The 95,551-nt window shown below is 36.0% G+C and carries 105 protein-coding genes, 4 pseudogenes and 1 riboswitch (1 of these 110 running past the window's edge); of the genes and pseudogenes, 34 read left to right on the top strand and 75 right to left on the bottom strand.

Annotation, left to right across the window (positions count from 1 at the left end; translation table 11 throughout):
* Positions 1-545: 545 nt before the first annotated feature.
* Complete coding sequence (locus CWS20_RS10525; protein ID WP_066198477.1) at positions 546-1,271, bottom strand: DsbA family oxidoreductase; 726 nt, start codon at positions 1,269-1,271, stop codon at positions 546-548.
* Between the two features lie 172 nt (positions 1,272-1,443).
* Between CWS20_RS10525 and CWS20_RS10520 the strand changes: the two genes are divergently transcribed.
* Complete coding sequence (locus CWS20_RS10520; RefSeq protein WP_066198480.1) at positions 1,444-1,965, top strand: ribonuclease H-like YkuK family protein; 522 nt, start codon at positions 1,444-1,446, stop codon at positions 1,963-1,965.
* A gap of 75 nt (positions 1,966-2,040) precedes the next feature.
* Here the strand turns inward: CWS20_RS10520 and CWS20_RS10515 are convergent, their stop codons facing one another.
* From CWS20_RS10515 to CWS20_RS10505, 3 genes are all read right to left on the bottom strand, one after another.
* Positions 2,041-2,496: an SRPBCC family protein gene (locus CWS20_RS10515; protein ID WP_066198483.1), complete on the bottom strand. Its 456-nt coding sequence runs from the start codon at positions 2,494-2,496 to the stop codon at positions 2,041-2,043.
* Between the two features lie 86 nt (positions 2,497-2,582).
* Positions 2,583-3,572, bottom strand: a complete 990-nt coding sequence (locus tag CWS20_RS10510; protein ID WP_066198486.1) for an LLM class flavin-dependent oxidoreductase — start codon at positions 3,570-3,572, stop codon at positions 2,583-2,585.
* 18 nt (positions 3,573-3,590) lie between these two features.
* Positions 3,591-6,164 (bottom strand): DEAD/DEAH box helicase, encoded by a 2,574-nt coding sequence (locus tag CWS20_RS10505; RefSeq protein ID WP_066198490.1) that lies wholly within the window; start codon positions 6,162-6,164, stop codon positions 3,591-3,593.
* 202 nt (positions 6,165-6,366) lie between these two features.
* Here CWS20_RS10505 and CWS20_RS10500 point away from each other — a divergent pair, with 202 nt between their 5' ends.
* On the top strand, positions 6,367-6,900 hold the full coding sequence (locus CWS20_RS10500) for a YceI family protein (protein ID WP_066198493.1): 534 nt from the start codon (positions 6,367-6,369) through the stop codon (positions 6,898-6,900).
* A gap of 37 nt (positions 6,901-6,937) precedes the next feature.
* Here the strand turns inward: CWS20_RS10500 and dacB are convergent, their stop codons facing one another.
* A complete protein-coding gene (gene dacB, locus CWS20_RS10495) occupies positions 6,938-8,422 on the bottom strand; it encodes a D-alanyl-D-alanine carboxypeptidase/D-alanyl-D-alanine endopeptidase (protein ID WP_066198495.1) in 1,485 nt (494 codons plus the stop codon).
* Between the two features lie 251 nt (positions 8,423-8,673).
* Here dacB and CWS20_RS10490 point away from each other — a divergent pair, with 251 nt between their 5' ends.
* Positions 8,674-9,393: a metallophosphoesterase family protein gene (locus CWS20_RS10490; RefSeq protein WP_066198499.1), complete on the top strand. Its 720-nt coding sequence runs from the start codon at positions 8,674-8,676 to the stop codon at positions 9,391-9,393.
* On the opposite strand, the gene CWS20_RS10485 is transcribed toward CWS20_RS10490, so the two are convergent.
* From CWS20_RS10485 to CWS20_RS10460, 7 genes and pseudogenes are all read right to left on the bottom strand, one after another.
* Complete coding sequence (locus CWS20_RS10485) at positions 9,386-9,697, bottom strand: MGMT family protein (protein ID WP_066198501.1); 312 nt, start codon at positions 9,695-9,697, stop codon at positions 9,386-9,388. The two genes, CWS20_RS10490 and CWS20_RS10485, sit on opposite strands and share 8 nt — an antisense overlap.
* 111 nt (positions 9,698-9,808) lie before the next feature.
* A complete protein-coding gene (locus tag CWS20_RS10480) occupies positions 9,809-10,780 on the bottom strand; it encodes a S8 family peptidase (protein ID WP_066198503.1) in 972 nt (323 codons plus the stop codon).
* Between the two features lie 137 nt (positions 10,781-10,917).
* Positions 10,918-11,445, bottom strand: a complete 528-nt coding sequence (gene mug / locus CWS20_RS10475) for a G/U mismatch-specific DNA glycosylase (RefSeq protein WP_066198505.1) — start codon at positions 11,443-11,445, stop codon at positions 10,918-10,920.
* 59 nt (positions 11,446-11,504) lie between these two features.
* Positions 11,505-11,764: pseudogene (locus CWS20_RS10470) on the bottom strand (peptidylprolyl isomerase); the annotation flags it as partial.
* A complete protein-coding gene (locus CWS20_RS28650; RefSeq protein WP_066198507.1) occupies positions 11,724-12,110 on the bottom strand; it encodes a hypothetical protein in 387 nt (128 codons plus the stop codon). The pseudogene CWS20_RS10470 and the gene CWS20_RS28650, both read right to left, overlap by 41 nt.
* 318 nt (positions 12,111-12,428) lie before the next feature.
* Positions 12,429-12,791, bottom strand: a complete 363-nt coding sequence (locus tag CWS20_RS10465; protein WP_066198510.1) for a hypothetical protein — start codon at positions 12,789-12,791, stop codon at positions 12,429-12,431.
* 14 nt (positions 12,792-12,805) lie between these two features.
* The gene (locus CWS20_RS10460) at positions 12,806-13,696 is read right to left on the bottom strand and encodes an SAR2788 family putative toxin (RefSeq protein WP_066198513.1); all 891 of its coding nucleotides are present in this window, start codon (positions 13,694-13,696) and stop codon (positions 12,806-12,808) included.
* Between the two features lie 137 nt (positions 13,697-13,833).
* Between CWS20_RS10460 and CWS20_RS10455 the strand changes: the two genes are divergently transcribed.
* Positions 13,834-14,031 (top strand): hypothetical protein, encoded by a 198-nt coding sequence (locus tag CWS20_RS10455; protein WP_066198516.1) that lies wholly within the window; start codon positions 13,834-13,836, stop codon positions 14,029-14,031.
* Between the two features lie 86 nt (positions 14,032-14,117).
* Here CWS20_RS10455 and CWS20_RS27730 read toward each other — a convergent pair whose 3' ends face one another.
* The 4 genes from CWS20_RS27730 to CWS20_RS10440 all read right to left on the bottom strand — a co-directional run bounded on the left by CWS20_RS27730 (position 14,118) and on the right by CWS20_RS10440 (position 16,600).
* On the bottom strand, positions 14,118-14,330 hold the full coding sequence (locus CWS20_RS27730; RefSeq protein WP_142385377.1) for a hypothetical protein: 213 nt from the start codon (positions 14,328-14,330) through the stop codon (positions 14,118-14,120).
* Between the two features lie 43 nt (positions 14,331-14,373).
* Entirely contained in the window at positions 14,374-14,907 is a 534-nt protein-coding gene (locus CWS20_RS10450; protein WP_066198520.1) for an SF0329 family protein, read from the bottom strand.
* A 215-nt stretch (positions 14,908-15,122) separates the two neighbouring features.
* On the bottom strand, positions 15,123-15,623 hold the full coding sequence (locus CWS20_RS10445; protein ID WP_066198523.1) for a hypothetical protein: 501 nt from the start codon (positions 15,621-15,623) through the stop codon (positions 15,123-15,125).
* 608 nt (positions 15,624-16,231) lie between these two features.
* Entirely contained in the window at positions 16,232-16,600 is a 369-nt protein-coding gene (locus CWS20_RS10440) for a putative periplasmic lipoprotein (protein ID WP_066198525.1), read from the bottom strand.
* A 328-nt stretch (positions 16,601-16,928) separates the two neighbouring features.
* On the opposite strand from CWS20_RS10440, the gene CWS20_RS10435 reads away from it, so the two are divergent.
* The 4 genes and pseudogenes from CWS20_RS10435 to CWS20_RS10415 all read left to right on the top strand — a co-directional run bounded on the left by CWS20_RS10435 (position 16,929) and on the right by CWS20_RS10415 (position 20,604).
* On the top strand, positions 16,929-17,582 hold the full coding sequence (locus CWS20_RS10435; RefSeq protein ID WP_066198528.1) for a hypothetical protein: 654 nt from the start codon (positions 16,929-16,931) through the stop codon (positions 17,580-17,582).
* A 739-nt stretch (positions 17,583-18,321) separates the two neighbouring features.
* Positions 18,322-18,851: pseudogene (locus CWS20_RS10430) on the top strand (T7SS effector LXG polymorphic toxin).
* Positions 18,848-20,074: an AHH domain-containing protein gene (locus tag CWS20_RS28645; protein ID WP_241504169.1), complete on the top strand. Its 1,227-nt coding sequence runs from the start codon at positions 18,848-18,850 to the stop codon at positions 20,072-20,074. Before CWS20_RS10430 ends, CWS20_RS28645 begins: the two are co-directional and overlap by 4 nt.
* Positions 20,075-20,094: 20 nt before the next feature.
* Positions 20,095-20,604: an ankyrin repeat domain-containing protein gene (locus CWS20_RS10415; RefSeq protein ID WP_066198532.1), complete on the top strand. Its 510-nt coding sequence runs from the start codon at positions 20,095-20,097 to the stop codon at positions 20,602-20,604.
* Positions 20,605-20,799: 195 nt separating this feature from the next.
* On the opposite strand, the gene CWS20_RS27980 is transcribed toward CWS20_RS10415, so the two are convergent.
* A complete protein-coding gene (locus CWS20_RS27980; RefSeq protein WP_488175132.1) occupies positions 20,800-20,946 on the bottom strand; it encodes a hypothetical protein in 147 nt (48 codons plus the stop codon).
* 46 nt (positions 20,947-20,992) lie between these two features.
* Here CWS20_RS27980 and CWS20_RS27975 point away from each other — a divergent pair, with 46 nt between their 5' ends.
* Positions 20,993-21,148 (top strand): hypothetical protein, encoded by a 156-nt coding sequence (locus tag CWS20_RS27975; protein WP_157090539.1) that lies wholly within the window; start codon positions 20,993-20,995, stop codon positions 21,146-21,148.
* Positions 21,149-21,335: 187 nt separating this feature from the next.
* On the opposite strand, the gene CWS20_RS29295 is transcribed toward CWS20_RS27975, so the two are convergent.
* The 10 genes from CWS20_RS29295 to CWS20_RS10370 form a co-directional block, all read right to left on the bottom strand.
* On the bottom strand, positions 21,336-21,644 hold the full coding sequence (locus tag CWS20_RS29295; RefSeq protein ID WP_066198536.1) for a recombinase zinc ribbon domain-containing protein: 309 nt from the start codon (positions 21,642-21,644) through the stop codon (positions 21,336-21,338).
* A gap of 115 nt (positions 21,645-21,759) precedes the next feature.
* The gene (locus CWS20_RS10405; protein WP_066198539.1) at positions 21,760-22,194 is read right to left on the bottom strand and encodes a peptidylprolyl isomerase; all 435 of its coding nucleotides are present in this window, start codon (positions 22,192-22,194) and stop codon (positions 21,760-21,762) included.
* Positions 22,195-22,290: 96 nt separating this feature from the next.
* Positions 22,291-22,428, bottom strand: a complete 138-nt coding sequence (locus CWS20_RS27970) for a hypothetical protein (protein ID WP_157090540.1) — start codon at positions 22,426-22,428, stop codon at positions 22,291-22,293.
* Positions 22,429-22,546: 118 nt separating this feature from the next.
* On the bottom strand, positions 22,547-23,086 hold the full coding sequence (locus CWS20_RS10400; protein WP_066198545.1) for an HD domain-containing protein: 540 nt from the start codon (positions 23,084-23,086) through the stop codon (positions 22,547-22,549).
* Between the two features lie 36 nt (positions 23,087-23,122).
* Positions 23,123-23,317, bottom strand: coding sequence for a hypothetical protein (locus CWS20_RS10395; RefSeq protein ID WP_066198548.1), 195 nt, complete (start codon positions 23,315-23,317; stop codon positions 23,123-23,125).
* Positions 23,318-23,536: 219 nt separating this feature from the next.
* Positions 23,537-25,615 (bottom strand): transglycosylase domain-containing protein, encoded by a 2,079-nt coding sequence (locus tag CWS20_RS10390; RefSeq protein WP_066198551.1) that lies wholly within the window; start codon positions 25,613-25,615, stop codon positions 23,537-23,539.
* A 307-nt stretch (positions 25,616-25,922) separates the two neighbouring features.
* Positions 25,923-28,163, bottom strand: a complete 2,241-nt coding sequence (locus CWS20_RS10385; protein WP_066198553.1) for an AAA domain-containing protein — start codon at positions 28,161-28,163, stop codon at positions 25,923-25,925.
* A 225-nt stretch (positions 28,164-28,388) separates the two neighbouring features.
* Entirely contained in the window at positions 28,389-29,663 is a 1,275-nt protein-coding gene (locus tag CWS20_RS10380) for a glycosyl hydrolase family 18 protein (RefSeq protein ID WP_066198556.1), read from the bottom strand.
* Between the two features lie 118 nt (positions 29,664-29,781).
* Positions 29,782-30,360 carry a TerD family protein gene (locus CWS20_RS10375; protein WP_066198559.1) on the bottom strand — a complete coding sequence of 193 codons (579 nt, stop codon included), beginning with the start codon at positions 30,358-30,360 and terminating at the stop codon, positions 29,782-29,784.
* 26 nt (positions 30,361-30,386) lie between these two features.
* A complete protein-coding gene (locus tag CWS20_RS10370) occupies positions 30,387-30,968 on the bottom strand; it encodes a TerD family protein (protein ID WP_066198561.1) in 582 nt (193 codons plus the stop codon).
* A gap of 248 nt (positions 30,969-31,216) precedes the next feature.
* Here CWS20_RS10370 and CWS20_RS10365 point away from each other — a divergent pair, with 248 nt between their 5' ends.
* Together CWS20_RS10365 and CWS20_RS10360 are read left to right on the top strand one after the other, a co-directional pair.
* Positions 31,217-31,435, top strand: a complete 219-nt coding sequence (locus CWS20_RS10365; protein WP_066198564.1) for a hypothetical protein — start codon at positions 31,217-31,219, stop codon at positions 31,433-31,435.
* A gap of 27 nt (positions 31,436-31,462) precedes the next feature.
* Positions 31,463-31,957 (top strand): hypothetical protein, encoded by a 495-nt coding sequence (locus CWS20_RS10360; RefSeq protein WP_066198566.1) that lies wholly within the window; start codon positions 31,463-31,465, stop codon positions 31,955-31,957.
* Positions 31,958-32,227: 270 nt separating this feature from the next.
* Here CWS20_RS10360 and CWS20_RS10355 read toward each other — a convergent pair whose 3' ends face one another.
* The gene (locus tag CWS20_RS10355) at positions 32,228-33,076 is read right to left on the bottom strand and encodes a LysM peptidoglycan-binding and 3D domain-containing protein (RefSeq protein WP_066198568.1); all 849 of its coding nucleotides are present in this window, start codon (positions 33,074-33,076) and stop codon (positions 32,228-32,230) included.
* A 306-nt stretch (positions 33,077-33,382) separates the two neighbouring features.
* Here CWS20_RS10355 and yhfH point away from each other — a divergent pair, with 306 nt between their 5' ends.
* Both yhfH and CWS20_RS28390 read left to right on the top strand, forming a co-directional pair.
* Positions 33,383-33,517 (top strand): protein YhfH, encoded by a 135-nt coding sequence (gene yhfH / locus CWS20_RS10350; protein ID WP_083957398.1) that lies wholly within the window; start codon positions 33,383-33,385, stop codon positions 33,515-33,517.
* A 115-nt stretch (positions 33,518-33,632) separates the two neighbouring features.
* Entirely contained in the window at positions 33,633-33,779 is a 147-nt protein-coding gene (locus CWS20_RS28390; protein WP_162840981.1) for a hypothetical protein, read from the top strand.
* Between the two features lie 164 nt (positions 33,780-33,943).
* On the opposite strand, the gene CWS20_RS10345 is transcribed toward CWS20_RS28390, so the two are convergent.
* Positions 33,944-34,132, bottom strand: a complete 189-nt coding sequence (locus tag CWS20_RS10345; RefSeq protein WP_066198570.1) for a cold-inducible protein YdjO-related protein — start codon at positions 34,130-34,132, stop codon at positions 33,944-33,946.
* A 114-nt stretch (positions 34,133-34,246) separates the two neighbouring features.
* On the opposite strand from CWS20_RS10345, the gene CWS20_RS28385 reads away from it, so the two are divergent.
* The gene (locus CWS20_RS28385) at positions 34,247-34,399 is read left to right on the top strand and encodes a hypothetical protein (protein ID WP_162840982.1); all 153 of its coding nucleotides are present in this window, start codon (positions 34,247-34,249) and stop codon (positions 34,397-34,399) included.
* Between the two features lie 26 nt (positions 34,400-34,425).
* Here CWS20_RS28385 and CWS20_RS27965 read toward each other — a convergent pair whose 3' ends face one another.
* Positions 34,426-34,587 carry a hypothetical protein gene (locus CWS20_RS27965; protein WP_157090541.1) on the bottom strand — a complete coding sequence of 54 codons (162 nt, stop codon included), beginning with the start codon at positions 34,585-34,587 and terminating at the stop codon, positions 34,426-34,428.
* 276 nt (positions 34,588-34,863) lie between these two features.
* Here CWS20_RS27965 and CWS20_RS10340 point away from each other — a divergent pair, with 276 nt between their 5' ends.
* The 3 genes from CWS20_RS10340 (at position 34,864) to CWS20_RS10330 (ending at position 37,576) form a co-directional block, all read left to right on the top strand.
* Positions 34,864-35,046 carry a hypothetical protein gene (locus CWS20_RS10340; protein WP_066198572.1) on the top strand — a complete coding sequence of 61 codons (183 nt, stop codon included), beginning with the start codon at positions 34,864-34,866 and terminating at the stop codon, positions 35,044-35,046.
* A 163-nt stretch (positions 35,047-35,209) separates the two neighbouring features.
* A complete protein-coding gene (locus CWS20_RS28975; RefSeq protein WP_066198574.1) occupies positions 35,210-35,407 on the top strand; it encodes an aspartyl-phosphate phosphatase Spo0E family protein in 198 nt (65 codons plus the stop codon).
* A 684-nt stretch (positions 35,408-36,091) separates the two neighbouring features.
* Positions 36,092-37,576, top strand: coding sequence for an aldehyde dehydrogenase family protein (locus tag CWS20_RS10330; protein WP_066198576.1), 1,485 nt, complete (start codon positions 36,092-36,094; stop codon positions 37,574-37,576).
* 100 nt (positions 37,577-37,676) lie between these two features.
* Here CWS20_RS10330 and CWS20_RS10325 read toward each other — a convergent pair whose 3' ends face one another.
* On the bottom strand, positions 37,677-38,435 hold the full coding sequence (locus CWS20_RS10325) for a MerR family transcriptional regulator (protein WP_066198579.1): 759 nt from the start codon (positions 38,433-38,435) through the stop codon (positions 37,677-37,679).
* A gap of 166 nt (positions 38,436-38,601) precedes the next feature.
* On the bottom strand, positions 38,602-38,730 hold the full coding sequence (locus CWS20_RS28970; RefSeq protein WP_276328303.1) for a hypothetical protein: 129 nt from the start codon (positions 38,728-38,730) through the stop codon (positions 38,602-38,604).
* A 349-nt stretch (positions 38,731-39,079) separates the two neighbouring features.
* Between CWS20_RS28970 and CWS20_RS10320 the strand changes: the two genes are divergently transcribed.
* Positions 39,080-40,699, top strand: coding sequence for an ABC-F family ATP-binding cassette domain-containing protein (locus CWS20_RS10320; RefSeq protein WP_066198582.1), 1,620 nt, complete (start codon positions 39,080-39,082; stop codon positions 40,697-40,699).
* A gap of 137 nt (positions 40,700-40,836) precedes the next feature.
* On the opposite strand, the gene CWS20_RS10315 is transcribed toward CWS20_RS10320, so the two are convergent.
* The 10 genes from CWS20_RS10315 to CWS20_RS10270 form a co-directional block, all read right to left on the bottom strand.
* Entirely contained in the window at positions 40,837-42,045 is a 1,209-nt protein-coding gene (locus CWS20_RS10315) for a D-alanyl-D-alanine carboxypeptidase family protein (RefSeq protein ID WP_101226300.1), read from the bottom strand.
* A 201-nt stretch (positions 42,046-42,246) separates the two neighbouring features.
* The gene (locus CWS20_RS10310; RefSeq protein WP_066198588.1) at positions 42,247-43,209 is read right to left on the bottom strand and encodes a UCP032817 domain-containing protein; all 963 of its coding nucleotides are present in this window, start codon (positions 43,207-43,209) and stop codon (positions 42,247-42,249) included.
* Positions 43,210-43,297: 88 nt separating this feature from the next.
* On the bottom strand, positions 43,298-44,464 hold the full coding sequence (locus tag CWS20_RS10305) for a DHH family phosphoesterase (protein ID WP_066198591.1): 1,167 nt from the start codon (positions 44,462-44,464) through the stop codon (positions 43,298-43,300).
* A 106-nt stretch (positions 44,465-44,570) separates the two neighbouring features.
* A complete protein-coding gene (locus tag CWS20_RS10300; protein ID WP_066198593.1) occupies positions 44,571-45,902 on the bottom strand; it encodes a YjiH family protein in 1,332 nt (443 codons plus the stop codon).
* Positions 45,903-45,979: 77 nt separating this feature from the next.
* Positions 45,980-47,257, bottom strand: a complete 1,278-nt coding sequence (gene hutI / locus CWS20_RS10295) for an imidazolonepropionase (protein WP_066198596.1) — start codon at positions 47,255-47,257, stop codon at positions 45,980-45,982.
* 37 nt (positions 47,258-47,294) lie between these two features.
* Positions 47,295-48,956, bottom strand: a complete 1,662-nt coding sequence (gene hutU / locus CWS20_RS10290) for a urocanate hydratase (protein WP_241504168.1) — start codon at positions 48,954-48,956, stop codon at positions 47,295-47,297.
* A 347-nt stretch (positions 48,957-49,303) separates the two neighbouring features.
* Positions 49,304-50,254: a phosphoglycerate dehydrogenase gene (locus tag CWS20_RS10285; protein WP_066198603.1), complete on the bottom strand. Its 951-nt coding sequence runs from the start codon at positions 50,252-50,254 to the stop codon at positions 49,304-49,306.
* A gap of 24 nt (positions 50,255-50,278) precedes the next feature.
* The gene (locus CWS20_RS10280; RefSeq protein WP_142385376.1) at positions 50,279-50,692 is read right to left on the bottom strand and encodes a GNAT family N-acetyltransferase; all 414 of its coding nucleotides are present in this window, start codon (positions 50,690-50,692) and stop codon (positions 50,279-50,281) included.
* A 108-nt stretch (positions 50,693-50,800) separates the two neighbouring features.
* Positions 50,801-51,136: a GNAT family N-acetyltransferase gene (locus tag CWS20_RS10275; RefSeq protein ID WP_083957400.1), complete on the bottom strand. Its 336-nt coding sequence runs from the start codon at positions 51,134-51,136 to the stop codon at positions 50,801-50,803.
* A 14-nt stretch (positions 51,137-51,150) separates the two neighbouring features.
* On the bottom strand, positions 51,151-52,623 hold the full coding sequence (locus tag CWS20_RS10270) for an AraC family transcriptional regulator (protein ID WP_066198606.1): 1,473 nt from the start codon (positions 52,621-52,623) through the stop codon (positions 51,151-51,153).
* A gap of 142 nt (positions 52,624-52,765) precedes the next feature.
* Between CWS20_RS10270 and CWS20_RS10265 the strand changes: the two genes are divergently transcribed.
* Complete coding sequence (locus CWS20_RS10265) at positions 52,766-53,218, top strand: cupredoxin domain-containing protein (protein ID WP_066198609.1); 453 nt, start codon at positions 52,766-52,768, stop codon at positions 53,216-53,218.
* 316 nt (positions 53,219-53,534) lie between these two features.
* Here the strand turns inward: CWS20_RS10265 and CWS20_RS10260 are convergent, their stop codons facing one another.
* From CWS20_RS10260 to CWS20_RS10245, 5 genes are all read right to left on the bottom strand, one after another.
* Positions 53,535-53,849 (bottom strand): hypothetical protein, encoded by a 315-nt coding sequence (locus tag CWS20_RS10260; protein WP_142385375.1) that lies wholly within the window; start codon positions 53,847-53,849, stop codon positions 53,535-53,537.
* A 370-nt stretch (positions 53,850-54,219) separates the two neighbouring features.
* Positions 54,220-54,732, bottom strand: coding sequence for a SafA/ExsA family spore coat assembly protein (safA, locus tag CWS20_RS10255; RefSeq protein ID WP_066201667.1), 513 nt, complete (start codon positions 54,730-54,732; stop codon positions 54,220-54,222).
* Between the two features lie 260 nt (positions 54,733-54,992).
* Positions 54,993-55,160, bottom strand: coding sequence for a CysS/YqeB C-terminal domain-containing protein (locus CWS20_RS27960; RefSeq protein WP_157090543.1), 168 nt, complete (start codon positions 55,158-55,160; stop codon positions 54,993-54,995).
* Between the two features lie 8 nt (positions 55,161-55,168).
* A complete protein-coding gene (locus CWS20_RS10250; RefSeq protein ID WP_066198614.1) occupies positions 55,169-55,678 on the bottom strand; it encodes a YqeB family protein in 510 nt (169 codons plus the stop codon).
* Between the two features lie 90 nt (positions 55,679-55,768).
* A complete protein-coding gene (locus tag CWS20_RS10245; protein ID WP_066198617.1) occupies positions 55,769-56,359 on the bottom strand; it encodes a TetR/AcrR family transcriptional regulator in 591 nt (196 codons plus the stop codon).
* A 211-nt stretch (positions 56,360-56,570) separates the two neighbouring features.
* Between CWS20_RS10245 and CWS20_RS10240 the strand changes: the two genes are divergently transcribed.
* Positions 56,571-57,167: an undecaprenyl-diphosphatase gene (locus tag CWS20_RS10240; RefSeq protein ID WP_083957402.1), complete on the top strand. Its 597-nt coding sequence runs from the start codon at positions 56,571-56,573 to the stop codon at positions 57,165-57,167.
* A gap of 52 nt (positions 57,168-57,219) precedes the next feature.
* On the opposite strand, the gene nadE is transcribed toward CWS20_RS10240, so the two are convergent.
* From nadE to CWS20_RS10220, 4 genes and pseudogenes are all read right to left on the bottom strand, one after another.
* A complete protein-coding gene (nadE, locus tag CWS20_RS10235; RefSeq protein ID WP_066198622.1) occupies positions 57,220-58,041 on the bottom strand; it encodes an NAD(+) synthase in 822 nt (273 codons plus the stop codon).
* A gap of 15 nt (positions 58,042-58,056) precedes the next feature.
* Positions 58,057-59,532, bottom strand: coding sequence for a nicotinate phosphoribosyltransferase (locus CWS20_RS10230; protein ID WP_066198625.1), 1,476 nt, complete (start codon positions 59,530-59,532; stop codon positions 58,057-58,059).
* A 20-nt stretch (positions 59,533-59,552) separates the two neighbouring features.
* The gene (locus CWS20_RS10225; protein WP_066198627.1) at positions 59,553-60,095 is read right to left on the bottom strand and encodes a cysteine hydrolase family protein; all 543 of its coding nucleotides are present in this window, start codon (positions 60,093-60,095) and stop codon (positions 59,553-59,555) included.
* A gap of 21 nt (positions 60,096-60,116) precedes the next feature.
* Positions 60,117-60,870: pseudogene (locus CWS20_RS10220) on the bottom strand (NUDIX hydrolase).
* Between the two features lie 162 nt (positions 60,871-61,032).
* Here CWS20_RS10220 and CWS20_RS10215 point away from each other — a divergent pair.
* Together CWS20_RS10215 and CWS20_RS10210 are read left to right on the top strand one after the other, a co-directional pair.
* Complete coding sequence (locus tag CWS20_RS10215) at positions 61,033-61,518, top strand: DinB family protein (protein WP_066198631.1); 486 nt, start codon at positions 61,033-61,035, stop codon at positions 61,516-61,518.
* A gap of 93 nt (positions 61,519-61,611) precedes the next feature.
* Positions 61,612-62,196, top strand: a complete 585-nt coding sequence (locus CWS20_RS10210; RefSeq protein WP_066198633.1) for a biotin transporter BioY — start codon at positions 61,612-61,614, stop codon at positions 62,194-62,196.
* A gap of 202 nt (positions 62,197-62,398) precedes the next feature.
* Here the strand turns inward: CWS20_RS10210 and CWS20_RS10205 are convergent, their stop codons facing one another.
* From CWS20_RS10205 to crcB (CWS20_RS10195), 3 genes are all read right to left on the bottom strand, one after another.
* Positions 62,399-63,361, bottom strand: a complete 963-nt coding sequence (locus CWS20_RS10205) for a lysylphosphatidylglycerol synthase domain-containing protein (protein ID WP_241504166.1) — start codon at positions 63,359-63,361, stop codon at positions 62,399-62,401.
* A gap of 93 nt (positions 63,362-63,454) precedes the next feature.
* On the bottom strand, positions 63,455-63,805 hold the full coding sequence (gene crcB, locus CWS20_RS10200) for a fluoride efflux transporter CrcB (RefSeq protein ID WP_083957403.1): 351 nt from the start codon (positions 63,803-63,805) through the stop codon (positions 63,455-63,457).
* The gene (crcB, locus tag CWS20_RS10195) at positions 63,802-64,185 is read right to left on the bottom strand and encodes a fluoride efflux transporter CrcB (RefSeq protein WP_066198637.1); all 384 of its coding nucleotides are present in this window, start codon (positions 64,183-64,185) and stop codon (positions 63,802-63,804) included. Before crcB (CWS20_RS10195) ends, crcB (CWS20_RS10200) begins: the two co-directional genes overlap by 4 nt.
* 117 nt (positions 64,186-64,302) lie before the next feature.
* Here crcB (CWS20_RS10195) and CWS20_RS10190 point away from each other — a divergent pair, with 117 nt between their 5' ends.
* Positions 64,303-64,890 (top strand): YhcN/YlaJ family sporulation lipoprotein, encoded by a 588-nt coding sequence (locus CWS20_RS10190; protein WP_066201674.1) that lies wholly within the window; start codon positions 64,303-64,305, stop codon positions 64,888-64,890.
* A gap of 250 nt (positions 64,891-65,140) precedes the next feature.
* Here the strand turns inward: CWS20_RS10190 and CWS20_RS10185 are convergent, their stop codons facing one another.
* From CWS20_RS10185 to pdxR, 10 genes are all read right to left on the bottom strand, one after another.
* Entirely contained in the window at positions 65,141-65,344 is a 204-nt protein-coding gene (locus CWS20_RS10185) for a DUF6501 family protein (RefSeq protein WP_066198640.1), read from the bottom strand.
* Between the two features lie 68 nt (positions 65,345-65,412).
* The gene (locus CWS20_RS10180; protein ID WP_066198643.1) at positions 65,413-65,628 is read right to left on the bottom strand and encodes a hypothetical protein; all 216 of its coding nucleotides are present in this window, start codon (positions 65,626-65,628) and stop codon (positions 65,413-65,415) included.
* 58 nt (positions 65,629-65,686) lie between these two features.
* Positions 65,687-66,568: a gamma-glutamylcyclotransferase family protein gene (locus tag CWS20_RS10175; protein WP_066198646.1), complete on the bottom strand. Its 882-nt coding sequence runs from the start codon at positions 66,566-66,568 to the stop codon at positions 65,687-65,689.
* 118 nt (positions 66,569-66,686) lie between these two features.
* The gene (locus CWS20_RS10170; RefSeq protein WP_066198649.1) at positions 66,687-68,342 is read right to left on the bottom strand and encodes an AMP-binding protein; all 1,656 of its coding nucleotides are present in this window, start codon (positions 68,340-68,342) and stop codon (positions 66,687-66,689) included.
* A gap of 121 nt (positions 68,343-68,463) precedes the next feature.
* On the bottom strand, positions 68,464-68,943 hold the full coding sequence (locus tag CWS20_RS10165; protein ID WP_066198652.1) for a GNAT family N-acetyltransferase: 480 nt from the start codon (positions 68,941-68,943) through the stop codon (positions 68,464-68,466).
* A gap of 309 nt (positions 68,944-69,252) precedes the next feature.
* Positions 69,253-70,527 carry an alpha/beta hydrolase family protein gene (locus CWS20_RS10160; protein WP_066198655.1) on the bottom strand — a complete coding sequence of 425 codons (1,275 nt, stop codon included), beginning with the start codon at positions 70,525-70,527 and terminating at the stop codon, positions 69,253-69,255.
* A gap of 89 nt (positions 70,528-70,616) precedes the next feature.
* On the bottom strand, positions 70,617-71,687 hold the full coding sequence (gene ytvI / locus CWS20_RS10155) for a sporulation integral membrane protein YtvI (protein WP_066198658.1): 1,071 nt from the start codon (positions 71,685-71,687) through the stop codon (positions 70,617-70,619).
* A 296-nt stretch (positions 71,688-71,983) separates the two neighbouring features.
* A complete protein-coding gene (locus tag CWS20_RS10150) occupies positions 71,984-72,484 on the bottom strand; it encodes a GNAT family N-acetyltransferase (protein ID WP_066198660.1) in 501 nt (166 codons plus the stop codon).
* Positions 72,485-72,518: 34 nt separating this feature from the next.
* Entirely contained in the window at positions 72,519-73,268 is a 750-nt protein-coding gene (locus tag CWS20_RS10145; RefSeq protein ID WP_066198663.1) for a VOC family protein, read from the bottom strand.
* A 23-nt stretch (positions 73,269-73,291) separates the two neighbouring features.
* A complete protein-coding gene (pdxR, locus tag CWS20_RS10140) occupies positions 73,292-74,680 on the bottom strand; it encodes a MocR-like pyridoxine biosynthesis transcription factor PdxR (RefSeq protein ID WP_066198666.1) in 1,389 nt (462 codons plus the stop codon).
* A gap of 181 nt (positions 74,681-74,861) precedes the next feature.
* Between pdxR and CWS20_RS10135 the strand changes: the two are divergent.
* Positions 74,862-75,329 (top strand): annotated as a pseudogene (locus CWS20_RS10135) (pyridoxamine 5'-phosphate oxidase family protein); the annotation flags it as partial.
* 126 nt (positions 75,330-75,455) lie between these two features.
* The gene (sda, locus tag CWS20_RS10130) at positions 75,456-75,587 is read left to right on the top strand and encodes a sporulation histidine kinase inhibitor Sda (protein WP_066198669.1); all 132 of its coding nucleotides are present in this window, start codon (positions 75,456-75,458) and stop codon (positions 75,585-75,587) included.
* Positions 75,588-75,632: 45 nt separating this feature from the next.
* Here sda and CWS20_RS28965 read toward each other — a convergent pair whose 3' ends face one another.
* The 3 genes from CWS20_RS28965 to CWS20_RS10120 form a co-directional block, all read right to left on the bottom strand.
* Complete coding sequence (locus CWS20_RS28965) at positions 75,633-75,767, bottom strand: hypothetical protein (protein WP_276328302.1); 135 nt, start codon at positions 75,765-75,767, stop codon at positions 75,633-75,635.
* A 215-nt stretch (positions 75,768-75,982) separates the two neighbouring features.
* On the bottom strand, positions 75,983-77,251 hold the full coding sequence (gene odhB, locus CWS20_RS10125) for a 2-oxoglutarate dehydrogenase complex dihydrolipoyllysine-residue succinyltransferase (RefSeq protein ID WP_066198671.1): 1,269 nt from the start codon (positions 77,249-77,251) through the stop codon (positions 75,983-75,985).
* A gap of 16 nt (positions 77,252-77,267) precedes the next feature.
* A complete protein-coding gene (locus CWS20_RS10120) occupies positions 77,268-80,099 on the bottom strand; it encodes a 2-oxoglutarate dehydrogenase E1 component (protein WP_066198674.1) in 2,832 nt (943 codons plus the stop codon).
* Positions 80,100-80,563: 464 nt separating this feature from the next.
* Here CWS20_RS10120 and CWS20_RS10115 point away from each other — a divergent pair, with 464 nt between their 5' ends.
* On the top strand, positions 80,564-80,758 hold the full coding sequence (locus tag CWS20_RS10115; protein ID WP_158237001.1) for an H-type small acid-soluble spore protein: 195 nt from the start codon (positions 80,564-80,566) through the stop codon (positions 80,756-80,758).
* Here CWS20_RS10115 and CWS20_RS10110 read toward each other — a convergent pair.
* Positions 80,755-81,099, bottom strand: a complete 345-nt coding sequence (locus tag CWS20_RS10110) for a DUF3889 domain-containing protein (RefSeq protein WP_241198715.1) — start codon at positions 81,097-81,099, stop codon at positions 80,755-80,757. The two genes, CWS20_RS10115 and CWS20_RS10110, sit on opposite strands and share 4 nt — an antisense overlap.
* Positions 81,100-81,292: 193 nt before the next feature.
* Here CWS20_RS10110 and CWS20_RS10105 point away from each other — a divergent pair, with 193 nt between their 5' ends.
* Together CWS20_RS10105 and rodA are read left to right on the top strand one after the other, a co-directional pair.
* Positions 81,293-81,925, top strand: coding sequence for a DUF1232 domain-containing protein (locus CWS20_RS10105; protein WP_066198682.1), 633 nt, complete (start codon positions 81,293-81,295; stop codon positions 81,923-81,925).
* Positions 81,926-81,942: 17 nt separating this feature from the next.
* A complete protein-coding gene (rodA, locus tag CWS20_RS10100; protein ID WP_066198685.1) occupies positions 81,943-83,100 on the top strand; it encodes a rod shape-determining protein RodA in 1,158 nt (385 codons plus the stop codon).
* Here the strand turns inward: rodA and CWS20_RS28960 are convergent.
* The 4 genes from CWS20_RS28960 to CWS20_RS28955 form a co-directional block, all read right to left on the bottom strand.
* Positions 83,081-83,203: a hypothetical protein gene (locus tag CWS20_RS28960; RefSeq protein ID WP_276328301.1), complete on the bottom strand. Its 123-nt coding sequence runs from the start codon at positions 83,201-83,203 to the stop codon at positions 83,081-83,083. The two genes, rodA and CWS20_RS28960, sit on opposite strands and share 20 nt — an antisense overlap.
* A 175-nt stretch (positions 83,204-83,378) precedes the next feature.
* Positions 83,379-84,530: an acyl-CoA dehydrogenase family protein gene (locus CWS20_RS10095; RefSeq protein ID WP_066198688.1), complete on the bottom strand. Its 1,152-nt coding sequence runs from the start codon at positions 84,528-84,530 to the stop codon at positions 83,379-83,381.
* 142 nt (positions 84,531-84,672) lie between these two features.
* Entirely contained in the window at positions 84,673-86,601 is a 1,929-nt protein-coding gene (locus CWS20_RS10090) for a beta-propeller domain-containing protein (RefSeq protein WP_066198691.1), read from the bottom strand.
* Positions 86,602-86,863: 262 nt separating this feature from the next.
* A complete protein-coding gene (locus CWS20_RS28955; protein ID WP_276328300.1) occupies positions 86,864-86,995 on the bottom strand; it encodes a hypothetical protein in 132 nt (43 codons plus the stop codon).
* Positions 86,996-87,396: 401 nt separating this feature from the next.
* Between CWS20_RS28955 and qoxA the strand changes: the two genes are divergently transcribed.
* The 4 genes from qoxA to qoxD are packed head-to-tail and all read left to right on the top strand — an operon-like array spanning position 87,397 to position 91,220.
* Positions 87,397-88,341, top strand: a complete 945-nt coding sequence (qoxA, locus tag CWS20_RS10085) for a cytochrome aa3 quinol oxidase subunit II (protein WP_066198693.1) — start codon at positions 87,397-87,399, stop codon at positions 88,339-88,341.
* Between the two features lie 43 nt (positions 88,342-88,384).
* Entirely contained in the window at positions 88,385-90,331 is a 1,947-nt protein-coding gene (qoxB, locus tag CWS20_RS10080) for a cytochrome aa3 quinol oxidase subunit I (protein WP_066198695.1), read from the top strand.
* Entirely contained in the window at positions 90,331-90,927 is a 597-nt protein-coding gene (qoxC, locus tag CWS20_RS10075; RefSeq protein WP_066198698.1) for a cytochrome aa3 quinol oxidase subunit III, read from the top strand. Before qoxB ends, qoxC begins: the two co-directional genes overlap by 1 nt.
* A gap of 2 nt (positions 90,928-90,929) precedes the next feature.
* Positions 90,930-91,220 (top strand): cytochrome aa3 quinol oxidase subunit IV, encoded by a 291-nt coding sequence (qoxD, locus tag CWS20_RS10070; RefSeq protein WP_066201682.1) that lies wholly within the window; start codon positions 90,930-90,932, stop codon positions 91,218-91,220.
* Positions 91,221-91,257: 37 nt separating this feature from the next.
* On the opposite strand, the gene CWS20_RS10065 is transcribed toward qoxD, so the two are convergent.
* The 3 genes from CWS20_RS10065 to thiT form a co-directional block, all read right to left on the bottom strand.
* A complete protein-coding gene (locus CWS20_RS10065) occupies positions 91,258-91,527 on the bottom strand; it encodes a hypothetical protein (protein WP_066198701.1) in 270 nt (89 codons plus the stop codon).
* Positions 91,528-91,804: 277 nt separating this feature from the next.
* A complete protein-coding gene (locus CWS20_RS10060) occupies positions 91,805-92,335 on the bottom strand; it encodes a WGR domain-containing protein (RefSeq protein ID WP_066198704.1) in 531 nt (176 codons plus the stop codon).
* 302 nt (positions 92,336-92,637) lie between these two features.
* The gene (thiT, locus tag CWS20_RS10055) at positions 92,638-93,243 is read right to left on the bottom strand and encodes an energy-coupled thiamine transporter ThiT (protein WP_066198706.1); all 606 of its coding nucleotides are present in this window, start codon (positions 93,241-93,243) and stop codon (positions 92,638-92,640) included.
* A 68-nt stretch (positions 93,244-93,311) separates the two neighbouring features.
* A riboswitch (TPP riboswitch) is annotated at positions 93,312-93,410 on the bottom strand.
* A gap of 201 nt (positions 93,411-93,611) precedes the next feature.
* On the opposite strand from thiT, the gene CWS20_RS10050 reads away from it, so the two are divergent.
* The gene (locus tag CWS20_RS10050; RefSeq protein WP_066198709.1) at positions 93,612-95,321 is read left to right on the top strand and encodes an AAA family ATPase; all 1,710 of its coding nucleotides are present in this window, start codon (positions 93,612-93,614) and stop codon (positions 95,319-95,321) included.
* A gap of 214 nt (positions 95,322-95,535) precedes the next feature.
* A protein-coding gene (locus tag CWS20_RS10045) for an ATP-binding protein (protein WP_066198712.1) crosses the window boundary here: on the top strand, positions 95,536-95,551 show its 5' end (the start). 1,220 nt of this gene lie beyond the right edge of the window; 16 of the gene's 1,236 nt are visible here — the first part of the coding sequence; its start codon is at positions 95,536-95,538; the stop codon falls past the right edge of the window.

Here is a 95,551-nt window from a genome sequence, read left to right as displayed (position 1 = left end):
TGCAACCATTTTTGGTTCCAGCTTCACTATCTATGACCGTTTTCTGTAACCATACTCTCAATTTCCGTTCCAGTTATTGAGAAAGTATTGTTTCATATTTTAAAACGCTCAGTTTAAACAATGTGATCAGGTAAGTGGAAAATGTGTGACTGATATCATTCAGGTTAAACCATACATCCATGTCAAGAGTGCATGAACATATGAAACACCATCAAGATGAGCTAAAAAAAGCGTAATTCATAGTATGTGAACGGTAATGACAATGCCGTTTCTATACTTAAATTCCGCAGCTTGAAGAAAAAACAAAATATAGATTCCTGTCACAATAAACGTAATAAGATAAAATTAATAGGACTGAGTCCAGTGCAATACCGAACTCAGTCTATAAGCATATACAATGTGTCTCAACTTTTTGTCACTTCTCGCCTGCACAGACTTGACTGACTTGCTTTTCTTAGTATGGATTAGCGGGCACCTCTCCAAATCCAACTAAAGTTCGTTATCTCTCTTTGTCAAACTCTGAGACCATCGAATCGTCTTTTATGCTATTTTTCTGGAACAGTGCAGCTTTCATCTATACATGTAGCTTCCAGGCCTGAATCATTAGCTAAGTTTTGCAGTTTTGGTGCCGAGTTCTCTTCTTCCCACACCTGTTTTAATGCACTGGTAAATGTTTCAGGAGATTGGGCACCAGATATCGCATATTTATTATTAATAATGAAATAAGGCACACCTGTAATTTGATACTGCTGTGCGATTCCTTCGTCTATGAGTACATCATTGGCAAAACGATTGCTATCTTGCAGCACTTTCATCGCATCATCTCTATTTATTCCAGTCTCATTTGCAATATCAGCAAGCACATTATGATCGCTTATTAATTTTGAATCAGTAAAGTATGCACGCAGGAGGTTCTCTGTAATTTCGGCCTCCAGCCCTTTTTCCTTTGCATATTTAGCCAGACGATGAGCATCAAATGTATTCGTTGGCTTCATTGAATCAAAGTTAAAATTTAAACCCGCTTCATCAGCTTGGTGCTCAATATGATCGTTCATTTGTTTTGCTTGTTCATTCGTTGTACCATATTTCTCCGCAATAGCTTCATGAATGCTTTTCCCGTTATATATTGGACCATTTGGATGTAGTTCAAATGCTTTATATTCGATTTCGACTTCATTTTTATAGGCAAACTGATTGAGTGCAGCTTCTAACCTGCTTTTACCTATATAGCAAAATGGGCAAATAAAATCAGACCAAACTTGTATTTTCATATTCTTAACCTCCTATCTTCTTACATATGATAACATAGCCCCTGATTGAATGATTTAAATCATGCTCATTATTATTATGCTAAAGGTTTACTTACACATACAACTTGTTCAACTGCTCTGAATACAATGTAATATCTAAACCATTGACTAAAAATGATTGCGGTGATTTTATATGGAGGAGAAATACTTTCAAAATTTAAAAGAAAAGAAGCTAACTTTCGAAGATGTATTTAAGCGTATTATCCAATTTATGAAAATTCAGCCCCGCGGAAACTTTAAATTAATTGTTGGAACAGATTCACAGGTTCATGCTTCACATACGATATTTATCACAGGTATTGTCATACAAAATCAAGGGAAAGGCGCATGGGCATGCATAAACAAGAAAGTGGTACGAAGAAAGATGATCCATTTGCATGAACGAATTTCATTTGAAACTTCATTAACTGAAGAAATCGTTTCATTGTTTACAGAGGATAAGAAAAATAAAATGATTGATATCGTATTGCCTTTTATTTATCAAGGAGCATCCTTTACGATGGAAGGTCATTTAGATATCGGTGCAGGCCAAAGAAATAAAACAAGAGAATTTGTATCAGAAATGGTAGCGAGAATAGAATCAATTGGTATAGAACCTAAGATAAAACCAGAGGCGTATGTTGCATCTAGCTATGCAAATAAATATACAAAGTAATATATGTAATAAAGGGCATCCAGCTAGGATACCCTTTTTAATATGAACCAGTCTTGCGAATTCTCATTTTGAAAGTTAACGATGCAAAGCATAAATCTCTTCAGCTTTTCTGGCAACAGCTGTAGTTAACTCGGTTGTAATCTCAGGTAAGGAAGTGTTTAAGATGTTATTTGCCATCTTTGCCATCATCCCCTCAGCATTGATTTCCAAAAATCCTGTCATAATAACTGATTCCTTTGATTTACTGATTGCAGAAAAAAAGCCTTGACCGCTAAATTTCTCGTTTATTCCTGTAAGATTAAAAGTCACTTTGCTCGGGGCATTCCAGCGGGTGATTTCCACTCTTAATTCAATTTTCTTCTTCATTATACCCACATCGGTTTTAAATGACCATGTTGATTGCTTCTCATTAATAATCTGATGATCAATATATCCAGGGACCAACGGAGCCCAATTATTCATATCACTGACAAAATCCCAGAGATTTTCAATCGTAACATTCACTTTCTCTTCATGATGATAGCTTGGCATCTTCTTCATCTCCTTCATTTAATGCTTAAGTGCACTCTAAAACTATATGTATTCATGCACAATGAAGAACATGCCTCCTAGGTTAATCAGATTAAATCTGAAATAAGGCGATAGGAGGTTAAACGCGCCTGATAATCATGTGTGATTGTTACAATCATGATTTCATCTACTTCATAATTCTCCGCTAGCTCGTTAAGTTTTTCCTTTACAAAATTAGGATTGCCGATAATCATATTTGTACGCATTTTATCAATCTTTTCGTAGTCTTCAGCAGAATAGGAATAATCTCTTGCTTCATCCATCGTTGGGATGCCCGAACGATTTCCGCTCTCTGATTGAAGTTTCCATAAAAATTGAGAAGAAGCAACTGCTTCTGCCTGTTCTGTCGTCTCAGCACATATGACAGAAACAGTAATTAATGCCTTTCCGTCCGCACCATTTTGTTTTTCCCTAAATTCTTCTTTATAGGTTTTAATAATGTCTGCACCGTTTTGATCGCTCATAAATTGTCCAAAAGCGTAGGCTGTTCCATTAATGGCGGCAAGCTTTGCACTTTTCTCGCTCGTTCCTAGCAGCCATGGTAGAGGTGGAACCGGCGGTACAGGAGCTGGTGTTACATTGGCGTACATATGGTTATCCGGAAATCCCTTATATAAAAAACTTAATAATTCATCCATCGCTTCAGGCATCTGCCGAACACCCTCCAAATAATTCCCAGAAAGTGCTAAACTTGCTTCTGCCGAACCACCAGGTGCTCTGCCAATGCCTAAATCTATTCTCCCTGGAAACAATGTCCCAAGCAAATTAAAGGTTTCTGCTACTTTATACGGGCGATAGTGAGGAAGCAAAATAGCTCCTGCCCCCAATCTAATTCTTCCCGTCTGACTGCCAATATAACTGAGCATGATTTCAGGTACAGAGCCAGCTAATCCCGGTAAATCATGGTGCTCTGCGACCCAATATCTCGTGTATCCTAATGAATCTGCAAGCTTAGCTAATTCAAGAGAAGCATTTAGCGCATCTTGAGCAGTCGCACCAGTTGAAATAGGTGATTGGTCTAGAATACTAAGCTTCATGCTATACACTCCTTATAATTATTTCCTATAATATTGATAATGCTTGTTTGGCCTTTCATGGCATTGGTCACAAATGTTAAATTCATGCTCCCACGGAAGGGTTTTTCCACATCGCTTGCATTTCTTTGTTAAATTTTGAATATCTGTATTTAAACGCTCATGAACATGATCCGAAATTTCTTCTCGAACTCTTTCCCAATAGATTGCTTCAATCCTTTGATCTAGGCGGTAAAGAAATAATAAATGGAGCCCAATCGCTTTATATGAATACTCTAAATCCTCGAGGTTGCGATTTTTAAGCTTTGGCTCTGGCAGCTCTGTGCCATCGATAATTGCATACATTGTAATTTCCCATTGCTTAATTAAATCCGTCTCCTTTTTGGAGAAGGGCAAATGCAGGAAACCATATAAATCGCTGATAGGAAGCTTTGCTTCGATTTCTGTCCCGCGAATTCGCTCGTATAATTCCCTCTCCTCTGTTAACGATGCTTTTTTCGTTCCTTTTGGACTGTCGAATTTATCCCATAGTTCAAAAAACCTTCCTAAATCGCGATAATATTTCTGGAATCGCTCGAATACGCCTGATGTTGGAGCGACTGCAAAGCTGTGGACTGGCTCGTCCACTTGTTCCAATAGCTTTTTCATCAATTTAATATTTTTCGTAAAGCTGACTTTACCGATATTATACAATCCTTTTCTGCCGGCTCGGCCGGCAATCTGTTTTACTTCTTGAGAAGTTAGCGTACGCCTTTTTGTTCCATCAAATTTTTCATTTTCAAGGAAGACAATTCTTCTTATTGGCAGATTTAATCCCATTCCTATTGCATCTGTTGAAACAATAACCGAGGAATCTCCTTTAATAAAACGATCCACCTGCTTCTTTCTAGTTTCTGGAGGCATACTGCCATAAATCATACTTACTTTATACCCATCAGCTTGGAGTCTTGAAGCGGTTTCAAGTACTTTCTTTCTGGAAAAACAAATGAATGCGTCACCTTTTTTTACTTTTTTAAAGGAAAATTCTTCACCTTCAACCTTTAATGGTGTTTCCCTAGTGTATTCATGAATGTTAACTTCTGAATCTCCTAATAGCTCCAGTATCATTTTCTCTGCATTTCTGCTTGCAATAATATGAACCTCACTGGCGTTCGCCTTGGTTATTGCTTTATACCATGCAAATCCCCTATCTTTGTCTGCAATCATTTGAGCTTCATCAATGACAATTACTTCATACCGGTCTTTTTCATAAAACATTTCAACTGTACTGGAAAGATGGCTGGCCCCATTTGTTATTTTCTCTTCTTCTCCAGTCTTTAAAGAGCATAATGTTCCATTCTGATTTAATGTTTCATACACCTCCAAAGCCAATAACCGCAGCGGTGCTAAATAGAGTCCTGTTTTTGCCTGTTTCATTCTTTCCAATGCTTGATAGGTTTTTCCTGTATTCGTGTCACCAATATGAATGATATAGCGGATATTGCTTTCTATACCTGAGCGATACTCCTGACCAAAAATATCATCGAGCATGCGCTTTTCTTCCTCAGCTTTTCTTTTTTGTTCAGCTTCTTCTGCTTCCTGTTTTTGTTTTCGCACAATTAAATGAGCTTTATAATATTTTTCCTGCTCCATTAAATCAAAAGGCAAATCAGCGATTTCACGCAAGTCTTCAATATACTCATTCTGCAATTCGACCATATAATCATTCAATAAAGGTTCAAGCATTCCGGTGAAAGATTGCTGAATCACTTTTCCTGTTAACGGCTTGTCAAAAACTTCTTCATATTTTTCGAAAATGGCTTCTGGTAGATTTTTTAATACAGTTTGCTGCAAATATTGATTTAACTTATCTTTTACAAATCTTTCGTACACATAATAGTAATTTTCATAATCAAAATACCATTGATTCCTGTATATCTCTTTATGCAGATTACCAGTCAACTCATCAAAGAAATCATCCAGCTTTATAAATTTTATACTTTGTAACGGTCCCTCATCGATTAAGGTGTCTTCAATATATATTGATTCCCTCGTACTAAACTTATTTTTTGTATTTAAATCGTTAATAACCCGTTTCGCAACATCATATCTTATGTAAAGATAAAGCGTGTCTTCTTCCTTAGCAATAACCTTCTCAGATTCCTTGTTTATATTATGCTGTAATTCATATTTTTGCTGTTTTATCAATCTTTCTTTTTCTTCAAATATAAATTGTTCGCGAGCATGAATATATCGCTCATTCCATTTTGCTTCGTTTTTGTAAAATTGTTTCTTTGCCCATTCGAGCGTATCAAAGCTGTGATAATTTCTAATTTCAGCTCTAAAAACTTGATTTAATGATTTTCGATTTAAATCTACAACATCTATTCCTTTAGTTAATAAAAATTCTTTTTTATGATGTCTTGACAGTTTATTTGTTGCTTTGTTTTGCCATACATTTACCCATAGACTGCTAAGATATTCTTTTCTTTCATCGATATATGTTTCAAATGGTTTAGGTTCATCAAGACCCCCTAAAAACCTGTCAATGTCCTCAAATATTTTAGCCTTAGCATATTCGCATGCATTTCGGTGGATTGCATCAAGCTGCTTCATCTTTTGTCCCCTTTGTACTCCTTTATAATATTCTTATTTTAAACGAACGAGAATGACTTCACTACAAAAAGATATATATTTTGGCAATAACCAATAATTAGATTTTTTATTGACATAGGTTTTAATTGCACATATAATTTATTTAGATTTAATATATCTCGAATTAAAAATAAATTAAATCAAGACATTGGAGGAGAAACAAATGGTGAAAAGTAAATGGATGCTTGATCCAGCACATAGCAGCGTAGATTTTTCTGTAAAACATATGATGATTGCGAATGTTAAAGGGACCTTCAACCAATTTGATGCAACAATTGAGGCTGATCCAGATGATTTAACCTCAGCAAGTATTGAGTTGAACATTGATTTAGCCAGTGTAGATACACGCAATGAGGATCGTGACAACCACCTTAGGTCAGCTGATTTCTTTAACGTCGAGAAAAACCCAAAGATGACGTTTACAACAACAAATATCGAAAGAAAAGGCGAAGGAGAATACAATGTTACAGGCAATTTAACTATTGCTGGCGTGACTAAATCTGAAACTATTTCAGTTACTTATGAAGGTTCTGGTGTTGATCCATGGGGGAACGTGAAAGTCGGTTTTACTGCTGATGGTTCGTTAAATCGCAGTGATTATGGATTAACATGGAATTCTGCTCTGGAGACAGGCGGTGTGCTCGTAGGAGATAAGATTAAAATTTCATTGGATTTACAGGCTTCAAAAGCGGAGTAACGTTAAGAAAGACGCTCAATAGATGAGCGTCTTTCTTCTATTGTTCCGCTAATAAAACAGCGATTTTATCCTCAATGATTTTCCCCTTCGAACCGTCAGTCATATTATTTAATAAGATTGAGAACGTGTATCTATCACCCGAATCTGTATCCACATAGCCTGATAAAGAGCTAACTGTTGAAATCGAACCAGTTTTGGCATATACATTACCTTCGGCAGCAGAATTTTTCATGCGGTTGCGCAGTGTTCCACCTACCATCCTGTCGTTGATTCCTGCGACAGGAAGAGAGTTTATATACGTATCAAACCATGGTTCTTGTTGAATCGTGTAAAGAAGCTGTGAAACTTCATTTGCTGGCAATAGACTAACATGCGAGATCCCTGATCCATCCCGTAAAATAAGTGTATCCGTATTGACACCTAGTTGTTTCAATTCATCTTCTAATACTTCCAACCCTTTGTCCCAGCTGCCTTCGTTTTTCACTACTTTGCCCATTTCTTTTATCAATGTTTCCGCATGGCCATTATTGCTTAATTTCATGAAAGGCACGAGCAATTCAGATAAAGGCATGGAGTCGTGTGTAATAAGTAAAGCTGCTTTCTTAGGTGTTTCACCAGATTGTACCTTACCAGCTATTTTTATTCCATTGTCTATTAATGCTTGTTTAAATAAAGCTAACGCATATCCAGCTGGCTCCCATACAGCAATCCATTCCTTGCTTGAGCTTCCGTCAAGAGGGATTGTTCCTTCAATTGTAATTGTATTTAAGCCATGCTCTCTCACAATATCAATGTCTTTCTTCCCATCTTTAGCAACTGTTTTCGCATGATTGATAATTGTGACATAATCTGTTTTTGGTTCTATTGATACTGCAGATTTTTCACCTGCCTTCTTCCCTGGCTTTACATCGACAATTACACTTCCTGAATCATAGTCTTCATTAGGACTGGCAGTTAATGCTGATATTTGTGCTCCATAGTAATAACTTTCATCGCTCCACGGCAAATCTTGAGAAAGGCGGATATGATCATACCATTTGTCGTCTGCTACCAAATCCCCCTTGATCATTTTAATGCCTGATCGTTTTAATTCCTTTGCCATCGCGTCAAAATCTTTTGCCAATAGTGTTGGATCACCATATCCTTTTAAATAAACATTGCCTTGCAGGACAACTCCTGTTTTTCTTCCGTCCGTAAGCACTTCTGTTTTAAATCGGTAGTCTTCGCCTAAGGTTGCTAATGAGGCTGCTGCAGTTAACAGCTTCATATTAGATGCAGGCCTTAGCCTCGTATCCCCAATATGTTGGTACAGCAGTTCACCATCTTCTGCGTTACGCACACTTACTCCTGCTAAGGCACCCTTCAAATCTGGATCATTATTAAGCAGCTGATTTAATTCCTGAACAAGTGAGTCTCCCTCTTCTGTGGCTTCTACAGAGACTTGAGGCAATTCGATGAGAGGTATAAGTGCAAAAGAAACTAGAAGCATAAAACTAAAGAGCCATTTCAATTGTTTTTTCAATTTCTTTACCACCTTCTTTATTTTATATTGATATTTTCTGCTAAAAGGTTGCAATTACCTCTATATCCATTATAAGAGAAAAGATGTGTTTTTATTTAGGTGTATTATCTTAACTATATTCAAAATTCAGTAAATATTAATTGCTTTCAGATAAAATTCTCCTATTAAATATACCCAGTAAATAATTCTTATACAAAAATATTGGTATAATTAAGGAATCATAACTGACGAATTAAAGGGTGAGCATAAAAATGAAACTTGAAAAAGCATTTGTGATTAGTGATATCCATGGTGAAATTTCAAAATTTAACAAGTTATTGCAATTTTGGAATTTTGAAGATGAAGCACTGATTATTTTAGGGGATTTAATTGACCGTGGAGAGAATTCGCTTAAAGTGGTTGAAAAAGTAATGGAGCTAAAAAAACAATATAATGATCAACTGATTATTATTAAAGGTAACCATGAAGATATGCTTTTGAAATTCCTCGAAAATCCCGAGATTAATAATAATGGCCTAAGATACTTTAATAATGGCGGTGGCACGACAGCATCTGAATTCACACAAGACGTGAATATTCTGGACCGGGGCAATGCAGAAATTGCAGAAAAAATGAAAGAAAAATCCGAAGTAATCCAATTCTTATCTAACCTGTGTTTATACTATGAGTTTGGAGATGTCCTTTTTATACATGCAGGAATTGATCATGATATATCAGATTGGCGCCAGACTGAGCCTTATCAAATGGTTTGGGTTAGAAATATGTGGGAACAGAAAAATCAGACCGGAAAGATTATTGTATTCGGTCATACTCCGACACAATATATTCATGAAGATAAGGGCTGTGATATATGGATAAGTCCTTGCACTTCCTACATAAATATCGATGGCGGAGCTGTATATGGCGGTCAGTTAAATGCAATCGTTATTAATAAAACTGGTGACATACTGAAAACATTTCATGTCAAGTAACCGTTTGATATTGGTATTTTGCTAGTTCAACGATCCCTTTTTGCAAAAATAGGATTCCTTCACTTTCAAGCAAGTACTGTTGCATATTTGCTTGATCAGGATCACTTAACATAATTTTCCCATCCTTATTGACAACTCTATGCCAAGGCAGCTGATAATTTCGGCTCATTGAGTGCAACACTCGTGCGACTTGCCTTGCTGCTCTTGGGCTGCCGGCAATTCTAGCAATTTGACCGTAAGTCATTACTGTTCCTGGCGGAATATGTTTAATAGCTTCAATCACTCTAGCAGTAAACGGTTCCAAAGGTTATACCTACTTTCTATTCGTCTTCTTCCTTCTATTATAACGGTAATTGCTTAAAACAGAAAAGAACTGACTACAGTTTTTGTCCGTCGTAGTCAGTTCTTCTATATATTAACTTATGATTTTATTAAAAAGTTTCCCCTTCACTTCATCTTTATAAATGGAACTTAAATGTTCTAATACGGTTAAATAGAGGAAGCCATTCCCTTCAAGCTTAGGAGAATTGCCTAAAGGAACAGTTCTGCGAATGAGCTGTGCATATAATTCTGGTTCTGTTAGCTTACGATCAAATTCTTTATTGCACATTTCTTTTATTAAGGCGAGCGCACCTGTTACATGCGGCGTAGCCATTGATGTCCCGCTCAATGAAGCGTATTTCCCATTTAAAAACGTGGATAGAATATCTTCACCAGGAGCGACGAGATCAATTTCCGGGTGGGAGTTACTAAATTGTGAGGATTCTCTCTCCAGATTTACAGCACCTATACTAATTACTTCATTATAACAGCCTGGATAAGCCAGTTCATCGGTGTTTTCGTCTCCGTCTCCCTCATTTCCGGCTGCGCAAACAACTAATACTTGATTATTTACGGCATTCTTTATTGCCTCATGAAGTTCTGGTACATCATTTGGTCCTCCAAGTGACATCGATATGATGTCTGCTTGCTGCTCGACTGCGTAATTAATCCCATTAATAATCCATTCATACTGCCCAGAACCATCTTTATTTAACACTTTAACAATTAATAATTCAGCCTCAGGAGCCACTCCTGTGACACCTGCTTTATTTTCGCTCGCTGCAATCGTACCTGCCACATGAGTACCATGTCCATTATAATCTTCAAATTTTTCCTGATTGCTATTATCGTCATCAGTAAAATTTTTGCCTCCGATAATTCTGTCTTTTAAGTCTGGATGATCAAGGTCACATCCGGTGTCTAATATCGCAATTTTAACACCCGTGCCCTTTGATTTTGACCAAATACTTGGTGCCTGAATCATTTCCACACCTTTAGGAACTTCATTTACCATTTCTTCCTGTTGATTAATTTTGTAAGGAATTACATGAACGTTATGCTTCATTATCTTTCCCTCCTTAACAGAATATGAAGATGGCTGAATGTTTCCTCCTTTTAAGATAGAATAGACAATATCGAAGTGTTTACAAGATGTAGATTAATTATACTAATAAAAAGAAAATTCAGAAAGTTATATTATTCCTATTTTTTATGAGCAAATCGACCTGTTTTTAAATACAGTGGGAGTTCAGAATAAATTTCTATAATATCATCAATCTTCATTCGAACTAGACCGCTAGAAGAAGGTGCGACAAATTCTTTTGTATGCTCTAATACCGATAAATCTTGAAACCCCCAAGAAACAGACTTCTTTTCACTAAATTGTTGATAGACACCTTTACCAACAAAGCAAGCTACTTTAGGCTGGTAATGTTTTAGTTTTTTGAAAAGCTCTTCTCTTCCTTCGCGGTATTCTTCCATAGTTATTTCATCAGCTGCTTTAGTCGGCCGCGAAACGATATTTGTAAGTCCAAAGCCAAGCTCAAGAAGCTTCTCATTTTCTTCAGGCAAAAATCTTCTTGGGGTAAGACCTGATTCGAACAATATTTTCCAAAAGCGATTATTTGGATTTGCATAGTGGTAACCGGTTTCTGAAGATTTGACACTGGGGTTAAACCCAATAAATATAACATCTAGATTTGGTTTTAGATAATCAAGAATCGGGTTCATAATAAGATCCTTTCTAACTGAAATGAAAAAGAGGCCAACCGGCCCCTTTTTTAAGATAATTAACCTTCTAACACAACTTTTTCCATTACATCGCCGTTTTTCATCGCTTTAACAGCTGGCATTCCAGAAGTTACTTTTCCGAAAACTGTATGAACACCATTTAAATGCGGTTGTGGTTCATGAACGATAAAAAATTGCTTCCGCCTGTATCCTTGCCTGCATGAGCCATTGAAAGGGATCCTTCTACATGTGTGTGGGGGTTTCCTACAGTTTCACATTTAATTGTATATCCTGGACCGCCTGTGCCCATCGGATTCGGGGTGTTTCTCCATACCGTCTATTATAGCATTTTCAATCTCCAATACAAATTCTATATCAACTTTTTTCTCTGTAAACTCAATTTTCTTAACTATTCGTGATAGCATCATTTTCTTTGATGATAAGTCCGATTTTAAATATTTCTCTCTCCAGCCACTAAATTCTTCTTTAATTTTTACTACATCACTTAATTCAATTTTCGTTTTGTTGATATTTTTCTCAATATCATCCAAATTATTGTTCAAATCCGATATCTCTTTTTCAACCTTATCAATCGCCTTACTGAGTTGCTCAGGGGTGAAATTACTTTCACCTAAAAGTGAAAGACCTACCTCTCTAAAAATCATAATTCTCTCTCTAATTAAGTTAAGTTTTAGCAACCTATTTCATTTGGTATGATCATCTTGTATTATGTCTATAAAATTACCACACGATTCTACTATTATTACTTCCAATCAAAATATCACAAGAAAAAGTGTGTATTGGAAAGACTGTTTTATTAAAGTAGGCAAAAAATGAAAAAGTAAGGATTTCTCTAAAATAGAAGAAACCCTTACTTTTTCATAATTTTAAATTCAATAGCTCTAATATACTTCTATGTGCCCCTCATTGGAAAGCTAGTATTTTCGAAAGAGACTTTCGTTAGATATATAAAGCATTATATATCATAGTTTAAACTCCTCAAGAAATGTAAGGTTATCTAATGGTAGATTCAAACGTTTTAATTGTTTAATGATTATCTCTTGTTTTACTTTTCCATTTTCTTGGAATGCTTTTGGATAGCTTTCTGGATGACCGACTACTGCTCCTTTTTCAATCCACTGTTTTCGATATAATTGAAAAACAGCTTCTTTCATTTCATCAGGAGTGACAATATATCCTAAATCTACATCATGATCCTCACTGTACCCATATTGAAAACGACAACAAGGGCATATTTCATAAGAGGGAGCATTGGTAATCTCTTCGTATGGTGTTTCATCTTCTATCCCATCGTATCCGCAAATTGGACAAGTATAAGTTTCCATCTAGATTCAGCTCCTTATTGATTATTATAATATGCTCTAGCTTTTTTCTTCCAGTCTTTTTGTCCATATTTAGGTTTGAAAAAAGTTTTTATGACATCATTCTTCGTTAAAGAAATAAATTCTCCAGTTTGGGTATTATATTTAACGATATCTCCTGAGTTACCTTTCTTTTTCTTACTCAAAACATTTTTACTGGTTGATCCCGCTAAACTTTGAGCCCTTTTTAAATATCCTGTCTTAGTCAATCCAGGAAATTCCTTTTTGTGATCTGCCCAATGACTATCGAATTTTGCATTACTCGCAAATTTTATTTTTGATAATGTTTTTCCAGAAGCCTTTGTACCATATTTCTTCGTAGCATTGTTTACAACACTTTTCCCATATTTTTTTACTGCCCATTTTACACCATGTATAGCTACATGAATAGCCACAACTATTAGGGGATACCAAGAAGCCTGAAATTCAGCAGTATCTACATAAAGTTGCTCACCTGTATCAAGATCCGTGAAAATAGCTTTAAATTCCTCACCATTAATATCAGTAACCTCAATATCGAAATTGTACTCAATTAATTCTCCAGTTTCCTCATCTTCAACTGTAGTTGATGTAATTATTTCTTGATTTTCTATATCTATACTCATTTCATTTTCTGCTTCAATACCTTCTGTTTCAGCAGAGGAAAGGACTATTAGTGAATCCGTATCATCACCTACATAGCTAACTGTTTCAATTACATCGTCTAACTCATTCATAGCTAAATCATCATCTATTTGTTCTTCAATTTCAGCAAAATCAATCAAATTCTCTTCCGAATCCACACTAGAATCCTGTGCTTGGACAAATGATGGTGCAAAACAACTAAATAAATAAACAACAATTAAAAAATTCACAAAAAATCTTTTCACAATTTTACTCCTCTTATTGTAATAATTTTTAATCATCGGAATTTAAGAAATCCACTCCCGTATGAATTATTTCCTAATTTCCCATTTGGTAATTCTGCATAATCTATTAAAATTTCTCTATTAGCCCAGATGCCTTAATGAAAATCGGCAAGGATATTCTTCTGGTAGAAATAACAGTCACACATAAAACAAGTGAAGAAAAGATTAAGAAAGCCTGGGAATACGGTCTTTCAATATTGGATATTGATTTAAGTGACTATGATCGAGGATTTAACTTAGAGGATTTAGTAGAAGAAATAATACACTATACCACAAGAAAAAAAATGGCTAATTAATATTAAGTTAGAGAAAATAAAGAGTGAATTGTTTCGAATACATGAAGAGAAAAAAGAAGATAAATACGGATTTGTAACGTGTAAAATTATGGGTTCGAAGAAAGCAAATGTAATGAGTGATTGTAAAAAGTGTCATTTCTATTTTGGGATAAGAGAAGATTATTACGGTCTTTTGGACAGGAGAGGTCGCCCATATGGAATGGGGATAATAAATCATGTCCTAATTTAATACTAATTACTTCCGGCTTATGCCTTAATATTAAACTAATAAATACGCTCAATTTATTATGGTTGCTCATATTACACCTCCTATAAAATTGTCATTTTATCTGATTTTATAAACTATAAGCATATATACATATCTTCTGCTTCACATCGTAGTTTATAAAATTCTTGAACTAATTCATGCTCAGTTAAAATTGATTCTTTCATTTTGAGTAAAGTTCTTTTTCCCACACGACGATCTAATATACATAATATTTTAATTAGAATATCTGTTGACTTTAAAGAGTCTTTAATAGAAGAGTTAAAATATTCTTCTAATGCAGAAAAGAAGTCATATTGTCCATAGATACCTTCTTTTTTCAGTTGTTCATGAGCTTGGTTTTGAAGAGATAAATTTTTATTTACATCGTCAAAATCCCAATCTCCTAAATTAATTCTTATATCTTGTTCATTATTATATTCTTTTCTTTCTGCTGTAATCGTACACATACTAAGTTTTTCTACTTTATCAACAGTAATTACAGCTCTCCCTAACTGATCATGGGCTCTTCTATAATTAATCACCTGAAAATCAACTCTTGAACGTAAAGTATCGCAAATAAAGCTCTTTAAATTCTTCTTTGCTTTACTCCATTTAGGACTATATAACAATTAACTCACTCCTAAATCTATAATTTTATGATTTCTTTTACTTAAATAAAGAGATATAGTCGGTTTGATTTTCTTTTCAGATTTTCCTTACGTCTGAATGTTTGGAGTTATTTCCTTTAATTTATTCAGTTACCTTAAGTACAAGAAAATCACGCCTTCAGGTTCTACCTCTATATAAAATATTTCTTTTATTTATCTTTTACAGTTACTTAATACTAACTAGTTAAGAATCCTACAATATCATACGCATAATCCTTTTTATTTGACTCCCACACTAACTTTACAGTAATCCTGGTATCATTCTTATTTTGTTTATACATTTTAAGATGATCTAGTATTTCAAACTCAAAACCCCTACTAGTGTGACCATTATTTACGTATGGGATTATCTTAGTTTTATAATCATAATAAACTTCAACATCATCGTAAGCGCCCATCCCTACTATGTAATTATTGAATTCACCAATAATATTGGACATTCGTTCTCCTCCACCATCATTGAAAAACTGGCCATCCTCGTATTCACAGAGTATCTTATCTCCAATATTTAAGTCTAAAATATCAATTTTTGCTTCATAAACATTGGTACATCTAATAGGTACATTATCTATAAAATAGGTATTATAATTACTTTGACTTATATTAAACTCGGATAATTGTCCGTTAATAAATATTTGAAATAGACCTGCTGGAGATTCAAATTGATTTATTCGCATATTTTAATTTCTCTCCTTAACGTCTAAAACTTTCTAAGATTTTTGTGGAATAAAATGTTAGTGCAATTGTACCTTTATTGACACTGTAAAAAGGATTCTTTTATTTCAGTGCAAAAAAATGGTTATTCTGCTAGCCTTATTTTGTTCAACTCAGATTCATTATTTTGTGTCACATTTTTTAAAAAACAAATCAGCTATTAATAAAATGACACAACCTACAAAAATTACTATGGGTATTATTGAACTCTTTGGTGTTAGATTATCACTACTCCAGTCTTTGTTGAGTGTGTAAATCTGAAAAACAGCTAATAAAACAACGGCTATTCTATATGGTATAGTATATGCTTTAATGACAATCACCTATTTCAAACTATCATGTATGATATAAATTTTTCTCATTTCAATTTTCTTTAGGAACATATAAAATGATTATTTTATTTTCTATCAGACCAAATCATATGATTTCAATCTCTCTTTAAACATTTTTCAATCTGCTGCTGGAGCTTTTTCTTCTAAAGTTAATTTATCATCTAGAGATGATCCAAACGTTCCTTGGATGTCCACCTCACCGAAATTGTAAATAATATCGTCCCCTTCAGCAATTTCGATTAAGTCAAAACCACCTTACCTTCTTGGTAGTTACCAGCCTCAATTTTGCCGCCGACTCCTTGAAAGTCTATAGCGTTTAGTTGTTTCCCGTTGATTGAGATACTCATTTCCTCTGCATTCCATGCAGCAGGAGTAGCAGAAGTAGTATTTTCGATTTCCAAATTCACTTCAGTTGTGTCAGATGTTAGAATAAACTCATTTATACTGAATATAATTCCAGCAACTTCTTCAGAAGCAGACATCTTAAAAGATGTTGTACTTGGAATAGCTTCAGTTTCTTTAACATCTTTTTCATCGATTAATTCAAAAGTTGAACTACACCCTACAAGCATAAAGGCTAAAGGTACTGCAATCACTATCTTCTTCAACTCGCTTCTTCCTCCTCATATGGTTCATACACACATTATTCTCTTTTATAAAATACAAATTTATTAAAGTACTTGTTTATGGTTATTTTGATTCTTTATTTTACCATCATCTTCCTATAAAAGAGAAGTTTTATTGACAATTTTTAGTCTATAATTCTGTAAAATAAGCACTATTTAATGATTAAATATTCCTAATATTTTTATAACTCTTATGTGAATAGGCCTTAAGACTGATGAATACAGAGATGACATTGATGAAGAAACTTATCAAAGTAATTTAAGTACTGCTGTTGCAAAACTTGTAGGAGTTTCTCAATGTGGTGAAAAAATGAAAAAGTCGTTCTTATATTTATTATTAGTAGCAACCTTAATTATCGGCTTCGCAATTTCTCCAGGTGTTGCAGCAGCATCCACTGAAAACGAATTTAGCGACCAATTAATTGAAAAGGTGAATCCTTACATTAAAATCAATCAAAATAAGTTTATTATTGTAAACGAAGAGGGTTTACGCTCCAACATTTCTTACTCTGAATACTTACAAGTTAAGGAAAGTTTGGAAGAAGTCAATAGAATGCTGAAGGAAAATCCTAAGCTTGAACAAATTGATAAATTTACATTTGCTTATGAGATTACCGATGAAGAAATAAAAGAAATTGCCGCCAAAGAAGGAATAGAATTTGACCCCAATGGCGGAGAAGAATACGATGATGATAATACCATTTTAAAACAAGGAGTAACTAAATTAGGCATAAAATGGTGGGGTTATGAGGTATGGCTAAGTAAATCTGTAGTGCAACATATGCTAGGAATTAGTATTAGTGCTTGCGGAGTCTTTCTTGGGGCTTTACTTCCAGGAATCGGATGGGCAATCGCTATTGCTATTGCAACTTATGTTCAGGCACATTTCACTCTTAAAAAGGCAAAAGCAATAGTCACGGGTTATAATTGGAAAGGTCAAGAAAAATACGTTAGACTCCAATAATTATCGTTAAAGGGATTGGTTTTTATTAATTTTGGATTACGTTTGATAATTGGCTTAATCTCGGTAACTATTTTGTATGTGTGTATTAGCCTATTAGTTGATTTTGGTAAGTTACATTCATTTTTAGTTGCGCTATCTGTTTTAATTGTTACACTTTTCGTGAATCGCGGAGTGAAAAAGGAATGAATTTAATTTAGAAAAGGACAAATAAATTTTTTGTCCTTTTCTATTCTGAAAATTACTCCTCTTCGAAAGCCGTTCTTTCATTTATACAATATTGCGAGGTAGATGAGATAAAACTAAAGCCAAAGAAAAGATTTTTCATTTTACCGTTTTAACTAATGAAAAGAGATTCTTAATTGAATCTCTTATTTATGTCATATATTTATTGTCCGCTTTCTTTCCCTTCAATAATGTTTAGGTATCTTTCGAAATTATCGTTAAATCTGCTTAACTCGTAATCTATAGACATAATTACTATTAACAATGTTATGATTTACGTTATTAATTGAACCTGGTATCGTACATGAACCAAGTACTCAATTTCCGTCACCCTTTAGTTTCACAAAAAGAATTAGAGAACAATCCCTAATTCCATAAAATTTGTATTTTACTTCATAAATCAATATTATTTTAATCCATTTTTCTCATCCTTAATTAGGAAATTTTGTTTATAATTTTATTTATAGAATTATAAACTTATGAGAATCGCTTAATATAACGCACGGAGCTGATATTTTTGAAAGTATTAGACGCAAATGATTTACATAACAACATCCAACAGCTCGCTACAACCCTAAAGCTTTTTAAAAAGCAGATACATCAAGTTCAACTTGATGTGAGAGGAATTGTCTCTCTTAAGGATGCCTTAAAGGGGCAAGGTGGTCAGGCTATTCAACTTTTTTACCAAGAATGCCACCTTCCCTTCTTAGTATTTTTAGAAGAATGGATCAATGAGTATGAATCTACCCTGAATAAGATGTCTCAATCACTTCAAACACTTGAATCTTCGCCTTCTGGGGTTATACGTCAACCCTTTTTAGAAAATGAGCTGGCTCAAGGGGTACGGAGGGCTGAGATGAACACAATGAACTGACAAGTGAAACAAATAGCACCATTCTATCAGTACAAGATATTGTCTCCCTTCCACTTCTAAATGAAGGAATGTTCGTTATAGATACAAGACTTGCACAGGATAAAAGTGTTGAAACGATTGAGAAGCTTCAAGCATTCGATCAAAGAGAAACAGCTTCTCTTGAACCTCTATGAATCAATATATTGAGCAAATGGCATCCATGTTCAAAAACGGAGAGATGACCCTTACCCAATATAAACCTGAGGTACTCACTTGGCAGAATTCTTATGATAAACTATCAAATAAGAATACAGATATACATACAGAACAAAACACACTTCAAGATATTACTGAAGGAGTTATCGAGGGTGCTGCCAATGCGGTGTCTGACGTATGGGAGGGCATAAAGTCAACCGTTAAGTTGGGGCAAAACATCCTGACGTTAACTAATCCTACGCTTTTGGGTAGTGAAATTCTGTTTAATCGTGGGGAAAACCTGTTGGAACATTATCGGTTTATCAATCGGATGATTCAAGATCCTAAAGCAAGTATCCAACAGGTAATCGATATGCCCAAATACATATGGACAGAAATTAAAGAAGCCTGGGAGCGAGATGTAATCAACGGGAATGTTAAAAGCCGATCTGCTTTTTTCTCTTACGGACTGACCTCGTTAGGTATTGGACTTCTTGGAGATAAAGGAATTAGCAAGGCTGGTACCATTTTTAAATCAGTGGACAAAGCTACTAAAGGAATTAAAAATATCCCATCGACTATTAATACACCGACTCCAGTTATGGCCGGAGCAATGTCTCAGCCTTCTATCCCCTATAATGTCATTAATAATCCATTGACACAAATTAAGATGTCAACGGAAAAAGTGTATGGAGTTAAGGGTAATACTGTAAGCGATTATCTCGATGATATAGTCGAGGCTGGTAATGTCAATGCCACTAAGATGAATAAGCTTAAAAACGCTATTCAAAATAATACATTTAGTGTAGATGAGTTGTCTGAGATTAGTAAAAAGATGTCTGAGTTACGTATTACTAAAGAATATAATGAAGCATTAATTAAGATTGATTTTGGTAAGTATCTTAGAGGACTAATAGGTGACCCACCTACTGCTATGATAGATCCACATGCACATCATATTTTATTCAAAAAGGGTTTAGGTGAGACTCAACAAAAACTCGTTCTAGAAGGTCAAGAATTATTAAGAAAATATGGTATTGACCCTATAATTAGTAAAGAAAATTTAGTTTGGGCTCCAAATAGAGTAGCCGGACAACATAGTATTGCTGCTTTAGAAAATGTTGTAAATCAATTGAAAGCAGTTGATGCGGCAGGTGCAGATTTAGATGATATTATCGAAATACTGGAAGATCTCGGAAAACAAGCTGCTTCTAGGAAATAGAGGTTAAAGGAGAAATTTATATGGATAAGACTCAATTTGCGAAAGATATTAGAAGTGCCATAAAAATTGGTCAATTGGATGCTTTAAGAGATTTACTTGAGAAAGAACCAGAAATGTTAACATGGGTAACACCTTTTGGTACGTGGTTACATGTAGCGACAGCTCATGGACATTTGGAGATAGTAGAATATCTTATTAATGCTGGAATAGATATTAATGCACAAGGTGGAACTTTCTCTACAAATGCTCTTGAAAGAGCAGCTACGAAAGGACATTTAGATATTGCTGAATATCTAATTAGTCGGAATGTAGAGATTGATATTAGTGAGCCTGATAGAAATCCTCTGTTCGCTGCAATATACGGCGGGCATTTGGAGATTGTTAAATTGTTAGTTGAGAACAATATAGATATAACTATAAAATACTCTGGTGACACCATGAAAGATATGGATGCTTTTGCATTTGCTATTGAAAGAGGGCAAACAGAAATTGCTGAATATTTAAAGCAAAAGATGGATGACAAAAAATAGGCTGTTAAAAAGTAATTACTCCATGATAGTACAACCATCATGGAGTATTGTGTAATGAAAGCGCAGAAAATGAAGTGGGCTTAGGAAGATAACATTTTACTGGGATCTGTCATTAGTGTACCCCATAGGTTGAATTTTTCCTGTAAGGTTTGTTTTCGGAGAATTTATCTCCGACTAAACATGCTTGCTGTTATTTCATTCCATTACTTCAACCTTTAACAGACCATCTACTTCAACCTTTAACAGACCATCAATCCGATTATTAATATCAAAATATACTTTGACCTTATCCCCTACTCCTATTCCTTTAGTTGTATCAATATTCTCATGCACAAAAAATATACCAGTCCCCTATTCCAGGGTAGGACAGAGGAAAAATTAAAAAACCATGAATTTTGCTATTGATAAAGCGATTGCTATTCTCGAAGAAAAAGACATCTTTGTTTCAAGTGATGAAATTATTAGTGGAATTGAGAACGGTGTCTACAAATTAAAAAATAACAAAAATAAGGAGAAGGGATTTTCTTCCTCTCCTTTTTCCTAATGAAGGAAATACCATGTTGTGATATTATATTACCCATATAATGAGATCTATTCATCAAAAACCTTTGAATTTTAACACCCTAAAGTTAATAACCTTTAACCAATAGAAAATACTATCATATCAAGGTTCAACATCCCACTAAACCTCTCCCCTTCTCAAAATTACCCAAATTTGAAAACACCCTAAACTAAAATTGAATAAAATTACCCTTTAAGAGGATAGGTTCGTCATTGTTTTTGAAATGTATTTCTAAAAGCAGATTATCCTCAACAATTATACAATCCACTAAATTTCTCAATTCCTCATCTGACATTTCTTTTCGGTATCTTCTCATAATAAGACTACTAATGAATTCCTCTTTAACTGTAGTACGCTGACAATGTTCTTTGCCTAAATTATCGTAAGTGGAACATGTGTACTTACCTCCGCTCTCACGTTTATATTTCATGTTTTTGTTACAATGAGAACATTTTACTTTCCTGCTGTATGCATTCATATTACTTTAGCTTTCCTTTTTATTTTTAACTTTATATTAACCTATTTAACTTAATCCACAAAACCTAAAAACTCCCCTCAATTCAAATTAAGGGGAGAAAACTTAGTTTTATTTATTAACCTTCTAACACAACTTTTTCCATTACATCGCCATTTTTCATCGCTTTAACAGCTGGCATTCCAGAAGTTACTTTTCCGAAAACTGTATGAACACCATTTAAATGCGGTTGTGGTTCATGAACGATAAAAAATTGGCTTCCGCCTGTATCCTTGCCTGCATGAGCCATTGAAAGGGATCCTTCTACATGTGTGTGGGGGTTTCCTACAGTTTCACATTTAATTGTATATCCTGGACCGCCTGTGCCCGTTCCCGATGGGCAACCACCTTGTGATACAAATCCAGGAATTACACGGTGGAAAGTCAAACCATCGTAAAATCCTTCATTAATTAGTTTTTTAAAATTCTCAACTGTGCCTGGTGCTTCGTTTGGATATAATTCAAACTCAAGCTTTTCGCCACTTTTTAATTGTATGTATCCTTTTTCTGCCATGTTTGACACTCCTTCAATTTTCAAAATCTCCTATATAATATCATTAATCGCCTCAGGAATAAAATCAAATGCAAGATTTCTTTTAATCTTTAAGAATTACGGGCTGAATAAATCGAGAAATAATAACAAAATAAATAAGACAACTCCATAAAATGATACATGCAGAAAAAACGTTGTTAGACCAAATTTAAGTTCTTCAGTATTAATGGTTTGCTTTTTCGTTCGTTTTTGCATATTATCACCAACCTTCAGTAGATAATAATACAATTCCACATGAAGGATATTTTTTCCTTCTAAAAAAATAATCCCCAGTCATTTCCTGAGAAAGCGCATAAAATGACAGGGGGTATATTTATTCGACACGTTTGCCTTCGTGCAATTCATTGAGATATTCATCGATTAAGTGATCTAATCTTCTTAAGCTATTTAACGCTCGTTCTTTATCAATATTGCGATAATGATGAGCACCGCCTGGCTCTTCATCCTTTTCATCCGCTTGCTTAACAATTGATTGCAATGGCGTCCTTACTACTTCACCGCCTGGCAAAAATGAATCTGTATGAAATAAAATGGCTAAGGAAATCTTTTTTGCCATAATTGGATTTTCACCTAATCTGATTAATAATTTGTGAGCCCTTTCTGCGCCTTTTATCGCATGAATATCGTTTTTACGATATAATTCATAATCCCATTTTCCATTCTTATACCAAGTATAATGACCAATATCATGAAGGAATCCTGCCTTGGCGGCAGCATCCACATCTTCACCTTGCATTTTTGCAAAACTAAATGCATGATAGGCTACAGCAATAGCATGTGCTAGTCCTGAACGAATAATATATTTCTGTGCTATTCTATGTTCAAAAATTTCAGTAAGTGTTACATCCCTCATGATTTTCCTCCTTATACTTTATTTTAGTACCCTGTCTTAAAATCTTTTATTCATTGATTTTTGCTTCTCCATAATTTCGTAGGATTTACCAATAATATCTGTTAATACATCACTTTTATATACTCTTCCAACTTTAGTATTTTCTTGATAGTAGTCAACAATTTCGTCAAGCTTTTCAACAGTCTCTTTGCTAAGCCTAACATTAAGCTGAACACGCGCAGAACTTCGCATTGTTAATCCCACCTTGCTATATTATATATAGCTTGTACTATCTTCGTGCTAGCATTTGCTAGCACATTTATAGCACTTGCTATAAATAAAGATTTTACCTACTGTTTAAATAAATTTCCAGTGATTTGTTTAATTAATCTACAAAAAACTTTTCATAAAATACACAAGCCAAATAAGGCTTTTTATTTTATAAAAAAGCGGGGACTGTCGTCCACCGCTTTAATTCATATATTGATCCAATTTATCTTTTAAGAATCGCCCGAAATCTTTTGCTTCTTCCACACCGCTTTTAATTGTTTCCTTCCACTTCGGCAGTTCTTCATTAATTTTACCTTCAATTTTATCTGATTGTTCCTTAATGGTTTTTTCAACTTGCTCTCTGCGGTTGTCTTTATTTAATGATTCATTTACAGATTCAGCTGAGAGCTCCGAGCCTTCAACATATGGCAATGCGTTCTGCATCATTGCTTTAAAAACCGGTACGACATTTTCTGAAGAGCGGCTTGATAAATAATGCTCTCTATCTGTTTGATCATAGCCGAGCCAAACAGCTCCGACTAAATCTGAAGTGTAGCCAACAAGCCACTGATCCTTTGTACCACTTATATCTTTATAAGGAAGCTGTGTAGACCCTGTCTTTCCTGCCAGCTTTACCCCTTCTATTTTAGCACCTGAGCCTGTACCCGTTTCCATTACATTGAGGAGCATCGATGACATTTCTTTAGCAACAGCTTTAGATGTTACTCTCTCTGTTGATTTTTTATGTTCTACAATCGTTTTACCAGTAGGACCGACTATTTTGGTAATTAAATGAGCATCATTTCTTTTTCCTTCATTAGGAAAAGTTGCATAAGCTTCGGCTAATTTCATTGGAGAAATACCTGTCCTCATTCCTCCAAGCGCAATCCCTAAATATTCGTCTTCTTTTTCGAGAGGGATGCCAAAACGCTGTAATGCATCCAGCCCTTTCTTTAAGCCAATTTCATTAAGCAACCAAACAGCAGGTGCATTCAATGAATCCTCAACCGCCTTATACATTTCCACTTCGCCGGCATATTGCCTTGTCGCATTTTCTGGCTGATAATCTCCATAAGAGGTTAATTCATCTTTCAGGATAGAAGTTGGTTTATACCCTTCTTCTAAAGCCGGGGTGTAGACTGAGAGTGGTTTTAATGTTGATCCTGGTTGAGCTTTAATATGTGTGGCTCGATTAAAACCTCTAAAAACATGTTCACCTCGTCCACCTACAAGCCCTCTTACACCACCTGTACTTGGGTCAAGTAGGACACCTCCGCTTTGGACAAGAACATTTCCTCTGCCTGCAGGAAATAATGACGAATTAGCATAAGTGATTTCCAGACTTGATTGAATATTTTGGTCCATTTCCGTATAGATTTTATAGCCTCTAGTAAAAATTTCTTCCTGGGTTAGTCCATATTCATTAATGGCTTCATCCAGCACTGCATCAACATAATAAGGATATTTTCTATCAAAAGCACTGGCTACGCCTTCCTTTAAGACAATCTTTTCGTTTATTGCGCTTTGATATTGTTCATCAGTGATCATTGCGTGTTCTTTCATTTTTCCTAAAACAGTATTTCTCCGTTTCATTGCACCATCATAATTTTTATTAGGATCAAGGTATGACGGTGATTGCAATAGTCCTGCTAACATCGCTGACTCACTTATTGTCAGCTCTGCTACCGTCTTACTAAAATATTTGTTTGCAGCACTCTCTATTCCCCACGCACCGCTCCCAAAATACACTTGGTTTAAATACATCTGCAAAATATCGTCTTTTTCATAGTTTTTTTCTATTTCAACAGCTAAGAATAATTCTTCTACTTTTCTGCGATATGTTTGCTCTGTCGTTAATATTGCGTTCTTGGCTAATTGCTGCGTAATTGTACTGCCGCCGCCAGTTATTCGTCCAGCAAATAAATTATTGAAAAAGGCACGTGCAATCCCCTTTATATCAAAACCGTTATGCTGATAAAAACGTTCATCCTCAATCGCGATGACAGCGTCTTTCATATGGTCTGGAAGCTGATCTACAGAAACGCCATTTGATCGATTAGTAGCTAAGCTGGCAGCTACATCACCGTCTTTATCATATATAATGGTTGATTGTTCGAGTCCTTCCTGCAATGATTCTACATTGGCTGTCACTGCTATAAAAGCAAAGAATAAGATAGTTAAGAGGACGACGGTTAGTAATAGCAAAAGCAATATTTGTGTAATATGCCTCTTTTTCCAAAACCTTTTAAATGAATCCCAAATAGGCTTTAATTTTTCCATATTGTTCTCCTTCTATGGCCAAGTTACTTGGCTAATAGCTTAAAAACATAGGCATTCGCCCAAATCTTCAAAACGATATATAGGTTGATATACCATTCTATAATATATTTAACGTAAAACCAATAAAAAAAGTTTCATTTATATAGATACCATTGTGCTTTTAGTATGTCCATGTTATATTATAATAGCGATGAGCTAATTGAATAAGTCGACAGATCGCCTTTAGGGGCAATGCGCGATGTGGCGCGCATTCTCGTCGCCTCAATACGCAGAAAAAGACGCCTATTTTTAGGCGTCTTTTTATTTTTTAACCATTTAATTGCTGAATGATAAAACTTGCCAAAACATTGGATTGCGCCCTTGCAGCCACATACGGCGGCTGTCCGTCCTTCAGCCCTTCAATTGGCGCGCCAACCCAGACTATCATTTCATCAATCAAAATAAAGGGAAAGCTCAGTGGATTGTTACTCCAATTATGGTTCTTTATTCCGGCTAATTTATTTTCACTAAAAATAGTAATTGAAATTCCGGGTTTTATACAATTAATGATTTTTATCCATTGTTCAGGAAAATTCTTACTTTCTGGCAAACAAATATAGAGAGAATTTTTTGCAGCGAGGATATCATTAAACATTAATTCAGTTTTTCTAGCATGCATCCATTGCAATTTTGGATGCATATTCTTTATCCATTTACCTATTTCTTGTGGATGAACATCTTGATTATTTGCTATTTGAAAATCAGCTAACTTTCTCCATATTTTATGGTATGAGACTTTTTGCCTAATAAAGGAATAGTCGCCAACATGAATAAATTTGCCTTTCGTTCTTGTAATAGCCACATTTAATAGACGCTCACTATCTTTCCCAGTTAAAAGCATCCCTGGTCTTCGTTCTGGTGTCGAATCGACTGTGTCAAAAATCATCATTTCCCTTTCACTGCCCTGAAATCTATGGACAGTCGCAGATAGAATATCAGCCGTCTGTATCTCTTCTTTGAAGTTTTCTTCGAGCAGCCTTTCCATTAATAAAGCTTGTACTCTAAATGGCGTTACATATCCTATGGAACGCGCTCCATCTAAATATGCCTCATAAATTAACTGAAAAGATAATAAAAGCTGCCATAGGTTTGCTCTTGATTGTGTTTGAGAGTCTCTTATACAATACCTTCCAGCACCTGCTGTATTAAGAAAGATAGACGCACGGCCAGTAAACGGCAGTCGTGCAGTGATTGTTTTTCTGTTCTTCTTTACTTCAGGATGATCACCAACAAGAGAATGATAGATATACTTATTTGTGAACGATGATATATCAGGATGCATTCTTCTTTGTTCCTTTAGAAGAAAAAGATGGGGATGCAGTCCGCTTTTATTTACTGTTTCTGCTACACCAGCATGATGAAAAACATCTTCTCTAAGCCACTTATTTACAAGCTCATGCTTTGCAGCTGCAATAGGTGGCAGCTGTTTAAAATCTCCACAAATAATTACACGCTTACCTAAAGATGCTGCGAATGCTGCCTGTGGTACATATGCCATACTCGCTTCATCAACGATCACAAGATCAAATTCATTTTCAAAAATGCTTGAGTCAGTGGCTGCTTTCGCGAGCGTTGTCCCTAATACTTTTGCTTCTTTTACAAATTCTAGTTCCTTCTGTTTTATCTTATCAAATAGCTGGCCAATCTTTTTTTCTACTTCTAATAATTGTTCAGAATCGCGTTTGCTAAACGAAAAGCTAAGATCTTGTTTTAGCTTTCTTCTTTCCTCGAGCAACTCGTTTTTTTTCTTAGTAAGATGATAATCATTTTTTTTCATTAAATAATCGGTCGTTAGCTCGGGATGCTTAAGAAGCATTGAACCATTTTGCGATCCATATCTTAAAAGCTCCCCTCGTTTAAAACGATTTTTGTCCATAGTAAACTGAGAGATTTCAGCCAGCAAAACGTCGACTGCTTGATTACTGTGGGAAAGTACTAATACCTTTTGGTTTTTGAAATATTTATTGGCTGCTACTCTTGCCAGCGTATACGTTTTCCCAGTTCCTGGAGGTCCCCATACATATGTGACAGGATTGTATTTAGAGCGGAGAATTAACTCATGTACATTCGATTTTATTTTATCAACTGGGTGTTTAACCTCATTGCCTGGATTCAATAACCGTTTGATTCGGCTTCTTTTTTTCTTGCTTGTCTTAATTTCACTCAATCGTTGAAATAACTCATCTAATAATTCCCAAGGATCATAGCTTACAATCACTTCCGAAATGATGTCACCTAGATATTCTTCTAATTTAATAATGATGTTTTTCCCTTCAGAAGACAAAATACGTCCTTTGGCTGTTTTTCCTCCCCATTCAAGTTTAACTTTTGAACCTACAGGAATGTTTACTGGTGCAACCGTATCAAAAAAATACGTAAAGCCATCATTTTTTTGAAGAAGCTGTCCCTGTTCGATTCTATATTTATTGTTACCAAACTTTTTCATATAACCTATCTCTGCTTTAATGGCAGATAGCCATTCTTTTATATAAACACCTGTTGTAGTCATAAATATATCGTCCTCTTAGCATTAATCATAACAATCTTAATAATATAACATAAAAAAATAACTGTGAAAAAGGATTCACAGCCAGTCTGTTAAGAAATGAATTTGATTTTTCGAGGCTTACCATGCTTCCTAAGCTGACCGAGCGTCGAGCGGACAACTATATAAATCCAACTGAATTTTCTTTATATCACTTTCTCAACATTGACTGTGAAAACGGATTCACAGTTACTGCTTTTTTTCAATAATAAAATAGTCATTCAAATAGCTCCAATTTTGCGGAAATGCTAAACCGACATGCCAAAGGGTTGTGCCTAATAGCTGATAACTATCCATTAACTGATATTTCCTTTGAAAGCTCTGGATATCGTCAAACCAAACGATATGCTGTTCATTTTCCACCATAAATGCAAACCATGGTGCAGCTTCCTCTGCGTCATAATATATTGTTTCCTTTTTTGTAATGGCTAAATTTTGGGCTGCAAGATTGGAATGGCCTTTCGTTTGATTTTGTTCTCCCCACCATTCATATCCATATAACGGCAATGCCATTTGCAGCTTGCTTGGTTCGATTAAACTTGTTGCATATTGAATCACTTCATCCATCCACCAGATTGGTGAAACAGGATTTGGCGGACCAGTTGGATAGCCGTAATCTATCGTCATTACCGCGACTATATCAGCTTCTCTGCCGATTGCTGCATAGTCGTATCCTCCCGTAATTCGATTGGTTAAGTTTTCTTCTGTTTTTGCATGTACATTGACATGTAATATTTTTGTTCCTAATCGCCTTTTTAGCTCTCTTAAGAAGAGAATAAAGTTTTGCCGTTGCGTAGGCGGAATAAATTCAAAATCAATACTGACTCCACCGTATTCTTTTTCATTAACAACAGTTGTGATACTGTTTGCAAGCTGAATTCTCTTAACTTCATCAGCTAGTATAGTTCCCGCCAGTTCACTATTAAACTCATCGTCTACAAAGTTTCGAATCATTAATAATGGAACGACATTTTGTTCTCTACTGGCAGTCACAAGGGGAATATCATCACCGCCTGCCAGCAAAACCACTCCATTTTCATTGAAAGTATAAGCAACAATTGCTAAATAAGTAAGTTGATTCGAAACCTCTTTAATATAATTGATCATCATTTCATTGCTTGCAGGAAATGCAAAGCCTAATGTTTCTATAGACGGTGGAATCGTTGATGGAACGAGAATAATTTGGTTAATTGTAAGGTTTGACTGTCTGAGACCTGGGTTCATTACAATAATTTCATTTACATTTGTATCGAAATTCTCTGCAATCGACCATAATGAATCTCCGGGCTTTATCCGATAGCTTCTTGGAAGGGAAGATTTATCTGGTATATACAGTGCCAACCCAGGAACAATATCGGCTGCCTGCTGTAATCCATTTACCTCTGCTATTGACTCAATCGTTGTATTGTAGAGATTAGATATTGTCCATAAAGTCTCACCTGGCTTTACTACATGGATACTCATTTACCTCACCTCTTTACAAACTTATATTAGTTTATGTTCGTAAGAGAGTGTCATATTACATATTCATTCCATCCACAAAGAAAAAGCGCCTCCATAGCTGGAGGCGCACAGTACCTGATTATACTTGCAGACCGTAATTTTGACAAAGAGAAGCAAGTCCTCCGGAAAAACCGCTGCCGATTGCATTGAACTTCCACTCATTATTATGACGATAAAGCTCACATATGACGACTGCATTTTCTATTGAGAAATCTTCTCCTAAATCAAAGCGTAAAAGTTCCTGGTTTGTTGCCTCATCTACTAACCGTACAAATGCATTAGATACTTGTCCAAAGTTTTGCTGTCTGATTTCAGAGTCATGAATGGTTACTGTAATCCCTATGCGATCAACATATGAAGGAATTTTTGTAAAATCAACGACAAGCTGTTCGTCATCTCCATCCCCTTCACCTGTACGATTATCACCAGTATGGACAACGCCACCGCTTGGATGCTCTAAATTATTGTAAAAAATGAAATCATGATCATTCACACATTTATTTTGAGCATCCACTAAAAACGCACAAGCGTCAAGGTCGAAATCATGTCCTCCTGTATACTTATTCGTATCCCAGCCAAGCCCGATGACAGCTCTAGTTAATCCCGGATTCGTTTTTGTTAAATCAATTCTTTGTCCTTTTGATAATTGTATACCCATCCTTCAACCCCCTGTTAAAGTATTTTCTATGCAATATCCAATCCAAAATCAGTTGCAATCCGGCTTAATCCACCTTGATAGCCAGATCCAATCGCTGAGAATTTCCACTCTCCATTATGACGATACAATTCACCAACAATGATTGCTGTTTCGATTGAAAAATCCTCACCTAAGTCATAGCGAATGATTTCTTCATTTGTTTCCTCATTCACGATTCTGACAAAAGAATTCGATACTTGTCCAAAATTCTGTCCGCGATTTTCGCCGTCATGAATAGTGATAACGAACGAAATCTTTTCAATGGAAGATGGGACATTTGCTAGATTAACTTTAACTTTTTCATCATCTCCATCACCTTCACCTGTACGATTATCACCAGTATGAACAACAGATCCATTTCCGCCTTCTAACTGATTATAAAAAATGAAATCTTTATCAGACGAACATTTGCCAGTACCATCAAGCAGAAAAATACTTGAATCCAAATCAAACTCATTGCCGCCATCATATTTATTTGTGTCCCAGCCAAGTCCGACAATCACTTTTGAAAGTCCGGGATTCGTTTTTGTTAAGTCTACTTTTTGTCCTTTTGATAATGAAATAGCCATTGTTATCGCTCCTTTTCAATTAAAAACCGAATATGTATACATTATTAGTTTAAACGTTCTGACAGCAATCGTAAACTAATATGAGGTTGAACTGGCAAAAAAAATCCACCTTTATGACTATAACCTGATGAAAAAAGAAGTTCCTTTCAAATGTATTTCAATAATATAGGTGGAAGCCTATTCTTGCCACAGATTGATTTGTTTCAACATAGGATAATGAAAAAACAAGTAAAGGAGGTCACTGTACAATGCCAGCTAATAAAAGGATCGTACCACCTTTATATTTAAATTCACCTGATGACTCGAATCAGGCTGTTTATCGACAGCATTATTTATACGAGATACTGGAGAAACAAAACCGCTTTAATCATGAAATCATCGAAAACTACGAAGAAGTTGATCATCGTTTAAATGAATCATTTCACCAAGTCGAACAATTATTTGCTAATGCTTCGTCGAAGCAGTAAAATGAGTTCGAATTATTTAATCAAAAATTGCATACACAAGATGGAAGAATTGCGGCATTAGTTGATTCCGTTTATGCCAATCAAGAAAAACAGCAAAAGTTGCTGTCTCAATTATCTCAACTTAAAGAAGCTAATAGTGATCTATTAAATACGATTGAAAAGGAGTCTCAAATTCATCAAGAAATTCTCGTCCAAATGAATTATCAAGATGCAGCTGTACAAGATATTTCCAGAAAACTAGACCGTTTTGATGAAACGACAGAAAAAATAATCGATCAGATGAATGAACATGAACAAATCAGTAAAGAGATAAAATTACAATCTGATGCACATGAAATCTATCATCAAACCGTGATGGAACGCATGAATCAACAAGATGCACTGTCCGAAAAAATCATTAGACAGCTCGAACATTTGAAAAGTGTTATTTATGAAAGAGCTGTCTTTCTTGGAGAACATATAAAAACAGTAGTTAAACCTGTAAAAAGCTTTTTCGTTCACCATGAGGAAAAAGAACAATAATCAGCAAAAAAACTGCTTTTAAAGGCGCAGCTTTCAGAGTTAGGCAAAGTGAAAATAACGAAATTTAAGTTGGATTTGAAGAAGCGTCCACTCGATTCCTGCTCAGAGAAGCGAGACAGCCGAGACCCTTTATGTGCGTAGCGCCGAAGCGGTTCGACCCTCGCCACGCGGAAAGCCTCGGAAAATCCAGCACTCTTCTTTTTTAAACTAGGAATAAGGTTGTCTACAGCAAAAAAGCTGCACCTAGAGGTGCAGCTTTTTTGTATATTATTAATCTAAAATGGTTACTTTTAATGTTTGTCTGCCGAAGTTAATCGCATCATCTTTGTTTGGAATAAAGACATCTATTTTATTTCCTTTAATCGCTCCGCCAGTATCTCCAGCGATTGCTTCACCATAGCCTTCAACATACACTTTAGATCCAAGAGGAATGACATTAGGATCAACAGAAATAACTTTCATATCTGGATTTTCTAAAAGGTTAATTCCTGTTGCAGTCACACCAGAACATCCCTCACAAGTTGCAGTGTAAGCAGTTGCTTCCATTGTTAGCTCTTTTGTACCTTCTTCAGGAGCAGCTTGCTCCTTGTTTTCTGCTTTTGGTGCTTCTACAGTCTCAGCTGGTTTTTCAGTTTTTGGCTTCTGTTCTACAGGCTCTTGTTTAATTGGTTCCTGTTTAACCGGTTCTTGTACTGGCTCAGAAGTGACTGGTGTTGCTTCTGTTTCTTTTGGCTTAGGGGGGTCAATCTTTATGTTATCGGGTGCTCCTGGATAAACTTCAAGTTTTTGCTCCGGATGAATGACATCAGAGTTTAAGTTGTTCCACTCTTTTATTGAAGAAACAGATACATCATATTCCTTCGCAATATTCCAGAGAGTATCCCCTTTATTTACTTTATATTTTTCTTTTTCATATACGTCCAATACATCTTCTGGGAAGATAATATCGGATGATAATCCATTCCAGTTTTTTACTTGTTCAACGGTCGCATCATATTTTTGTGAGATGCCCCATAATGTATCCCCTTTTTTTACCGTCACTTCTTCAGCCTGAACGTTTGCTGCAGCTGTTCCTACAATTGCTGCTGCCGCAACGAATGATACTACTGATTTTTTCATAATTTTAAAACCTCCTGTATAGCTTGTTTTAGCTAACGTTGATAATCATAACATGTAATATTTACAGGAAAAGAACAGGGGTTTAATAATCTAATTACTTATATAACAACTTTTTAACAAAAAAGCTGCTTAAGCGTGTTTGTGACTAAAATTTGTATTAATAGTAAAGGAATGTCCTATTTTTTAGGAAAACAGAGAAAAAATCAAATTTTTTCGAAAAATGTGTACACATTTTTAAAATCATAGTGTATACTGTACCATAACAGATATAATTTTTATAAATTGTATTATAAAAGGAGAGGATTAATGATGATGAGTCCAGTAGAATTTTTTAAAACACTTCCTAAAAAGATGTGTCCTGAGTGCGGTCAGCCGGTAAAGGAGCAAGCAGAATCTTATTTAATGGAATGTGATCGATGCCTTTCTAAAAAAAGTGAATAATGATTAAAAAACGCATCGAGCGCCGGAAACTCAGATGCGTTTTTTTATTGTCTTAAGGTATAACAGTGCTCCTTTTTACACAACCTCAATATAACTTATATAAAAGGAGAAAAAAATGAAGGAAAATAATTCGAACGAAAAACATGTTAAAACGAATGAAAAATATGTCCCCGGCGATTCAGTTGAAAAGCACAAAACACTAGAAGATGCTAATTCCTATCTTGCATCTAAAGAAATCAAACAGCAAAATGAAAATTTATAAAGTGAAACGCTCATCAGAGGCCCGGTCTCTCAGACGTTGCCACAGAACGTGGCGGATTTCGTCTGAGTTCTGATAATAACCCCCGCCTTTTCTTCTTAGGTGGTGGCCCAGTTAATCTGCGATAAACGAAAGCTCACAGCATGCTGTGAGCTTTAAAATCATGACTATAAAATTTGTGGTAACTCTCTCATCTCTTCAGTTGTATCGTTTCCACATAACGGGCATTTCAAATCATCCGATGCAAAATCTTTCCGCATCCATCCTTTGCAGTTATCATCGCTGCATGAATAAACCTCCGTGTTCAGAAAAACAACTTCAGGTTTGTCATCTTGTCCTTTTTTATTAAAAAACATAACAAATGCCCCCTTTTTTTCTATAGTATGGACAAACAAGCAAGAAAAAATAGACGAAATGAGTAATTCTTTTTACAAATGGTGAAAAACTATCTATAAAAAGGTGGTGGCACGATGGAAAATAATAAAGGAAACAATTTGACGATTGCTGGTACAGACATTGATCAAGTAAAGAGATTAAACAGTCAATCCGGTCTTTCTTATAACGAAGTTAAACTGAAGATTGCCAAAGAATATGTAAATAAAACTGGATCTAAAACTATTTAAAGAAGCTGCTTTTTAGCAGCTCTCTTCTATTTATCGGTTCCATTTCTTGGTATCGCAATATCAATACTTTCTATATTATAAAAGGGATCTTCATTATTTTGTTCAAGTTCACCATAATTTAGCGCTGATAGCAACTCATTCCTTTCACTATAATCTGCATTCAAAGCGTCTTCATTATCTTTATGCATGAATTACCCTCCCTTCATATTTTCTTAGTTTTAACAAGTTGCAGTTCTTCATTCAATTTCACTGAAAAAATTCATAGAAAATATGTGAGATTTTTTAAACTTAACTTCACAGAGATATATGGCTTTATCTCTGTGAACCAGGATTCCAACACTTATTACAACTGTCAGTGTGACAAAATTGTCACTCAAATGCTTCTTTTGTCACTCAGTTCGATTTTTCGCGCTTTATCCTTTCGATACAATAAAATCAGCATATTATTTTGAGAGGGTGTTTATATGGAAAAATTATTACTAATTATTGCTATCATATCATTTGCTTTATCTGCATCAATCTTTATTTTAGTTGTGTTAAAGTATGGCATGAAAGGCAGCCTACAGAACCGTACAACTAAGTTAGCAAGTATTTTGTTCTTTGTTTATGTTATTAGTATCGGATCATTTTTAATCATTACGAATTAAGGTCGCTCCGTTCGATTGGAGCGGATACATTTCGATTCCTCTAAAAGGACGACTGAGTCCTTTTTCTTTTGTCCTAACATTTGTTCAGAAAATTATCATTTGTCTTTTTTGTTATTTTATGACATAATATCCTTGGCTAAAAAATTTTGAATCCGAGGTAATTATGAATTTAAACTACAATGAAATGAAAATTGATTGTCAAATAGAATATTTGCGCAAAGTTTTAATTGAAATTGGCTTAAATTATGGATTTACTAACCCTTTAACACTTCATATAAGTGAAAAATTAGACCAATTAATATACAGCAAACAGCAAAGTAAAAAAGAAAATCAACTACAAATTAATCATGCGAACGTTTAAAAATTCATCTATAAAACCCCACCAATCCAAAATTCTACAGGTGGGATTTTACAAACAACGCTGAACAAATTCCATAAATTTGATAGAGATTTCCTGCTCTTTACTTAAATTACGCAAAGCACTCCTTAGTGAATGTTAAAAAATAATATGACGATTTCCCATTCTGTTCTGCTTTTTGTCACTTTAAAACTATATAAAATGTACTTTAAACTGTTTTTAATGTGGCAATCTCTTTTCCTGCGCGTCAATTTGTCACTTTAAACAGCTTTTAATGTGACACTTTCACTTCTTGCGCATCACTTCGTCATTTTAAGCGGCTTCTCATGTGGCACACTTTCTCTTTATACGCATTTATTCTGCAATTAAGCTATTGAATATGAATAGCTCTCTTTGCAACCTTGTAAACCAGGATTTATAGATTTATATTCTTAGTCTGTTCATTCTTTAAATGCGTTTTTTTAAGCTGAATTTCATAGTATTCTCGAGTTTCGAGTGTAAAGCACAAATTTATCAACAGGTTGCGATTAATTTATGAAAAAAATGTCGTAAATAGTAGGAAAATTTATAATCTTCCTAGTTGATTTAATTTTTCATAAAATGGTACTATTAATTCGTAAGCGGTTTCTATTCTTTGCAATTCCCACCAAGACGGTACATAGATTACTATTATATAGGAGGAATTCGATGAGTCAGTTAACTGTAAGTTTAAAGGAAAAGGTAGAAAAATTTTTATCAGGTAAGAAAAAGCTTTATATCAATGGAGAATTTGTCGAAAGTAAAACAGGAAAAACTTTTGAATCATATAACCCGGCAACAGGTGAAGTGCTGGCACATGTTTATGAGGCTGGAAAAGAAGATATTGATCTCGCTGTAAAAGCAGCGCGCGAAGCATTTGATACTGGTAAATGGTCAAAAATTTCAGCTTCTCAACGAAGCAGACTGATGTACAAATTAGCAGACTTAATGGAAGCAAACAGTGAAGAATTAGCACAGCTAGAAACATTGGATAATGGGAAACCCATTCGCGAAACAACGCACGGGGACATTCCTTTAGCTGTTGAACATATCCGCTATTATGCCGGCTGGTCTACAAAAATGGTTGGTCAAACAATTCCAGTTAGCGGACCGTTCTTCAACTATACTAGACATGAACCAGTAGGTGTAGTCGGCCAGATTATTCCTTGGAACTTCCCGCTTCTTATGGCTATGTGGAAATTGGGTGCTGCACTTGCCAGCGGATGTACAGTCGTATTAAAGCCAGCCGAGCAAACGCCACTTTCAGCGTTATATTTAGCTGAGTTAATTGAAGAAGCAGGCTTCCCTAAAGGTGTGGTCAATATCGTTCCTGGTTTCGGCGAAACAGCCGGACAGCCGCTAGTTGATCATCCTCAAGTGGATAAAATCGCATTTACAGGATCCACTGAAGTCGGAAAACAAATTATGGCAAGCGCATCGAAAACATTGAAGCGTGTGACACTTGAGCTTGGAGGCAAATCGCCAAACATCATTCTGCCTGATGCTGACTTATCAAGAGCAATCCCTGGTGCCCTCAATGGCGTCATGTTTAACCAAGGCCAAGTATGCTGTGCCGGTTCACGTGTTTTCATTCAGAAAAAACATTTTGATAATGTCGTAGCGGATATGGCAAGCCATGCGAAAAATATTAAGCAAGGTGCCGGAATTCATGCTGATACAGAAATTGGTCCGCTCGTATCTACAGAACAGCAAAACCGCGTGCTTGGATATATTGAAAAAGGCGTAAATGAGGGTGCTGAACTGGTAGTCGGCGGCAATAAGCCGCAGGATGACGGATATTTTGTTTCCCCTACGATCTTTGCAAATGTTAGTGATGACATGACAATTGCAAAAGAAGAAATTTTTGGACCGGTTATTTCAGCCCTGCCATATGACGATCTAGATGAGCTGATTGAACGGGCCAATTCTTCAGAGTACGGCTTAGCTGCCGGTGTTTGGACACGTGACGTTGCTAATGCCCATTATATCGCAAACAAACTGCGTGCCGGAACTGTTTGGGTAAACTGCTATAATGCCTTTGATGCAGCTTCACCATTTGGAGGATATAAGCAGTCAGGAATTGGCCGTGAAATGGGATCCTATGCACTCGATAATTACACTGAAGTAAAGAGCGTTTGGATCTCAATGAAATAATACTAGCTGACAGTTTTCTGTTTTCGCAAATGACAGGGCACTACTCTATGAGTAGTGCCCTGCTTTACGTTAAATTTCTTTCAATGATGAAGCCAGCCTATTATTTGGCATACTTCACAATACTGTTTCTTAACAATTCAACGACAGCTTTGCCCGCTCTTTCATTATAATATTGCGCAAAACGTTCGTCGGCAACATACATATTTGCGAGTCCGATATGGGCTTCCGCAGAATAGCTATTCCAAGAATATTGTAGCCATTCTTTATGTTTCTTATAAACATTTTTCGCCGCCTCAGACTCTAAGTCACCTGTTTGTGAGAGGTTTTCAAGCTCAATAAAAAGTTCTGTTTCAATGGATTGCATTTTGTTATAATCATCTTCACTCATATTCATCCACTTCTTGTTGGACGCTTCAACTGTCTCCTCACCGTATTTCTCTCTAATTTCTTTTCCGTATTTACTTTCATTTTCCGCTAGCTTTTCTTTTTTAAAGCCTGCAAACTTTTCTTTGTTTGACATGCTAATCTCTCCTTTATGATGGCGCAAAGTTTTTTCAACAGTTTGAATTAGCTGCTCAATTTGCACTCTCTTTTTAACTAATTGCTTATAATGTGACTGTAACGTTACTTGGACATCAAAGTCAGGGCTAGATAATAGTTCTTGAATATCTTCAAGCTTCATTTCTAAAGATCGATAAAAAAGGATTTGCTGCAAACGATCGATTTCATTTTGGCTATATATTCGATAACCTGATGAATTGATTCTTGCAGGCTTTAACAACCCAAGTTCATCATAATATCGAAGTGTTCGTGCACTAACACCAGACATTTCTGCTACCTTTTTGATTGTATATTCCATCGTTATTACCTCCTGACAAGATTTATCATAAGCTTTGACGCAGCGTGAAGGTCAACAGCTTTTCTTCAACTTTTTTATAAGTATTATAATGAAAATAAAAAGAGATCATTCTTAAAGAAGAATCATCTCTTAACAATTTATCTTTATGTAGTGCCAAGTTTCAAGTTTAGTTTGAAGCTGTTGGCATTGGCTTGCAAGGTTGAATGGACAATAAAGATCTTGGTTTTGTAAGGCTGACTTTTATTCCAGCTTTTTTTAAACGGTTCACTAAATCTACGATCTGTGTTTTTTCCATTTATAAAACTCCTTTTTTTCCTGCCTTTATATTATTTATAGTATAGGATAATTATGAATAAACTATGAACAATCGCTAGAAATTCGTTTAATTTTATTGCAGATTTGTGAATTTTCAAGGAAACTTTTATGATCTTACTGTTCGATGATTTTATACCCCTGCAAGTTCAATTACAAACGTAATTATCTATATATAAATATTCAATTCTTTAGTTTATATATTCGCTTTAAAGCGGTAACTTCCTGTATTATTTTTCAATTTTTTTGATAAAGTTTATCAATGATTAACACTCAGGTTATGGTTAATGTTATAATTTGAGGGATTATGTTTTGTGGAGGAATTTATATACATGTTAACAGTTACGAATGTCGGTCTTCGTTATGGCGACCGCAAACTTTTTGAAGATGTAAATATTAAATTTACACCTGGCAATTGCTACGGGCTTATCGGGGCAAATGGAGCTGGGAAATCAACATTTTTGAAAATATTATCAGGTGAAATTGAATCACAATCAGGCCAGGTTAGCTTAGGACCGGGCGAACGGCTAGCTGTTCTAAAGCAGGATCACTTCGAATACGAAGAACATGAAGTGCTGAAAGTTGTAATAATGGGTCATACGCGTCTTTATCAAGTGATGCAGGAAAAAGATGCAATTTATATGAAAGCTGATTTTTCTGATGAAGATGGAATGAAGGCTGCTGAGCTAGAAGGTGAATTTGCAGAGTTAAATGGTTGGGAAGCGGAGTCAGAAGCAGCAATCCTTCTAAAAGGATTAGGGATTCCAGAAGAGCTTCATGCTAAAAAAATGGCAGACCTCTCAGGCGGAGACAAAGTGAAAGTTTTACTTGCACAAGCATTATTTGGTAAGCCAGATGTTCTTCTTCTCGATGAACCTACCAACCATCTAGATATTAAAGCTATTGCATGGCTAGAAGAGTTTTTAATCAACTTTGAGAATACAGTTATCGTTGTCTCCCATGATCGTCACTTCTTAAATAAAGTTTGTACACATATAGCTGACTTGGACTTTGGTAAAATTCAAATCTATGTAGGAAACTATGACTTCTGGTATGAATCAAGCCAATTAGCATCAAAAATGGCTTCTGATGCTAACAAGAAAAAAGAAGAAAAAATCAAGGAACTTCAAAACTTTATCGCGCGCTTTAGTGCAAATGCTTCAAAATCTAAGCAAGCCACTTCGCGTAAAAAGCTATTGGATAAAATCAGCTTAGATGACATTAAACCATCATCAAGACGTTATCCTTACGTTGGATTTACACCAGACCGCGAAATCGGCAATGACTTGCTGCGTGTTGAAGGCCTAACGAAAACAATTGAAGGCGTTAAAGTATTAGATAATATCAGCTTTATCATGAATAAAGATGACAAAATTGCATTAGTTGGCTCAAATGAGATCGCAAAAACAACTCTGTTTAAAATCCTTTCAGGCGAAATGGAACCAGACGAAGGCAGCTACAAATGGGGTGTTACTACGTCACAGGCGTATTTCCCTAAAGACAACTCCAAGTACTTTGAAAACAGTGAATTTAATCTAGTTGAATGGCTTCGCCAATTCTCTCCAAAAGATGAAAGTGAGAGCTTCCTGCGCGGCTTCTTAGGAAGAATGCTGTTTTCAGGAGAAGAGGTTTTGAAAAAAGCAAGTGTTCTATCAGGTGGAGAAAAAGTTCGCTGCATGCTTTCTAAAATGATGCTAAGCGGTTCGAATGTGTTATTATTAGATGAACCTACAAACCACCTTGACCTAGAATCAATTACAGCATTAAATAACGGATTAATTAATTTTAAAGGGTCAATGATTTTCTCATCTCATGACCATCAATTTATCCAAACGATTTCAAATCGAATGATTGAACTAACTCCTTCTGGCATCGTTGACAAGCAAATGACATATGATGAATATTTAGAAGATGATCAGCTTCAAAAGCAAGTAGCTGAAATGTATAAATAAAAATACGAGAGGCATCCATTTGGATGCCTCTTCATTTACTATAATGCCTATAAAAGGTGGATTTTTTATTTCAAATGCTTTTTCGCGATCAAAATTAAAGAGCAGAGAAATAATCCTCTGCTCTTAACTATTATGAATTACCATTTGCGCCTTTGAATATAGCCATAATGTGATTGCTGAGCTCTTCTTCGCTTCATGAATGTAAACAGAACGATCGTTAGAAGAATAATAACGGCACCTGCACCTAGCATGATTGACTTGATTGGCAATGTCGTACTGCCCTCATCGGCTGTGCTATTGATTGCCTGATGGGCTGAAACAATTTCCTGCGGCTGTTCCTCTTTTTCGAGTTTAATCACTTGGACTGCCCGATCCTCATTATCAGTTATTAACAGCCTCCCATCTTTAGTTACTTCCTCATTAAAACCTGTTTTAGGGACTGTAACTGATATATTTGGTTCTTTGCTTTTATAAATCCTGTCATCAGCTTTATATTCTTTAGCTGGCACAAACTCCTTATTTACATAATTTGAAAAGCTGTAATCAAGAATATTCGCTGTATCTTTATAGATATCGCGTTTATAATCTGCCTTTAACACGATCGCCGTTAAATTTAACGCACCATTATTGGCAGATGAAGCCAAAGTTTGCTTTGCTTCGTTGACATATCCTGTTTTTCCACCTGTAATCCATTCATATGGGCGTTCCCCATTTAGCATTTGATGATGTGAAATCAGAGTCGTATCCCAAGACTCTCCTTCCCATTTTAACTCTTTCGTCCCAAAAATATCTGTGAAGGTTTTATTTTCGAGTGCATAGTTCGTAATCGTCGCCATATCTTTGGCTGTAGTATAATGATTTTTATCATATAATCCATGTGGATTGGTAAAGTTCGTGTTTTCTACGCCAATTTCGTTTTTTAAGTAATCATTTAAATGCTTTGAAAAATTTGCTGCATCACCGTGAAGATGCTCTGCAATTGCATAAGCAGCATCATTTCCCGAATTAATAAGCATACCCTGAACTAGTTTCTTTAAAGTCACTTTTTCATCTTTTTCAAGATATACCTTCGTTCCATCAACGCTCGACGCTTCTTCACTAACGATCACTTCATCATTTAAATTTCCTTTTTCAATTGTATAAATAGCCGTTGCGATTTTTGTTAAACTAGCAGGATACATGATGTCTTCAGCGTTTTTCTCATAAAGAACAGCTCCAGTTGTTGATTCCATTACAATCGCAGATTCACTTAAAATTTCAGGGATATCTTCCTCTGCATAGGCTTTATGAGAGAATTGGAAGATAAAAATGAGTACTATAAAAAAATAAAAAGCCTTTTTCATCATGACACATCCATTTCTAGTTCTTTTACCCTACCAAATTGTATCAAAAAAAAGCAAATTAGTTTGAATTGAAAATAAATTGTTATTAAAATGAAATGTTTTTGTCGCAAATTGTAATATAAAGTCGAGTATTGTTTCGGTCTCTTTTTTCGTTATTATTTAACATGGGCAAAAAAAAATAAGCATCCAATTACTGGATACTTATTAACTGCTTCCGCAGCCTGAGCCGCAGCTGGAACCTGAATCAGAGGAGCTTCCTGAACCGCCGCCATCATTTGAATCATGATGATTATGATTGCTTGAACAGGCAAATCCTGAGCAAGATGTTGTAGATGCATAGGCTTGCTTCGTCCATTCTTGAGGTAGGTAAGAGCTCATATGTCCTAAATAATCTTCGCTTTCATAAATTGAAAAGAAAATTGCTGCACCTATCGCCGTTTGACTTAACCATTCCTTATTAGAGTTTATTGCCGGAAGCTGATTTTGCCTTTTAAATTGATGTGCTGATTTGATTTCATATTTCAATTTATTTATTAGCATTATCTGTACGTCTGTCCACTGACTATTATTGCGAAAATATTTGCTCAGCAGCTTTTCATCACTTAAGTTTTCAAAATCGGCCAAAACTTCATCACTCAATGGTGATTGTAAAAACGGTCCCCAGATTTTAATTGTATTTTCGGAGGGTTTGAACAAGCTAATAAAAACCCAATCAAAAAACGCACGCTCATTAGGCAGCGGCTGCTCTTCCATATTTGGAGAATGATGCAAATAATCATCGTAAAAATTCTTTGCGAATTGTTCATACTCCTTTGTGAACATGAGCATTTCATGCCATACTGTATCTACCTTATCACTAAACATTGGAACAGATTTAAAAAGGCTATTTATAAGAAAATATCTCTTTAATTCATAAAATGCCCATTCGAATTCATGATCGGCCCATTTTGGATATTCCTTTAATACTCTCTGTTTAATATGTTTTACATAGGTTTCAGGTAAGGCATTTTCCAATTTTTCTGTTATGGGCTTAATGTCATCCAGTTCCGTACCTAACCTCTCCTCTAATGGTAAGTTTGCTAATGATTTACTATTAGAAGAGCCTTTCGTGGCAGCAATGATTATTACAATTATGATGATTGCTCCAAAAATTAAAAGTGTACTCACTTCATCACCCCTTAATTGTATTATAAGGGAACAGAGTTATGTTTTGACAGAAAAAAACGTCTTAACTTTATGCTAAGACGTTTTTTTATTAGCTATGCTTTAAATAACTTTCGTAAATATCATCTTTTACTAGCCAAGCAAAATCTGTTCGTTTTATATAATTTACTGCTTCTTGATAAGAACTGAATGTATGGTTTGTTCGCTTATGATTATCCTGCATATACCATGCACTGTCTTCACAATACACGAAGTAATGATGACCAGAGCGGCCTTCATATAGAACACCTGATGTGCTTTCCTTTAGATTCAATTTGTTTTTAGGCGCATCCATTCTTAAGGATTCCTCATGGAACAAATCGATGACATATTTTTGGAAAGCGTCGTTGCCCATTGAACATCCAGACGCTTTTGCATGCCCTCCCCCGCCAAATTGACTGGCGATTTCTGATACATCGACATCATCATGGATTGTTCTAAAACTCACTTTCCTGCCGCCCATATTTAATATCGTTATATAATCAAGATGCGGATATTCTTTACCTAGTTCATTACCCAATTCAGAGTGATAGGACTCTGCATGTACAACACCTGTACATTTTTCATCGATTGTAGTTTGGATTAATTCACGCTTTTTGCGCTTAATATAGCGTTCAATCTTTGCATCTTCCATTTCCAAAAGCTTCTGTTCGAATTCATCAAAATCAAACTTATCATTTTGTTCGATTCTCTTAATGACTTTTTCTTCAAATTCTTCAATTGAAAACATAAAAAATAAATCATTTAATTGCTTTGCCTTTGTGTTCCCGTTTTTATCCCATTCCCAAGTGTCATATTGCCTAACCAGTTCAATAAATTGCTCTAATGTTTTTGATTGTTCCATTAAAGAATTCTCAACTAAATGTTCATACAACAAAGAGGTAGCACATGTTTGTCTGCCATCATCATAATTCACACGAACTTTGCCCCAATCATAGTTATTAAAATGAAGGGCACTCTTATGATGATCGATTAGCTGTGCTTTTCCCCCTTCTTTAATGTAATTATCGATTCTTTTAGTGTTATCTTCGTTAATCGACAAATCAGTAATCAACAGGACAGCTTCATTATTTTCTTTTTCCTCAAAAAACTTCTCAACTTTAAAATCGAGTCCGCCTACTGAGTTATAAAACACTTGTATGTCTTCTCCGAAGGCAAGCTTACCGACGATTCCGCAACCAACACCATCGAGATCATTGTGAGAGTATAGCTTGTACATATATTCACCCGCTGTTCTTAAAATTTCATTATGTAATCCCCCATATTAAGAGGGTATGTATATTATATATGAAATAAACCCCGCATGAAACTGCGGGGAGGATTATTTACAATATGAGAAAAGCAATCGGGGTTACAATTAATAAAGCCAGCACTGTTCTTTCAATCCAAATGAAGATGATTTGTGGAACAGTTAAGGGAATATCTGTTGATAAAATGCAAGGTACTAGCGCAGAAAAAAAGATAATCGCTGCAATAGAAACAACACCAATAACAAAGCGCGTAACTAACGCTGCTTCTGCAACAATTAATGAAGGGAGAAACATTTCTGCAATCCCAACTGCACTCGCCTTTGCAGCAAGCATTGGATCCGGAAGCTGAATTAATGCAGTTACTGGATAAAAAAGATAGCCAAGCCAATCAAAAATCGGTGTAAATTCAACTAAAACGAGGCCGAGCAGTCCGACTGACATGATAGACGGCAATATAGACATCGTCATTATAAAGCCGTCTTTAAAGTTCATGCGGATATTTTCTAGCAAGGAAGGGGCTTCTCCTGCTGCTTTCTTCCCCTCTTTCCATGCTGCCTTCAAGAGATTTCCACTTACTTCTTCCCTCTCCCCAGGCTGCCCCATATAATAGTCATCGCTCATCGTTCGCAACGGCCATATGCGTACAGTTATAGCTGTAACAGTAAATGTGACAATTAAGGTTATCCAAAAATAAGTATTCCATAAGTCCATTAATCCTAATGTTTTTGCGACAACGACCATAAATGTGACTGAAACTGTCGAAAAACCCGTGGCAATGATTGCCGCTTCTTTTATTGAATACTTCCCTTCTTTAAATAGTCTATTCGTTATGAGCAGACCAACGGAATAACTGCCTACAAACGAAGCAACAGCATCAATGGCAGAACGCCCGGGAGTCTTGAACACCGGCCTCATGATAGGCTTCATTAATACGCCTGCAAATTCAAGCAGGCCGTATCCTACAAGCAAAGCAAGAAAAACAGAACCAATTGGCACCAACAATCCTACTGGGGTCACTAATTTATCAAAGAGAAATGGCCCCATATTAGGGTTAAACAGCCAACTAGGACCAATTTTGAATACAATCATCACTGCAGTAATAAGACCTAGCACTTTTAAAAAAGAAAAAACAATCGTTACTTTATTACGTTTCCATGTCTTTGTAAAAAAAGGGTAAACCGAGCCTAAAAATATTACAAGTAATGCATAGTAAGGAACTATACCAGATATATATATTTGTATTCCTGTGACGATATGGTCCAGCATAATGGAAGATTGCCCATTTATCGTAACTGGAATAAAAAACATAAAAATTCCGAGAGCACTGTAAAGAAAGAATTTCAACACATGATTTCGTGAAACATTCGGTTTTATTATTTTTTCACCTGATCGGATTTCCCTTTCCATTGCAAGCAACCACCTTTTTCATTTATATCCTAGTCGTCCCGCATTGATGCAATATGGAAGTTTCTCTCCGTGGACTTCTATACTAATGAGCCGTTTTTTACGACGATTTCCCCTGATTTAATAACTGTGTCAGTGTGATTCATACCATAGTGATATTGCATTTGCATATAGTTCGGTATGTTTAGCATGATAATATCTGCTTTCTTTCCTTCTTCGATGCTACCGATATCAGCTGCTCTATTTATCGCATGAGCAGCATTTATTGTTGTAGCAGTAATAGCCTCCGCAGGTGTCATGCCCATATTCATACATGCAAGATTCATCATGAATGGAGTAGAGCATGTTGGAGAAGATCCAGGATTGCAGTCTGTTGATAATGCAACTGCCACACCCTGATCAATCATCTTCCTTCCTGCCGCTGCTTCAGCCATTAAGAAAAACGCTGTGCCTGGAAGCAGAACGCCAATAACTCCTTTCTCTGCCATCATTTTAATTCCTTTTTCGGAAGCTTTTAATAAATGATCAGCTGATATTGCTCCAACCTCAGCTGCAAGCTCTGCCCCTTCATATGGCTCAATTTCATCGGCATGAATTTTTGGAAGCAAGCCTACCTTTTTGCCAGCATTAAGCAGCTTTCTCGATTGTTCCGGTGTAAAAACCCCTCGTTCACAAAAAATATCATTGAACTCTGCAAGGTTTTGCTCAGCAACTTTCGGAAGCATTTCATCGATAATGAGATCAATAAAGGCATCTGGATTATCCTTATAGTGCGCAGGTACAGCATGCGCACCCATAAAGGTACTGACAATGTCAATTGGATGGATATGATTTAAACGCTTTGCAGCCTGCAGCTGTTTTAACTCTGTTTCCCAATCTAGCCCATATCCACTTTTTGCCTCCACTGTTGTCACGCCATGGATGAGAAAGCGATTTAATCTAACTAGACTTTCTTGAACAAGCTGTTCTTGCGAAGCTTCTCTTGTTTTTTGTGTCGTAGCATGAATTCCTCCACCGTTATTCATAATCTCCATATATGTCGAGCCATTTAAACGCATATTAAACTCTTCTTCACGGCTACCCGCATAGACAAGATGCGTATGCGGATCGACCAATCCCGGCAAAACAATCTTCCCTATTGCATCTATGACTTCAGCTTCTGTCAGTCTATCTTTATATTTCTCAAGCAATGCATTTGTCGTGCCGACACTTTCAATGCGTCCATCACTAATCCAAACTGCTCCGTTTTCTATAATGGATAGCTCACTCATTTTCGTTTTTGTTACCGGGCTGTGTGAGCCTCCTTTTAGGGTAATCAATTGATTGGCACTTTTAATAAATAATGGTTTTGTACTCAAGGTTCCTCCTCCTTTTAATTGTGTTTTACCGGATTAATTAATCCAGCATTGGAATATTTACACCTTTTTCTTTTGCTGTTTCAATTGCTTTATCATATCCGGCATCAACATGGCGGACGATCCCCATTCCCGGATCAGTCGTAAGTACTCTTTCAAGCCTTGATTCCGCCTCTTTTGTTCCATCGGCAACAATGACCATTCCAGCATGTATGGAGTAGCCCATGCCCACACCGCCGCCATGGTGAACTGAAACCCAGCTAGCTCCACCTACAGCATTAATCATTGCGTTTAATATCGGCCAATCTGCTACTGCATCACTTCCATCCTTCATTCCTTCTGTCTCTCTATTTGGCGAGGCTACCGAGCCTGAATCAAGATGATCTCTACCAATGACAATTGGTGCCTTCAATTCACCGCTTGCTACCATATCATTAATGATTTTTCCGAATTTTGCTCTTTCACCATAACCGAGCCAGCAAATCCTGGAGGGAAGACCTTGGAATTGAATTTTTTCTCTTGCCATTCTTATCCAATTACATAAATGTTCGTTATAAGCAAATTCTTTTAAGATGACTTCATCTGTTTTATAAATATCCTCCGGGTCTCCAGATAATGCAACCCACCGAAAAGGTCCCTTTCCTTCGCAAAATAATGGTCGTATATAAGCAGGTACAAAGCCTGGAAATGCAAATGCATCTTCCACACCCTCATCATTTGCAACCTGGCGAATATTATTGCCATAATCAAAGGTAACCGCTCCTTTTTTCTGCATTTCAAGCATCGCCTTTACATGAGTTGCCATGCTTTTTTTAGCATGCTGTACATAGCTTACAGGCTGATCGCTGCGTAGCTTATTTGCCTCTTCAATTGAATATCCGAGAGGAATATATCCATTTAAAGGATCGTGTGCAGATGTTTGGTCTGTAAGTATATCCGGAATAAAATTCATCTCTATCATTTTAGGCAGTACTTCTGCTGCATTTCCGAGCAGGCCAATTGATAATGCCCTACCTTCATGTTTTGCCTTCTCAGCCAGTGAAATCGCTTCCTCAATTGTATATACCTTCGTATCCAAATACTTCGTTTCAAGCCGGCGGTCAATATGATGCTCATCCACATCGATAGCAATGCAAATACCTTCTGCCATCGTTACAGCTAATGGCTGTGCGCCTCCCATTCCACCAAGTCCTGCAGTTAATGTGATCGTTTGTTTTAAGGAACCGCCAAAATGCTGTCTGGCCAATTCGGCAAACGTTTCATAAGTGCCCTGTACAATCCCTTGACTTCCTATATAAATCCAGCTACCTGCAGTCATTTGTCCATACATCATTAACCCTTTTTTATCAAGTTCATGAAAAGTATCCCAATTCGCCCACGCTGGTACTAGGTTAGAATTCGCAATTAATACTTTTGGTGCGTCACAATGTGATTTGAAAACAGCAACCGGTTTTCCTGATTGAATGAGTAAGGTTTCGTCATTTTCTAATTCATGAAGAGATTTTATAATTGCATCATAACTCTCCCAATTTCTCGCTGCTTTTCCGATTCCTCCATAAACAACTAAATCTTCCGGCCTTTCTGCTACATCAGAATTTAAATTATTCATCATCATTCTTAAAGCGGCTTCCTGAATCCAGCCTTTTGCATGCAATTCACTGCCTTGATAATTTTTAATAACTCTTGCTTTATGCGTCTCCACATATATCCCTCCCATATTCTTTATAAGTTAAGTTTAGCTAAGAATATTCGGAATATAAAGTTAACTAATGTTGGTTTTTTTATAAATTTCTTTAGTCTTTTATCATTACATTTGAAAATTTTTTATCTTTTTATTAGATTTTTGTTTTAATATAAAAAAAATCCAAGATCAAGCTCTTGGATTTAGGTGGTAGAAAAACTAGAATGGTTTGAGATTACTTTTCCGAAGTTCGACCATCGCTGCACGCGTTTAGTGACTCGATTGTCTCGCTTCTGGCTCAAGAGTCAAGCGGACACCTATGCACATCCAACAACAGCAAAGAGGAAACGATTCGGTTTAAGAGATTATTAAGAGCTGACCACAAATTCTAAAGGCTCATCCGTGAGAAACCTTTGTATGTTTTTAATCGTTATCTTATTAATTCTTGCGACTGCTTCAAATGTGGCTCCGCCAATATGTGGAGTAGCGATGACATTTTTAAGCTTTGATAATTCACTAAAAGAAGGTTCCTCCTGAAAAACATCAAGTGCAGCACCTTTTATTCTTTTTTCTTTCAATGCTTTGACAAGATCCTCTTCATTTATCAGTCCGCCCCTAGAAATATTTATAACGAAGACATTAGGCTTCATTAACGAAATTGTTTCTTTATTGATAAGGTGGCGATTATGATTTTTCAGTGAGGTTGAGAGAACAATATAATCTGAAGAAGCAAGCAGCTGTTTCAACTCAACAAACTCAACGCCAAATTTCTTAGCAGCATCATAGTCCTTATAGTTTCCATAGGCTGATATCTTCATGTCGAAGCCTTGTGCCCGCTTTGCTAATGCTTGTCCTATCGAACCAAATCCGATAATGCCAAGACGCTTATGATAAACTTCAGATCCCATTGACAATTCCCAGTGAGAACGTTTTATTTCTGCATCTTTTTGTGGTATATTTCTTGCAGCTGTAAGCATGAGGGCAAATCCTAAGTCAGCTGCTGACTCAGCATTTTGACCTGGTGCATTGGATACTTTTATTCCTTTCTGATGGGCATAAGCTACGTCTATATTGTCATATCCGGCACCAAACTTAATGATATATTTTAAATTCGGTGCTGAGTCTATCACTTCTTTATCAATTTTCACAATTGCAACAACGATAATGTCAACATCCCTCACTTCATTTAATAGCTCTTGCTTATCTATGCCGTTATCGCTATTTACAAACTTCACTTCCGCATTAAGCTGCTTTGCCTCATTTATCAATTGCGGATATTCTTCTATAAATGGATCTCTAATTAAGTAGAGCACTTTCATTAATGGAATCCCCCTTGTTGTTCTTTACCCAAAGATTTGTGCGGAAATACTATAAAGAGTGCCATTTCTATTTGACAATGATTGTCCATTCATCATCATGATTGGTGGCTGGTTGACAAACTCAAAGCCTTCTGATTCGATTGCTTGAGTGAATTCTATTTGCTCTGCAGGTACATCAATGCGTATAGTACCAGTGTGATTTTCTGCTAATCTATGTATGATTAATAAAGCAGCGGCTGTATTTGGAGCGATAATAGGACCTAACCGTAAATAGTCCCTGTACGCAATCGCCATGCCAAACCCTTTTACACTGTCCCCTTCTTTTAAAACGATGCATTCTTTTGCCTGCCTCATTCTATGAATGAGAAATGTTTGCCGCTTAGCACCAAAGGCTTGCTCATCTATATGGACAACATTTGTGAAATTTTCATTTTTCATTGCCTCTAAAGTATATTTTTCATTTGCTATCACTGACCGAAGGGGTTGATAACAAAAATACTTCTTAATGCTGGCAATGTTATTAAACCCTAGTTTTTTATATAGAGGTTAACCTTCGTCCGTTGCTATTAGGATAATAGGCATCGATTTATTGGCAAAATGTATACATTTTTGCATAACCTCTTTTGCCAGACCCATGCCCCTATAATTTCGTTTCACAATGACTAATCCAATAGATGCTATATTTGTATCGTATGGAATGATTGCCGCACTTGAAACCACTTCACCGTTCTCAGTTTTATGTCCAAACACCTTTCCACTTGAGAGAATGGTTTTAATTTCATCATAATCATAATCCCAGCCGACTGAGGTTGAAAGCTGAATCAGTCGTTCAATATCGCTCTCATTTAAAGATTCAAGTTGTGGTTTTTGTTGTCTTAACAAGGCTCTCTACCTTTCTACAATTCTATTTTTTTACGAAATTGACTAGGTGAACAATTCATTTTTTTAAGAAAAACCTTATTAAAATATTGTTGATTACTAAACCCGCATTGCGATGATATTTCTTTAATTGATAAAGATGATTCTTCTAATAGATCAATTGCGTGACGAATGCGAATATCTGTCAGTATCCCTCTGAAAGTTTTATGATAATTATTTGAAATCACGTAGCTAATATAGCTGGCATTCTTGTTAAACTTTTCTCCGATTTCCGTTAGATTCAATTGCGGATTTGCATAATTTTCCTCTAAATAATGAAAAACCTTTTTCGAAAGCTGAATTGGGTTTTTCCTCGTTATTACGTTTTCAATTAATTGGCCAATAAACAGAATAAGCTCTTCAATAATCCGATAAATAACAGGACAATATAATATCTCCTGGAAAAGCTGAAGATAATTTTTTTCAAAAGAAGGATTTTCTAATTTATTTGACAGCATGAATCGTCTTATTTGTGCCAGAATGCTAGTTAAGCGAATTCTAATGATTGCAGGATCAGGGTAAGGAGGATTCAAGTTCAAAAACTCGTCGTAAAGCCATTTTTTTAAACCTTTTAAATCAGATTGAGCTAATAATTCCACCCAAAGCTGTTGATCTTCTGGTGTTAAAAAAGGGTCGATCATCCGCCAGTCCCGGTCACTTCTATTATCTATGATTTGATTAAACCCGATATAAAAGCTAATTTCCATCCTATGTTTTAGAAGATGATATTGATCTTTAATTGGTTCATTGCCGTTTGAATCTTGTGCTACAATTACAATCGGCTCATGACTCATCGTTTGCCAGTCTCGTAAAAACCTGCTCCACTCCTGTCGCCAATTGATATCATCATGTGATGCAGCAAAGCATACAATCATTTCGGTTAATACAAAAGAAAACAACGGTCTTTTCCATTGATAACTTTTTAGAAATTGGTAAAGCTCAGGCAATATATGCACACTTTCTGATTTTAACCCAAAACTTTTAAGAGGTCGAATTGGCTCATCACTGTTCAAAAATAAATGGGTATAGCCAATGCTTCTTTCCGATTGTATTTGATTAGCCGGAAGATTTTTTTTATCAGCATGATTTTTCCGATAAATTCTTTGTACAGATTTCAATAATATTTCAGGTGATATTGGTTTTAACAACAAATCATTTACTCCTAAATCAATCGCGTTTTTTGCTCTTGCAAAAGTCGGTTCAATCGTAATAGCGCATATCGAGGGTTTTACAATATTTAGTACATTTACAATAAAATGATAATGTGCTTCATCTTCTATCATTTCGAGTTCAATGATAAGAAGATCAGGTCTAAATGTTTCTATTTTACCGATCAATTCTCCCGGAAGATTCACTGTCTCAACTTGCCATGATGTCATCGCTGAATGAAGCAGCCATCGTATTCCGTTTAAATCTGATTCATCACGACCTGCGACAAGGACTTTGTACATGCTGCCCACCCTTTTTCCTTCATTATCCGTAAGCTATATAAAAATGTAAATAAATATTCAGAAAAAAATATGAAAAAGAGACAAGTTCTTCTCTCCTGTTGGCATATCTATATAAGGACAAACTATAATGGAGGGAATCGTTATGCAATTTCTAGTAATAAAAAAGCGGTCAATCATCACGGTTTTATTAATCTTCGCCATCATTGTATCTGCATCTGTCTGGTATTTTTCTAAATCTGGTAGTGTTTCTGTTTTTAACTTAAATAGTGAAGAGGATATTAGAGAAATCCATATGGTGACGGGAGAGTATAAAACAAAAATGCCTGATGGTAGGGAAGTTGAGGTATACCGGTGGGATCCTGGGACGATATTTTTAGAACCAGGTGAAAAAGTAAACTTATCTATCTTAGGTGTAATGGGAAGTGAGCATCCCTTTTATATTGAAGGAACCGACATAAAAGGGACGGTCAAAAAAGGAGAGGAAACAGTTGTTCCATTGCAGTTTGATAAAAAAGGAACTTATGAGCTTATTTGCGATACACATTCGCATCATGGAAATGCTGGGCAAATGATAGCCTATATCGTTGTAAAATAAGTGCATGCTTTTTGTGAAAAAATAAAAGAGCTGCACACGTCTGCAGCTTCTTTTATCTTGCACCTATGCTTTTTTACACATCATCTATATCACCGCAATTGTTAAAATGAAAGCGAAGTAATGGTAGTTCTTAAAGAGCACGAGGCTGCAGCATGCTGATTAACAAAATGAATCCTACTTGAAGATTACTCTCGATTAAATTTTGATAATAGGTAATAGGAATACATTAAAGAACCCAACAACGGTAAATCCTTTTGTTATGAAGTGGAAAGATGGAGGGATGTATCCATGATTTTCCCTTTGATTACTTCCCTTTTTACTCTGATGCTTCTTCCTTCCTATCTATTTTCGTTCTTCCCCAGTAGATTGCATATCCTGTTACGATAAAAAGAACCAATATAGCTACATAACTTATAAATGGCGAAATACGATATAAATTAGGCATCAAAACTATAAAACCAAATAAATAAGGCACCAATAAAAAGTAAGCCTGCTTTTTGTTTTTGCGATATGATGACGTAAAAATTGCCATCGAACCGATAATACCTATAAGGATTACTATTATACTGATAAAAGCTAAGAAAAGATGATTGTCCATTGAAAGCCAGCTTACCGTGACATGATCATACAAAGCGTTTCCAACCTTTCTTATTTTTCCTAATTTTAACATTAATTATTGTTAAATAGACTCTCCTCGTTTTCGGTATTCGATTCGTGCTAAATCTGATATTTTTGTGCGTATTTTCGGAGTTGGTACCACAATTGTTGCATATGTTTCCGCTTGGTTTTTTCTCGATTTGAGTCCATTTTTTGTTGCCTCTCACTGTAATTTGGTTTCTTTTATCGATTTGATACCACTTTTTCTGAGTTCGCACTGAATTTTGGGTTCTTATTGGTTACTTTTTTCAAAATACTTCCACTTTCTTTATACTTGTTAAATATTGTAGAAGCACGTAAAAACGCATTCAGTTAAGAATGCGTTCATACCTTTCCTTTCATTTTTATCGAGAAATAAACATTTGCGTCCAGTAATGGCCGTAAGAACCACCTTTTACATAGCCGACACCAATCTCAGTGTACTGGCTAGATAGAATGTTTTTACGATGACCGTCACTATTCATCCAAGCATTGACTACTGCCTGTGCGCTTGTTTGACCCGCAGCAATATTTTCACCTGCTGAGCGATATGTAATCCCAAAGTCAGTCATCATTTTGAACGGTGTACCGTATGTAGGTGAATGATGATCAAAATATCTGCGGTCAATCATATCCTGTGATTTGAAACGAGCAACTCTAGATAATTCCCAATTTTCTTTAAGCGGTTTTAATCCAGCTTTTGCTCTTTCCTGATTGACTAGCTTCACAACTTCAGCTTCCATATTCATCGTCGCAGCTGCCGTCGACGGAATATTTAAACTTTGACCTGGATAAATAAAGTTTGGGTTTGATACTTGTGGATTCGCTTGAATAATTTCAGTTACACCTACTTGATATTTCACGGCGATTTTCCACATCGTATCTCCCGTTTTAACGGTATGTACCATTGATGCACTTGCATCTTGCTTAAATCCAAAGACTAGAGCTACAGTAAACAACAACATAAAAGAAAGCTTCATTAAATTTTTCATAGTTTTTATTAAACCAGAATATATTAAACTATGTAAGCGGTAATTGTTGGTCAACTTTCCTTAATACACTGACAGAGGAGATATAAAGCAAAACATGCAATATTAAACTGTCATCCTAAAAGGACCGCAATTAGATTCTTTTGGAATTAACCTCTAGTAATTCTTCTAATTAATTGCTCTTCTCCCCTATCCTTTACAATCACACCTAACTCATTTAGATCAGTTTTTAATTGATCCGCCTTCTTTTCATCCTTTTCTCTTAATGAAAGTCTGCGTGAATATAAGATTGATTGAATCGTTTCTCCTAAAACCATCTCTTCGTTTAGCCTCCATAATTGGAACAGCTTTTATAAGGATCTTCATTTTTCCATGGATAGAAATGAGACAAAAATGCATCTTTTACTTTCTCTGTCGGTATATCGATCTCTCTACTAAATATTTCCTTCCCTTCATTATCAAGCAGCTTTAATTGTTTTTCCTCGATAAAAATCGCAGATACCATATTTTTTGAAATAATTGTTTCTTCTTCCTTTATTACTAGCTTGATTTTGGTATCATCAATAAAAATATTAAGGCTTTCATTAAAAATAATTATCGATAAAATAAATCCAGCAATGATTCCAATAATCATTGCGATAACCGAAACCGAAAAAGAGTGAAATGAGTCAATCAACATTATCAAATCATTGGAAGATAGAATTGGAATTCTCTTTAATCCAGATACTATCACTGGTAAAAACCAGCCAACAATACCTCCAATAGCAGTTGGAATGACTAAAATTAATGCTCTTTCAAAAACAGTCAAACCTAATTTTGTGACATGATGGTTCATACAGAACCGCTCCCCTATTGAATAGTTAGTTTTTTATTTGATTAGTCAATCAAATAAGTTTAAATAAAAGCACATTTCGTGCTCTTCTCATCATTTAATCATACTCATCAGCATTTTAATTAACTCATGGCTATAGTTATAATCCACCTTGCTCAAATCCTTTAACATACTTTCCGAAATTGCTCCCTGGATTATTGTTGCAACAGCATCAGCATTAAAAACTTGTGTAAATTCCTGTTTATTTTTACCTTCAAGTAAAATATCCTTTAGCAGCATATATAAATGATCTTCTTCCTCTTCATCGGTTATCCTGTAGTATGGCGTCTCATCCGAAGTTTGTGCATTAAATATTATTTCAATTAAGGCAATATTATTTTTGTAATGAGTTTCCTGATAAATGATACTAGCTTCGATGAAAGCTTGGAGCTGTTCTGTAGCGGTGTTTTTACCAACGACTCTTTCGCTAATATAATCAAGTTGATTAGATAATAAATAAATCAGAGTATGATTAATTAAATCTGCCTTATCACTAAAATGATAAGAAATCAGTCCCGTACTTATTTTTGCTTTCCGGGCAATTTTGGTTAAACTGACTTTTACGTAACCAACCTCTTCTAATGTATCAATGCATGCGTTGATGATTTGTTCTCTTCTTGCTTCTACAATAAATGATTCTGCCATTGAACTTCCTCCGCTATAAAAAACTGATTATATAAATAGTAATTTGATTATACAATCAAATTACCAAATTCCTTTCTCAATGTCAATGATAATATTTTTTCCATTCCCTTTTTTAATGACATCTAGTTCTCCAATCATTATAATAAAATATGTCATTCAATTTGAATGCTATAAAATGATTCAAACAGAAAGGTTAAAAGAAGGTTTTAATATGAATGAAATGAATATCTCATTATTCAGAGCGATAAACGATTTAGGCTTTGAATACCCGTCTCTAAACACGCCTTTTATTTTTATTGCAGAGTATACCGTGATTTTATTAGCATTAATGACCCTGTTCTATTGGTTCACTAGAACAGAGAAAAACAGGTACATGGTGATGACTGCCGGCTTTGCTTTTATTTTGGCAGAAATCATAGGAAAATTAGCAGGAAAGCTACACTTTAATTATCAACCGTTTGTAGAGTTGTCAAACGTAAATTTTTTAATTGAAAAGACGGCAAATAATTCATTTCCAAGCGACCACACCATATTGTTTTTCGCATTTTGTGTAGCATTTTGGCTATATAATAAAAAGAACATTTTATGGCTGCTTATCGCAGTGCTTGTTGGAGTTTCGCGAATTTGGGTAGGCGTCCATTATCCATTTGATGTGATTACAGGTGCACTAATTGCTACATTATGTGCAATTGCTATGTATTTCCTGTTGCCGCGCATGCCGATTGTTAGACGTTTGTTAGATGTTTACGAGAATATTGAGGAGAAAGTGATCCCTCGAAAACGAAAACAAAAAGATCTTGATCAATAAAAAAAGTGTCCTTCATCGGACACTTTTTTGTTTTACAGGAAGTCAGCTTAAATTATTTCCACCAGCTATCATGCATGGAAGCCGGCAATTGTCGTTTATGCTCGGTAATTAAATATCGTTTTTCGACTTTTTCTGCTATTTCTGTACTTACTTTTTTACCTTCAAGATAGTCATCGAGCTCATCATATGTAATTCCGAGCTCAGTTTCATCTGCTTGGCCTGGAGTCTGATCGAGCAAGTCAGCTGTTGGCACTTTTAAATATAGTCGCTCCTCTGCACCAAGCTCTTTAAGCAATTGTTTCCCTTGCCGTTTTGATAATCCGGATAATGGCAGTACATCCGCTCCGCCATCGCCATATTTAGTAAAGAATCCTGTCACCGCTTCAGCTGCATGATCTGTGCCAATGACTAGCAGTCCCATTTGGCCGCCAAACACATATTGTGCAATCATTCTAGTTCGCGCTTTAACATTTCCTTTATGAAAATCCTTCAACGGCACTAAATTTTTAATATTATTGTAAACTGCCTGGACTTCGTCAACTGGCTGTTTTACATTATAAGTGTATTCCTTGTCTGCACCGATAAAATTTAATGCACGCTTCGCATCATCTTCATCATGCTGTTGTCCATACGGCAGTCTAATGGCAACAAATGTTGCTTTATAACCCTCTTCACGCAATTCTTCAGCTGCCAGCTGTGCTAGACGCCCTGCCAAGGAAGAGTCTTGTCCGCCGCTAATCCCAAGAACATAACCTTTAGCACCAGACTTCTTCAAATAGTCTTTTAAAAAATTTACTCTTGCCCGAATTTCTTCTTTTGGATTGATTTCAGGCTTCACATTAAGGGCTTCGATTATTATTTGTTGCATTGACATGATAACAGCTCCCCTTTAGTTGTTTTTGTTTATATTTGCCTTCACCTTCTGCTTTACTTCATCTATTAGATTAATTTTATTTTCCCAGCATAATGGACTTAAATCGACAGGGTACTCTTCAGGATTTAAAGATCTCCGATACTCATGCCATAACAAATCTAAATTTTCCTGAACATATGCTTGGATTTCTTTTAATGAAGGTGTTTCATAGACAAGTTCCCCATTCACAAAGATATCTTTATGCAAATCTCTTGCCTCAAAATTAGTGACAAATTTGCTAATATACGTGTGAACCGGATGGAACATTTTTAACCGTTCCTGTTCATGCGGTTTCTCTTCTTCAAGGGAAATATAGTCCCCCTCTGATTTATGATTTTCCTTATTTATGATGCGATAAACTCTTTTTAGACCAGGAGTTGTTACTTTTTCAGGATTTCCGCTGATTTTTATCGTATCTTCCATCTCTCCATGTTCATTTTCGATCGATACCATCTTATATACAGCTCCTAGTGCCGGCTGATCATAACCTGTAATCAGCTTTGTTCCGATACCCCAAGTATCGATTTTAGCACCTTGAGCTTTCAAATTCATTGCAGTATACTCATCCAAATCATTGGAAGCAACAATTTTTGTTTTAGTAAAACCAGCTTCATCAAGCATTTTTCTTGCTTCTTTTGATAAATAAGCTAAATCTCCGCTATCGATTCTAATTCCAGCAAAATTAATCTTATCACCGAGCTCTTTAGCAACTCTAATAGCTGTCGGAACGCCTGAACGCAATGTGTCATAAGTATCAACTAAAAAAGTGCAGTCCTTATGGGTTGCAGCATATTTATGAAACGCCGTGTATTCGTCTTGATAGGCTTGAACAAGAGAATGAGCATGTGTTCCCGCAACGGGGATGTCAAACATTTTACCTGCTCTCGTATTTGAGGTGGCATGAAAGCCGCCAATATAAGAAGCACGTGCCCCCCAAACGCCAGCATCCATTTCCTGTGCCCGCCTTGAACCGAATTCCATCGCAATGCCATCATCAAGTACCTCTTTAATTCTTGCAGCCTTTGTAGCAATTAATGTTTGGTAATTAATAATATTTAATAATGCAGTTTCGATTAATTGCGCTTGGGCGAGCGGCGCTTCAATGCGAACAATTGGTTCATTTGCGAACACAAGCTCTCCCTCCACCATAGATCGGATTGAACCTGTGAAAGTTAACGTCGATAAATAATCTAAAAATGCTTCTGGATAGTTCAGTTCTTCACGTAAATAGTCAATATCGCTTTTGGAAAACTTGAAATCTTTTATGAATTTAATAGCTCTTTCTAATCCGGCAAAAATTCCGTATCCATTTCCAAATGGAAGTTTTCTGAAATATATATCAAAAACAGCTTTTTTATTATGGATTCCATCTTGCCAATACGTTTGGGCCATATTAATTTGATAAAGATCTGTATGTAGTGTCATGCTGTCGTCTGGATATGGCTTATTCATTACAAAATACCCCTTTTTCTTTATTTAACAACTGCGTTCATTGATGTTTTAAAATGTTGCAGTGCCCACTCATGACCAATCTGATTAAAGCTTGCAGTTGCCTGTTCATAGATGAAAAGTTTAAACCCCAAATTGTAAGCATCTACAGCTGTATGCAGAACACAAATATCCGTACACACGCCAACTAAATGAAGCTCCTGTATATTACGCTCTCTCAGCTTGATTTCTAAATCAGTACCTGCAAAAGCACTATATCTAGTTTTATCCATCCATATTACTTGGTCTAAATGCTTATTTTCATTATATAATTTTTTTAACTGTCCGTATAATTCTCTGCCTTCTGTTCCATCAATATTATGCGGTGGATATAAAGCGTTTTCCGGATGGTAAGTATCATCTTCAAAATGCAAATCAACAGCAAATACGGATAATTCACCTTCATCAATAAACTGCTTAGTTATTTTAACAATTTCATCTTCAATGTCAATGGCCGGTTGTCCGCACGGCAGTGCTCCTACAACAAAATCATTTGTATAGTCGATATTAATAAGCGCCTTTTTCATCATTACTCCCACCCGCTTTCTTTAGTTATATCTTGCCGTATATATTGGTTTCACAACCTCTAATTCGTTAAATTTATATAGTTTCGTTGCTTTCTTAGAAGTTCTCTGTGTTGTTTTTCCTTCTACAAGCTCGATAAAAGGCAGCGCTTTAATCTTCCTCGCAAATGATTGCTCATTTAGTATCGCTGGATCAGTTGTTACTGTTGATAATACCGCCTGCAATTCTGAGTAAGTGAATTCTGCTGGCAGAAAATTTTTCGCAGCAGTTGTTTGCAATATTTCTTTTTTAATTACTGCTACTGCGTCCTCAATAATCGTTTTATGGTCAAACGCCAGTTCATATTGAAGCACATCATCCACATTAAAAAGTTCAACCTGGTCTGCATCATCACTTGCTTTTCTTTTTAATAAATGATGTTCTGGCACAATTGCATAATGAGCGTTTGAAATAATCCATCCTCTCGGATCACGCCCTGGCTTATCATAAACACCAAATTGTTTTTATATGTATACCTTCTATACCAGTTTCCTCTGTTAACTCACGAGAAGCAGCTTCATATGCATCCTCATCCGGCTGGACAAAACCGCCTGGCAATGCCCATTTGCCAGCTTCAACATTTTTTGATCCTTCTAGCGTGAATTCTGCTCGTTTTATCAGCATAATATTAAGCGACATGATAGGAGGCGTAAAAGGCTTAGAATCCTCTGTAACAATAGTAAAAACGGCAATATCTGCTGTGTAGCCATCTGGTGTACGATATTTTTTATTTGTCATATCTATATACTGTCACCGTCCTATTTTTATAATTAACAAAATGATAATTGTTAATTATATTTTACACAACCTAATAAATATTTCAACCTATTTAACTTTCTTTTACTAAATTCACAGGAAAAAGAATGCATCGTAGCGAAATAAACGTTAAGGAGGGAAGTTATGACTCAATTTATCTATAATCATCTTAAAACTGTTCGTTCTATTACAGAAAATTCGATCATGAGGATAAAAGAAGAATTCGCGGATTTGATTCCACCAGGCTATAACAACAATATTCGTTGGAATTTTGGACATATTGTCTATGTTCAGGAGCTTCTCGCTTTTCAGTTAAGTGGAATTGAGCAACAAATCCCCGAAACATTTGCACTCTATTTTTCGGCTGGAACAAAACCGGCAAATTGGATAGGCACACCGCCTACTATTGATGAAATTAAAGAAGAAATGCAACAACAAAATGAGAGGATTCAAAAAATTAATCAAAGCAGATTGGCAGAAAAGCTATCTGTTCCTTATACAAATAAAGGTGGAATCACATTTTATACAGTAGGTGAAGCAGTTTTATTCAGCACTTACCATGAGGCATTACATATGGAGACGATTAAAAGAATTCATCAAGAAAATAAAAATCGATCACAATATTGTTAACCTCTGTTGATATTAAGTTGACAATAAGACTTCATCCTTTTTATAATGTAAACTATAATTAATATTAAGTTTACATATGAGAGGGGATTCATTTTGACAAAAGATCAGCTTAAACTCAGATCACTCATCATAACAGCATTATTTGCAGCTATTACAGGTGTGATGGCACAATTATTTATTCCGCTACCTCTTGTTCCTATTACAGGGCAAACTTTAGCTATTGGACTAGCTGCCACCATTTTAGGATCAAAATACGGCACTTTATCTGTTCTTCTTTATTTAGCAATTGGGGCTGCTGGAGTTCCAGTATTTGCAGAGTTTTCCGGAGGAGTATCTAAATTGGTTGGACCGACTGGCGGATATTTAATCGGATATATCCCAACCGTATTCATAATGGGATATTATTTAGAAAAAACTTCATTCACTATTAAAAATGCACTAATCGCTAATATTATCGGCATGTTTATCACTTTAATCTTTGGTACCGCATGGCTAAAAGTTGCAGCAAATTTATCGTGGACAGCCGCTTTTATGGCTGGGTTTGCACCATTTATCATTGGCGGATTCATTAAGGCTGCACTTGCTTCATGGATCGGCATCCTTACTCGTCAACGTTTAATGTCTGCAAAATTGCTTTTTCACGAACAATTGAGTAAAAACAAAGACAAAATTGCTTAATAAACAAATGAAATAGAGAAGGAACTCTACTTTCTCAGGCTGAAGCGTGAAACTCATTACAAAATAAGAAGGATTTGAGATGTTCCGAGTCTAATCTCTCGCTTTCCGCAAAGCGAGAGATTAGACTTTCTAAACCTAATTGCATTTTGTTATTATCAGTTTCTCAGCACTCTAAGAAGGATATTTTCCTTCTCTATTTCTATTAAATAAATCGATCAGGCTTAAGCTTTCCCCACAGTGCATTTAGAGCAAATGGAGTACCCAGTAATGCAGGAATGATATAATAGCAAGCACGATAAAACATTAGCACGAGTAAACCAAGCTCGCCGGGTATGCCCTGCGCTTCAAATCCTAATAATATTACCAAATCAAATGAACCAATTCCGCCAGGCAGCATACTTACAATGCCCGCACATGCACCTAGGATGACAATTGGAAATACAGCAATTAATGAAATGGTAAAGCCCATAATATTAACAATTCCCCATATGCAAATAACAACAAATAACCATTCAAAAACTGATATCATCATCAGTTCAGTAATAAAATCTCTTTTAACATTCGATAAATCCCATAGCTTCCTCTTAAAAAAGAAGACAATTAGGAGAATAGGTGCATACAGGGCAATCCCCCAAGCAGCAATATGCGCCAATCTTAATTCACTAAACAACCCGTTGCTTGTAAACAGTACAAACCAGGATAAAATTGATAAACCGCATAAATAAAACAGCGATAATTTAGCAATGATTTTAATATATGGCGTACTATCTTTAATGTAAGGCCGATAATAAATCGTTCTAAGGGTGGCACCAGCTACCCCGCCAAAGCCAATTAAATTTGAATAAGCGTTGGCGGAAAGAGAATATCCTATTAGCTTTTTCGTCGAAATTTTTATATTCAGCAGCCGAGTTAAGATCACATCATAAAAAAACATCGGCACTAAAGCGATTAACCCTAGCAATATAATGAATAGTATATTAAATAATGACAGCCTGTCCAAGTAATGATCTAATAAAGACCAGTTGAAGTGGGTAAAGAAGTTTCTCGCTTCAAAAAAGATGATTATTAATATGATTAAAGGCACAAAATACTTAACAATTGTGATTAGTTTTTTATTTTTGAAGATGGACAAGATAAACCACCTTTTTTCAATTTTATTCATCATTAGCTCCCCTCTTCCTCACTCTCTATTTATATAACTTATTCCACTTGACATCAATTAAGAATAGTGAAAATAGTGCAATATTCTAATTATTAATTAAAGCATATACCCAAGTACAGCGCATAACAAGCCGCCAATATATGTAACAGCTAAATAAATTGCTGCAATTAGCTTATTTCTGGTAAGCCATTGTTGCATCACTTCTACAACAAATGTTGAAAAGGTGGTAAAGGAACCTAGAAATCCAATTCCTAACAAAACGTAAATATTTTTACTTACATCTAACGATAAAAGAGCACCTAACAAGAAAGAACCTAGTAAATTGACAGATAATGTACCAATTGGGAACTGCGAATTGAATTTATTTTGGATAAAGCTAGTTGCCATATATCTGATAATTGCTCCGCAAAATCCTCCTAAAGCTATAGATACTAATTGAATCATCATTGGACTGCATTGCCCTCGTTTCTCTTATTGCCAAGATTATATCCGCCAAAAGCAGCTAACAATCCTCCTAATGCACTAGCAACCATGTAGAAAACAGCACTTATATATAATGCATGGTCGATTAAGAGCATTGTTTCTCCGCTTAGCGCTGATAGAGTCGTAAACGAACCAATGGCGCCAGTCCCTACTGCCAATCGCAGTTTTTCCTTTAATCGATGACTAATGGCAGTTAATAATCCTAAAAAGAAAGCACCTACAATATTAACGATGAAGGTAGCAAGCGGAAACGGACTATCCCAAATTTGAACAACTACTTGGGAAATCAAAAACCTCAGAAGAGCTCCTATCATGCCTCCAATACCTATGTATAAATATGTCATCCTATCCCCTCCTATTACGTCAATACATTTTGCAATATAAACTTAAACCATTTTAAAAACATGAATAAGGTCCGATTATTTTGGAAACCTAAGTGTGAAAAAATAATAATGGAAAGGATGATTTACTTGAAATCAAAAATATTTTCCGTCGCTTTATCGAGTGCTATCTTGCTTTCAGCATGCGGCATGAATAATGGTAATAATGTGAATGATACTGCTAACCGTGCTCCTGATATGCATGACCCAGCAAGGGTAAATTATGATAACAACAATAATCGTAATGACCCAAGTATAGATCATAATATCCATACAAGAAATGTTGGTTTTGAAAATAATAACAACAACAACAACAACAACAACAATAATAATAACAGGATGGAAGTAGCAGACAAAGCAGCTGAAAAAGTGACAGATATGGAAGAGGTAAACAGAGCACGCGTCATCGTCACTGATAACAATGCTTATGTTGCAGCTACACTTTCCGGCGGAGAAGGTCAAGAGCTGACTAAAGACATTGAACAAAAAATCTCCGATCAAGTGAAAGCAGCAGATCAGGATATCGATCAAGTTTATGTGTCAGTGAACCCTGATTTTTATAACCGCATCGACACTTATGCAAATGATGTCCAAGCTGGCAAACCAGTTGAAGGATTCTTCGAAGAATTCAATGAAACTGTAAGAAGAATCTTCCCAGATCGTGAATAAAAAAGCAGGTTGGCTAGGCCAAGGGTCGAGCTTGGATTTATACTCCACGTTCTGTGGAGAGCGTCCGCATAACCTGCATCATGTGCAAGCATAAGGCAAACGCCATAGAGCTGCTAGTCTCTGTTAGGCAAAAATGCATGGTGCTGTATTGATTAAATACACTGTATTATTTGGGTTGCGCTTAAGTTAAAAAATAAAACAACAAGAAAACTGTCAGTATTTTACTGACAGTTTTCTTTCACTTAAATATTTAAGCTTCTTGAAAATAATCTTTGTAAAAACCACTGACTTTACCTGAATTATCAACGATAAAATAAAACTCTTCGGTTTCGTTTTTCACGTCATAAATTTTACCCTCAGTTAAAGCACGGTTCACAATATATTTAGCTGCATTTGTATGTATACATTTTACTTTCTTAATTGTTTCACGCTCTTGCCAATTTTCATGAATCATCTATGCCACTCCTTCAAGTTCTCTCCACTATAGTATAAAGAAAACGAAACAATGTCTGCAACAGGATTCTAATGATTTGCCAAAAAACCAGGAAAATTATTAATAATCTTCGTTAAATTGCTGATTTTCTCTTTTTCAAACGTATACATTTCGCTCGTGAAAATGTTTTTAAATGTCATATATACAATATCGCAAATGTAATCAATTCTAATAAATTCCAAATAATTAAATTGCTGTTGATCATAGACTATTTCAAAGAAGCTATTATCCGCCATTAATTTCATATGGTTGACCTTCTTTCATCTTTGGTGACATTTGTATATACCACCTTTATAGCCTGAATTAAACATGTATATTTTCGATTTTGACGTTGAGTTTCTTTAATGAATGAATGAGGTGTCTATAATATTCTTCACTTACCCTTCCTTTTGATCCTCGTAAAATTTCTGTTGCATAATGAATGGGCGGCGCCGCTTCCTCTAATTTTTCATACACATGAAATGTTAGAGCGCTCTTTATAACCGTATCATTTGCTACGATATCTACAAAGGTTGGTCTGTAGTAGTTATTATAGAAACCTTCTCTTTTAAACAAATATTCAACACCTTCATATGGAACCTCATAAAGAATGCCTTCAGTCCTTCCCCCATCTTCAATGAGGTCAGCTCGGCCGCCATCTGAAGTTGAGAACGTATATTTCATTGAATATTTTTCTAAGACAGCCACACCGATTACTTTTTTGAAAAAATGACCTACATTCGCATTAAGGAATCTTTCGGTATCCATGCATGAACCATAAGCAAAATAATGCGTTTTTTCAGGTCGATTCTTCATTAGATGGTCTAGCTTCCAATCGCCATATTTTATCGGATGAAGTCTTCCCCCAGCTTCATTTGCCACATAAACATAAGCAGTCTCTTTTCCTTTATCTGTATAAATAGTTAAACTAATTCGTTCGTATAGATTATTCTTTCGTCCTGGTACATAATCTTCCAGTTTATCAATCAACTCTAATTGCGCTAAGGTTACTTCATATAGCTCTCCAAATGCTTTTTCTTTATTATTTTCGCTGGTCAACAGTGATGGGTATCCTTGGCCAGAGTCAAACAACTGGCCATGCACCCACGCTTGTTCTGCTATTAAAGTACAATCGTTCATTAAATGATGATACCTTTCATTTTTACGTAATGTCCCATAAACGAATAGCTTAGCTGACTGAACCACTAATAAAGTCCTCCTTGACGTTAACAATTGATAAATTGACTTACCTAGAATTATTCAACATCAGCAGGCTAAGCACCTTTAATGACTAACTATCTTTACAGAACAGTAATATTATTAATTATTCAATAGCCGCATTGTGTTTATCAACAGTTTGTATAGCTTGCTCTCGTAATCGAAACTTTTGAATTTTTCCTGAAGCTGTCATTGGGTATTTGTCAGTAAACTCGATGTACTTCGGAATTTTGAAACGGGAGATCTTGCCTTTACAATATGCGCGAACATCATCACTTGTTAAGGTCGATTCAGCTTTCGGTATGACCCATGCCACTACTTCTTCTCCAAAGATGGAATCTGGAATACCGACAACCTGTACATCCAGGATTTCTGGGTGAGTATATAGAAATTCTTCAATTTCACGAGGATAAATATTTTCCCCGCCGCGAATGATCATATCTTTTAACCTTCCAGTTACCCGGCAGTAGCCATTCTCGTCCATAACAGCTAAATCTCCTGTATGAAGCCATCCTTCTTCATCAATCGCTTGGGTAGTAGCTTCATGGTTGTTATAGTATCCTTTCATCACATGATAGCCCCTCGTACATAGTTCGCCCTGCTCTCCTAGTGGAACTTCATCATTTGTACCAGGCTGAACAATTCTGACTTCTACATTCGGCAAAGCTCTTCCGACAGACTCGACGCGAAGTTCGATAGGATCATCCGTTCGTGTTTGAGTAATCACTGGTGAAGATTCCGTTTGCCCATAACAAATGGTGATTTCTGACACACCCATTTTTTCTATCACTGCTTTCATCACTTCAATTGGACAATTTGAACCAGCCATCACTCCAGTTCTTAATGAAGAAAGATTATAATTGTTAAACTCAGGATCATTGAGCTCTGATATAAACATGGTTGGCACGCCATGGAGCGCTGTACATTTTTCATTTTGTACTGTCATCATAACTTTTTTTGGACTAAATTCTTGTACAGGTACCATAGTACCGCCAACTGATACACATGCTAATGTTCCAATGACGCATCCGAAGCAATGAAAAAAAGGTACAGGAATACATAGTCTGTCGGCTTTATCAAGCTTCATGCAATGAGCAATATTGTATGCATTATTAACGACATTATTATGAGTGAGCATGACACCTTTTGGAAATCCTGTAGTTCCTGATGTGTACTGCATATTAATCACATCTTCTGGATCAAGCCCATTAAGTCGTTCATTAAGCACTGACTCCTCTACATCCCGACTTAACTCTATAATGTCATTCCAACTAAAGGTCCCCGGAAATTTATTATCGCCAAGTACAATGACATTTTTCAAGAAAGGCAATTTTTCACTCTTTAATTGCCCTGGTTCAGAGTTTTTTAATTCAGGAACAATTTCATAAAGCATATCTATATATGAATCGCCACGAAATTTTTCCATTAATAAAATCGTTGTCGTATCAGATTGCTTTAATAAATACTCTAATTCGGAAGTCCGATAATTGGTATTAACTGTGACAAGCACAGCTCCCATTTTGCCTGTTGCAAATTGAGTTGTCACCCATTCTGGCGTATTTGTTGCCCATATCGCCATATGTTCCCCTTTTTCTATACCAAGTTTTATCAGGCCCTTTGCGATGTTACGGCAATAATCATTAAATTCACTATAAGAAAGTCTCAAATCTCTATCCGCGTATACAAGAGCCTCGTGATCAGGATGCAATGCTGCTTTATCCTCTAATAATTGACCTACAGTTATACTTAGTAATTTAGACATTTATTTATTCCTCCTTTATTCAAGCTGCAAAATAAAACGCTTTCATTCATGCATTAAGCGAAAAGATAAAAAAATCCTAAGATTATATATTCTGATTTTTCCATCTAAATCCCTTCCTAATTTACAAACAATCAACATTTTTAACCATAACAAAAAATAATGTATGTCCATTCGAAAGCTCTTTTGTTTTTTCAAAGCCCATTTTTTCATATAAATGAATTGCTCGCTTATTAAAATTTGCAACTGTTAACCTTAATGGTTTATTTCCAAATTTCTTTATTGCATGATGAAAAATAAATTCCAAAAATGCTTTGCCATTTCCCCTGCCTGTTTGAATTGGTGCTAGACCTAAACCAATATCTACTTGGTCATCACGATATACACTATATTGGTGTCCAATTGGCACTTGAGCAGATTTTCCATAGCAAAAAAAGCCGAATAACTCACCTTCATTAAATACAGTATAATAGTTATTCTCGAGCAACTCTTTAAGCGATTCATCACTTAAACGGTTATTATAAAAATCATATGGCGGATCATACTTCCATTTCAGAATCTCTTCAGCAATTGATTTATTTATTGGTCGAAGGCTTAATTTCATTTTTTTACTCCTTAAAATGCGGCATGAATGTAATATTCTATATTAAGATAAGGGGACCTTTTGAAAGATATGTCTAAAATAAAAAACCGCAGTGAAAAAGCGGTTTAATGTTTGATCAACGTATTTAATTTTGTATTTCATTAATTATTTAATAGGGTTTGCGAATTTATTGTTAAAAGTTATTTTTAAACTGTGAGAGATATATCAGATTTAGTATGTGAGCGAGTTTTTGAGTATCTATTGATTTTATCTCTGTGAACAGAGTATTTTTCTACCGCTTCACGGAGATATATGCATATTATCTTCGATTTATCGAAGTAAAAAATCTGTTATAGAACTTACGAACTCAGGCATTAATGGTAGCTCAGGATTAAAATACGTAGCAAGGTTTTCCTCACGATCTCTTGGTGCTTGCTTTAAAACGTGATTCATTTCGTCAATGATGACTATTTCCGCATTGGATTTCGCTTGTTTTAACATTACTGCCTCACTTTGCGGTACTTGAAGGTCGTTTGTTCCATTTATGATTAAAACGTCCATGTTCAATTCTTTTATTGTGCTTTTCGGTTCATAGGAAAACCATGATATTAAATATGGCTGAACAGACGGTCTAAATAATGCTTGCAATTCATTCGAGACATCATTTACTGTATCTCCTTTAACTAACTTAGCAATAATCTCTTCTGTCTCTATCATTAATTCCGGTGGCAGCTGTTCCTTTAATTGATCTTGAAGGATTAAATCTGCTGACCTTGCAGGACCGGCAATAGAGATAAAACGATCTGCTCTTTGATTTTGCGCTGCTACCATCCCAATTAGCGATCCTTCACTATGACCAATTACATTGACTGAAGTGAATTGTTCATCAGTACTTGCAAATTTTATAAGCTGTTCAACATCTGATATTAAATTCTCAAATCTTAAATCTTCCTCTTTGACAGACAATTGAGCATTTTCGCCGATCCCTCTTTTATCGAATCTAATAGATGCTATCCCTTCTGATGCGAGACTTTCTGCCAACATTTTCAAGCTATCATTCTTCCCTGGTGCACCGATCGTATTCCCGTTTTTGTCCGTTGGTCCAGAACCAGCAACGATGATTGAAACTGGATATGGACCATCTTTTTCAGGTAATTCCAAGGCTGCTTTTAATTTACCTCCATCTACTTCGACCTCAATTTCTGAGTATGTTACTTCTTCCTTTTCATGTCTTGTTAATTCTAACGGAAAGGATCCGCCATTTTGCGTAAAAGTGCCTTGTAATTTTCCATTATCGTAGGCTAGCTTTATTGTAATTTGTGAACCACTTAGGTCAATGTTAATATTTGCTTCATTCCCGTTATACACCACATTCGAAAAAGGATAATCATGCATATTTTGAACAGGAACCGATAAGCTTCCGCCCCCTTCCTCTAATTTAAGAATAATGGGTAATGGAGATTGTGGTATGTCAATCGACCCTTCCCATGCACCTGCGATTTCGTTATTTACTGGCACTAATTCCTCCTCCTTATCATTGTTGGAACATCCTCCAAATAAAGCAAACAAACTAGTAAATATAATAACCAGAACAAATTTCTTCATAAAAAATGCCTCCCCTGCTTAAATACGGAGAAGGCATGTTAAAGTTTCAGAATTCGGAGTCATTCGTCCATTATTACTAATAATATCCATTAAGATTCAATAGTTTTTCGATCAAACAGCCCAGCTTCTTTTGCTGAACGAATCGCAATATATACGAACGGACCAGCAATCAGACCCATTACGCCAAAGAAGACATAGCCGAAATACATCGATAATACTGTCGGCAATGCATTGAGACCAATAGAGTCACCTAGTACTTTCGGCTCAATGATCCGCCTAACAATTAGTAATACTAATGCCAATATCATTAATTGAATCCCTGCCGCTGTATTTCCGAGTAAAATGACAATTAATCCCCAAGGAACAAGTACAAGCGCAGGTCCTACATATAAAGGAATAATATCTACAATCCAAATAATGAATGACATAAGCAAAGCTAAATTGGGAGAAATAAACAACAAGCATAGGTAACATATTAAAAATACACCAACACTCAAAATAAATTGGGCTTTCCAATAGCCAAGGAATACAGTTCCCATTTTTTGAGTTACATATCGAAGTTTAGTGGATGTTTCCGGTTTGAACAGTTTGAAAAAGTTATTTTTTATTTTAGGAAGCTCAAGGCTAAATAGGAAGAGGATAATCAAATAAAATATACCTACAAAAAGCATATTTGGTATAGCCTGAAGCCAATCTGCCAATAGCCCAAGAACATTTGTTGCGAATAGCATCACTTTTTCAATAATACTATGGGTAAAATTATTCAGTTCAGTAATTAAGAGATCACCTTCAGGGATGCCTTCTAAATATTGCTGCAGATTTTTGATCGTCTTATTAATGGCTCTCTCAATTTCGATTGCATATTGAGGAACAAGCAATGACCAATCATAAATCTTCCCAAAAACATATTTAATGCTTATGTATAGTACTAAACTGCATATGAAAACAAATAACAAAAATATTATTGTAACTGAGTAAATCCGTTTCTCACTTTTGAGGTATTTTTGACACATTCTTACAAATGGTTCAAAAATTAATGCAGTCAAAAGAGCTAATAAGACTGGCATAAAAGCTGAGAAATTAAAATAAATAAAGACTGCTGCTATAACTAAAGCCAAAATAATAAATGCCTTCCGAACCATTGATTTACTTAATTTCATGGATCCTCCTTAAAAAGTAGTACATTAAATCATTATAACGCATTCAACGTTTTATAAAAAATTTTTCATATAAAAAAACAATAATTTCTATATATATGCTTCGCTTTCATTTTATCACCGTATTCTATGAGCATTCTTAAATGAAATGGTGTAAATATTATATGGAACTCGATCTCACAGCCCTCATAATGGTTACAGATATTTTGACTATCAACATTAACGAGAAAAACCTCCTGACAATAACTGGAGGTTTCCATTCGATCTCACTGCGCTTTAATCAGCTACCGCATTTTCCCTTATAACTTATATTCGAATACTAATTCCTCTTGATTCGTATCATCAAACCATTCTTTTCCTATACATGTAAAGCCCAGCTTTTCCATTAACTTAACTGATGCTATATTATTCGGATCGGCTGAAGCGAATATTTTTTTTACTTTTTTATGTCTTTTTGCCAGACGGATACATGCCTTAACTGCCTCAGTGGCATAGCCCTTACCCCAGCTTTGTTTCCTAAAATGAGCAATGATTTCAATCTTTTTAACTGTCGCATCAATATTAAATCCAGCTGCGCCGATGATTTCACCTGAAGATTTCTCCTGCAGGCAATAAACTGACAGACCATATTCTTTATGACAATTTTGATACCATTGGATAATTTGAGGAATCTTCTCTTTGGCAATCCCACCGCCGCTTAATTTCATGACTTCATTGCTGCCCCATATTTTAATAAATTCTTCTGTATGCTGCTGATCAAAAACTTTTATCAGCAATCTTTCCGTTTCATACACAACCATTCATTGTCACCCTCTGTGAGACAAATTTTTATGTTTACCTATATGTAGAGCCATACAATGAAACCTCACCGCTGCTAAGTGGCGGTTGAAAAGTCACTTTATACGGACGGTCTCCACGCCCGTTTATTGCTTGATTAAATATGATGGCCACCCCGCCTATTTCAATTTTTGCGCTAACTTTATTTTGTTTAATAACCGGCACATCAAATAAGGTCGCCCATGCAATGGGAGCAGCGTCAATATCATTCACCTGAAAAGTAATCGTTTCAATGTTTGTATGTACAAGCTTTTCATCTAATATCCCTTGCTGCTTAAATTCTTTGTACCTTGCTTCATCATCCTCTGCCCATTCTATAAAAAATGGAAATGGCATTGAGTGCTGTTTTTTTAAAAACAACATTTTCCATTGAATTAATTTCCCATCTGATCTATTACGTCTGCCTGGTAATATCGGCAGCACATCAAAGCCATTTTCTTCAAAATCCCTTTTCAAGCTCTCTATATTATTCGTTCTAAAGCAGATTTGCCCGATTCCTTCACCGTTTGATAAATCGGTTATTAGTTGTGAAATTAATGGATTATCCGATTGAGAAGCAATTGCTTGATTTTCTACTGCTAGAAATTCAATATATGAAGATTGTAAATACAGAAGGCTGTTATAAGTGCCCCAGGTTTCATGTCTGCCGCCTTGTACAGCTTTGTAATGATGCTTTTTAAACTCTTCGATAGCTTTATCCGGTTCTCCTTCTATAAAATGTACAATATGATCAAGTTTAATATCCAAATAAAACCCATCCCTTCTCTTATTTAAATATCCCAGACTATATTTAACTGCCGGATACCTTCTTCAATTGCTTCATTTGATAAGCCGCCAAAACCGAGCAATATAAGAGACGGCCTCTTTTTCTCATTTCCAATCCAATAACTGGATGTTGAGTAGATTTTGATATGAATGGATTCAGCCTTAGCAATTAACTCATCTTCATTTCTGCCCTTTACATCAAGGAGAACATGAAGACCAGCCTTCTCTCCAATTACTTTTATTTTGTCGCCGAAATGTTTATCAATTGCTTCGATTAATGTTTTATGTTTTTGATAATAGATTTTCCTCATCTTTCTCAGATGTCGATTAAAATCACCGTGGTGGATAAATTGCTGTAAAGCTCTTTGAAAAATTGGCGATACTGCTTGATTATGTAATTGGTAAATCTCCTTGTAGTTTTTAATTAACGAATTAGGCAAAACAATATAGCTAATCCTTAAAGATGGTAAAAATGATTTTGAAAATGTGCCGAGATAAATGACGCGATCTTCTGAGTCTAAAGATTTTAACGAGGAGATTGGATGACCCTCATAGCGAAACTCCGAATCATAATCATCCTCAATAATGTAGCTTTGCTGATCTATTGCCCATTGTAATAGCTTCAGCCTTTTTTGAATCGAGAGGACCATTCCATAGGGAAACTGATGAGAGGGTGTAGCATAAGCAACCTCGGCATCAGAGCGAAGTAAATCTTCAATTGATAAACCGTCTTTCTCAATCGTTAAAGGCTTTATTTTACAGCCATGCTGCTGAAAAACCGTTCGCACACCATCATAGCCTGGGTTCTCCATAGCAACTTTTTTATCTGCTATTTTAAGTAAATGACAGACTATATCTATGGCAGACTGTGTACCAGCGCAGACAACAATTTGATTAGGATGACAGGCAATGCCTCTAGATTGAAATAAATAATGCGAGATTTCTTTTCTTAATAAAATATCTCCCTGTTTCTCTCCATAATTATAAATTTCAGTACTCTGTTCATTCCATACATCTCTCATAAACTTTTTCCACTGTCTAAATGGAAAATGATTTAAATCAATATCACCATACTGAAAATCAATCTTATATTTTCGCTCCTCTAATTGCTGATCATTTTCGACCTCTCCAGGTGCATTCTTTTGTATCAGGTCATCTAAAGGTAACACAACCAGTCCAATTCTCGGCCTGCTTTCTACATACCCTTCCGCCAAAAGCTGCTGATAAGCATTTTCAACCGTTGTTTTACTAATATTTAGATGTTTAGTCAGCTGTCGGATGGATGGCAGTTTTTCATAAGGAGCGATTCGGCCTTCCTCAATGGATTTTTTTGTAAATAAATATAACTGTAAATACAAAGGACGCTTATTATCAAAAATGGGAGTAAGTTCCATCAAGCACCTCTTCTGACCTCTACAATTAATTATAAACTGTCTATTTTAAAAGGGTCATATTATTCTTATAATTCATTTTAACATAGATGTAAGGAGAGATTTATATATGAGACAACAAAAATTAAAATGGGTTGACCAAGAACAAATTGAAGAATTGATTTAGAATGAAAAAACCGGATTTCTTGGATTGAGCACAGAAGATATTCCATATGTAGTTCCATTAAATTATGTTTGGTATAAAGAGGCGATTTATTTCCATGGAGCTGAGGAGGGCAAAAAGATGGATATCATTCGAGTAAATAAAAATGCATGCTTTACCGTTTGCCGTGAATTGGGAACAATGACGAATCCAATACCTGCAAAAACGGACACTGCGTACAAAAGTGTAATGGTATTTGGTGATTTACAAATTGTTGAAGATTTATCAGAAGCACACGCGGCGATGCAAGCCATTTTGAATAAATATGTACCCGGCTATTATCATACCCCTCTTTCAAAAACACATGTGGAAAAATATCAATCCTCTCTAGGCAGCAAAACTAGTGTCATAAAAATTATTGCTAAAGAAATTACAGCCAAAGAGAATCATTACGATGAAGCAGTGTCATTTTATCCGGGCCGAAGCATAAATATGGATATAGGTAATTAAGGTGGAAATTACCAATGTTTTTTTCTTGTATTGACAGCCTTATCGCTTTTCAAATCGAGTAATAACCTTTACAATAAACGAATAGAAAGAAAATTCAATCCATCTTACCTAGGAGGTATGTGTCAAATGAAGATTATGAGTAATGAACAATTGGTCGTCTCGTATCGTGATGCATTAAAGTCAGGGTCAGAAAAGGAATGGATTAGGATTCTCAAAAAGGAAATTCAGAAAAGAGGGCTAAAGCCTTTCAAAGATTAGGCAAGGCTTGAGCGAGAGTGTTTATTCACTCTCGCTCATTTTAATTCATCCTCTTTCACTCTCGCTTTTTACGACAATTTTATTTACATTCATAATTTGCTTTAAGTCATGTTCTGAGAGTACACCCATTTTTTTGAAAAGGATGGAGTATTTTAACACCTTATTTCTTCGATCAATCATTTCAATCACTCCCGCTTTTATGATATATTATGCCGCTTGTCAAAAATGTTGCATAAACGAAACTTTTTATGTATATTATTTCTATTTTGCTTTAGTATTTGCAAGTTGCGATAATATATGTTCAAGCGATTTATCCGAGTAAGCTTTCGTCTACATGATATCAGCCGTTTGTAAAAAAACAGAGCGGAATAAAATTCCGCTCTGTTTTGCTTAAATTAAGCTTCAAATAGTAGTGATTCAGGGTCTTCAATAAGTTCTTTCACTCGTTTTAAGAATGTAACTGCTTCTTTTCCATCTACGATACGGTGATCATAGGAAAGAGCTATATACATCATTGGACGGTTTTCCATTCTTTCTGCATCAATAGCTACAGGACGAGTTTGGATTGTATGCATGCCAAGAATACCTACTTGTGGACCGTTCAAAATTGGTGTAGATAGCAATGATCCAAACACACCACCATTTGTTATCGTGAATGTTCCCCCTTGAAGATCAGAGATTGCAAGTTTATTGTCACGTGCTTTTTTGCCGAGATTCATAATGTCTTTTTCAATCTCAGCAAAGTTTTTACGATCTGCTTCTCTAACAACTGGAACAACTAAGCCTTCATCTGTTGATACCGCAATTCCGATATCATAGAACTTTTTGATGATTAATTGGTCGCCATCGATTTCAGCATTTAATAGCGGGCTGCGTTTAAGTGCTGCTACAACAGCTTTTGTAAAGAATGACATAAATCCAAGTTTTACATCGTTTTCTTCTTGGAATTTATCTTTGCGTTTTTTACGCAGGTTCATTACGTTCGTCATATCAATTTCATTGAAAGTTGTCAGCATTGCAGATGTTTGTTGAACTTCCACTAAGCGTTTTGCAATCGTTTGACGTCGACGTGACATGCGAACACGCTCTACTGGTTTGTCGCTGTTATCTTGAGCTGCAGTTGCAGGCTTAGAAGCTGGAGCACTTTTCGGTGCTGCCGGTTTTGATGCTTCCTGTTTCGCTTGATTAGGGTCGAATGCTGCTACATCTTGAGAACGAACACGTCCTAAAGGATCCGCCGTAGGCACTTGACTTAAGTCAAGTCCTTTTTCTCTAGCTAATTTTCTAGCCGCTGGTGAAGCAACAGTGCGCTGTTTATTATCTTCTTCCACAGAAGCAGATTCAACTGGCTTCACTTCCTCCGCAGGTTTTTCTTCTGCTTTTGGCGCTTCTTCCTTCTTCTCTGCTTTTGCTGGTGCAGGTGCTTCCCCACCTTCACTTACAATCGCAATTGTATCTCCAACATTTACTGTATCGCCTTCGTCGGCTTTTAATTCTGCTAATACACCGCTATGCTCTGAGATGATTTCAACATTGACTTTATCTGTTTCCAATTCAACGACATAGTCGCCCTTATTCACAATGTCACCTGGTTGCTTTAACCATTGTGCTACTGTACCTTCTGTAATAGATTCCGCTAGTTCTGGAACTTTGATCTCTGCCACAATAATTTCCTCCTCATTACTTCCGTGTTAACGCTTCTTCAATGATGCGAGCCTGCTCTTTTTTATGAACAATAGGATCGCCTTCTGCAGTACTGGAACGACGGCGTCTGCCAATATAATTCACTTCAACACCCTCAGGTGCGATATGTTTTAATCTTGGCTCGGCAAAATTCCATGCACCCATGTTTTTCGGCTCTTCCTGTACCCATACAAGCTCTTCCAAGTTTGGATAACGGCCAATCACTTCTTTGATATCTGCGAATGGGAATGGATAAATTTCCTCAACACGTACAATATGGAACCAGTCTTTATCCTCTATACCTTTCAGCTTCTCTGCTAAATCAATAGCCATTTTGCCTGATGTTAAAACCACTCTTGTCACTTTATCTGTTTTTTCGCCTAATCCCTCTTGTTCTAGAATTGGTTTGAAAACTCCATTAGATAGATCCGTTGCCGTTGCAGCTACGGTAGGATTTCTTAGCAAACTTTTAGGTGACATAATGACAAGTGGACGAACTTCTTCTTTATTAAGAATTGCAGCTTGCCTTCTTAAAATATGGAAGTATTGAGCTGCTGATGAAAGATTAGCAACAGTCCAGTTGTTTTCAGCTGCTAATTGCAGGAATCTTTCTAGCCTTGCACTAGAGTGCTCAGGACCTTGCCCTTCATAACCATGAGGCAACAGCATAACTAATCCTGATTTTTGTCCCCATTTTGCACGGCCGGCAGAAATAAACTGGTCAAACATTACTTGAGCAGAGTTAGCGAAATCTCCAAACTGAGCTTCCCATAATACTAGTACTTCCGGAGCTGAAACATTATATCCGTATTCGTAACCTAGCACAGCCATTTCAGATAATGGGCTGTTATGGACTGCGAATGAAGCTTTTGCAGTAGAAAGCTGATGTAGTGGAGAAAATGATTTACCTGTCTCACCGTCATGCAATACGATATTGCGGTGGGCAAACGTTCCACGTTCAGAGTCTTGACCAGTTAATCTGATTGGCGTTCCATTTGACAAGATAGATGCAAAAGCTAAAGTCTCTGCATGACCCCAATCGATCTTACCAGCTTCTTCCAATCCGTCTTTGCGACGTTTCAGGATTCTTCCAAGCTTATTAAATACTTTAAATTCTTCAGGCCACACAAGAAGCTCATCATTGATTTGTTTAAGTGTTTCTAGTGAAACAGATGTATCGATTGCCGATAATCCTTTTTCGACTGTTTCAGGAGGATTCATCTCTTCGACATCTTCTTGCTTGTCTGGAACCTTCTTATATGCTTCTTGAAGCTTCTCGCTAACTTCCGCCTGAATCGAAGAAATCTCGCTATCTGATAAAGTAGATTCAGCCTTCAGCTTGTCAGCGTAAAGATCTTTTACAGTTGGCCGTTGATGTATGATGTTGTACATCAATGGATTTGTTGTCATTGGCTCGTCCATTTCATTGTGGCCAAAACGGCGATAGCCAATGATATCAATCAAGAAATCTTTATGGAATTTTTCCCTATATTCAACAGCTAATCTTGCAGCAGCAAGAACAGCCTCAGGATCATCTGCATTAACATGGAGGATAGGCACTTCATATCCTTTAGCTAAATCACTTGCATATCTTGTAGAACGTGAATCATAGGATTCTGTTGTAAATCCAATTGTATTATTAGCGATAATATGGATAGAACCGCCAGTGTTGTACCCATTCAGCTGACCAAGGTTAAGTGTTTCTGCAACAATGCCTTGACCAGGGAATGCGGCATCACCGTGAATAATAATAGATAAGGCTTCATTGTATTTAACTTCTGGATAACCTGCATTTGAACGCTCATCTTGAGAAGCTCTAGTGTATCCTTCAACTACAGCACCAACAAACTCCAAATGACTTGGGTTATTCGCAAGTGTTAATTTTGCAACTGTCGTGTTTTCTTCCTTAATTTGCTTATCTAAGCCAAGATGGTATTTTACATCGCCAGTCCAGCCATAGCTGATGCCAATTGAACCCTCTGAAGGAACTAAATCCTTATTTGGGGCATGCTGAAATTCCGCGAAAATCATTTCATACGGCTTGCCAAGTACATGTGCAAGAACATTTAGGCGCCCGCGGTGTGCCATTCCAATATTGATTGCTTTCGTACCATTTGCGACAGAGCCAGCCACGATTTCATCAAGCATTGGCACCATTGTATCCAGTCCTTCGATAGAGAATCGCTTTTGCCCTACAAAGGTACGGTGCAGGAATTTTTCAAATTCTTCAACTTCTGCAAGTCTTTTATAAACTTTTGTTTTCTCAGGCTTTTGTAAATTTAGCTTCATGCTATTTGTTTCTACTTTTCGGCGTAGCCAGTCTTTTTCATCCATGTTGTCAACATGTGTAAATTCAAAAGCAAGCGTGCCCATATACACACTTTTTAAATATTCAAATGCTTCTAAGCCATTTCTTAAAGGAATACGGGCATCCGTACAGATTAAATGCGCAGGTACAGCGCGCAAATCCTCTTCACTTAACCCATAACTGCTTAATTCAAACGTTTCTCTGTCAAATTCTCTTTTATTTAATGGATATATGTCTGCAGCTTTATGCCCATTTGAACGAATCAGATCCGCTAAACGAATAGCTGCCAACGTTTTTTCAATTCGACCTGGACTAATGCCCAAATCAAGAGATCCGTGATTTGTAGGAGCTACCCCTTCCTCTTTCAACGGTGATCCATTTACCTCGAAATATTCTTTCATTTCAGGGTCAACGGATGCTGGATCTTCTAAGTATCTTTCATAAAGCTCAATCACATAGCCAAGGTTTGGGCCATAGAAACTTTGCTCTAAAGGTCCCCCACCATCAAATGGCTTCTTCATGGAAAATTACCTCCACAACTCTTTTTTAAATGATATTTGAATAATAATAAATGTTTTATCCTCTTTTTTTGTAAGTCAAGTTGGAAACTAATATTATGAATAATAATATTTTTCAGAGGACAAATTGTTTCCTAAGCCATTTTAACACGTTAAAGGTCTATATACAAAGGGGAAAACCATAAAATATTCAAAAAATGACTAATATTTTTAGAAAAAATACTTATATTAAAAAAATGAATTAATTTATGGTCATTTCCCTCCTCAAAAATGGAATAAAGAGGGAAAACAAAAGGAATTGAACTCAATCCTTGGATCCTTTTATCAAAAAATAAGACCATTGCCCCTTTGAACCTACTTAAGTATATATCAAACTTTCTGAATTTAGTAGCGATGTGCATTTAGCTGCTCAATTGAATATGATATGAAGTGAAATGGGAAATTAAAAAGAAATTGAGGTGATGAGATTGGATTTGTCGAGAGCGAAGCAGATTTTGAAGTCAAAGGAATCATGCCATATTACTTTTGATGGCACACGAGTAGTCATAGATGATATTTTTGAACTCTCAAATATGGCAAGAATCCATGATAAAGAGAACAGAAGTAATGAACAAGTCGTTTCTTTAAGCAACTTAATAGAGGAATCACAGCCGGAAAATTAATGCTCAGACTTTTTAAGTTCTATCGTTTTCACTTGATTTGTTTTAGGATCAAATTCGATAAATATTAGTAAGCCAAATTCCGTATCATTCTCTCTTATCCAAAGCTTAAATTTTTCCACAACTTGTTTTCCTTTTTGTTCCCTGCCAATATGCAAGTAGTCAATAATCTCTGCATTTGGATATTTTTCCTTAGCCGTTTTCATTGCCAATCTACCCCATTTTGCATATGCTGGTGCATCATTCTCAGCATATGCCTTTTGAATATTCGGTATAGATATCGGTTGAAATGATGTAATTACAAGACTGCACAGTATAACCTTGAAAATTAATTTCATCCTCATTTTGGATTCGCTCCCCACTCATTTTTCAAATAGGTTGCAACAAATCAGCTTAAATTATTCAGCTTATATCGATAAGATTGTTACTTATTGACATGACGTCAATTTTATTGACAAATTGTCAACACTCTCATATAGTCTATAAGAGAATCTATAAAAATAGCAATAAATTAACCATTGAAGGGGGCAAGAAATCATGGCAAGTGAAGATATGGATAATCAATTTGGAAGGAAACTAAAAGAAGTACTTAATGACCAATCCATTTCTCTTAGGAAACTAAGTGAAAAATGCAAAATTGATTCAGCAACACTGTCTCGATTAATTAATGGCAAAAGAAAAGCGACGCCTACTCATATTGAACGCATAGCAAATGCACTAGACATTTCAAGCGGTGAACTGTACAAAGCGGCAGGCTATAATATCAATCATCATTCTGAAGATTTACATAGTTTAATAGACGAAATAAAAGCGGATTTAACGATGGCCAAGCTCTATGATAATGATTTATCTATTTCAGTGATTGAAAAAGAGCTAACACATTACAAACAATTTGCTAATACATCAGAAGGAAAGGAAACGGTAAAGAATCATTTCAAAAGCAAGCTTGAGAAAGCAGGAAGTGCAGGACCGCTAATTACGGAACTGCAAAATATGTTTAGTAAATTTACGATGAAACAGGGGACTATGACGCAATTGACTTTAATGGGAGCCGCGCTCATCTACTTTATCTCTACAGTTGATTGCATTCCTGACTATATTTTCCCAATTGGCTATATTGACGATGCCATCGCGATTAAAATCGTCTCTCATAATCTAAAACTATCATAAAAAAAGGAAGTTGATCATTGAAACGAAATAGCTACACAATTGATTACCCGCTATTAATCATTTTGTTTTGCTTAATAAGCATAAGCCTTATATCAGTCTATAGCGGCTCTGGTCAATATTACAGTTCTGATCCGTTCTACTTTTTAAAAAGACAATTTATTTGGTATGTAATCGGGCTTATCGTTATGGCAGCGGTTGCTAAATTTGACTACGAATTACTGGAAAAATGGGCAGTTCCACTATATATTATCGGCATGATATTACTGATGCTAGTTCATTTCTTCGGAGTTTTCCGCAATGGTGCTCAAAGATGGGTAAATTTAGGTATATTTGAAATACAGCCCTCAGAGTTTTTTAAAGTTATATTAATCCTATTCCTCTCTGTTACGCTTTCAAAAATAGGTCGTCGGAAGCTTTCATTTACTGAAAGTATGCCTATTACAGCAAAAGTTGCTATATTTTCATTATTCCCATTTTATATGATATTGGTCCAACCTGATTTGGGTTCTGCTCTTATCATAGCGGCAATCACGCTTTCTTTAATTGCTGTCTCAGGCATTTCATATAAAATGGTTTTACTGTTAACTTCTGCTGGAGCAGGTTTAGTCGGGATGTTAGTATATTTGCATAATCATTATTTTGATATCTTCATTAAAATAATTAAACCGCATCAGTTAGAAAGAATTTATGGTTGGCTTGATCCTTATGGCTACGCTTCTTCCTACGGATACCAATTAACCCAAGCAATGCTTGGCATCGGCTCTGGACAGATGAATGGATGGGGATTTACTCAAGGTGCTCAGGTACAAAGCGGTCAAATACCAGAGGCGCATACAGACTTTATCTTTGCGGTCATAGGTGAAGAATTTGGTTTTATCGGTGCCTCAATATTGATCAGTCTTTATTTTCTTCTTATATATCGAATCATTGTTATCGCCTTAAATGCGAACACCCTTTTTGGCTTTTATATTTGCGCTGGCTCCATTGGGCTCATTTCCTTCCAAGCCTTTCAAAATATTGGCATGACAATCGGCGTCATGCCAATCACTGGTATCACTTTGCCATTTATAAGCTACGGTGGCAGCGCACTATTAACTAATATGATAACGATTGGCCTTGTATTAAGTGTTAATTTAAAATCTAAACGTTATATGTTTAGCAATAACGCAGCTTAAAAAAGAGAAGCGGCTGCTTCTCTTTTCTTTCAGCAATTAAACCAATTGCTACCAAAATAAAGAACAATAATCCGACTGCTCCTTGAAGAATGACTTCAAGCAAAGCTCCTATCGTTAAACCAATACACATGGAGGCAGCATAATATAATCAAATCGCTTGTCTCGACTGTCCCGATACACCCTCGGAGACGAGCGGTCACCTCTCCAAATCTACTGAATTTTTTCATTATCACTTTCTCAAAGCTCTGAGAAGCCAATTAATTTTTGCTTCTGCAGATTTAGTTTTGCTTCTCTATCGCATATTTTGCTAATAATTGAATAGTCATATCATCCATTGGCGGATTATGCAGGCCTGCTCTAACATCACGATAGTAACGTTGAAGAGGGTTTTTCTCGGATAAACTTTTAGCTCCAACAATACGCATAGCAATATCAACTGCTTTAAATGCAGCATTGGTCACTTCTAGTTTAACTGCACCTAATTGCGGGCTCATCTTCGCCTTTTCTTCAGAATTCGCTTGATCCCATTGCTTGGCAATAGCATAGAGGAAGCTGCGGCTCTTCATCAGTTCTAACTCAATTTCCCCTATCTTTTGGCGAACGTTCGGTAAATCTATAATCGTCCCTTGGATGCTGGATGGTGAATAGGCTTTTGCAAATTCAATAGCATATGTATGAGCAGCTTGTGCAATCCCTAAATAACACGCTGGTATATGCAATAGCCACCCATTAGCTCCCTTTTTACCTGGTGAAATGTATTCGACTAAGGCGCTATTGTCCACCATTACATTTTTAATGATTAAATCATTGCTTGCTGATCCCCTCATTGATATACTATCCCAAGTTTCTTCAATTGAAATTCCATGTGCACTCCGTGAAATCAAAAAATTCCCAACCTCCTCCGACTCTTTAATCGTTGCACTAACAAGAAAGTAATCGAGGACTGGAGACATAGTCGTAAAGGATTTTCTACCGTTAATTATCCAATTATCACCATTTTTAACAGCGGTAGTATGCGGTTTGCCGCCTCTAGTAGGACTTCCTGTCTGGGGCTCAGTTGCTGCACTATTGATTAAAGCCCCTCTGCTTACTTCTTTGCCAATAAAATCTAATTGTTTCTGTTTCCAGCTTTTCTTTTCAAATAGGTTTTTAATGATTCCCATATGCCAGCCAATAGATAATGCTGTCGCCCCGTCACCTTTTGCAATGCTTTCCTGCAATCTTACAAGTTCATATAACGAAATATCACGTCCGCCATATTCCTGCGGCAATGTTAATAAGGTGTATCCAGAATCCTTTAATTCTTTTATATTTTCGAATGGAAAGCTGCCCTCTATATCAGTTTGAGCAGCCCTTTCTAAAAAATGTTGTTTTAATTCTTCCATTATATTGAGTCGTTGATGTTCAGTATCAGCTAATTGAAATTTCATTATGCAATCATTCTCCCTTCTCCGATCAGTTTATATGTATATATATACTATTATGAAAGAACACGACTAAAAACGAAACCTTTTCGTCTGCATAATAAAGATTCCTGCAAAAAAATAAAAAGAGCGTCATGCGGCGCTCTTTTTACTTTTTAAATAATTCAACTTCTCCTACTTTATTAAATGTGTTCAAATTATGGGCAGTAACTTTAGCTGGTGAAACAGCATAGAGTTGATCGCCGATATAAAGAGTACGATTGATTGAATCTTCCCAATTCTCATATCCGCTTCCATTATTATGATGCGTAATCCTTGACTTCAATTGAAATCCTTCATTTACATCAACCCCATATATTAATGCTCCTTGAAAAGCAAATGTTGATGAGTCCTGAACATTTTTTGTTTCTTCGTAAACTGAAATGGGGAAGGCGAATAATTCTTTGCTTTTATCAAATAGCAGTGCTTTATGATCGTAGTTTAATTCGGAATAAGTCCCTCTGCCGCCAATTATTTCTGTATACTTCTCTTTTGGGTTTGATAAATCACTGACATCAAATAATGAAAGCTTCACACCTTCAGTCGTAACAATTGGCGGTGCGCCCGGCTCCTTGCTGACAGTCACCTGTGTGTCATATCCAAAGCCAATTAGATGGTTTTCATCATAAGGATGAAGATAGTTACTAAACCCAGGTATTTTCAATTCCCCTAGCACTCTAGGAGATTTAGGTTTGCTCGCATCAATAACAAAAAGCGGATCTGTTTCTTTAAATGTAACAATATAAACTTTATCTCCCATAAATCTGGCAGAGTAAATTCTTTCTCCTCTTGCCAATCCTGTTAACTCTCCTACTTTTTCAAATTGCTCATTAAATATATACAAATCATTGGAAGAAGGACGCGCACTATCCCTCGTATCCCCTTTAGTCATCGCTACCCTAAAATGCCCCTCATACTCATCCATTGAAAATTGATTAAGCAGTCGGCCTTCTAGTTCCTGAACGCCTGCTAATTCCATTTCAAGTTCATTAATATTCAATTTATATATGGTGGTTGTTTCATTCGTCTTCTCTTTTGCAAACAAAGGCATAATAGGATAGTTTACTGAAGCCAAGTAAATATTACTTGCTGACATATACATTTGGTTGCCGCTGCCAAGAAAAGATGTTAAGGTCATTTCTCTTGCAGGCTGGTTCAAGTCAATTGCGGCAATATTCGTGAAATTACCTTCATTCGGCTCGGGTATAATGTTTATTTCCTCTATTGGTATCGGTTTTATATCGTTGTTTACACTTGAATCTTTATATCTTGGACGCAAATCAGCACTCTTTTCATCTTCTAAAATCCATATGTCAGGGTAATGACTTGATGCAACAAAAATATTACCATCCATTAACCGTGATGATATATAATTCCCTTCGATTTCAAGCTCTCTAGTTAATTTCGGATTGCTTTTATTAGTGATATCATAAATTAAAACAGCAGTTGCTTGATACCATTCCTGCATCATTCTTTTTGACATTTTTCCATTCGTATGAATCGCTTCTTCATATTTACTTGCGATTACAATCAACTGATTATCATATATAAAAAGCTGAGAAGGTGAGACATTATTTTCAAATGATATCGTTTTCTCCACATTCATCTGTGAGCTAGGCACCGCCTGAATAATATTTAGAGTGGCATCTGTTAGCTGATAAATATAAAGCCCATCAGTTTTCACAATATCGCTTTCATCAATCCCTGAAACTTGAATATTCGTTTCCGAATGCTCTTTACCTGACATGCTATTCATCTGATGATCAGAAGTATTTGTAGTCAATTCAGTGGATTGCTCGGCATTTGCAGCACTATCTTCCATGACTATTCTTCCTGATTGTTTCTTTTGATTCTTTATCATTTCTAAAAAAATCTTGTTCATTTCTTCAATCGAATTTACTTTGTCGATATTTTCTTTTTGAGCAGTAGATATTGGCTGCTTCTTGCTAAATACATCTATTGTTAATACATAATAAAAAATTGCTATTGTTGCAATTAGCCCGAATATCCAAAGCCATGTTCGCCTATTTCTATTCAAGGTATTTCACCCCCATTTTTTACATAGACGTAAACCTCCTTCCTTTCGTTACATATTCATCCTTTTTTCTCCAGTGAAACCAAAAACATATTGTTGCATTCAGGTGTTAGTTTATTCAATGAAGTAAAGCCTGAGGTAATTAGTGATGTGATTTTACTATGTTTGACGGCAGTGTTAAAGAGGTATGTTATGAAATGTCATATAACCTAAAAGGTTATTTACAGTTATCTAGCGGAGGTGATATAAATCTTTGAAATGATGGTTAATCCAAATCGCTTGTTTCTTCCAATAAATCATCAATCTCAATATGCATCATCAATTTGTCTATTTTATCATCGGCCATTTCAGATGTAGTTTCCAATAATTTGTCTATATCCATAGCGATGACTCCCATTAAAATCCCCCCTTACCTTCATTATACTATCTTAGTAATATATATTCGATTACTTTGAGCGAGGTATGGGGGTTTATCAAGTATATGAAATACATCTTTATTTTAAAATTATCCTTATATATTTTTTGGAAGCGTTTAACAGCTGATATTTTCGTGATATATTCTTGCAAAATTCTCTAATTTCTATAAATACTTTCATGAGTGAATATTGTATGTCATTTATATTTTCAGTTTCATGAACATTTTGTGACCAAATTCATCGATTGTTCATGAACATTTTGTGACACCTATCACAAACAATTGTTTTTAATCATTTATGATACTAACATAAGGTTACAGACGCGATGTTTGCGTTTCCAATTAAATAATGTTTTTTAAGAATGTTAGAAAGGGGTACATCAATGAAATTGAAAAGGGCTCTCTTGTTGGCGATTATTACCATTGCCACTGTGTTAACAGGCTGTGAACCATTAGCTGTTTTAGATCCTAAAGGACCTCAAGCAGAGGTTCAAGCAAATGATATTGTCATGTCCATTTGGCTGATGTCTGGAATTGTCATTGTCGTATTTGCAATGCTAGCTTACATGTTATTCAAGTATCGAGCATCGAAACAGAAAAAAGATTATGAACCACCACATATTGAAGGAAACATTTGGGTTGAGGCAATTTGTGTCGGTATTCCTGTATTAATCGTTGCTTTCCTTTCATTTGTATCTGTACAAAGTAACTACAAAGTTGAGGCAACACCTCCAGGATATGAAGATAAGGAACCATTAGTCGTGTATGCATCATCTTCAAACTGGAAATGGCACTTCAGCTATCCGGAAGAAGATATTGAAACTGTAAACTACTTATACATTCCGACTGATAGAGCGCTAGAATTTAAGCTATACTCTTTCGGACCAATTACAAGTTTCTGGATTCCACAGCTTGGCGGTCAAAAATATGCAATGGCAGACATGGTCACTACTTTGCATTTAGCTGCTGACCATCCAGGAGAATTCATGGGTCGTAATGCAAACTTCAGCGGGAAAGGATTTGCAGAAAATACTTTTGATGTAACTGCGATGTCTCCAGTTGAATTTGATGAATGGGTTGAAGAAGTTCATAAAACTGCTGATCCAATTACTGAAGATAAATTTGAAGAGTTATTAGAGCCAGGTCATTTAGGAAAAATGACTTTCACTGGTACACACTTAGACTTTAAGCCTGCTCCTGAAGGAGAAAATTCAGGTCACCAGCACCACCACGGTTCTAATGACGACGAAGAAGAAAACCATGATAATCATGAGGAAAATGAAGATCATGAAAATCATGAAGATCATTCTGACCATAGCGGTCACTAAAATGTAAATTTGCCAGAATAATAGTCTGAAAGGAGTTATAAGGATGGAGTTCTTTGAACGTTTTGCCATACCACATCCAAGCCCTGCTATTTATGCATCGATGGTAGCAATCGGTTTAGTTACGATTGCAATCATTTTTGGATTGACATACTTTAAAAAATGGGGTTATTTATGGCGCGAATGGTTAACGACAGTAGACCATAAACGTCTTGGTATTATGTATTTAATTTCAGCAATTCTTATGCTTTTCCGCGGCGGTGCGGATGCAATTATGATGCGTGCTCAGCTTGCAGCACCAGAAAACAAGCTGCTTGATGCACAGCATTATAATGAAATATTTACAACACACGGGGTTGTAATGATCCTATTTATGGCGATGCCATTTATCATTGGTTTCATGAACTTTGTGGTTCCATTGCAAATTGGAGCACGAGATGTTGCATTCCCTCGCTTGAATGCACTTAGCTTCTGGTTATTCTTTGCAGGTGCGATGTTATTTAACATCTCATTTGTAATCGGGGGATCTCCTGATGCCGGATGGACATCTTACTTCCCTCTTGCGGATAATGAATTCAGTCAGTCTGTTGGAACCAATTATTATATGATTGCCATCCAAATTGCTGGTCTGGGTACATTAATGACAGGTATTAACTTTATGACAACGATTTTAAAAATGCGCGCACCTGGCATGACTTTAATGAAAATGCCAATGTTTACATGGTCTGCGTTAATTGCTAACGTTATTATCGTATTTGCTTTCCCAGTATTAACTGTTGCTCTTGCAATGGGTACACTGGATAGATTATTCGGAACACATTTCTTTGCTTCAACAAATGGCGGTATGGACATGCTTTGGGCCAACCTCTTCTGGGTATGGGGCCATCCTGAAGTATACATTTTAATCCTTCCTGCTTTTGGTATTTACAGTGAGGTTATTTCTACATTTGCAAGACGTAACTTATATGGATATAAATCAATGGTTGCATCAATGGTTATTATCTCACTATTATCTTTCCTTGTATGGGTTCACCACTTCTTTACAATGGGTCAAGGCGCTTTAGTTAACAGCATCTTCTCCATTACAACGATGGCCATCGCCGTACCAACGGGTGTAAAAATATTTAACTGGCTGTTTACGCTATACAAAGGAAAAATCGAAGTTACGACACCTATGCTTTACTCAATGCTATTTATTCCATTGTTCACTATTGGTGGTGTAACAGGTGTAATGCTTGGAATGTCAGCAGCAGACTATCAATATCATAATACAATGTTCCTAGTCGCTCACTTCCATATGGTTATCATCCCTGGTGTTGTCTTTGCGATGTTGGCTGCTCTGTTCTACTACTGGCCAAAAATGTTTGGTTTCATGCTTAATGAAAAACTTGGTAAATTAGGCGCATGGGTAATTGCTATCGGCACCCTGCTTGCTTTCATGCCTATGTTCTTCTCTGGTCTGGACGGTCAAGCACGCCGGATGTACACATACTCTGAATCAAGTGGATTTGGTATTTGGAATATGATTTCATTTGTAGGAGCTCTAGGTCTTGCAATTGGATTCGCGTTAATTGTTTACAATATTTACTACAGCTTCCGCTATGCTTCAAGAGATATCGGATCTGACCCTTGGGATGCTCGTACTTTAGAATGGGCTACACATACACCTGTCCCTGAATATAACTTTGCAACAATGCCACAGATTGAATCTGTTGAGCCATTCTGGGATGACAAGAAAAATGGCAAGAAATTATTTAAAGATAAGATTGAAAAGATTCATATGCCGAATAACACAGGTATTCCATTTATCATGGGTGTTCTCTTCTTCATATGGGGATTCTCGTTCATATTTGCAATGTGGATTCCGTTAATCATCTTTACACTTGCAATTTTCGGATGCATGGCATATCAATCATTTGAAAATGATCACGGACGTTATATTTCTGTTGAAGAAGTGGAAGAAACAGAAAATAAACTGGGAGGTAAACGATAATGAAAATAGATCACTCTCTCCCTCTTGAATATAGTACAGAACAAAGCCGGTTAAGAATTTTAGGATTTTGGATTTTCTTAGGCGCTGAGATTATGCTTTTCGCAACACTGTTCGCTTCTTACTTTATATTAAGAAACGGTACCGGTGATGGTCCATCTGGAGCGGAAATATTTGAAATTACACCAGTGTTGATTGAAACACTATTGCTCTTAACAAGCAGCTTTACAATTGGGTTAGCTGTTCATGCTATGCGACTTGGCAATAAAAAAGCAATGATGGCATTCTTCGGAATTACCCTTGTACTAGGTCTTGCCTTCTTAGGCGTTGAAATTTATGAATTTGCACATTATGTACATGTTGGGGCTGGATTGCAAACAAGTGCATTTACAGCTATCCTTCTTACCACATTAGGTACACACGGGGCTCACGTAACATTTGGTTTATTCTGGGGATTGTTTATCCTAATCCAAGTGAAGAAAAGTGGTTTAACGCCTGAAACAACGAATAAATCATTTATCTTCTCTCTTTACTGGCATTTCTTAGACGTCGTTTGGATCTTCATCTTCAGCTTCGTCTACCTGAAAGGAATGATGTAATGATGAAAGAATTATTCCCTAGAAAACAAGTGATGGGATTCGTCTTCTCACTTGTCCTAACTGCAGTTGCCCTATTGGTTTATTTTATGGATATGTCATTCGCAGTCGGTATGACAATCCTGCTTGTTACAGCATTCATTCAAGCAGGCCTGCAACTCATTCTCTTCATGCATGCGGGTGAGTCAGAAGATAAAAATGCTATTTATATAAGCATATACTACGGTATGATAATTGCGATCTTTACGATATTAGGTTCCCTTCTTACAATGGTTTGGACCTATCAAATTCAATAATATAGATATATGTAGAGGAGCGTCTTTCTAGGCGCTCCTATTTTGTTTTTACTGGAGATGTATGTGTGATTGGAGCAGCAATAGAGCGTTCTTCCCGCTTTGTCTTCTCCAAAACCTCCTCTGTTGCGAGAAAAAATACTCCCATTAAAAAAACAAAAATAGCACCCATAACTGTTCCGATCCCGATCCCTGTAAGCGCGCTGGAAACGTTTCCAAAGAACCCTAATGAAAAGATGATGATTCCAGCAATTAATAATGTACCGCCATAATATTTCACTGCATTTAACATTGATTGTTTTGTTTTCATTTCCATCATCCTCCTATAAATCCATTATCCACCTCGTTCACAATTTTGTCAATATTTTTTCGAAAAATAGACATATTTTAGACAAAAGTCCCTGTTGACACCCTTTATTTTCTGTGAAAATATTTTATTAATATAAGAATTAAATTCCTGTTTTTAAAATGTGAAATAAGTGTGTGTTTTTTTGACGGAGAAATCCGTGCGAATTAAATATATGCTTAAATCGCAAAAGTTTTAGATAAAAACCAATAAAAGAGCGTTGAGTTTGCCCAACGCTCTTTTACATAAGATTAAATTTTGTTCCTTCAGGATATAAAATGATATATTCTTCGTCTTCAGGATGTAAATAAGCGATCTTTGCACTCTCAAGTAAATTGTTATTCTTTAGTTCCTCTATTATAGTTCGAGCAGCCTTTTCGACATCTACTACGTAGTTGAAGATATTTGCAGTACCACTGCCTATATCGCCACCATCACACAAACCATTGCCTGTCCAACCTAAGCATTCGTTCATTAGTTCTTCAACGCAATGTCTAAGTTCCAGTACTGCTTGCATTTCATTTTCTTTATAGCTGTATTGAACCACTAGTTCTTTTAATTCATCTTCTTCTAGATACTCAAACCCTTCGTTCACTTTTTCTTCAGCAAGATCCTCCATTACTTTTTCCGCGCTTTGAAACATTGGCAACTTCTTTTCTTCTATTTCGCCGGTATCCCCTACTGTTCCGTAATGAATAATTAAGGTTCTACCATCTTGCCAAACTTCCCAATAAATCGTTTCGTTTTCTCCTTGCTTCATTAATTTAATCAAACAAACCCCACCTATGTAATAAAGTATTCTCCTTTAAAGAAGTAAAATGCAAGTTGACAGACCAAATGACAAGAATTAGATACAGAATAATTAAAATTAATTAGGGAGAACGATAACTATTCCCGTTATTTTTATGAGATCTAACCATACAAAAAAATAAGCCATACTCTGAGATTACGAAGAAAAAAGCGAATAGTTTGTTCCGGTTTTATCCCAATGAAAGCGTACTAATGAGCAGGTTCACAGAGATAAAAGCTATTTATCTTCGTGAAGAGCCAGAAAATAAGCGTCCTTGCATACTGTTACGAAACCCTTTTATCTCTTAAAGAAGTGCGGCTTTCCTGTCTAATCACTAATCTTGGTGCCGTCGTCAATAATGTGACAGTTATAATGGAGCAAAGGACAAAAGTGCCGAGCATAGTCAAACCATTTGCGGTTAATGAAAACAACACTGGTGAAGCAATTCCTGGAGCGAAGTGTTCGATGAATATTACCCCAGCGAGAAAATGCCAAAAATAGCGTGCTACACTACCGGCAAAGACAGCAAGGACAATCCATACTACTGCATTCCCCTTTTTTCCGCTTCTTAAATGTTTTTGTACTATCGGATAAAATAGGCCTGCAAAGCCAATAAAAGAAAAGGCAATAAAATATTCCATGATTGCCTGAACTGGTGTAACAATCCACGCATCCCCTGTTACTACCTGCAAGGTTCCCCATAAAAACCCTGCAATTAAGCTTATTTTTATTCCCCATCTCATTGCTAAAATGAAGATTGGTACCATGGCAAATGAAATCGATATCGACGGTGAGAGCTTAATGGATGGCACAATCAAATCCAAAATAAGTGCAAATGCTGCAAAGAAAGAAACTTCAATCAATGCTACAAGGCTAATCTTTTTGTTCATAAAAAAACTTCCTTTCAGTAGAAAATTACGCATACCTCAAGGAAGAACTAATTTAGTCTAAATTGATCAAAAGACTATGTCCACATCCCTACGCTAGTGCTAACTAACAGGTTCAAAGGGTCAGAATAAATATTCACTCTCAGCATAATGCTCCCCTTGTGGTCTACGCTACTATTCAATTATGTAAATAATATAATAAAACAGTCCAATTGTGAAGTGTTATTTTTTCCCTCCTTTTACATGAACATATACTGTCGAAGAACGAAAAACCCGATTATAATGGAAATATATTTACATTTTTAATTACTAACCTTTCGTCAGCATTTAAAGTGAACAAATTATACGCATATTCTAAGGGAGGTTATGATTTGAATTTAAAAATTAAAAAATCTACATTATTTGTCTTAATACCATCATTAATCCTCATCATTTGTTCAGCTGCTTACTTTTTGACACAAAATAATGCAGTAAAAACAATCCCTTTTTCCACAGTTGAAAATGTAATTCAAGCCGAAAATGGTGAAGTTGTTACTATAAAAGAATATAAAAACGGTAAGCTTAATATTTCAGCAGGAGCAAATGATTATATTTCCCATGTTCCTCCACAAAGCGACAAGGTGGATCAATTGGTAAACCATTATCCGATTGACTATTCTTATTCGTCTTCAAACCCATATGCTGGCTGGCTGATAGCAATTTTTATCGTGTTTATGCTCGCTATTGGTATTTATTTATTTAAATCTGGCAAAGTTGGCGCAACAAATACAATGAAGCAAAGTGTAGCAAAAGCGAGGCCCCTTCCTTCAATTAGTTTAGATGATGTTGGCGGCATTCAAAAAGAAATGAAGGAAGAAATATTGCAAACTTTGTCTACAATAAAAAACCGTGAAGAGGCCAATGAATTAGGGATTCATCCGCCACAGGGTATATTATTATACGGACCGCCTGGTACTGGAAAAACGTTATTGGCCCAAGCGATTGCAAAAGAATTAAATGCATCCTTTTTCTCTACAAGTGGATCTGCTTTCAATGAATTATTTGTGGGAGTAGGAGCATCTCGTGTCCGCTCTTTATTTGATAATGCTCGAAAACAGACGCCTGCAGTTATTTTTATTGATGAAGTGGATGCTCTGGCAGGAAAGCGAAAGCCTCATGGCGGAGAAGAAAGCGAAAAAACTTTGACAGAGCTTCTCGTTCAACTGGATGGCGGCCATTCCAACGAAGGAATCTTGTTTGTCGCAGCTACAAACAGGCGTGACATGCTTGATGAGGCGTTTTTACGGCCTGGAAGAATTGATTTTTCATTTAATGTACAGCTCCCAGACACTAATGGAAGAAAAGAAATCATTGATATTCATACAAAAAACCGGTTACTGGCACCTGATGTACTTGGTTCGCTTGGCACGCTTGCTGAGACCACTTCCGGATTCTCTGGAGCTGATATTCACTCCCTTTTTGAAACGGCTAGCAGGAAAGCGATTATGAATGGCCAAAATATCATTACAAAAGCAGATATTGATTTTGCATTAGATCGAACAATACTTGGCAATAGCAATCATCCTCTACAGGATGACGATACGAAAAAAAGAGTAGCTGTACATGAAGCAGGTCATGCGCTAGTTGCAGCTGTTACAAAACCTGGTTCCGTGAGGAAAGCAACCATTATACCACGCGGTCAGGCACTTGGTTATGTTGCACCTATTCCAAAGGAAATGCATCTATCTACTTCTTCTGAATTGCTTGATCAAGTGGCAATGATTCTTGCCGGTGGTGTCGCTGAAAGAATGGTGCTCGGTGAGCATAGTATTGGCGTAAGCGGAGACGTAAACCAAGCAAAAAGTATTTTAGAACAAATGGTAGATACGGGGCTATTAGAGGATGGATTCACACTTACCTTTAATAATCGGCAAAAAGAAGAACAACTTAACCATTTATTCCAAAAAGCATTGCAGCGTTCTGAATCAATTATACAATCTCACAGACAACAATATAACCAGCTCGTTGATTTTCTATTATTAAAAGAAACATTAGAAGGAACAGAAGTTCAAGAAATTGTTAATCAGCATGAATGCAATTAAACAGTTAACTAAACCTATTTAATGCTGTAAACAATTCGCACACCTCTCCAAATCCAAATCAAATTTAATTATTTTCATTTTATCTACACGCTGAAACCGGTTTTATTAAACCGGTTTTTATTTTTTATCGAAACTTTCAAAACAAATAAAGGGTTTTTTCGACATATTGTGTAATTATAATATGAAAATATTATCATCTAAAGGAATGGTACATTTGTATGAGTTCATAA

The organism is Cytobacillus horneckiae (genome assembly GCF_002835735.1).
Taxonomy (GTDB): Bacteria; Bacillota; Bacilli; order Bacillales; family Cytobacillaceae; genus Cytobacillus; species Cytobacillus horneckiae.
Note: the sequence above shows the minus strand (reverse complement) of the source record. Positions and strands in the feature narration are given on the sequence as shown.

Coding starts and splice junctions, on each gene's coding strand:
- thiT (WP_066198706.1), bottom strand. CDS start 93,243: ATGAACAAAAAGATTAGCCTTGTAGCATTGATTGAAGTTTCTTTCTTT.
- CWS20_RS10385 (WP_066198553.1), bottom strand. CDS start 28,163: ATGACTACAACAGGTGTTTATATAAAAGAATGGCTATCTGCCATTAAA.
- CWS20_RS10320 (WP_066198582.1), top strand. CDS start 39,080: ATGTTAACAGTTACGAATGTCGGTCTTCGTTATGGCGACCGCAAACTT.
- CWS20_RS10435 (WP_066198528.1), top strand. CDS start 16,929: ATGAAAAAGTCGTTCTTATATTTATTATTAGTAGCAACCTTAATTATC.
- nadE (WP_066198622.1), bottom strand. CDS start 58,041: ATGTCAATGCAACAAATAATAATCGAAGCCCTTAATGTGAAGCCTGAA.
- ytvI (WP_066198658.1), bottom strand. CDS start 71,687: ATGAAATTAAGTAAATCAATGGTTCGGAAGGCATTTATTATTTTGGCT.
- CWS20_RS10165 (WP_066198652.1), bottom strand. CDS start 68,943: ATGAAATTAAGCCTTCGACCAATAAATAAATCAATTGCTGAAGAGATT.
- CWS20_RS10160 (WP_066198655.1), bottom strand. CDS start 70,527: ATGAAGAAATTTGTTCTGGTTATTATATTTACTAGTTTGTTTGCTTTA.
- CWS20_RS10240 (WP_083957402.1), top strand. CDS start 56,571: ATGAATGAAATGAATATCTCATTATTCAGAGCGATAAACGATTTAGGC.
- CWS20_RS10455 (WP_066198516.1), top strand. CDS start 13,834: ATGAAAATCGGCAAGGATATTCTTCTGGTAGAAATAACAGTCACACAT.
- CWS20_RS10515 (WP_066198483.1), bottom strand. CDS start 2,496: ATGCCAAGCTATCATCATGAAGAGAAAGTGAATGTTACGATTGAAAAT.
- CWS20_RS28975 (WP_066198574.1), top strand. CDS start 35,210: ATGAATTTAAACTACAATGAAATGAAAATTGATTGTCAAATAGAATAT.
- CWS20_RS10315 (WP_101226300.1), bottom strand. CDS start 42,045: ATGATGAAAAAGGCTTTTTATTTTTTTATAGTACTCATTTTTATCTTC.
- CWS20_RS10215 (WP_066198631.1), top strand. CDS start 61,033: ATGACTCAATTTATCTATAATCATCTTAAAACTGTTCGTTCTATTACA.
- CWS20_RS10375 (WP_066198559.1), bottom strand. CDS start 30,360: ATGGGTATACAATTATCAAAAGGACAAAGAATTGATTTAACAAAAACG.
- CWS20_RS10250 (WP_066198614.1), bottom strand. CDS start 55,678: ATGAACCATCATGTCACAAAATTAGGTTTGACTGTTTTTGAAAGAGCA.
- CWS20_RS10325 (WP_066198579.1), bottom strand. CDS start 38,435: ATGGAATATACAATCAAAAAGGTAGCAGAAATGTCTGGTGTTAGTGCA.
- CWS20_RS28645 (WP_241504169.1), top strand. CDS start 18,848: ATGAATCAATATATTGAGCAAATGGCATCCATGTTCAAAAACGGAGAG.
- CWS20_RS10095 (WP_066198688.1), bottom strand. CDS start 84,530: ATGAAATTTCAATTAGCTGATACTGAACATCAACGACTCAATATAATG.
- sda (WP_066198669.1), top strand. CDS start 75,456: ATGAAGATTATGAGTAATGAACAATTGGTCGTCTCGTATCGTGATGCA.
- CWS20_RS28650 (WP_066198507.1), bottom strand. CDS start 12,110: ATGATTTTTAGAGAGGTAGGTCTTTCACTTTTAGGTGAAAGTAATTTC.
- CWS20_RS10105 (WP_066198682.1), top strand. CDS start 81,293: ATGGCAAGTGAAGATATGGATAATCAATTTGGAAGGAAACTAAAAGAA.
- CWS20_RS10300 (WP_066198593.1), bottom strand. CDS start 45,902: ATGGAAAGGGAAATCCGATCAGGTGAAAAAATAATAAAACCGAATGTT.
- CWS20_RS10305 (WP_066198591.1), bottom strand. CDS start 44,464: ATGTACAAGCTATACTCTCACAATGATCTCGATGGTGTTGGTTGCGGA.
- qoxA (WP_066198693.1), top strand. CDS start 87,397: ATGAAATTGAAAAGGGCTCTCTTGTTGGCGATTATTACCATTGCCACT.
- mug (WP_066198505.1), bottom strand. CDS start 11,445: ATGAACCCGATTCTTGATTATCTAAAACCAAATCTAGATGTTATATTT.
- CWS20_RS10405 (WP_066198539.1), bottom strand. CDS start 22,194: ATGGCAGAAAAAGGATACATACAATTAAAAAGTGGCGAAAAGCTTGAG.
- CWS20_RS10510 (WP_066198486.1), bottom strand. CDS start 3,572: ATGAAGCTTAGTATTCTAGACCAATCACCTATTTCAACTGGTGCGACT.
- CWS20_RS27975 (WP_157090539.1), top strand. CDS start 20,993: ATGAATTTTGCTATTGATAAAGCGATTGCTATTCTCGAAGAAAAAGAC.
- CWS20_RS27965 (WP_157090541.1), bottom strand. CDS start 34,587: ATGCATAAAGATAATGAAGACGCTTTGAATGCAGATTATAGTGAAAGG.
- CWS20_RS10110 (WP_241198715.1), bottom strand. CDS start 81,099: ATGAGGATGAAATTAATTTTCAAGGTTATACTGTGCAGTCTTGTAATT.
- qoxC (WP_066198698.1), top strand. CDS start 90,331: ATGAAAATAGATCACTCTCTCCCTCTTGAATATAGTACAGAACAAAGC.
- safA (WP_066201667.1), bottom strand. CDS start 54,732: ATGTGGAAAATCGCCGTGAAATATCAAGTAGGTGTAACTGAAATTATT.
- CWS20_RS10445 (WP_066198523.1), bottom strand. CDS start 15,623: ATGCGAATAAATCAATTTGAATCTCCAGCAGGTCTATTTCAAATATTT.
- CWS20_RS29295 (WP_066198536.1), bottom strand. CDS start 21,644: ATGAATGCATACAGCAGGAAAGTAAAATGTTCTCATTGTAACAAAAAC.
- CWS20_RS10370 (WP_066198561.1), bottom strand. CDS start 30,968: ATGGCTATTTCATTATCAAAAGGACAAAAAGTAGACTTAACAAAAACG.
- CWS20_RS28970 (WP_276328303.1), bottom strand. CDS start 38,730: ATGGAAAAAACACAGATCGTAGATTTAGTGAACCGTTTAAAAAAAGCT.
- CWS20_RS10480 (WP_066198503.1), bottom strand. CDS start 10,780: ATGAAGCATAACGTTCATGTAATTCCTTACAAAATTAATCAACAGGAA.
- CWS20_RS10190 (WP_066201674.1), top strand. CDS start 64,303: ATGATTTACTTGAAATCAAAAATATTTTCCGTCGCTTTATCGAGTGCT.
- CWS20_RS27960 (WP_157090543.1), bottom strand. CDS start 55,160: ATGGTTTTAGGAGAAACGATTCAATCAATCTTATATTCACGCAGACTT.
- pdxR (WP_066198666.1), bottom strand. CDS start 74,680: ATGGAACTTACTCCCATTTTTGATAATAAGCGTCCTTTGTATTTACAG.
- CWS20_RS10150 (WP_066198660.1), bottom strand. CDS start 72,484: ATGGTTGTGTATGAAACGGAAAGATTGCTGATAAAAGTTTTTGATCAG.
- CWS20_RS28385 (WP_162840982.1), top strand. CDS start 34,247: ATGGAAAATAATAAAGGAAACAATTTGACGATTGCTGGTACAGACATT.
- CWS20_RS27730 (WP_142385377.1), bottom strand. CDS start 14,330: ATGAGCAACCATAATAAATTGAGCGTATTTATTAGTTTAATATTAAGG.
- crcB (WP_066198637.1), bottom strand. CDS start 64,185: ATGACATATTTATACATAGGTATTGGAGGCATGATAGGAGCTCTTCTG.
- CWS20_RS10330 (WP_066198576.1), top strand. CDS start 36,092: ATGAGTCAGTTAACTGTAAGTTTAAAGGAAAAGGTAGAAAAATTTTTA.
- CWS20_RS10280 (WP_142385376.1), bottom strand. CDS start 50,692: ATGAAAAATGAAAATTTCACAAATGTTGTCCATATAGATGAGCAAGCC.
- yhfH (WP_083957398.1), top strand. CDS start 33,383: ATGATGATGAGTCCAGTAGAATTTTTTAAAACACTTCCTAAAAAGATG.
- crcB (WP_083957403.1), bottom strand. CDS start 63,805: ATGATGATTCAATTAGTATCTATAGCTTTAGGAGGATTTTGCGGAGCA.
- CWS20_RS28965 (WP_276328302.1), bottom strand. CDS start 75,767: ATGATTGATCGAAGAAATAAGGTGTTAAAATACTCCATCCTTTTCAAA.
- CWS20_RS10465 (WP_066198510.1), bottom strand. CDS start 12,791: ATGGAAACTTATACTTGTCCAATTTGCGGATACGATGGGATAGAAGAT.
- CWS20_RS28955 (WP_276328300.1), bottom strand. CDS start 86,995: ATGGGAGTCATCGCTATGGATATAGACAAATTATTGGAAACTACATCT.
- CWS20_RS10065 (WP_066198701.1), bottom strand. CDS start 91,527: ATGAAAACAAAACAATCAATGTTAAATGCAGTGAAATATTATGGCGGT.
- CWS20_RS10340 (WP_066198572.1), top strand. CDS start 34,864: ATGGAAAAATTATTACTAATTATTGCTATCATATCATTTGCTTTATCT.
- CWS20_RS10285 (WP_066198603.1), bottom strand. CDS start 50,254: ATGAAAGTGCTCTACTTAATTAGAGATCCATTTATAGAAGAATATCCG.
- CWS20_RS10345 (WP_066198570.1), bottom strand. CDS start 34,132: ATGTTTTTTAATAAAAAAGGACAAGATGACAAACCTGAAGTTGTTTTT.
- CWS20_RS10230 (WP_066198625.1), bottom strand. CDS start 59,532: ATGAATAAGCCATATCCAGACGACAGCATGACACTACATACAGATCTT.
- CWS20_RS10180 (WP_066198643.1), bottom strand. CDS start 65,628: ATGAAATTAATGGCGGATAATAGCTTCTTTGAAATAGTCTATGATCAA.
- CWS20_RS10205 (WP_241504166.1), bottom strand. CDS start 63,361: ATGATGAATAAAATTGAAAAAAGGTGGTTTATCTTGTCCATCTTCAAA.
- CWS20_RS27970 (WP_157090540.1), bottom strand. CDS start 22,428: ATGCAAAAACGAACGAAAAAGCAAACCATTAATACTGAAGAACTTAAA.
- CWS20_RS10490 (WP_066198499.1), top strand. CDS start 8,674: ATGAAACTTGAAAAAGCATTTGTGATTAGTGATATCCATGGTGAAATT.
- CWS20_RS10120 (WP_066198674.1), bottom strand. CDS start 80,099: ATGAAGAAGCCATTTGATGGTGGGGGACCTTTAGAGCAAAGTTTCTAT.
- CWS20_RS10265 (WP_066198609.1), top strand. CDS start 52,766: ATGCAATTTCTAGTAATAAAAAAGCGGTCAATCATCACGGTTTTATTA.
- CWS20_RS10390 (WP_066198551.1), bottom strand. CDS start 25,615: ATGGAAAAATTAAAGCCTATTTGGGATTCATTTAAAAGGTTTTGGAAA.
- CWS20_RS10365 (WP_066198564.1), top strand. CDS start 31,217: ATGCCAGCTAATAAAAGGATCGTACCACCTTTATATTTAAATTCACCT.
- qoxD (WP_066201682.1), top strand. CDS start 90,930: ATGAAAGAATTATTCCCTAGAAAACAAGTGATGGGATTCGTCTTCTCA.
- CWS20_RS10520 (WP_066198480.1), top strand. CDS start 1,444: ATGGAGGAGAAATACTTTCAAAATTTAAAAGAAAAGAAGCTAACTTTC.
- CWS20_RS10225 (WP_066198627.1), bottom strand. CDS start 60,095: ATGAAAAAGGCGCTTATTAATATCGACTATACAAATGATTTTGTTGTA.
- CWS20_RS10380 (WP_066198556.1), bottom strand. CDS start 29,663: ATGAGTATCCATGTAGTAAAGCCAGGTGAGACTTTATGGACAATATCT.
- CWS20_RS10400 (WP_066198545.1), bottom strand. CDS start 23,086: ATGAGGGATGTAACACTTACTGAAATTTTTGAACATAGAATAGCACAG.
- CWS20_RS10505 (WP_066198490.1), bottom strand. CDS start 6,164: ATGAAGCAGCTTGATGCAATCCACCGAAATGCATGCGAATATGCTAAG.
- CWS20_RS10270 (WP_066198606.1), bottom strand. CDS start 52,623: ATGTACAAAGTCCTTGTCGCAGGTCGTGATGAATCAGATTTAAACGGA.
- CWS20_RS28390 (WP_162840981.1), top strand. CDS start 33,633: ATGAAGGAAAATAATTCGAACGAAAAACATGTTAAAACGAATGAAAAA.
- CWS20_RS10415 (WP_066198532.1), top strand. CDS start 20,095: ATGGATAAGACTCAATTTGCGAAAGATATTAGAAGTGCCATAAAAATT.
- qoxB (WP_066198695.1), top strand. CDS start 88,385: ATGGAGTTCTTTGAACGTTTTGCCATACCACATCCAAGCCCTGCTATT.
- CWS20_RS10525 (WP_066198477.1), bottom strand. CDS start 1,271: ATGAAAATACAAGTTTGGTCTGATTTTATTTGCCCATTTTGCTATATA.
- CWS20_RS10395 (WP_066198548.1), bottom strand. CDS start 23,317: ATGCGAAGTTCTGCGCGTGTTCAGCTTAATGTTAGGCTTAGCAAAGAG.
- CWS20_RS10185 (WP_066198640.1), bottom strand. CDS start 65,344: ATGATTCATGAAAATTGGCAAGAGCGTGAAACAATTAAGAAAGTAAAA.
- CWS20_RS10170 (WP_066198649.1), bottom strand. CDS start 68,342: ATGTCTAAATTACTAAGTATAACTGTAGGTCAATTATTAGAGGATAAA.
- CWS20_RS10355 (WP_066198568.1), bottom strand. CDS start 33,076: ATGAAAAAATCAGTAGTATCATTCGTTGCGGCAGCAGCAATTGTAGGA.
- CWS20_RS10245 (WP_066198617.1), bottom strand. CDS start 56,359: ATGGCAGAATCATTTATTGTAGAAGCAAGAAGAGAACAAATCATCAAC.
- CWS20_RS10500 (WP_066198493.1), top strand. CDS start 6,367: ATGGTGAAAAGTAAATGGATGCTTGATCCAGCACATAGCAGCGTAGAT.